The following is a 108,214-nucleotide window of genomic DNA, read 5'->3' on the forward strand; positions in this document are numbered from 1 at the left end:
AGACGCTGGCCGATGGCCCGTCGAGCACGGAAGCCATGGCACAGCTGGCGCTGTCCTGCGTCGCGCGCATCCGCCGCCAGAGCGACCAGTTGCCCGACGTGTTCTTCACCGACACCGAGGTCGACTACCGCGACGACAACCGCCACCTGTGGATCTACATCGAAGCGGGCGATGAAGAAGAGAGCTTCGACGACCCGCAACAGCGCGGGACGCCGCCCGACGTGAACAGCCTGCCGCCGCGCCACTATCCGGAGTGGGACCACCAGAGCCAGAGCTTCCGGCCCGACTGGGTGAGCCTGTACGAGCGCCTCCAGCCTTGCGGCGACGCGGCCGACATCCACCGCATCCTGGCGCGCCACGCCGCGCTGGCCAAGCAGCTGCAGCGCTTGCTCGACCTGCTCAAACCGCAGGACAGGCAACGCATCCGTTTTCAGGAAGACGGCAGTGAGCTGGACCTGGATGTCGCGATCCGCTCGCTGACCGATTTCAGGGGAGGTGCTGCGCCCGACCCGCGCGTTCACATGAGCCACCGCACCGATGGCCGCGACATTGCGGTGCTGCTGTTGCTGGACCTGTCGCACTCATTGAACGCCCCTGTGGACGGCGCCGAACAGACCGTGCTCGAACTCAGCCGCGAGGCGGTCACGCTGCTGGCCTGGGCCATTGAGCAGCTGGGCGATCCCTTTGCGATCGCCGGCTTTCATTCCAACACGCGGCACGACGTGCGCTACCACCACATCAAGGGCTTCGAGGAAGGCTTCGACGATGCGGTCAAAGGTCGGCTGGCGGGCATCGAGGCGGCGTATTCGACCCGCATGGGCGCTGCGCTGCGCCACGCCGGTCACTACCTCGGTGCGCGAAAGTCCGACAAGAAGCTGTTGCTGATCCTCACCGACGGCGAGCCCAGCGACGTCGACACGCCCGACGAGCGCGCGCTGATCGAAGATGCGCGCGAGGCCGTGCGCGAACTCGGTCAGGAAGGCATCTACACCCACTGCATCAGTCTGGACCCGATGGCCGACGCGTACGTCGGCGACATCTTCGGTGGCCGCCACACGGTGATCGAGAACGTGCAGCGCCTGCCAGAGCGGCTGCCGCAGCTGTTCATGGGGCTGACGCGCTGAGGGGGTGCTCAGGCCGTTAGCGGGGAACCGGCGGAAAGCAACGGGGCGCTCGCGCGCAGCGTGCCGAACAGGTTCTTGGGGTCGGCCAGTTGCGGGATCAGCGCGATGCGCTCGCCCAGGCCCAGGCGTTCAGCGGTCTGCTGCATGAAGCGCAGGGCCGAGAAGTCTTCCAGTGCGAAACCCACCGAGTCGAACACGGTGACCTGGTCGGCGCTGTCGCGCCCGGCGCGTTCGCCGCGCAGCACTTGCCAGAGCTCGGTGACGGCGAATTCCGCCGGCTTGTGCTGGATTTCGCCTTCCACGCGCGATTGCGGCTCGTATTCCACGAACACCTTGGCGGCGTCGAGGATGTCGCCGTGCAGTTCGGTCTTGCCCGGGCAGTCGCCGCCCACGGCGTTCAGGTGCATGCCAGGCTCGATCATGTCGGGCGTGAGGATCAGCGCCATCGCTTTGTCGGCGGTCACGGTGGTCACGATGTCGGCACCCTTCACCGCTTCGGCGGTGCTCTGGCAGACGGTGGCGCGCAGGCCGCTGCCCTGCAGGTTGGCCACCAGCTTGGCGGTGGCGGCCGGGTCCACGTCGTACAGCCGCAGGTCGGTGATGCCGACCAGGTGCTGGAAGGCCAGCGCCTGGAATTCGCTCTGCGCGCCATTGCCGATCAGCGCCATCACGTGGCTGTCCGGCCGCGCCAGGGTTTTCGCGGCCAGGGCCGACATGGCTGCGGTGCGCAGCGCTGTGGTGAGCGTGAGCTCGCTCAGGAACAGCGGGGCGCCGGTGTCGACGTCCGCGAGCACCCCGAAGGCCATCACGGTCGACAGGCCCAGGCGCGTGTTGCCCGGATGGCCGTTGACGTACTTGAAGCTGTAGCGGTGGTCGTCGGCCACGGGCATGAGCTCGATCACGCCGCCGGCCGAGTGCGCGGCCACGCGGGCGGTCTTGTCGAAGTCGGCCCAGCGCAGAAAGTCGGCGCGGATGTTGGCGGCGATGGCTTCAATGCTGCCGGCCACGCCGTGGCGGCGCACCAGTTCGGCGGCTTCAGGGGCACCCAGGTACAGCGTGCCGGCTTCGACGAAGCGGGCGAGATCGGGGTTGTGGACGGTCGTTTTCATGCTGGTCTTCGCGCAATGTCCCAGGCAACGGCTGGGGGAGTGGGCAGTGTGCGGGCGTTCTCTGACAATGAAAATCGGCAAGAAAGTAGAGAAATGGCAGAAAATCGGTCAAAACGTCAACATTGAATGTCATTTTGAACATGGACGATCTGGACCAGCAACTCATTGCCCTGCTGCGGCAGGACGCCCGCCTGTCGGTGGCCGATCTGGCGCACAAGCTCAAGGTCTCGCGTGGCACGGTGACCAACCGGTTGCGCAAGCTCGAAGACACGCAGGTGATCGTGGGCTACACGGTGCGCCTCAAGCCCGAGGCGCAGACCGAACGCATCCGCGCCTGGATGGGGGTGCTGGTCGAGGGCAACCAGACGCGGCTGGTGATCGCCAGCCTGCTGGGCGAGCCGGCGGTGTCCGCGCTGCACGACACCAATGGCCGCTGGGACCTGCTGGCCGAGCTGGAGGTCGGCACGATGGCCGAACTCTCCAAGGCGCTGGAGCGGGTCCGGCTCATCAGCGGCATCCGCGGGACCGAGACCAGCATCCTGCTCAACAGCTATCGCTGAGGCATAAAAAAGCCCGGCCGAAGCCGGGCGAAGAGTACCGCCTCGCGCGTTCAGTTGCCCACGCGCGCTGCGAGATCGTCCACACCGCTTTGACGGGTGTGGCCCGGGGCGTCGTCGGCGCCGCGGGTACGGGTGCGTGTCTGGCCAGGAGCGTCATCGGCACCACGGGTGCGGGTGCGCGTCTGGCCGGGTGCGGTCACGGTGCCGATGGTGTTCAGGCCCGGGGCGGTGAGGGTGCCGCGACCGCGCACGCGGCCGTCGCTGTCGTCCGGTGCATCTGCCACACCGTTGTCTTCCACGCCACGGGGCCGGTCGCGGCCGCTGATGTGACCGTCGGCGTGGTGGTTCGGGCTGTCCTCGACACCACGGGGCCGGTCACGGCCGCTGACATGGCCATCGGCGTGGTGGTTCGGGCCGTCGTCGGTGCCGCGGCCACGGCCACGACCACGGTCATCGCTGGTGCTGGTCGACGAACTGCTGCTCGAAGTGGAAGAACTGCTGGACGAGGAGCTGCTCGACGAGCTGGAATCGTCGCCGCCTCGGCCACGGCTTTCGCCAGAACGGCTGCTGCTGTCCGAGCCCGAGCGGCCTCCGCTGGAAGAACCCGAGGAGCCACCGCTGGACGAGCCACCACCCGAAGAGCTGCCACCAGCGGAGCCGCCGCTCGACGAACCGCCACCCGAAGAGCCGCCGTTGGACGAACCCGAGGATCCGCCTTTGCCGCTGCCGGAGTTGGAGCCGCCGCCGGAAGAACCGCCGCCAGAGGAGTTGCCACCGGAGCTGGAGCCACCACCCGAGGAAGAAGAACCGCCCGACGACCCGCCGGAGGAACCACCCTTGGAGTCGCCGCCCTTGCCGCTACCGCTGTTTCCACCGCCGCTATTGCCGCCGCCGCTGTTTCCGCCGCCGGACGAGGACGATCCGCTGGAACCGCCGCCCTTGCCGGAGCCGCCCGAATTGCCGTCTTTGGCCATGACAGTCCCGCACGCCATGGCAAGCGCCAGGGCGGTGATGAGGCTGGCGAGTTGGGTCTTCTTGAAGGTGACCATGGTTTTCTCCTGAGAGGTGTGTGAACGGGGAACTGATCTGTATGTGTGGGAAGTTTTCTCACGCATGGCTGCATTGTGAGTGGGAAAATTTCCCACGTCAATAGTTTGTGTGAATTTTTCCCACGTAAAGTGTTAAACTTCGTGACACCCCTACAGAACCCGTCGGCCATCTGACATGTCTGCTTCTCCCGAACCTTCTGCTGCCTTGCGTGGCGCCGCTCCCGGTGGCCCTTCGCCTGCGCTGGTGCGGGCCCTGCGCAAGCTGTTGCGACCGCTGGTGCGGCTGATGCTCGCGCACGGAATCACCTATCCCTATCTGTCGGACCTGCTCAAGGGGCTGTTCGTCGAAGTCGCAGAGCAGGACTTCCGCCTGGACAACAAGCCGCCCACCGACAGCCGCGTGAGCCTGGTCAGCGGCGTGCACCGCAAGGACGTGGCGCGGCTGCGCAGCCTGCTGGACGCGGCCGAGCCCATCGAACCCTCTGTGGTGCCTCGCGGCGCCCAGCTGGTGGCGCACTGGATGGGGCAGCCGAAATACCTGCTGGAAGACGGCAGCCCGCGGCCGCTGGCGCGGCTGGCCAGCGAGGGCGGTGAGCTGTCATTCGAGTCGCTGGTGACCAGCGTGAACAGCGACATCCGCTCGCGCGTCGTGCTCGACGAATGGCTGAGCCTGGGCGTGGTGCATCTCGATGAAGTCGGGCGCGTCTGCCTGAACACCGCGGCCTTCGTGCCCACGCACGGTGCCGACGAGAAGGCCTTCTACCTCGGCCACAACCTGCACGACCACGCGTCGGCGGCGGTGCACAACCTGCTGGCCGGCAAGCCGCCGTTCATGGAGCGAAGCGTGCACTACAACGCCCTGACGCCAGCCTCGGTCGAGAAGCTCAACAAGATGTCCGAGCAACTGGGCATGAAGGCCCTGCTGGCGATCAACAAGGCCGCGATGGACGCCGAGGCACAGGACCAGGTGGCCGCCGAAGCCGGCGGCAAGCCCGCCGACCAGCGCTTCACCTTCGGCATGTACTTCTTCACCGAGCGGGTCGCCGACGAACCCGCCACCGAGCCGACCCAGGGAGGGAACGCGCCATGAAGCTTTCTCTCTCGCTGCGCCGGCTGGGCGCACTGTGGTCGCTGCTGGCCCTGGCCGCCTGCGGCACGGTGGCCAATGCGCCGCTGACGCCTGGTGCGGCCGCCTGCAGCGTCGCTTCGCTCACCAACCCGGCCAAGATGGCGCCGGGCCTGGGTGGCAGCGGGGCACCGGTGGCGCGGGGCCCGGACCCCGGTGGCATTGGCGGGACCGGCCGGCCTTTGCAGGCGGGCGTGGGCAATGGTCTGGGCGGTACCGGCGCGCCGGTGGTGGCGGGTGTTGGGAGCGGGCTGGGTGGCACCGGCAAGCCGATGGCCGCAGGCGACAAGGGTCTGGGCGGCACGGGCATCGTGGGCGTGGTGACCGGCTTCGCCAGCATCTGCGTCAACGGTGTCGAGGTGGAATACGAGCCATCGACGCCGGTGGAGCGCGACGGTGAATCCGCGCCCCTTTCGGCGCTCGAAGTCGGGCAGCTGGTGGCCTTGCAGGCCACGGGTGAGGGCGACCAGTTGCGCGCCAGCCGCGTGTCGGTGATCGACGCTGCCGTCGGGCCGCTGACCGCGGTCGATGCGGCCTCGGGCCGGTTTTCGGTGTTGGGCCAACCGGCCATCGCACTCGAAAAGAATGACCTGCAGGGGCTGGCGGTCGGCGACTGGGTGCGGGTCAGCGGACAGCGGCTGAACAGCGGCGAGATCCGCGCGACGCGGGTGCAGCGGGCGGCGTTGCCGGCGAAGGCCTTTGTTTCCGGTGCCTATGCGGTTGCGGGTGTCGCGGGGCTGTCCGTGGGCGGTACGCCGCTGACGGTCACCTCGCTGCCGCCGGGTCTGCGTGAGGGGCAGGAAGTGAGCGTCAGCGGCGATTGGGAAGACGGCCGGTTGCGGGTGCGCGAATGGCGCATCCAGCCCACGCGCCAGGCGCTGGGTGGCGCCAGGGACGTGCTGCTGCAGGGCTATGTGCACGGTCTGCGCGGTGGCGAACTGCAACTGGGTTACGAGTCGCTGAAACTCGATGACAAGGTGACGGTGTACGGCGGCGACCTGCAGTCGTTGAAGGTGGACCAGTCGGTGCAGGTGCGTGCCCGCGTCGACGACCAGCAGCGTCTGACGGTGCAACGCATCGAAGTGCGGACAGAGGGCCGGCGTGGCGAGTTCGTGCGCTCGGCGACGGCGGTCACGGCACCCGCGGCCGCCGCCGCAACGGCGCCGGCGACGACGACATCCCCGACCACATCGAGCACACCAGCTGCTTCGGGCAGCGGTTCTTCCAGCAGCAGTTCTTCGCGCAACAGTGGTTCGGACGATGGCGGGGGCCGGGGCCGCGGTGGGTCCTCGGGCAGCAGCGGCTCTTCCGGCAGCAGTGGTTCGTCGGGCAGCAACAGCGGCTCGGGGGGCGACTCGGGGCGTGGCCGTGGTGGTTCTTCTGGCGGCAGCGGCTCGTCAGGCAGCAGTGGCTCATCGGGGAGCAGTGGATCCTCTGGTGGCAGCGGCTCTTCAGGAGGCTCTTCCGGTGGTTCGTCGGGCGGTGGTTCGTCCGGCAGCGGTTCATCGGGCGGGAGCGGATCGTCGGGTGGCAGCGGGTCTTCCGGCAGCAGCGGCTCGTCGGGCGGAAGTGGCTCTTCAGGGAGCAGCGGTTCGTCGGGAAGCGGTGGCTCGCCCGGGAGCAGCGGCTCCTCGGGCGGAGGCGACTCCGGGGGCGATTCCGGGCGCGGTCGCAACCGCGGCGGACGCAACTGACCGCTTCAGGGCCGCGCGGCGATCGCCACCTGCCACCAGGCCGGCAGCAGCCGGCGCACCTCGGCCCGCGCGTAACGGTCGTCCAGCAGCCAGACCACGCCACGGTCCTGCTCGGATCGGATCACGCGGCCCGCTGCCTGCACCACCTTCATCACGCCCGGGAACAGGTAGGTCGCGTCGTGGCCTTCGCCGGTCATCGTCTGCAGACGTTCGCGCATGCGCTCGTTGTCGGCGTTGACCTGCGGCATGCCGAGCGTCGCGATGAAGGCGCCCACCAGCCGCTCGCCCGGCAGGTCGATGCCTTCGCCGAACGCACCGCCCAGCACGGCGAAACCGATGCCGCTCCCACCGTCGACGAAGCGGGCGATGAAGGCGTCGCGGTCGGCCTCGGCCATGCCCCGGGTCTGTGACCAGACCGGGATGTCGACCGCGCTCTGGCCCAGGCGCTGCAGCGCGCGGTCGAGGTAGTCGAAGCTGCTGAAGAACGCGAGGTAGTTGCCCGGCCGTTCCTGGTATTGCGCCGAGATCACCTGCACCAGCGCGTCCAGGGAGCGCTCGCGGTCGCGGTAGCGGGTCGAGATCCAGGGCGCGATGCGCACCTGCAGCTGCTCGGCCGCGAACGGCGATGGCAGGTCGATGTGTGCGGTGTCGTCGGGCAGGCCGAGCATGGTGCGGATGTGCCCGACCGGGGCCAGCGTGGCGGAAAACAGCGTCGCGCTGCGGGCGACCTGCCAGCGTTCCTGCAGCCACGGGCCGGGCACCACGTTGCGGATGCGCAGGGTCGGAAGACGCCGCCCCCGCCCGCCCGGCGCCGAGGCCCAGGGGCCGGCGTCGCACAGCGAGTGTTCGCCGAACTGTTCGGCGATGCGCACGAAATGCATCGCCTCGAAGGCCCACAGCAGCAGAGGCGCGTCGGCGACGGTGTCGCGGGCCGTGGCGAGTTCTTCGGTGATGGCCGCGGCGGTGTTCTGCAGCGTGGTCAGCCAGTCGGCCGGCACGCCCTCGGGCAGCGGGGTGGTGTCGTTGTCCGGGGTTTCCAGCTCGCGCGCCAGCGCGCTCCAGCGCCGGTGCAGCGTGTCCATGGCCTGGCGGATCCCGGGCGGCGCGCCGTGGCGCAGGCGCAGGAATTCGTGGGCGTCCAGCGTGGCGCTGTACATCTTGCGCGCGCGCTCGATCAGGTTGTGCGCCTCGTCGACCAGCAGCGTGACCTGCCAGCCTTCGTCCTGCGCCAGCGCGAACCAGTGCGCGCCCACATCGAACCAGTGGTTGTAGTCGCCCACCAGCACATCGCACCAGCGTTGCATTTCCTGCCCGAGGTAGTAGGGGCAGATGCCGTGCGCCAGGGCGGTTTCGCGCAGCGTGTCGCGGTCCAGCCAGGCGACCTGCGCAGCCGCCGCGCGCGCGGCGGGCAGGCGGTCATAGAAGCCCTTGGCCAGCGGGCAGGATTCGCCATGACAGGCCTTGTCGGGGTGTTCACAGGCCTTGTCGCGCGCGACCCGCTCCAGCACCCGCAACGGCAGGCGCTGCGGCGCTCCCAGACGCGCCAGACCGTCCAGCGCGAGCTGCCGCCCGGTGGTGCGCGCGGTCAGGAACAGCAGGCGGTCGGTGCGTTGCGAGGGTGCCGCGCGCAGCCCGCCGAACAAAGTGGCCAGGGTCTTGCCGATGCCCGTCGGCGCCTGGGCCAGCAGGTGGCGGCTGCGAACCTGCGCGCGGTAGACGTCGGCGGCGAGTTCGCGCTGGCCCGGCCGGAAGGTGTCGAACGGGAACACCAGCGCCGACAGGGCCGCATCGCGCTGGCGGCGGTGTGCCTGCTCCGCGCGCGCCCAGTCCAGGTAGCGCCGGCACAGGTCGTCGAAGAAGGCCTTGAGTTCCTCCGCGCTGCAGGATTCGGTGTGCACCGTTTCCTGGCCGCTGTCGATGTCGAAGTACACCAGCGCAACCTCGATGCGGTCCAGCCCGAGCTGCTCGCACAACATCCAGCCGTAGACGCGGGCCTGTGCTTGGTGCAGCGCCTGGTGGTTGGGCGGCACCTGGCCGGCGTCGCCGCGCCGGGTCTTGATTTCCTCGACGCGTTTGGCGACGCTGTCGAAACCGTCGGCGCGGCCCTGCACCGTCAGCGGCCCCTGCCGCGCGCTCAGCGGCACTTCGCGCTGGTAGCCGGCGGCGCGCCGGGCGGTCACGGTCTGGTGGCCGGCGATGCCTTCGGTGCCGGTGGGCGAGGGTGTGAAGCGCAGGTCGAGGTCGCCGCTGCGGGCGGTGAAGTGGCAGAGCGTGCGCACCGCCACCAGCAGCGGCTCGTCCGTCAGGAAGGCTGCTTCGGCTGGGGCGGAAGGGGAGGCAGGATCGCTCACGGGGCGTTGGCAGGTTGACAGCGATGGTACTGGATATATAGTCAGTCCCCCATGCCAGAAAGCCCCGACTCTTTCCCCGCCATTGGCCGCGTGCACCACCGGCGCCTGCGCGACATCCACCGCTCGGCCGGCTGGCCTTGCCAGGACATCGTCGAGGTCGAACTGCTGGCAGCGGGGCTGCTGGAGCGGCATCTGGATGAGGGGCGCGAACGCCTGCGCGTGACCGATGCGGGCATCCAGCTGCTCGCGCGCGTCTTTGCGGGCAACAAGGCCGCGCGTTCGGCGCACGAGGCCCTGGTCGAGCAGGTCGCCACCGCGATGGCGCGGTCCGGGCGCCTGGCCTGGCGCGGCCTGGCGCTGCGGGTGGCCCTGCCGATGGAGCTGCTGCTGGGTGAACCTGCCGGGATTTTGGCGCAGGAACCCCGCCCCGATGGCCTGTGGACCGAACTGGCCGCGCCCGAGCCGTCACCTGCGCACGGCTGGTGCATGGCCTGTCCGGATGTGTTCTCGATCCGGCACAGCTCGGTCGAGGCCTATCTTGAACCGGTCGTGCACGAGATCAAGGTGCAGCGCTCCGACCTGCTGGGCGACCTGAAGCGGCCCGCCAAGCGCGCCGCCTACCTGGGCATGGCCGGCGCCTGCTGGTACGTGCTGGGCGAAGACGCGAAGGGCCGGCCGATCGGCGCGCCCGACGAGGTTCCGCCCGAGTGCGGCGTGATGCTGGTCGAGCGCGGCGTGCTGCGTGTGGCCCGTGAGGCGCCCCGGCGTGCCATCGAGCGGCTGCCGTTTCACGTCTGGATGACGCTGGCCAAGGCTGGGCCGGCCTGGCGCGAGGACGACGCGCCCCAGCGGGCCCTGTGACCGAGGGACGGTAACGCCCCCGGCTACAATCGCCAGGTCATTGGGGAGTAGCCGCTCTTCACCCTGAAGAGGCCTGCGTCAACAGACTTGACCTTCACCGGTCATGGCGCAGGCAGTCCCGCACCTGGCAAGACCTTTGACCACGATGCCCCGCTTGAGGCCGGGGGCGCGTCGTGGTCAAACGCGTTCTGCGCCGGCCCATGAAAGATCCCATGCTGGAATCCCTCTTCGTCTCCACCGGTGTCGTTGCCCTGGCCGAAATCGGCGACAAGACGCAACTGCTCGCCTTCATCCTCGCGGCCCGCTTCAAGAAGCCGCTGCCCATCATTGCCGGCATTCTGCTGGCCACCATCGTCAACCACGGCCTGGCCGGGGCACTGGGTGCCTGGATCACGGCCAACGTCAGTCCCGAAGTGCTGCGCTGGGTGCTTGGCGCCTCGTTCATCGGCATGGCGGTCTGGACCCTGATTCCCGACAAGATCGAGGAAGAAGAGACCCAGGTGGCGCAGAAGCTGGGCGTGTTCGGCGCCACGCTGATCACCTTCTTCCTGGCCGAGATGGGCGACAAGACGCAGATCGCCACGGTGGCGATGGCGGCGCACTACGGCGCACCGTTGCTGGTCGTGATCGGCACCACGCTGGGCATGCTGATCGCGGACGTGCCGGCGGTGTTCGTCGGCGACCGGCTGGCCAACAAGATCCCGATGAAGCTGGTGCACTCGATCGCGGCCGGCATCTTTGCTGTGCTGGGCGTGGCGACGCTGCTGGGGGCGGGCAGCCGCCTGGGCTTCTGACTTTCTGACGGCTCCCTGGCGTGACCCTGTGATAGCCTCACGCCGACTTTTGTAACGGAGTGTTTTGCATGGATGTCGCTGGCGGTTGGCGTCGATCTCCGGCGGTGAAGGACATCACCGCCGGCCTGCGGTGCTGGCCCATCATCAGTTTCATGGCGCTCAGCGACGTGCGTGCCCGCTACAAGCGCAGCGTGCTTGGGCCGCTGTGGCTGACGCTGGGCACGGCTGCCGGCTCCATCGGCCTGGGGCTGCTCTGGAGCGAGCTGATGCATATTCCGGCCGCGCAGTTTGTGCCCACGCTGACGGCCGGCCTGATCCTCTGGCAGTTCATCGCCGGTGTGCTGAGCGAGTCGAGCACCGTCTACGCGCGGCAGTCGTCCGTCATCCGCAACCTCAGCCTGCCACTGTCGATCTATCCGCCGCAACTGGTGCTGCGGCATGTGGTGAACCTGCTGCACAACCTGCCCATCCTCCTCGTGGTGGGACTGCTGTACGGTTTGCCCGTCGGCTGGGCCACGCTGCTGGTGGTGCCGGCGCTGCTGGTGCTGCTGCTCAACCTTTACTGGGTCTGCGTGGTGGTGAGCATCCTGGGCGCGCGCTTTCGCGACCTGGAGCACATCATCGGTGCCGTGCTGCCGCTGCTGATGTTCATCAGCCCGGTGTTCTACCGGCCCAACTACCTGCCGTTCAGCGAGAAGATCCTCTGGTTCAACCCGCTGTCGCACGCCATCGAGCTGGTGCGTTCGCCCCTGCTGGGCCATGCGCCGCCGATGTTCGTGGTCTGGGCCAACCTGGGCGCGCTGGCCGCCGGACTGGCGCTGGCGTTCTGGCTCTTCAACGACAAGCGCGACCGCATCGCCTTCTGGATCTGAGCATGGCAAGACTGACGCTCCGGAACGTGACGGTGCAGTACCCGATCTACAACAGCCGCAGCTTCTCGCTGCGCAACCAGATCCTGCGCGTAAGCACCGGCGGGCGCATCGAGCGCGACGCCGGGCAGGTCAGCGTGGTGACCGCGCTCAAGGATGTGTCCTTCGACCTGCGCGACGGTGACGCGGTGGCGCTGATGGGCCACAACGGCGCCGGCAAGAGCACCATGCTGCGCACGCTGGCGGGGGTCTACACGCCGATCTCCGGCAGCATCGAGCGCGGAGGCCGGGTCTCGACCATGCTGGAACTCGGGGCCGGCATTGACGGCGAACTCTCGGGCTACGAGAACATCACGCGCATGGGCGTGCTGCTGGGCATGAGCCTGAAAGAGATCGAGGCCCACGTGGCCGACATCGAGACCTTCTGCCAGCTCGGCGACTTCTTGCGCCTGCCGGTGCGGACCTATTCCTCGGGCATGTCGACGCGGCTGATGTTCGCGGTGGCGACCACGGTGCAGCCGGAAATCCTGCTGGTCGACGAGATCTTCGGCATGGGCGACGCCGAGTTCCAGGTCAACGCGAAACGGCGCATGGAGAGCCTGATCCAGAAGGTCGGTATCTTCGTGTTCGCGACCCACAACGACGAACTGATCGAACGCTACTGCAACCGCTTCTTCCGGCTGGAGCACGGCACGGTGCGCGAGATGAGCCGGGCCGAGGCCCTGGCCGCGCACTACGCGTCGACCGGCCGCCAGTGATCCCGCCAGGGTTCAGTAGTGTGGCGGCAGTTCGTCGCGCAGGCTGCGAAAGCCTGGCGCCTGCGACTCGTCCTGCCGCTGCCGCAGCGACCCGACTTCGTGCGCCAGGCGGGCGATCTGGTCGTGCTGCTTCGCCACCATGGTGTTGAGCGTGTCGACCAGATCCTCCAGATAGCTGATCTTGATTTCCAGCTGCGCCAGGCGCTCGTCGGTGTCGGCGCTCATGCCGGCAGGAAGCCTTCGACCGAGAGGTAGCGCTCGCCAGTGTCGTAGTTGAAACCCAGCACGCGGGCGTTCGCCGGCAGCTCGGGCAGCTTCTGGGCGATCGCCTGCAGCGTGGCGCCCGACGAGATGCCCACCAGCATCCCTTCTTCGCGCGCGCAGCGCCGCGCCATTTCGCGCGCGGGTTCGGCGTCGACCTGGATCACGCCGTCGAGCAGTTCGGTCTTGAGGTTGCCCGGGATGAAACCTGCGCCGATGCCCTGGATCGGGTGGGGCGAAGGTGCGCCACCGGAAATCACTGGCGAAGCGGTGGGTTCGACCGCAAATACCTTGAGCTGCGGCCACTGGGCCTTGAGTACCTGGGCGCAGCCGCTGAGGTGACCACCGGTGCCGACGCCAGTGATCAGCACGTCCAGACCGTCGGGGAAGTCGGCCAGGATTTCCTGTGCCGTGGTCTTCACGTGCACCGCGATGTTGGCCGGGTTGTTGAACTGCTGCGGCATCCAGGCGCCGGGGGTGCTGGCGACGAGTTCTTCGGCGCGGGCGATGGCGCCCTTCATGCCCTTTTCGCGGGGCGTCAGGTCGAAGCTGGCGCCGTAGGCCAGCATCAGGCGGCGGCGCTCGATGCTCATGCTGTCGGGCATCACCAGCACCAGCTTGTAGCCTTTGACCGCGGCGACCATGGCCAGGCCGATGCCGGTGTTGCCCGAGGTGGGCTCGACGATGGTGCCACCCGGCTTGAGCGCGCCCGAGGCTTCTGCGTCTTCCACCATCGACAGCGCGATCCGGTCCTTGATCGAGCCACCCGGGTTGCTGCGCTCGGACTTGATCCACACCTGCTGGCTGGCGTCGCCGAACAGGCGGTTGATGCGCACATGCGGCGTGCCGCCGATGGTCTGGAGGATGTTCTGGGCTTTCATGGCGTTTCCTTCCGGGTGGGCGTTACTTGGGTTGCAGGTCGATGGAAGCGGAGTTCATGCAGTATCTCAGCCCGCTGGGTGCCGGGCCGTCTTCAAAGACGTGGCCCAGGTGGGCGCCGCATTGGCTGCAGACGGTCTCGGTGCGCACCATGCCGTGGCTGCGGTCGCTGATCTCGGTGATGGCACCGGGAATCGCCTTCCAGAAGCTGGGCCAGCCGCAGCCGGCGTCGAACTTGGTGCCCGAGTCGAACAGGTGGTTGCCGCAGCAGACGCAGTGGTAGCTGCCGTCTGCCCAGACAGCTTCGTACTTGCCGGTGAAAGGGCGTTCGGTGTGGGCATGGCGCGTGACTTCAAAGGCCGCCGGTTCGGCACCTTTGTCGGCCAGCAAGGCGCGCCATTCGGCCTCGGTTTTCTGGATCGGGAATTGGCTCATGGGCGGCTCCAGTCGGTGGTGTCGGGGGTGGGAACGTATTGTCGCTCCCGGGTGGTTTCAGGCATGATGTGGGGTTTGAAAACGAACGACCGTTCTTTTTTTATCAAGCCAAGGAGACAACCCCCATGCTGGGCCAGATGCAAAGCCAACCGCTGCTGATTTCCAACCTCATCGTCCACGCCGACCGCCACCACAGCGGAACTGAAATCGTGTCGCGCCGGGTCGAGGGCGACATCCACCGCACCAACTGGGGCCAGATCGCCGCCCGTGCGCGCCGCGTGGCCAATGCCCTGGACAGCCTGCACCTGGGCTTTGGCGAACGGGTCGGCACACTGGCCTGGAACGGCTACCGCCACCTCGAGCTGTATTTCGGCGTCAGCGGCTCTGGTCGGGTGCTGCACACGCTCAACCCGCGCCTGCACCCCGAGCAACTGGTCTGGATCGTCAACCATGCCGACGACCGTGCCCTGTGTTTCGACATGACCTTCCTGCCGCTGGTGCAGGCGGTCTGGAGCAAGTGCCCAGGCGTCAAGCACTGGATCGCGCTGTGCGACGCCGACAAGCTGCCGGCTGAGACCGGCATTCCCAACCTGCACAGCTACGAAGCCTGGATCGGCGCCGCCGACGACACCTACACCTGGCCCGAGTTTGACGAGAACTGCGCGTCGAGCTTGTGCTACACCAGTGGCACCACCGGCAATCCCAAGGGCGCCGTGTATTCGCACCGCTCCACGCTGCTGCACGCGTACGGTGCGGCGCTGCCTGACGCGCTGGGCTGCTCGGCGCGCGATTCCATCCTGCCCGTGGTGCCCATGTTCCACGTCAACGCCTGGGGCCTGCCGTACTCGGCCGCCGCTGTCGGCTGCAAGCTGGTGTTCCCCGGCCCGGCGATGGATGGCAAGTCGGTCTATGAACTGATCGAATCGGAGAAGGTGACGATGGCGGCCGGCGTGCCCACCGTCTGGCAGATGCTGCTGGGCCACATGCAGGCCGGTGGCCTGAAGTTCAGCACCATGAAGCGCACGGTGATCGGCGGCTCCGCCTGCCCGCCGGCGATGATTGCCGCCTTCAACGACCAGTATGGCGTCGAGGTGCTCCACGCCTGGGGCATGACCGAGATGTCGCCGCTGGGCACCGTGTGCACACTCAAGAACGCTCAGGTGGCGCTGCCGGCCGACGAAAAGATGAAGGTGCGCCTCAAGCAGGGTCGCAGCGTTTTCGGCGTCGACATGAAGATCATCAACGAGCTGGGCGAAGAGCAGCCGTGGGACGGCAAGGCCTATGGGGACCTGCTGGTGCGCGGCCCGTGGATCATTGCCAGCTACTTCAAGGGCGAAGGCGGCGATCCGCTGCAGTACGACAAGGCCGGCCGTGGCTGGTTCCCGACCGGCGACGTGGCGACCATCGACGCCGACGGTTTCATGCAGATCACCGACCGCAGCAAGGACGTGATCAAGTCCGGTGGCGAGTGGATCAGCTCCATCGACGTGGAAAACATCGCCATGGCCCATCCGGCGGTGGCGATGGCGGCCTGCATCGGCATGAAGCATCCGAAGTGGGACGAGCGCCCGATCGTGGTGGTGGTCAAGAAGCCCGGCACCGAGGTGTCGCGCGACGAGCTGCTGGCCTTCTACGAAGGCAAGATCGCCAAATGGCAGGTCCCGGACGACGTGGTGTTCGTCGATGCCATCCCGCTGGGTGCCACCGGCAAGATGCAGAAGATGACGCTGCGCCAGCAGCTGGCCGACTACAAGCTGCCGACGCTCTGAGTGCGGGGGCTCGTGGACCCTTGCCGGCCCACGAGCCACATGCCCGTCGCGATCGCGACCAGCGTGACGGCATAGAACAGCATCTGCATGCCCGAGGGCTGCGGGTCGTAGCCGACCAGGCCGTGCAGCAGGGTGCCCAGCGCCGATGAATCCGACAGCAGCTCGCTGGTGTCCCACAGCGGGGTGGCCAGGCTGGGCAGCACGTCGGCCTGCACTAGCAGCCGCGCCACCTGGGAGGCCATGCTGGCTGCGAGCAGCAGGACCAGCACGCCGGCAGCGCTGAAGAACCACTTGAGCGGGATGCGCAGCATGCCGGCATACAGCAGCCCGCCGACCAGTGCACCGGCCGCGATGCCGGCCGCACCGCCAGCCAGCGTGTCGCGCAGACCGTTTTCGCTGCTGGTCGCCACGCCGTACAGGAACAGCACCGTCTCCGCGCCCTCGCGCAGCACCGCCAGTGCGACCACCAGGAAGATCGCGGAGTGCGCCTTGTTGCCATCCTGGATGGCCCTGGCCATGTCTTTCACATTCATGGCCATCTCGCGGCCATGGCTGGACATCCAGATGTTGTGCCAGGCCAGCATGCACACCGCCAGCGTCAGCACGCCGGCGTTGAACAGCTCCTGCCCGGAACCGTCCGCCCAGTTGGATATCGCACCCATGCTGGAGGCGACCGCCACGGCACCCATCAGGCCGGCGATGAGCCCTGCGCCCATCCATTGCCCGCGGCGGGGAATGCCGCGCGTGGCTGCGGCCATCACACCAATGATGAGGGCAGCTTCCAGCGATTCGCGGAAGACGATGAGTGCGGCGGCGAACATGGGGGACGTTCCGGGAGGCTGGGTTTATTCGGCGACGATGGTGCCCTGGGCACCAGCTTCCTTCTCGTGGAACTCTTCGACGAAGCTGTAGCGGCCCGGCTTGAGCGGGCCGAGGTGGACGATGGCCGAGGACTTGGCGGGGATCACCTTTTCGCGGCTCAGCGACTTGCTCTCGAATTCGGCCGGCGTGGCGTCGTTGTTGACCACCTTGAGGTCGAACTTCTTGCCGGCCGGCACCTTGACTTCTTTGGGCGAGAAGACGTGTTTTTCGATGGTGAGGGTGATGGCTTCGTCGGCCGCCATGGCAGAAGAGGCGGCACACAGGATCAGGACTGCAGCGAGAGCGTGTTTCATGGGATACGGTCGAAAAGTTTGAGAATGACAGTCATTCTCATTGCGAGTGCCGTGACCGTCAAGAACAATTCCAAGACGTCCGAGCGTTCGTGTCGGGTACCCGGCATGTACTGGCCCGCCGGCCTCCCGGCCTGTGGGCTTTGTTGGGGGCGGTGGGTTGCACGGACCTCGGCTGCTACGGAACTGAAAGCAGAGTCGCCTGCGCGATAGCGCCTAGGGCATTCCCTGAGCTTGCCGTCGGGGTCCGACGCTACGCTGACGCCTTCCTTTTCTCCAGGAGATGTCACGTGAAGTTCGCACACCAGTCTGTTGCCGCTGCCGCTCTCGTCTTGGCCTTCGGTGCCGCCCACGCCCAGAAGGGTGAAACCGTCAAGATTGCGTGGATCGATCCGCTCTCGGGCCTGATGGCACCGGTCGGTTCCAACCAGCTCAAGAGCTTCCAGTTCTTCGCCGAGAAGTTCAGCGCCAGCAACCCGGCCGGCGTGAAGTTCGAAGTGATCGGCCTGGACAACAAGCTCAGCCCGGCCGAAAGCCTGAACGCCTTCAAGGCCGCGCTGGACCAGGGCGTGCGTTACATCACCCAGGGCAACGGTTCGTCGGTCGCCGGCGCGCTGATCGATGCCGTCAACAAGCACAACGAGCGCAACCCGGGCAAGGAAGTCATCTTCCTGAACCACTCGGCCGTGGACCCCGACTTCACCAACAGCAAGTGCAGCTACTGGCACTTCCGCTTCGACGCCGACACCTCGATGAAGATGGAGGCGCTGACCACCTTCATGAAGGACAAGCCCGACGTCAAGAAGGTCTACCTGCTCAACCAGAACTACTCGCACGGGCAGCAGGTCGCCAAGTTCGCCAAGGAAACCCTGGCCCGCAAGCGCCCCGACGTGCAGATCGTTGGCGAAGACCTCCATCCGCTGGCCCAGGTGCGCGACTTCTCGCCCTACATCGCCAAGATCAAGGCCTCCGGTGCCGACACGGTGATCACCGGCAACTGGGGTTCCGACCTGGCGCTGCTGGTCAAGGCCGCCAACGAAGGCGGCTACACCGGCAAGTTCTTCACCTACTACACCGGCGTGACCGGCACGCCGACCGCGCTGGGCACCGCCGCCGAAGGCCGCGTGTTCCAGATCGCCTACAACCACTACAACATGGGTGGCCAGGTGCAGAAGTGGGCCGACGAGTTCAACGCCAAGTTCAAGGACGACTTCTACACCGGCTCGGTGATCCACATCTACAACGCGCTGGGCAACGCCATGGCCAAGGCCAAGTCGACCGACCCGGTGAAGGTGGCCGCTGCGCTGGAAGGCATGAAGTTCAACAGCTTCAGTGGTGAAGTTGAAATGCGCAAGCTGGACCACCAGCTGCAGCAGCCGCTGTTCCTGACGGTCTGGCAGAAGGCCGACAAGAAGTACCCCTACAGTCCGGAAAACACCGGCATGACGCTGGCCCCGGTCAAGGAGTTCCCGGCCTACATCTCCAGCACGCCGACCAGCTGCCAGATGAAGCGGCCTGGGTAAGCTGGCTCGCCCCCGCGCCGCTTCGCGTCACCCCCTCAAGGGGGCAGCGCGAGCGGCCCGGCGGAGCCGGTTCCGCCGCGCTCTGGACCGAGTTGCTTCGCGCCGACCTCATCGTGTATTCATGATGTGATGTTGGTCGCCTGAGCGGCCATACTCGGTCCGCTTCTGTTTTCCTTCCAACCGCTTCGCCCTCGAAAGGCTGCTTCATGGAGTTCTTCATCATCTCCATGCTCAACGGCGTGAGCTACGGCTTGCTGCTGTTCATGTTGAGCTCGGGGCTGACGCTCATCTTCAGCATGATGGGCGTGCTCAATTTCGCGCACGCCAGCTTCTACATGATCGGTGCCTACATCGGCTACACGGTGTCGAGCCTGATCGGGTTCTGGCCGGCGCTGATCGTGGCGCCGCTGGCGGTGGGGGTGCTGGGGGCGCTGTTCGAGCGGCTGTCATTGCGCAAGGTGCACAAGTTCGGGCATGTGCCCGAGCTGCTGGTGACCTTCGGGCTGTCGTACATCGTGCTGGAACTGGTGCAGCTGATCTGGGGCCGTACCGCGGTCGAGTTCACCCCGCCGGATGCGCTGCGCGGACCGGCCTTCACGCTGGTGCATCACGCCACCGAAGGTCTGCATCTGGTCATGGGCGCCGCGGGTCAGGCGGTGTGCAGCGCAGAAGGGGTGATCTGCACGCCGTTCCCGGCCACGCGCGCCTTCATGATGGGCATCGCGGTGCTGATGCTGGTGGCGCTGTGGCTGCTGCTGACGCGCACCCGCATCGGCCTGGTGATCCAGGCCTCGCTCTCCCACCCGGAAATGGTCGAGAGCCTGGGCCACAACGTGCCGCGCGTGCTGATGATGGTGTTCGGCGCAGGCACCGGTCTGGCCGGGCTGGCCGGCGTGATTGGCGGCAGCACCTTCGTGACCGAGCCGGCGATGGCCGGGACGGTGGGCTCGGTGATCTTCGTGGTGGTCGTGGTCGGCGGCATGGGCTCGCTCTCCGGCGCATTCCTGGCCTCGCTGCTGATCGGCGTGATCCAGACCTTCGCCGTGGGCATGGACCACTCGTTCGTCAGCGTCGCCCAGCAACTGGGCTGGACCCTGTCGGCCGCGGCGCAGAACAGCTCGGTGCTCAAGCTCACGCTGTCGCAGGTGGCGCCGATCCTGCCCTACCTGTTCCTGGTGCTGATCCTGATCTTCCGGCCCAAGGGTCTTCTCGGGACGCGCGAAGGGTAAGCCGACATGTCCAAGCCGTATTACGAATTCAAGCCCTGGAACGTCGGGCGCTGGGTCATCTGGTCGCTGTTCGCGCTCGTTCTGCTCGTGTCGCCCAAGGTGTTCACCAGCAGCCTGTCGGTGACCATGCTGGCGCAGATGGGCATCGCGATCATTGCCTGCCTGTCCTACAACATCCTGCTCGGGCAGGGTGGCATGCTCAGCTTCGGGCACGCGGTCTACACCGGTCTCGGGTCCTACGTCGCCATCCATGCGCTCAACGCGGCGGCCGGCGGCTCCTGGCCGATTCCGGTCAGTCTGGTGCCGATCGTCGGCGGCTTCGCGGGCCTGTTCTTCGCGATCCTGTTTGGCTACGTGACGACCAAGAAGGCCGGCACGCCGTTTGCCATGATCACGCTGGGCATGGCCGAGCTGGTGTTCGCGATGTCGCTGATGTTCTCGGACTTCTTCGGCGGTGAAGCTGGTGTGTCGGGCAACCGGGTGATCGGAGACCCCGTCATGGGTATTTCCTTCGGCCCGCCGATCCAGGTCTACTACCTGATCGCGCTCTACACCTTCGTCTGCGTGGCGCTGATGTTTGCCTTCACGCGCACACCGCTGGGCCGCATCCTGAACGCGGTGCGCGACAACCCCGAGCGGGTCGAGTTCATCGGCTACAACACGCAGAAGGTGCGCTACCTCGCGTTCATGATCGCCGGCTTCTTCGCCGGCATCGCGGGGGGCCTGGGCGCTCTGAACTTCGAGATCGTGACGGCCGAGGTGGTCGGCGCAGCGCGCTCGGGTGGCTACCTGCTGTTCACTTTCCTGGGCGGCGCGACCTTCTTCTTCGGCCCGATCATCGGCGGCATCCTGATGGTGCTCGCCGCCGTGCTGCTGTCCGAACTGACCAAGGCCTGGCTGCTCTACCTGGGCCTGATCTTCCTGTTCATGGTCATGTACGCGCCAGGCGGCATCGCCAGCCTGATCATGATGAACCTGCGTGTGGCCTCGTTCGGGCGGCTGCGCGAGATCTGGGTTGCCTACCTGGCGCTGGGCGTGACCGCGTTGCTGGTGTTGCTGGGTGCCGGGTCGATGGTCGAGATGATCTACCACCTCAAGCTCAATGCGGCCATGGGTGACACGGTGAAGTACCTGGGCGTGGAGCTGAACACCAGGGCCGGGGCGACCTGGTTCGGCGCGCTGTTCGTGACGCTGACCTGCCTGGGCGTGTTCGAGATCGCACGCCGGCATTTCACCGCCCAGTGGTCGGCGATCCAGACCGACATCGAAAAAGAGATCAAGCGCCGGGAGACGGAATGAGCATCACCCCCCACGCCGCCGACCCCGAGCGGTTCGACCAGGGCATGAGCCATGTGCATGCCGGCGGCTACGCCCTCGAGCTGCGCGACCTGCGCAAGAGCTTCGGCAAGACCGAGATCATCCGTGGCGCCAACCTCGCGGTGCGCGCAGGTGAGCGCATCGCCATCATCGGCCCCAACGGCGCCGGCAAGTCCACGCTGTTCAACCTGATCTCCGGCCGCTTCGCCCCCACCAGCGGCGAAGTGGTGCTCAACGGCACCCGCATCGACGGCAAGAAGCCGTTTGAGATCAACCGCCTGGGCCTCTCGCGCAGCTTCCAGATCACCAACATCTTCCCCAAGCTCAGCGTGTTCGAGAACCTGCGCTGCGGGGTGTTGTGGAGCCTGGGCTACCGCTACACGCTGTTCCGCTTTCTCGCGGATCTGACCGACGCCAACGAACGGGCGGAAGAGCTGATGCGCATGATCCGGCTGGACAAGAAGCGCGACACGCTGGCCATGAACCTGACCTACGCCGAGCAGCGCGCGCTGGAGATCGGCATCACCATCGCGGGCGGCGCCACGGTGATCCTGCTGGACGAACCGACGGCCGGGATGAGCAAGAGCGAAACCAGCCGCTTCATCGACCTGATCCGCGAAGTCACGGTGGGCAAGACGCTGCTCACCGTGGAGCACGACATGGGCGTGGTGTTCGGCCTGGCCGACAAGATCGCGGTGGTGGTCTATGGGGAAGTGATAGCCTTCGACACGCCGGAAGCCGTGCGCGCCAACCCCAAGGTGCAGGAGGCCTACCTCGGTTCGGTGCTGGCCGACCAGCAGGCCGCCGAAGCTGGCCATTGAAGGAGGCACCGACATGCTGAACATCGAGAACCTCCACGCCTACTACGGCAAGAGCCACGTGCTGCACGGCGTGAGCTTCGGCGTCGGGCAGGGCGAGATCGTCGCGCTGCTGGGCCGCAACGGCTCGGGCCGCTCGACCACCGCCAAGGCCATCATGGGCCTGGTCGACTGCGAAGGCCGCATCGACTGGAAAGGCCAGGGCATCCGCGGAAAGAAGCCGTTCGAGATCGCCCATCTGGGCATCGGCTACGTGCCGGAGAACCGCGATATCTTTCCCAAGCTGACCGTGCACCAGAACCTGCTGCTGGGGCAGAAAGGCAAGGGCAAGGGCGCGCGCTGGAGCTTCGAAGACATGTACGCCATGTTCCCGCGCCTGAAGGAGCGCCAGCACACCGAGGCCGGCGTGCTCTCGGGCGGCGAGCAGCAGATGCTGACCCTGTGTCGCACGCTGATGGGTGACCCGGATCTCATCATCATTGACGAGCCGACCGAGGGCCTCGCGCCCAAGATTGTCGAACTGGTGGGCGAGTACCTGCAGAAGCTCAAGGCACGCGGCATCTCCGTGTTGCTGATCGAGCAGAAGCTGACGATCGCCATGAACATCTCCGACCGTGCCCTGGTGATGGGGCACGGCAGCATCGTGTTTGAGGGCACGCCCGACAGCCTGCGCGCCGATCCGTACACGCGCAAGGAATGGCTTGAGGTCTGACCCGCAAGCGACAAGCGGCGCTTGCGGCGCTGCACAAACTTCCTAAAATCGCACGACCGTTCGTTTTTGAACCGTTTTCCCGCTTTTCCGCTTCACCCCAGAGGAGATTCCATGACCGCTGAGTACCAGGTCCACGGCGACGTCGCCGTCATTTCGCTGAACAACCCGCCGGTCAACGGTCTGGGCCTGTCCACCCGCCAGGCGATCGTCGACGGTCTGGAAAAGGCCGAGAACGATGCGGCGGTCAAGGCCATCGTGCTGACCGGCGCCGGCAAGGCCTTCTCGGGCGGCGCCGACATCCGCGAGTTCGGTTCGCCCAAGGCGATCCAGGAACCCAATCTGCTGTCGGTGATCATCCGCGTCGAGAACACCACCAAGCCGGTGATCGCGGCCTTGCATAGCGTGGCGATGGGCGGTGGCCTCGAACTCGCCCTCGGTGCGCACTACCGCATTGCCGCTCCCGGCTGCAGCGTGGCCCTGCCCGAAGTGAAGCTGGGCCTGATCCCCGGCGCCGGTGGCACGCAGCGCCTGCCGCGCGTGCTGGGCGTGGAAGCCGCGCTGAACATGATCGTCAGCGGTGAACCGGTCAAGAGCGAAATGCTGGCCCAGTTGCCGGGCCAGAAGCTGTTCGACAAGCTGGCCGCCTCGCCCGAGTCGCTGGCCGAAGAGGCCCTGGCCTTCGCCCGCGAGATGGCTGCGAAACACGCAGACGGATCAGCCTTCCCGCTGGTGCGCAACCTGCCCTGCAAGCACAAGGACGGTGACGCCTACTTCCAGTTCGCGCGCAACATGGTCAAGGGCATGGCCAAGAACTTCCCGGCGCCCGCCAAGTGCGTGGACGCCGTCGAAGCCGCGACCAAGAAGAAGTTCAACGACGGCATGGTGTTCGAGCGCGAGATCTTCATCAACCTGATGTGGACGCCCGAGTGCAAGTCGCTGCGCCACCTGTTCACTGCCGAGCGCGCCGCCAGCAAGATTCCCGACGTGCCGGAAGACACGCCCAAGCGCGACATCGCCTCGGTCGCCGTCATCGGCGCCGGCACCATGGGCGGCGGCATCACCATGAACTTCCTCAACGCCGGCATCCCGGTGAAGATGCTGGAGATGAAGCAGGACGCGCTGGACCGCGGCATCGCGACCATCCGCAAGAACTACGAAGCCCAGGTCAAGAAGGGCAAGCTCAAGCAGGACAAGTACGAGCAGCGCATGAGCCTGCTGACCACCACGCTGAGCTACGACGATCTGGGTGCGGCCGACCTGGTGATCGAGGCTGTGTTCGAAGAGATCGGCGTCAAGGAAGCGGTGTTCAAGGAACTCGACCGCGTGATGAAGCCGGGTGCCATCCTGGCGTCCAACACGTCCACGCTGGATGTCAACAAGATCGCGAACTTCACCAAGCGTCCGCAGGACGTGGTGGGCATGCACTTCTTCAGCCCGGCCAACGTGATGAAGCTGCTGGAAGTGGTGCGCGGTGACGCGACCGCCAAGGACGTGCTGGCCACGGTGATGGCAATCTCCAAGAAAATCAAGAAGACGGCGGTGGTGTCCGGCGTCTGCGATGGCTTCATCGGCAACCGCATGATCGAGCAGTACGGCCGCCAGGGCGGTTTCCTGCTCGACGAGGGCTGCACGCCCGAGCAGGTCGACAAGGCGATGGAGAAGTTCGGCATGGCCATGGGCCCGTTCCGCATGGGCGACCTGGCCGGCAACGACATCGGCTGGGCGATCCGCAAGCGCCGCTACCAGGAAAAGCCGGACATGAAGTACAGCAAGACCGCCGACCTGCTGTGCGAGAAGGGCCGCTACGGCCAGAAGACCGGCGCCGGCTGGTACGACTACGTGCCCGGCAAGCGCGACGCCATCCCGAACGCCGAGGTGGTGGCCATGATCGAAGAGCACCGCAAGGCCCTGGGCATCACGCCGCGCAAGATTTCCGACGAAGAGATCGTGCAGCGCCTGGTGTTCTCGCTGGTCAACGAAGCGGCGCACATCCTGGAAGAGGGCATCGCCAACAAGGCCAGCGACATCGACGTGGTCTACATCTTCGGCTACGGCTTCCCGGTGCACCGCGGCGGCCCGCTGAACTACGCCAACGAAGTTGGTCTGTTCAACGTGGTCCAGGCCATGAAGCGCTTTGCCAAGAACCCGCTGGACGACGCGAAGTTCTGGGAGCCGGCGCCGCTGCTGGCCAAGCTCGCCGCCGAAGGCAAGACCTTCTGATGACCGCACGAATCAAGCATTGAGGAACCCATCATGACCAACGCCGTCATCGTCTCCACCGCCCGCACGCCCCTGACCAAGAGCTGGAAGGGCGCCTTCAACATGACCCATGGCGCCACGCTTGGCGGCCACGCCGTGCAGCACGCCGTGCAGCGTGCCGGCATCGACGCATCTGAAGTCGAAGACGTGATCATGGGCTGCGCCAACCCCGAAGGTGCGACCGGCGCCAACATCGCGCGCCAGATCGCGCTCAAGGCCGGTCTGCCCATCACCGTCTCGGGCATGACCGTCAACCGCTTCTGCTCCTCGGGCCTGCAGACCATCGCCCTGGCCGCGCAGCGCATCATCGCCGGCGAAGGCTCGGTCTATGTGGCCGGTGGCGTGGAAAGCATTTCCTGCGTGCAGCAGGAGATGAACCAGCACATGCTCAAGGACCTCGCGCTGGAGAAGATCAAGCCCGAGATCTACTGGAACATGCTGCAGACCGCCGAACAGGTGGCCAAGCGCTACGGCATCTCCCGCGACGCCATGGACGAATACGGCGCCGCCAGCCAGCAACGCGCCACCGCCGCGCTGGAAGCCGGCCTCTTCAAGGCCGAGATCGCGCCCATCACCGTGACCGCCGGCGTGGCCGACAAGGTCATGGGCCTGATGACCAAGCAGGTCACGGTCGAGAACGACGAAGGCATCCGCGCCGGCACCACCAAGGAAGGCATTGCCGGCCTGCGCTCGGCCCTGCCGGGTGGCCTGGTCACCGCAGGCAACGCCAGCCAGTTCAGCGACGGTGCCGGTGCCTGCGTGCTGATGGACGAAACCCTGGCCGAGAAGCGTGGCCTGCAGCCGCTGGGCCGTTTCCTGGGCTTCGCGGTCGCCGGTTGTGAACCCGACGAGATGGGCATCGGCCCGGTGTTCGCCATTCCCAAGGTGTTGTCGCGCCTGGGCCTGAAGGTCAGCGACATCGACCTGTGGGAACTCAACGAAGCCTTCGCCGTGCAGGTGCTGTACTGCCGCGACAAGCTGGGCATCCCGGCCGACCGCCTGAACGTCAACGGCGGCGCCATCGCCGTGGGCCACCCCTACGGCGTGTCGGGCCAGCGCCTGACCGGCCATGCGCTGATCGAAGGCAAGCGCCGCGGCGCCAAGCGCGTCTGCGTGACGATGTGCATCGGTGGCGGCATGGGCGCGGCCGGCATCTTCGAAGTGCTCTGAACATGGCGGATCCGGTCACGGTCGGTCCCGAGGTCTTCCTCGCCATGGGCCGCGAGGTCCTGGCGAAGCAGCCGTTTTCGGTGCTGATCGGGGCCGAGCTGGCCGCACTCTCTCCCGGGCGCTGCGAATTGCACGTCCCGGTGTCGGCGTCGGTGAAGCAGCAGCATGGTTTCGTGCATGGAGGCGTGGTGAGCTATGCCGCCGACAACGCGCTGACCTACGCGGGTGGCACGGCGCTGCGCGTGCCGGTGGTCACGTCCGAGTTCAAGATCAACTACCTGCGTCCCGCCATCGGCGAACGCCTGATCGCGCGCGCCGAGGCCGTGCACACCGGCAGGTCGCAGGCGGTCTGCCGTTGCGACGTGTTCGTCGTCCTTGACGGCGAAGAGAAGCTCTGCGCGGTGGCGCAGGGCACCATCGCGGCCCTGCCGGCCAGTCCCGCTGCCTGACCCGGAGCGCACACAAGGTGAGGCCCTACCGGATTGGTGCTGGTGCGGGCTACGCCGGCGACCGGATCGACCCTGCGATCGACCTCGCCGAGCGCGGGCAGCTGGATGCGCTGGTGTTCGAGTGCCTGGCCGAACGCACGATCGCGCTGGCACAGTTGCGTCGGCGCGCCGATCCCGAATCCGGTTTCGATCCGATGCTGATGGCCCGCATGTGGGCGGTGCTGCCGGCGTGTGTGGCGCACGGCACCACCGTCATCACCAACATGGGTGCGGCCAATCCGCTCGCCGCGGGCCACGCGGTACTGTCGGTGGCCAAAGCACTCGGTCTGCCGCGCCTGCGTGTGGCCGTCGTGACCGGCGACGATGTGCTGGACTGGATGCGCCAGCACGACCAGCCGCTGATGGACAGCGCCGATACCGTGCGTTCGCTGGGTGACCGGCTGATCTCTGCCAACGCTTACCTGGGCGCCGACGCATTGCTGCCGGCGCTGCAGGCGAAGGCGGACGTCATCATCACCGGGCGCGTGGCCGACCCCTCGCTGTTCCTGGCGCCGCTGGTGCACCACTTTGGCTGGGCAGCGGACGACTGGCCGCGCCTGGGGCAGGGGCTGGTGGTTGGGCATCTGCTCGAATGCGCGGCGCAGGTCAGCGGTGGCTACCTGGCCGACCCGGGCCGGGTCGACGTGCCCGACCTGCACCGCGTCGGGTTTCCGATGGCCGAGGTGCAGGCGGATGGCAATGCGGTCATCAGCAAGCTGCCGGGTACCGGCGGTCGCGTCGACCGGCTGAGCTGCACGGCGCAGCTGCTGTACGAAGTTGAAGACCCGGCCGCGTATCTGCAAGCCGATGTCACCGGCGACTTTTCGCAAGTGCGCTTCACCGAACTGGGCGATCACCGCGTCGCCGTCGACGGCGCCAGTGGAAGCGCCCGGCCGGAGCAGCTCAAGGTCAGCCTGGGCTACCTCGACGGTTTCATCGGCGAAGGCCAGATTTCCTACGCTGGCCCCGGGGCCCGGGCGCGCGGTGAACTCGCCCTGGAGATCCTGCGGCAGCGGTTGGCCGATCAGCGCCTGCAGCCGTCGCTGGCGGGCCTGGAGCAACGGACTGAACTGATTGGAGTGAATGCGATGCACGGCCCGGCGCTGGGCGCGGACCGGGAACCGTACGAGGTGCGCGTGCGCCTTGCCGTGCGCTGTCCCACGCGTGTGCAGGCCGAACGCGTGGGCCACGAAGTCGAGGCCCTGTACCTCAACGGCCCGGCGGCGGGTGGCGGCGTGACGCAGTCGGTGCGCGAGGTGGTCGCGGTCGCTTCCACCCTCATGCCTCGGGATGCGGTGCGGCCCCGCTGCGAGCTGCTGGAGTGGGCTGCATGAGCGCCGCGCCGCGCCGGATCCTGCGCGACATCGCGCTCGCCCGTTCCGGCGACAAGGGCAACCGCGCCACGCTCAGCGTCGTCGCGCTGGACGCCGCAGACTTTCCCCTCATCGACCGCTGCCTGACGGTCGACCGGGTTCGCACCCACTTCGAGGGCGTGGTCCATGGCGCCATCGACCGCTATACGCTGCCGCAGCTTTCGGCGGTGCATTTCGTGCTGCATGATGCCCTGGCGGGTGGCGTCACGCGCTCGCTGGCGCTGGACGCCCACGGCAAGACATTGAGCGCGGCGCTGCTGGACCTGCCGTTGCCCGACTGAGTTCCGTTTGACACCACACACAAGGAGACAACCATGCGTTCACTGACCCGAGTCCTGGCCACGGCGGCCGCTGCACTGGCTTGCACCGCCGCGCTGGCGCAGAGCTACCCCGACCGGCCCATCAAGGCCGTGGTGCCGTTCGCCGCCGGCAGCGCCACCGACCAGATCGGCCGCGCCTTCGCTCAGAAGATGCAGGAAGCGCTGGGCCAGCCCATCGTGATCGACAACAAGCCGGGCGTGAACGGCATGCTGGGTGCCGACGCGGTGGCCAAGGCGGCACCCGACGGCTACACCATCCTCATCGGCACCAACAGCACCAACGCGGCGCTCAAGAGCCTGATGAAGCAGCTGCCCTATGACCAGGACAAGGCCTTCGCGCCGGTGGCCTACATGGGTTCGGTGCCGCTGATCATTGCGGTGCACCCGGACGTGCCGGCCAAGACGCTCAAGGAGCTGGTGGCGATGGCCAAGGCCAAGCCTGGCAGCATCAACTTCGCCAGCGCCAGCACCTCGCAGCTGGTGTCGACCGAGATGTTTGCCGGCATGGCCGGCATCGAGCTGACCAACGTGCCCTACAAGAGCGGCCCGGCCGCGATGACCGACCTCATCGGTGGGGTGGTGCAGATGTTCAGTGCCGACTTCGCCGTGATGCTGCCGCAGGTCAAGGCGGGCAAGGTGCGCGGCCTGGCGGTGACTTCGACCAAACGATCGTCCGCTGTTCCGGACATCCCCACGGTCAACGAGGCGCTGGGCACCAAGGACTACGAGCTGATCGCCTACTTCGCGATGTATGTGCCGGCCGGCACACCATCCGATGTGATCGCCAAGCTCAACAAGGCGGCCAACGCCGCCGCCAACAGCAAAGAGGTGCAGGAGAAGTTCGCCGGCATCGGCTTCGCGGTGGAGCCGGGCACGCCGGAGGACCTGGCCAAACGCGGCGTGACCGAAACCGCCAAGTGGGCCAAGGCCATCAAGGACGCCAAGATCGATCCGCAATAAGCCATCACACCAACCATGAGCCTTCGCCCCACCATCGATTTCCTGCTCAACGACTGGCTGGCTGTCGAGCAGCTGAACCAGCGCGAGCGTTTCGCCGACCACAGCCGCGAGACCTTCGACGCGGTGCTCGATACCTGTGAGCGCATCGCGCGCGAGAAGTACGCGCCCTTCAACCGCCTGGTCGACACCCAGGAACCGCACTTCGACGGCGAGAAGGTGATCCTGCCGCAGGCCACGCACGACGCGCAGAAGGCCTATGCCGAGAGCGGCATGCTGAGCGCGGCGCAGGATTACGCCATCGGTGGCATGCAGCTGCCGTACACGGTGGAGGCGGCGGCCAACGGCTTTTTCGCGATGGCCTCGGTCAGCATCGGTAGCGGCATGCTCACCACCGGCAACGCCAACCTGCTGATGAAACACGGCACCGAGGTGCAGAAGCGGGTGTTTGCGCTCAACGAGTTCGGCGGGCGCTTCTCCGGGACCATGTGCCTTTCCGAACCGCAGGCCGGCTCGTCGCTGAGCGATGTGGCGACGCGCGCCGTGCCCGATGGCAGCGACTTCGAGAGCGATCCGCTGGGTCCGCGCTACCGGCTCAGGGGCAACAAGATGTGGATCTCGTCCGGTGAGCACGAGCTGACCGAGAACATCATCCACCTCGTGCTGGCCAAGATTCCCGATGAACACGGCAAGCTGGTGCCGGGCACGCGGGGCATCTCGCTCTTCATCGTGCCCAAGAAGCTGGTCGACACCGAAGGACAGCTGACCGGCGAGCGCAACGACGTGGCGCTGGCGGGCCTGAACCACAAGTGCGGCTGGCGCGGCACGACCAACACGCTGCTGAACTTCGGGGAAGGCAAGTACCCGGTGCGTGGTGAAAGCGGGGCGATTGGATACCTCGTCGGCCAGCCCGGCAAGGGCCTGCAGTGCATGTTCCACATGATGAACGAGGCCCGCATCGGGGTCGGTCTGGCGGCGACCATGCTGGGCATGGCGGGCTACCACGCGTCTCTGGACTACGCGAAGAACCGCCCACAGGGCCGGCCGATGGGCGCTGGCGGCAAGGATGCGGCCGCGCCGCAGATCCGCATCATCGAACACGCGGATGTGAAACGCATGCTGCTGGCGCAGAAGAGCTACAGCGAGGGTGCGCTGGCGCTCGAACTCTATTGCGCCCGCCTGGTGGACGAGCAGCACACCGGCGCTCCCGAAGCGGCCGACGATGCGCGCCTGCTGCTGGAGGTGCTGACACCCATCGCCAAGAGCTGGCCCAGCGAGTGGTGCCTCGAAGCCAATTCGCTGGCGATCCAGATCCACGGCGGTTACGGCTACACGCGCGATTTCCCGGTCGAGCAGTACTGGCGCGACAACCGGCTGAACATGATCCACGAAGGCACCCACGGCATCCAGGGCATGGACCTGCTGGGCCGCAAGGTGCTGATGGAAAACGGCAAGGGCCTGCAGCTGCTGGCTGGCCGCATGAACGACACCATCCAGCGCGCGATCCAGGTGCCCGAATTCGCGGCGCACGCCAACGCGCTGGGCAAGGCGCTGCAGGACGTGGGCGCCACCACCAAGGCCGCCTGGGCCACCGCGAACCCGACCGAAGCGCTGGCCAACGCGGTGCCCTACCTGCAGGCCTTTGGCCACACCGTGCTGGCCTGGATCTGGCTGGACGTTGCTCTTGCCGCGCATGCAGCACAAGACAGCAACGCCCGCACCGGCCGCCTGGCCGCCGCCCGTTTCTTCTTCCACTACGAACTGCCGAAGATCGGCGCCTGGCTGCAGGTCGTGCGCGATCGCGACCTGACCTTTGCCGACCTGGCCGAAGACGCTTTCTGATTTCTCACCATTCCAAGGAGACCACATGACCCGTACCGTGACCCAACTTTTTGACCTCAAGGGCAAGACAGCTCTCGTGACCGGCGGCTCGCGTGGCCTGGGCCTGCAGATGGCCCATGCGCTGGGCGAAGCCGGCGCGCGCGTGGTGATCAGCTCGCGCAAGGCGACCGACCTCGAAGAGGCCACCGCCGAGCTGCAGGCCGCCGGCATCGACGCGCGCTGGATCGCCGCCGACTGCCAGCACGAGGAAGACATCCGCCGACTGGTGAGCGAAACGCTGCAGCGCGTGGGCGATGTCGACATCCTGGTCAACAACGCCGGCGCCGCCTGGGGCGCGCCCGCCGAAGACCACCCGCTGGAAGCGTGGGACAAGGTGATGAACCTCAACGTGCGCAGCTACTTCTTCCTGAGCCAGCTGATCGCCAAGGCCAGCATGATCCCGAAGAAGCGCGGCAGCATCATCAACACCGCCTCCATCGCCGGTCTGGGCGGCAACCCCTCGGGCATGAAGACGATTGCCTACAACACCTCCAAGGGCGCGGTGATCAACTTCACCCGCGCGCTGGCCGCCGAGTGGGGCGAGCACGGCATCCGCGTCAACGCCATCTGCCCGGGCTTCTTTCCCAGCAAGATGACCGCCGGCACGTTGAAGGCCATGGGCGAGGAACAGCTGGCCGCCCACGCGCCGCTGCGCCGCCTGGGCGACGACGAAGACCTCAAGGGGCTCACCCTGCTGTACGCATCGGACGCCGGCAAGCACATCACCGGCCAGTGGCTGGCGGTGGATGGGGGCGTGTCGGTGATCACCGGGGGCTGATTCTTTCCCCTTTCTGTGGGCCAACCGGCCTGCAGGTCATGACTTTTGGCACTGGTCCCGGCGTGGGGTGGCGTGATGAACTGCGCCGTATCCACGATTCCGGAGTCCATTGCCATGACGACACACGCCAGTCCTTTCAGGTTTTCCAGTGGCCGAGCCTGCGCATTCATGCTGGCTGCGTTGCTGGTTCTGGCCGGCTGTGGCGGCGGTTCCGATGCCGGCGCCAGCGCCGGAGTGACTGCCGCCGACGCCAGGCAGGTACTGAGCAGCGAACAGGCGACCCAGCTGGCGGACCTCAACCGCCAGACCCTGGCCGCTGCCGCGATCGGTGCGGACACCATTGCAGGCACCGACGCAGGCACCAGCGCGCCGGCCGCGCCGCAGCGCAAGGCCTTTGTGAAGGTCACGATGTACCGCTTCTTCAACACGAGAACCGGTGCCCACTTCTATACCGTCAGCACCACCGAGCGCGATACCATCAAAGCGACGCTGCCCTACTACACCTACGAAGGTGCCGCCTTCGAGGTGTACGGACAGGCCGCGACGGGACTCAGTCCGGTCTACCGCTTCTACAACCGCAACACCGGTACCCACCTCTACACGATCAGCGAGACCGAGAAGGCGACGATCCAGGCCAGCTACCCGTACTTCTCGCTCGACGGTGTCGCCTTCTACGCCAGCAAGACGCTGCAGTCCGGCATGCGCCCCGTCTACCGCTTCTACCAGACGCAGGCCGGATTCCACTTCTACACCGCCAGCGAAACAGAGAAGAACAGCCTGTTGAGCAGCCAGTCGGTCTATGCCCTCGACGGTCCGGCCTACTACATCCCGGCGGTGGCAGTGACCTGCACGCCGCCGCTGGTGCCCAACGCCGACGCCACTGCCTGCGTGAACCCACCGCCCACGCTGCCCGCGGGTGCCTATCTGGACAGTCGCCTGACCGGCAAGTGGCAATACATCACCACCTTCCTGGACGGCACGCAGTACGGCAGCTTCTATACCTTCGGCGCCAACGGCTATGTCGACTACACGTTGATCTACAAGGCTCCCCCTGGCGGCTGCATTGCGTTCAGCCAGGCGGTGGCTTATCACCAGGGCTCCTATGGGGCGGTCGGATCGCTCAACGATGTCAACAATGCAGGCAGGATCTACCTGCTGGACTCGGTGGCGTATGTCGACTACACGCACTGCAACGGTGTCGTGGATCGGGTGCCCTGGCAGGGAACACAGCCGCACTTCCACTGGGCGGCCCTGTCCGGCGGCATGCTCTACACCAACCACACCGACGACTCACAGGTCGTCAACACTGGCAATCTGGCGCACAACAAGACCCAGTGATTTCCTGACTCCGAAGGGACAGCGTCAGCCTCGAATGGCTGTATCGTTGCCCCATGGATTTCCAGGTACACATTCCCTTCGTCGAACTGCTGGGCTTTGAGCTCCAGCGGTTTGAGAACGGCGAGGCGCAGATCGATTTCGATCCCCGGCCCGAACACCAGAACTCGTTCAACGTGGTGCACGGCGGCGCCAGCATGACGCTGCTGGACGTGGTGATGGCGCACGCCGCGCGCTCGGTCGAACCGGCGATGGGCTGCGTCACCATCGAGATGAAGACCAGTTTCATGCGCGCCGCCAAGGGGCCGCTGACGGCGCACGGCAAGTTGCTGCACCGTACCGCCACCATGGCCTTTACCGAAGGCCGCATCGTCGACGCCGCCGGCAAGCTCTGCGCCCACGCCACCGGCACCTTCAAGTTTGTGCCGCGCCTGCCGGTCGGCAAATCCACCCAGCCGCTCAACACCCTGCGCACCGACTGAGTGGCGCAGCGCATTTTTTTCTAAACACGGAGACAAACCATGGCCACGAACCAACAGATCCTGCTCGACAACCGCCCCCAGGGCGAAGCCACTGTCGACAATTTCAAGCTCGTCAGCACCGAAACGCCGCCACTCAAGGACGGTCAGGTGCTGGTGCGTCACCACTACCTCAGCCTGGACCCCTACATGCGCGGGCGCATGAACGACAGCAAGAGCTACGCCGCTTCGCAGCCGCTGGGCGAAGTCATGATCGGCGGCACGGTCGGCGAAGTGGTCGAGTCGCGCCACCCCAAGTACCTGCCCGGTGACCGTGTGGTCGGCATGGGCGGCTGGCAGGAATACAGCGTGGTCGACGCGGTGCAGCCCGGCGCGCTGCGCAAGGTCGACACCACGCACGTTCCGCTGTCGTACTACCTGGGCGCGGTCGGGATGCCGGGCGTGACCGCCTGGTATGGTCTGGTGAAGATCATCAACCCCAAAGCTGGCGAGACCATGGTGATCAGCGCCGCCACCGGCGCAGTCGGCAGCGCCTTCGGTGCGCTCGCGAAGGCGCGCGGCTGCCGCGTGGTCGGCATTGCCGGCGGCCCGGACAAGTGCGCATACGCGGTCAAGGAGCTGGGCTTCGACGCCTGCATCGACTACAAGCTGCACAAGGACATGTACAGCCTGGCCAAGGCGCTCAAGCAGGAGTGCCCCGATGGCATCGACGGCTACTTCGAGAACGTGGGCGGCATGATCCTTGACGCGGTGTTGCTGCGCATGAACGCCTTCGGCCGCATCGCCGTCTGCGGAATGATTGCCGGCTACGACGGCCAGCCGCTGCCCATGGCCAACCCGGCGCTGATCCTGGTGAACCGCCTCAAGATCGAGGGCTTCATCGTCAGCGAACACATGGAAGTCTGGCCAGAGGCGCTGACGGAACTGGGCACGCTGGTGGCGCAGGGCAAGCTGCGTCCGCGCGAAACGATTGCCGACGGCCTCGCGTCGGCACCGGAAGCCTTCATGGGGCTGCTCAAGGGCAAGAACTTCGGCAAGCAGCTGGTGAAGCTCATCTAACCCCCCGGGCCGCCTGCGGCGTCACCCCCCCAGGGGGCGCCACTGGCGGCCCGGCGGAGCCGGTTCCGCGGTGGCCTCGACCGAAGTCATCGCTTTCGTTGGAGGTGTCTTCATGAGTGCGACCCACGAAGTCTTCAACCAGCCCGAACCGCTGGTGGATGTCAACCTGTTTGAAGGCAACCTGGCGTTGCAGTCGGCGCTGGCCTTCAACGCCCCGGACTTGCCGACCGCGTCCTTGCAGTCGCTGGGCCAGCAGGCTGGCAGCGCGGAGATGCAGCAGCACGCGCGCCTGGCCAATGTGTTCACGCCGCAGCTCAAGAGCCACAGCCGCTTCGGCCACCGCATCGACCAGGTGGAGTTCCACCCGAGCTACCACGCGCTGATGACGGCGGCCACCGCAGCTGGTCTGCACGGCACGCCGTTTTCAGACACCGAACAGGCCACCGGTCATGCGCACATGAAGCGCGCTGCGGCCTTTATGCTGTTCACGGAGCTGGAGCCGTCCATCCTGTGTCCGATCTCGATGACCTACGCGGTCACACCGGCGCTCCGGGACAACCCGGCGATCTACCGCGACTGGGCGCCACAGCTCACCAGCCGCGCCTATGACCCGGCCCTGACCTTGTGGAAGGACAAGGCCGGCGTGACCATGGGCATGGGCATGACTGAAAAGCAGGGTGGCTCGGACGTGCGCGCCAACACCACACAAGCGGTGCCCGACGGCAGCGACGGCTGGGGGCAGCGCTTTGTGGTCACCGGCCACAAGTGGTTCTTCTCGGCGCCGATGTGCGATGCGTTCCTGATCCTGGCGCAGACGCCGAGCGGCCTGTCCTGCCTGTTCCTTCCGCGCGTGCTGCCCGACGGCTCGCTGAATCAGCTGTTCATCCAGCGCCTGAAAGACAAGCTGGGCAACAAGGCCAATGCGAGTTCCGAGGTTGAGTTTGCCGGCGCTACCGCCTGGCTGGTGGGCGAAGAGGGGCGCGGTGTGCCGCAGATCCTCGCCATGGGCACGATGACGCGTCTTGACTGCGCTCTGGGCACCAGCGCGCTGATGCGCCACGCGCTGTCGATTGCCGTGAATCACACCCGCCAGCGCTCGGCCTTCGGCAAAAAGCTGATCGAGCAGCCACTGATGAAAAACGTGCTGGCCGATCTGGCACTGGAATCGGAGGCGGCGACCGCGCTGTCGATGCGGCTGGCGCGCAGCTTCGACCGCGCCGCCGCAGACGATCACGAACGGGTGATGCAGCGGCTGCTGACGCCGGTGGCCAAGTTCTGGATCTGCAAGCGGGGCAGCTACTTCGCGCAGGAGGCGATGGAGTGCCTGGGTGGCAACGGCTATGTGGAAGAGGGCGGCGAAGGCATCATGGCCCGCATCTACCGCGAAATGCCGGTGAACTCGATCTGGGAGGGCGCGGGCAACATCATGGCGCTGGACCTGCTGCGCGCCCTGCGCAAGGCTGATGCGGCGGCAGCCCTGGAACACGAACTGGCTCCCGCCCGGGGCATGCACCCGGCGCTGGACCACATGGCCGACCGTCTGCCGCTGCGCGTCGAACAGATGGCCAACGAGATGGAGGCCCGGCGGCTGGCGCAGGATGTGGCGCTGGCGGTGCAGGCCGCGCTGCTGGCCCGCACGGCACCCGCCGCCGTGTTCGGTGCGTTCTGCGATTCGCGCCTTGGCGGTCAATGGGGATTGAGCTTCGGTTCGCTGGGCAATGGCGCCGATGTCGATGGATTGATTGCACGGGCCCTTCCCCTATCGGGGGGGTAAAACGCACGGTTTTTTCCGAATTTGATTTCGATCAAGGAGTAACCAAAAGCGCGACCGTATCCCATACGTATTCCATACGCTGTGCTGCATAAATTCGAAAGCTTTGAGGTGCCTCGCATTGGTGCCCACGTTTTTGCGACGAAAGTTTTCAATATGAGCAGCAACAACCCCCTGGCCGACCGCTTCATTTTTGACGATCCCAAATACCTGAAGCTCGCGGAAGACAACGCCGAGCGTTACCAGAACGGTGATCCGTTCCCCAGCATCTATTTCGACAATTTCCTGCCGGACGATGTGGCGGAAGCCGTGTGGCAGGAGTTCCCGAAGCCCGACCAGGCCGACTGGAACGACCTGCGCCGTCCCGACGAGACCAAGATGCTGTGCGCCGACGAGCGCGAGTTCGGTCCGGCGACCCGCCAGCTGATGTACCAGCTCAACTCCAATGGCTTCCTGGCCTTTCTGGAGAGGCTGACTGGCATCAAGAACCTGATTCCCGATCCGTCGATGTCCGGTGGCGGTCTGCACCAGACCCTGCCTGGCGGCCTGCTCAAGCTGCACGCCGACTTCAACCTGCACAACGAGCTCAAGCTCGACCGCCGCGTCAACATCCTGATCTACATGAACAAGGACTGGCAGGACGAGTGGGGTGGCCACCTGGAACTGTGGGACAAGGACTGCAAGCGCATGGGCAACAAGATTGCGCCCAAGTTCAACCGCCTGGGCATGTTCTCGACCACCAGCGAATCGTTCCACGGTCACCCGGATCCGCTGACCTGCCCGCCCGGCAACAGCCGCAAGTCGATCGCGCTGTACTACTACACCAACGGTCGCCAGAAGACGTCCGAGGCGGACGCTCACACCACCATCTTCAAGGCGCGCCCCGGTGAGCAGCTCAGTGGCCTGCAGCTGCACAAGATCCAGGACTGGGTGCCGCCCGTCATCTGGCGCGGCATCCGCGACTGGCGTGCCAAGGCACAGTTCAAGGGCCAGGCCAAGCGCTGAACGGCGATGAGCGCACAGCACACAGCACCGTCCGTCGCCAGCGCGCAGAAGTTTGGTGCCCTGATGGCCTTCGCGCTGGCGGTGATGGCTGGCGTGGCGCAATACCGCGGTCATGCCGGTTCGCGCAATGTCAGCCTGGCGCTGATGTTCATCCTGGGCGGACTCGCGCTGGTGCAACCCGCGGTGCTGATGCCCGTGGAACGCCTGTGGATGCGGTTGGGCGAGGCAATGGGGAAGGTTGTGCAGCCCATTGTGCTGGGCGGCATCTACTTTCTGCTGATCACGCCGGTCGCCCTGGTCGGGCGCCTGTTCGGACGTGATCCCCTGCGCATGCGTCGCAAAGCGCAGGCCAGCTACTGGATCGAGCGGGACGTGAAGAGCATCGACCCCGATTCGTTCAAGCATCCCTATTGATGCCCTCCGTTCCTGGACCCCATTCACATGTCCTTTATTTCTGAACTGCTGACTTTCCTGCGCGCCCGCAAGAAGCTCTGGCTGCTGCCCTTGATCCTGATGATCGTGCTGATCGGGAGTCTGTTGATCCTGGCCCAGGGCTCCGTGCTGGCGCCTTTCATCTACACGCTGTTCTGACCGATGAACATTCTGGGCATCTCGGCGTATTACCACGACTCGGCGGCCTGCCTGGTGGTGGGCAACAAGGTGGTGGCGGCAGCGCAGGAAGAGCGGTTCACGCGCAAGAAGCACGACAGCGGCTTTCCCTCGAAGGCCATCGCTTACTGCCTGTCGCAGGCCGGCATCTCGCCGTCGCAGGTCGATCAGGTCGTGTTCTACGACAAGCCGTTCCTGAAGTTCGAGCGTCTGTTCGAAACCTACCTGGCCTTTGCTCCCCGGGGCCTCAAGAGCTTTGCGACCTCGTTGCCGGTCTGGGTCAAGGACAAGCTGTTCCAGCGCCGGGTGATCGAACAGGATCTGGCGCAGGCACTGGGCGACAAGGTGGCCTGGGGCGAGCGCCTGCTGTTCTCCGAGCACCACCTGAGCCACGCGGCAAGCGCCTTCTTTCCCTCGCCGTACGAGCGCGCGGCCGTGCTCACCATGGACGGCGTCGGCGAATGGACCACGACCTCGCTGGCGATCGGCAATGGCAGCGACCTGCAGATTGCCCGTGAAATCCAGTTTCCCCATTCGCTCGGGCTGCTCTATTCGGCGCTGACCTATTACACCGGTTTCAAGGTCAATTCCGGCGAATACAAGGTCATGGGTCTGGCGCCCTACGGCGAGCCGCGATTCGCGCAGCTGATCCGCGACCACCTGATCGATGTGAAGGACGACGGCAGCTTCACGCTGGACATGTCGTACTTCAATTACTGCACGGGTCTGACGATGACCAGCCCGAAGTTCCACGACGCTTTCGGCGGTCCGCCGCGCGAGCCGGAATCGGAACTGACCCAGCGCGAAATGGACCTGGCCGCGTCGATCCAGGTGGTGGTCGAGGACGTGGTGCTCAAGATGGCGCGCAGCCTCGCCAAGGAAACCGGGGAGCGCAACCTCTGCCTGGCCGGTGGCGTGGCGCTCAACTGCGTGGCCAACGGCAAGCTGCTGCGCGATGGCAGCTTCGACAACATCTGGATCCAGCCGGCCGCCGGCGATGCGGGCGGCGCTCTGGGAGCCGCCCTGGCGGTGGCGCACCTGCGCAACAAGGCGCCGCGCGCGCTGGTGCCTGGTGGTGACGGCATGGCCGGTTCCTACCTCGGCCCGGTCTACGGCATGGCCGACATCGAAGCCGGGCTGCAAGGCTCGGTCTACACCGTGCTCGACGACGACGCGATCATCGAGCAGACGGCGCAGGCCCTGGCATCCGGCAAAGCCATCGGCTGGATGCAGGGGCGCATGGAGTTCGGCCCGCGTTCGCTCGGCGGCCGCAGCATCCTGGCCGACCCCCGCTCGCCGCACATGCAGAAGCAGCTGAACCTCAAGGTCAAGTACCGCGAGTCGTTCAGACCTTTTGCACCCAGCGTGCTGCGCGAAGAGGTGGCCAACTGGTTCGAGCTCGACGGCGACAGCCCGTACATGTTGCTGGTGGCCGATGTGAAGCCGGAGCACCGCCGCACCATGACCGCGGAAGAAGAGGCGCTGTTCGGTATCGAGAAGCTCAATGTGCCGCGCTCGAGCATCCCGTCGGTGACGCACGTCGACTACTCGGCGCGCATCCAGACGGTGTCCGCGTCCACCAACCCGCGTTACCACGCACTGATCAAGCGCTTCCAGGAGCTGACCGGCTGCCCGGTGCTGGTCAACACGTCGTTCAACGTGCGCGGCGAGCCCATCGTCTGCAACGCGCAGGATGCACTGCGCTGCTTCATGGGCACCGAGCTGGATGTGCTGGTGGTCGGCAACGCCCTCCTGCGCAAGGAAGACCAGCCCGAGAGCCTGCGCGAGAACTACCAGGACCTCTACGAGCTGGATTGACCATGGAACAGAAGTCGTCCCGCCTGCGCAACCTCGCCTTCTACGGCATCGCGCTGTCGCCGCTGCTGGCGATCGTGGGGGTTCTGGTGTATTTCACCTTCCTGACCAACGCGTTTCCGCAGGCCTATCGCCAGTACATCCGCAACATCAATTTCGACTGTTTCGAGGTGGTGCCCGATCACCGCTATGTCTACCGCATGAAGCCCGGCGAATGCCACTTCAACAACGCGGAATACACCACCGTCCAGACCATCGATGCCAACGGCTTTCGCAATGCCAACCCGAAGATCGGGTACGACGCCAAGGTGGTGCTGCTCGGTGACTCGCACACTTACGGCTTCTCGGTCAACGACGCCGACACGCTCAACGCCCAGCTCAAGAGCCGGCACAACATCGACGCACTGAACCTGGGCGTGCCGATCTACGCCACCTACCGCGAGCTGGCGGCCGCCGAGGACCATGCGCCCAATGCGGAAGTGCTGGTGCTGCAGTACTGCGAAAACGACTTCGGGGAAAACTCCGAATACCTGACTCTTCCCCCCGATCAGGAACCGGAAAACCGCAAGGGCATCCTGCAGAACATTACCCTCGCCAAAGAGGTTTACCAGGCCCGCAAGGCAGCCGGGACGCCGCTGGGCGACACCTTCAGGGGGATTGCGCAGGTGATCAGCCAGGGCGAGTATTCCAACCGCTGGGAAATGAAGAAGGAGGACCGCGAGCGCAACTACGAGTACGAAGCCGAGCAGTTCTCCGAGATCCTGGCGCGGCACAAGGAGTACATCAAGAACCGCCACCTGATCGTCTATGAATCGACAAGCTACGGTCGCAACAGCATTGTGTTCAAGGCGGCGTTCGACAAGGTGCTGCACCGCGAGTTCCCCGACCTGAACATCGAGGTGCTCGACGTCAGCAAGGTCGTCAACAAGCGCGACTACTTCTGGCTCGACGACCACCCGCGCGCCAGCTTCTACGCCAAGGTGGCCGACATGCTGGCCCCGCATCTCAAGCCGGGCGCCTGACCCGACCGCTTCGGGTCACTCCTCGGCGTCGGCCGAGGAATCGGCGCCTTCCGCCCCGGTGGCGTTGCTGCAGAACTTGTATCCCACGCCCGGTTCGTTGATCAGGTGGACCGGGTCGGCGGGCCGGTCTTCCAGCTTGGCGCGCAATTGCGCGATGTACAGCCGCAGGTAGTGGGTCTGTTCGGCGTTGCCCGGCCCCCAGACGGTCGAGAGCAGTTGCCGGCGCGGCACCACCTTGTCGGCCGAGCGCACCAGCACTTCCAGCAACTTGAACTCGGTTGGCGTGAGGCGCACCCGCTCGCCCTTGCGCGTGACCGTGTGGCTGCCGGTGTCGATGACCAGATCGCCGGCCTCGAACACCAGCGGGCCGCGTGCCGACGGTTGACGGCGGCGCGCGGCGACGCGGATGCGCGCCATCAGCTCTGGCACCGAGAACGGCTTGACCAGATAGTCTTCGGCGCCGCGGTCCAGCAGGCGGATGCGGGTGTCTTCGTTGTGTTCGGCCGAAATCACCACCACCGACAGGTTGGCGCGCAGCAGCTCGTCGAGCAATTGCTCCCCGTTGCCGTCGGGCAGGTTCAGGTCCAGCAGCACCACCTGGAAGCGGTCGCGGGACTGCCGCAACTGGGCTTGCGCTTCCTGGATGCGGGTGGCGACCACGACTTCGTGGCCTTCGAGCTGCAGCGGCTGCAGCAACGCGCTGCGCAGGCGCGAGTCGTCTTCGATCAGCAGGATGCTCGGCTTCATGAGATCGGTTCTTCTTCGATGAGCGATGTCGGGATGGTCATGGCGGTTTCACTCGACAGCGGCAGCACACATTCGAACACCGAACCGCCGCCGTCCCGCGGTTTCCAGGTGATCTCGCCGCCATGGGCCTTGAGGATGGCCCGGCACAGTGCCAGGCCCACGCCGGTGCCCATGCGCTGTCGGCTGCTTTCCTCGGGCAGACCCGTCGCGTGCTTGAGGGCGCGGCCGCGCTCGAACACCTGGAACAGCCGCAGCTGCAGCGCCGGATCGATGCCCGGCCCGCGGTCCATCACCGCGATGTGCAGCATGTTGTCTTCCGTCCAGGCGGCAATGTGTGGTGCTTGCCCGCCAGCGTATGAGCGGGCGTTGTCCAGCAGGTTGTCGAGCACCTGGGCCAGCAGGATGGCATCGCAGCGGATCAGCGGCAGGCCGGGGGCCAGGTCGGCGGTGGCCCGCCAGTCGGGGTCGCGGGTGCGGAAGCGGTGCAGCACGCTGCCCAGCAGGTCTTCGATCGACTCCCATTCGAGCTGCAGCGAGAACGCCTGCGCGTCCAGTCGGGCCAACTGCAGCATGTTGCCGGTGACCCGCTTGAGGTGCTCGACCTCGTCGATGATGTTGTCGAGCATGCGCTGCTTTTCGTTCGGGCCCAGTTGCCGGTCGTGGGTCCGCATCTGCGACGCGTGCGAGAGGATGGTGGTCAGCGGGGTGCGGTACTCGTGCGACACCGCCGACAGCACCAGGTTGCTGTGCTGGCGCCGGAAGGCGGCCTTGCTGGCGGCGGCGGCCTTGCGGGCCCGCTGAGCGCGTTCCAGCGCCATGCCGAACAGGTTGCACAGGGTCTGTGCCGCGTCCAGGTCGGCCCGGGACTTGGCGCCCGCGCTCCGCCAGATCAGCAGCGCCGCACCCAGCGTCGACTGCTGTCCGGTGAGCGGCAGGCAGATGCCGTGCGGCCCGGCCGGCACGGGGGCCTGGATAGACATGCACTGGCGCATGGCGGCCAGCTGGGCGTCGTCGATGGTGCCCCAGTGTTCCGGCTTGCTGTCGCGCGCTGGATCGCCAGGTTCCGCGGAAGCATCCGACACATCGGCGGCGATGATCAGGCTGACCTGCGCGTCGACCATGCTGGTCAGCGCCGAACCGATGAAGGGCGTGACCTCCGCCGGGTCTTCGCTGCGGTTGAGCGTGTTGCTCACCCCGTTGAGCGTCTTGAGCTGGCCGATGCGCTGCTGCAGCGCCAGGCCGACGATGCGCAGCCGCGAGGTCAGGGCGCCGACCACCAGACTGACGCCCAGCGCCACGATCAGGATCACATCGTGGTGCAGGCCCAGCTTGAACTGGAAACTGCCGATGGGCGGTGCAAACAGGTAGTTGAAGGCCAGCGCCGCGCCCAGGGCGAAGACCACCGCCATCAGCGGCGTCACGAACAGCGAGGCCAGCGCCGAGGTCAGGATCAGGGTGACCGTGATGGCCGCCAGCCCCAGCTCCAGCGTGGTCTGCATCCAGTCCATGCAGGCAAAGCCGCCGACCCAGATCAGGGCACTGATGCCCCAGCGCGGTCTGGCGAGCACACCCCGCTCGACCGACAGCGGGTCGTCGAGCAGGTCCATGAAGGGGCGAAGAATGGCCATGACCCCTATTGTCGTGGGAGTGACCGCGGATTTTCGCGTTTGATGCACACTGCGGCGGTCGTCATCCCCGACCCGAGGAACCGCAGACATGGCTTCGATTTCCGTGCCCGAGGGCAGCATTCCCATCCTCCACCACTACCCGATGTCGCCTTTTGCGGAGAAGGCGCGCCTGATGCTGGGCTTCAAGGGGCTGGACTGGCAGAGCGTCTACATCCCCAGCGTGATGCCCAAGCCGGACCTGGTGGCGCTCACCGGCGGCTACCGCCGCACCCCGATCCTGCAGATCGGCGCTGACATCTGGTGCGACACCGCGCTGATCGCGACGGTGTTGGAACACCTGAAACCGGCCCCCGCGCTGTTTCCCGACGCGCTCAAGGGCGCGGCACGCATCGTGGCTCAGTGGGCCGACAGCACCCTGTTCTGGGCGGCCATGGGCTACAGCCTCGGCCCCAAGGGCGCCGCGACCCTGTTCGCCAACCAGCCGCCCGAAGCGGCGCAAACCTTTGCCGCCGACCGTGGCGCCATGAGCAGCGGCATGACCCGCGTGCGCCCGGGCGACGCCGCATCGGCCTACCGCAGCTACCTGCGGCGGCTGGCGCACATGCTGCACGGGCAGCCCTTCCTGCTGGGCGACGTGCCCTGCATCGCCGACTTCTCGGCCTACCACCCGCTCTGGTTCACCCGAAACCTGGTGCCGCCGCTGGCGGGCATTCTGGATGCGACACCCGAGGTGCTGGCCTGGATGGACCGCATGGCGGCCTTTGGACACGGCAAACCCGCCAAGCTCGGTTCCAGCGACGCCATCGCCATCGCGGCCGCCGCCGAACCCGCGTCCCTGACCGGCGAAGTGTTCCAGGACGACCACGGCATCGCCCTGGGCAGCCGCGTCACCGTGGCCGCCGAGAGCTTCGGCACCGAGACCACCGAAGGCGTGCTCCTGGCCGCCACGCGCACGCACTACACGCTCGAACGCCACGACGATCGCGCCGGCCGCCTGCATGTGCATTTCCCCCGCGTGGGCTACGTGCTGCGGGAAGTGCGCGCTTGAGCGGGCAGACGGTGTTCGGTGCGGGCGACGCCGTGCAATGGCGCTGCCTGCCTTTCCACGCCATGGGCGCCGACACGCTGTACCGCCTGCTGCGGCTGCGCAGCGAGGTGTTCGTGGTCGAGCAGAACTGCGTGTTTCTGGATCTCGACGGGCTGGACACCCAGTGCCTGCACGTGCTCGGCGAAGTGGTCGACGCGCAGGGCGTGGTCCAACTGCACGCCAGCACCCGCCTGGTCCCGCCCGGGCTGGGCTTTGCCGAGGCCAGCATCGGCCGCGTGGTCACCGCCCCGGCCGCGCGCGGCGGCGGCATCGGCCACGCGCTGATGGCCGAGTCCGTGCGCCTGCTGGAGCAGATCTGGGGACCTCAGCCGATCCGCATCGGCGCCCAGGCGCACCTCGAACGTTTCTACAACCGGCACGGCTTCGTGTCGGACGACAAGCCCTATGTCGAAGACGGCATTCCGCACCTGGAAATGATCCGCCGCTGACCCCAACAACCACAGGAGACAAGACGTGATTTCAGACTTCAAAGGCAAGACCGCCGTGCTCACCGGCGCCGGTTCCGGCTTCGGCCTCGAATGCGCCCGCATCGGCGCGCGGCTGGGCATGAACCTGGTGCTGGTCGATGTGCAGCAGGACGCGCTCGACAAGGCACAGGCCGAGATGGAAGCCGCGGGCGCACAGGTGCTGGCGCGCAAGGTCGACGTGTCCAGCGCCGAGCAGATGGACGCGCTGGCGCAGGCCGTGCAGCAGCGTTTCGGCGCGCCGCACTTCGTCTTCAACAACGCGGGCGTCGGCTCCGGCGGCCTGATCTGGGAGAACTCGGTCAAAGACTGGGAATGGGTGCTCGGCGTCAACGTCTGGGGCGTGATCCACGGCGTGCGCCTGTTCACCCCGATGATGCTGGCCGCCGCGCAGGCCGACCCAGCGTACCGCGGCCACATCGTCAACACCGCCAGCATGGCGGGCCTGCTGACCCCGCCCAACATGGGCGTCTACAACGTCAGCAAACACGCCGTGGTCAGCCTGACCGAGACGCTGTACCAGGACCTGAAGCTGGTCACCGACCAGGTCAGCGCCAGCGTGCTCTGCCCGTACTTCGTGCCCACCGGCATCAACAAGAGCGACCGCAACAGGCCCGCCGAGATGGCCGACGAGAAGCCCACCCGCAGCCAACTGATCGGCCAGGCCATGAGCGACAAGGCCGTCGGCTCCGGCAAGATCACCGCCGCGCAGGTCGCCGAGATGGTGTTCCACGCCATCGGCCACGACCAGTTCTACATCTACAGCCACCCCAAGGCGCTAGGCAACGCGAAAAGCCGCTTCGACGCCATCGTCGCCGGCACCAACCCGCCCGACCCGTTCGCCGAGCGGCCCGACATCGGCGAAGGCCTGCGGCAGGCCCTGCGCGCCGCCTGATCCCTGCCATGGACAGCGCCGGCCACACGCTGTTCGAGACAGCGATCGGCACCTGCGGCATGGCCTGGGGGCCGGCGGGCATCACCGCGGTGCAGCTGCCCGAGCCCACGCCCAACCGCACCCGCCAGCGCCTGCTGCGCAACCTGCCGGCGCCGGTGCCCGACGCCGGCCCGCCGCCCGACGTCCAGTCGGCCATCACCGAACTCAAAGCCGCCCTGCGCGGCGAGCGGCCAGCCGATCTGCGGCACCTGCCGCTCGACATGTCGCGCCTCACGCCGTTCCTGCAACGCGTCTACGAACGCGCCCGCGCCATCCCGCCCGGGCAGGTGCTGACCTACGGCGAACTGGCCGCCGAGATGGGCGACAAACACCTCGCCCGCGCCATCGGCCAGGCCATGGGCGCCAACCCCTTCGCGCCCGTCGTGCCCTGCCACCGCGTGCTCGCGGCGGGCGGCCAGCCCGGCGGCTTCTCGGCCAGCGGCGGGGCGGTCACCAAGTGGCGCCTGCTGGAGATCGAGGGCTACCGGCCCGGTGGTGAGCCGTCGCTGTTCGACTGAGTTGGAACATCAGCACCGGCACTTTCACCACGAAGCGGAAGTCGTCCGGCACCTGGCTGGCGTAACGCGCGTACTACCCCTCGCTTTGCGGCCCCTCGTCCCACACGATGCCGGCCCAGCCCGGGTAGCTCCAGGTCGACGCGCCCAGGCGGATGCGCGGGTTCAGGCGGGTGGCGAGGGCGAGGGTGGAGGCGTCGGGTGGGAGGGGGAGGACTTCGGTGGAGCGGCGGCGGGGTGGGGTGGGCGTGGCGCCGTCGTCGGCACTCTCTGGTGCAGCGACGGGTGTTTTCGGTCGGGTGGGTGGCGGTGCAGGTGGCGCACCGAACAGGTCGTCCTGCATGTTGGCTCCTGTTATCACCGATGGGGCGTGAGTTGCATGAACTGACAGGCGACTATTCGAGACTTGTGACAAAACATTGCAGAATCGCCCTTGCAGCATAAAACAAGCCGACAAGCTTTGGGCAGATGGTCATGAACCACTCCTTGTCAATTCAGCCTTGAAGTAAGGCCGGGCGGTCGAGCAAAGTGTCACACCGCTGTTCTCAACTACGCAAAATGCAAGATTTGAGTACTCAATGCATGCTTGAATCAAGAATCAAGGCCTTATGCCAAAGCACCAGAGCTCGAGGCTTTTGTGCCAAACGAAGTCAAGTGGCGAGACCTCCTCCTCGCGTCCTTTGAAATGCGTTCTGGTGGAATGCTTGAGGTGGGACCAAACAGACTTGGTGTCGAAATTCAATGCTTTATATTTGAATTGTAAAAATATGATTATCACACTCAGAAATATCAAGAAAATAAAGAAATTAGAGTTTCATATGCCTGCGCCGGGCGTCTGGGTACTTACAGGTTTGAATGGAACCGGAAAGACCAGTTTATTTGCCTCTCTGTATAGGATTGGTGCTCAGCATGCATTTCAGAAATTCTATAAAACAAGTCCTAATGAAAATAGATTGGACTCGTATGACAATGCGGAAATTGAGTACAAGATAGACGGCGAATCGGCGAAGTATCACTATGGCGGCCAGCGTTGGCGAGCAACTCCTAGGCGAAATGCTGCATTGCTAGATCAATCGCCCTATGCTTCGGTTGAGTATGTTGAGGCAAGCGGCAAGAGAATAGAACCTTACCCAGACGAAATTCAACCAAGGCGATTGCGAGCTGCCGAGAAAAATGTGCGGGACTTTCTTTCGGCAGTCCTTGCTGACCAGAAGTGGGATAGTCTGAAGTACGTAAACACCCGACGCGGTGTCGGAAATGATGCGTACCTTATTCCGTATCAAAATGATGGTCGAAATTTCTATTTTTCCGAGAAGAGCTTTAGCCTAGGCGAGTTGTGCACTTTAAAGCTTGCAAAGACAATATGCACCGTACCTGACAACAGTCTTCTCTTAATCGATGAGGTGGAAATGGCGCTTCACCCACAAGCCCAGGTGCGACTGTTAAAAAAGGTTGTTGAATTGGCGGAGCAAAAAGGCTTAACAGTACTTTTTTCAACTCATTCGGCGACGTTAATTAAGAATGCAAATCGCAAAAGCATCATTCATTTGCTTAGTGACTCTTCGGGAGAGGTGTCAACCGTTATCGGTGCATTTCCGGCGCAAGTGTTAGGCGACATCGCCTTTGATGATGAGCTTGCTGCTGACTTTGTGTTTTATGTTGAAGATAAACAGGCGAAGTTGCTTGTGGAGCAAATGGTTGGTATGTATATGGCGAAGTGCCATCCCAATGCAAGCCATCGACCTCTTTATAAGATAGCGCCGGTGGGGGGCTTTGTTCAAGTGGTTGAGATGCTGAATACCTCATCAAGTATATTTCCCAATCATGTTCGAAGGTATGCACTACTCGATGAGGACGTAAAAACCGAGTCCCTTGTTCAAGCCCGTCGACAACAGAATACTGCATTGCTGAGTTTGTTTGCGACAGCAGCAGATCGAGTAAAGTTTCTGCCTTGCACGCCCGAGCTTGGTGTTATTCAGATGCTTGAGCAATCAGTAGCTGAGAATGCAGAGCTTTTGATGCGGCTCAATCAAATGTTTGCGGGGCAAGTGATAAACATCGCAAACCTAACAACCTCCAATGACTACCTCTTGCTCACAAAGACGAATATTCGGGATCGTGCAAAAGATCGGCTCAGCAATGTTGTGGATAAAGTCGTGGCTTTAACAGGCTTGGATGAGATTCATGTTAGACGCACCATGTATTATGAGTACTGTAAATTTAAGTATGGTGACAATGCTGGGGGGCTTCGACAGCTTCTTGGTCCAGTATTTAATGTGCATTAGTCAGTTTCAGGGGGTTCAATAATGAATTTTGAATGATGTAGATTTTTGAGTGCATTGACATTAATCGGATGATTTGATGCGGCCTAATCTAGGATGTTCTCTTGGGCAATCAGTGCACTACTAAATAGCAAGTTCGGGTACTTGGAGCTCCAAGGCCACTTCACCCCTGTGGCAAACTCGCCCGCTTCGTTTGAAACCGGGCCGCTCGCGCCCCTTGGGACATGCAGAAAATCATCGCGCAGATCGCGCAGGAGATCAGGGTTGAGCCGCGGCAGGTGCTGGCCGCGGTGGAGTTGCTGGACGGGGGGGCGACGGTGCCCTTCATCGCCCGCTACCGCAAGGAAGTGACGGGCGGGCTGGACGACGTCCAGCTGCGCGAGCTGGAGTACCGCCTGGGTTACCTGCGCGAGCTGGAAGACCGCCGTGCGACGGTGCTGAAGGCGATTGACGAGCAGGGCAAGCTGACCGACGCGCTGCGCGTGGCGATTGCCCAGGCGCCGACCAAGCAGGAGCTGGAAGACATCTACCTGCCGTTCAAGCTCAAGCGCCGCACCAAGGGGCAGATCGCCCGGGAGTTCGGCATCGAGCCGCTGGCCGACAAGCTGTTTGCCGACCCGACGCTGGACCCGCTGGCCGAAGCCGCGGCCTTCACCAAGCCGCCCGAGGTGCTGGACGACGGCAAGCCGGGCGCGGACTTCTCGACGCCGCAGGCAGTGCTCGACGGCGTGCGCGACATCCTTTCGGAGCGCTGGGCCGAAAACCCGGCGCTGGTGCAGTCGCTGCGCGAGTGGCTGTGGGCCGAGGGCCTGCTGCAGAGCAAGCTGGTGGCGGGCAAGGACGAGAACAACGCCGACGTCGCCAAGTTCCGCGACTATTTTGAGTACGACGAGCCGATCGGCCGCGTGCCGTCGCACCGGGCGCTGGCGGTGTTCCGCGGCCGGGCGCTGGAGATTCTGGACGCCAAGCTGGTGTTGCCCGAGATGCCCGAGCCGGGCAAGCCGTCGTTGGCCGAAGGCAAGATCGCGCTGCACCTGGGCTGGAGCCACCAGGCCCGCAAGGCGGACGACCTGATCCGCAAGTGCGTGGCCTGGACCTGGCGCGTGAAGCTGAGCCTCTCTACCGAGCGCGACCTGTTCACCCGGCTGCGCGAGAGCGCCGAGGCGGTGGCGATCAAGGTGTTTGCCGACAACCTGCGCGACCTGCTGCTGGCGGCGCCCGCCGGCCAGAAGGCCGTGATGGGCCTGGACCCGGGCATTCGCACCGGGGTGAAGGTGGCGGTGGTGGACGCGACCGGCAAGCTGGTGGCGACGAACACGGTCTACCCGCACGAGCCGCGCCGCGATTGGGACGGTTCCCTGCACACGCTGGCGCTTCTGTGCCGCCAGCACGGCGTGCAGCTGATCGCGATCGGCAACGGGACGGCCAGCCGCGAGACCGACAAGCTGGCCGGTGAACTGATCAAGATGCTCGCCAAGGCGGGCATCGAAGGCGTGCAGAAGGTGGTGGTGAGCGAGGCGGGCGCCTCGGTCTATTCCGCCAGCGAGTTCGCCAGCCTGGAGATGCCGGACGTGGACGTGAGCCTGCGCGGCGCGGCGTCGATTGCCCGCCGCCTGCAGGACCCGCTGGCCGAGCTGGTGAAGATCGACCCCAAGAGCATTGGCGTGGGCCAGTACCAGCACGACGTGAACCAGAGCGAGCTGGCGCGCACGCTGGACACGGTGGTGGAAGACTGCGTGAACGGCGTGGGCGTGGACCTGAACACGGCCAGCGTGCCGCTGCTCACCCGCGTGTCGGGCCTGTCGGGCTCGGTGGCCAAGGCCGTGGTGCGCTGGCGCGAAGCCAACGGCGCCTTCAAGAGCCGCCAGCAGCTGCTGGATGTGACCGGCCTGGGCGCCAAGACCTTTGAGCTGGCGGCGGGCTTCCTGCGCATCCGCGATGGCGACAACCCGCTGGACATGACCGGCGTGCACCCGGAAACCTATCCGGTGGTCGAGCAGATCATCGCCAAGACCGGCCAGCCGGTGGCGAACCTGATGGGCCGCGCCGACATGCTCAAGACCCTGCGGCCCGAGCTGTTTGCCAACGAGAAATTCGGCGTCATCACGGTCAAGGACATCCTGGGCGAGCTGGAGAAGCCGGGCCGCGACCCGCGCCCGGACTTCCAGGTGGCGCGCTTCAACGAGGGCGTGGACGACATCGCCGACCTGAAGGAAGGCATGGTGCTCGAAGGAACGGTGTCCAACGTCGCGCAATTTGGCGCCTTCGTCGATCTGGGCGTGCACCAGGACGGGCTGATCCACGTCAGCCAGCTGAGCCACAAGTTCGTCAACGACGCGCGCGAGGTGGTCAAGACCGGCGACATCGTCAAGGTGAAGGTGCTGGAGGTCGACGCGGCTCGCAAGCGCATCAGCCTGACCATGAAGCTGGACGCTGCGCCCGCCCGCAAGGACGGCCCGCGCGACAACCGCTTCGAGCCGTCGCGCGGTGGCCCGAGGGGCGACCACGGCCGGGGGCAGGGGAACCACGGCGGCGGACAGCGCCAGCCCGAGGCGGCCGGCGCCATGGCCTCGGCCTTTGCCAAGCTGCAGGGCCTGAAGCGTTAAGCCTGTCACGCCGGCCGGGGGGCGGGTATTCGGGGACTCAAGTCGGGGTCGGGGTGGTCGATAGAGGAGGTGTTCATTCCTACATCCGTACCTTGGATTTCCGACCATGGAACTCGAAGCCCTGCTCAACTACCCCCGCGCCCTCCCGGCGATGCCGCGGGCCGTGTCGGACCTGCTGGTCGAGATGAACCGGGAGGACCCGAGCCCCAAACGGGTGTCCGAACTGATCGGTCGCGATCCGGCGCTCACCACCCGGGTGCTGCGGCTGTCGAATTCGGCCTTTTTCCGGGTCAGCCGCAAGATCGGCAGCTCGGACGAGGCGGTGGCGCTGCTGGGCATGACCCACGTGCGCTCGCTGGTGATGGCGGCCGCGCTGGGCGGCAGCTTCAAGAATGTGCCCGGCATCGATCTCAAGCAGTTCTGGCGCTACAGCCTGCGCGCGGCCGAGATCGCGCGCTCACTCTCCGAAACCCTGCGACAGAACCAGAGCGGCGCCTTCACGGCCGGCCTGATCCACGCCATCGGCATCCTGGTGATGCACATCGCCATGCCCGACCGCATGGCGCCGCTGGACCTGGCCACGCCGCCGCTGGATTTCAACCGCGCCGCCGCCGAAAAGGCCGCGCTGGGCTACAGCTACGCCGAAGTGGGCGCCGGCCTGGTCGAGCGCTGGCAGTTCCCGGTCGAGATGGTGTCGGCCCTGACCAACCAGATTGCCCCGTTCGAGGGCGAGAACTACGACCCGCTGGCCGGCGTGCTGCACCTGGCCTCGTGGCGGGCGCGGGCCGAAGAACTCCAGCTGGACGACAACGGCCTGGCCGCGACCTTCCCCGACATGGTCGGCCTGACGCTGGGACTCGATCTGGACAGCGTGCTGGGCAAGGACCCGTCGGAATGGTCGATTTCCCAGGCGCTGGGCGCTTTCATCGGCTGAACGCCGTTCAGCCCCTCAAGTCCCACGTCCAACGGTCGAAACATCTACGACCCACCCTCCAAATCCACCCAAGGGAACAGTGCCATGCAGCTCGATAAATTGCTCAAGCAACCGAATGCCCTGCCTTCTGCGCCCAAGGTGGTGCGCAAGCTGATGGAGACCTTCGACAAGGAAGAGGTTGATCTGCTGCAGGCTGCGGCGTTGATCGAATCCGATCCGGTGTTGACCGCCAAGCTCATCAAGACCGCCAACTCGGCCTTCTTCGGGCTGCACCGCTCGGTCTCCAACGCCCGCGAAGCGATGAACATGATGGGCCTGATCAAGGTGCGTGCGCTGGTGATCGGCGCGGCGCTGGGTGACGGGTTCCACCGCCTGGGTGGCGTCAACCTCGGCCAGTTCTGGCGCTACAGCCTCAACAGCGCCAACCTCTCGCGCTACATCGCGCTGCCGATCCGCATCGACGAAAGCACCGCGTTCACCGCCGGCCTGGTGCACGGCATCGGCGAGCTGGTGATGCACGCCGGCATGCCCGAGGCCATGATCGACCTGGACCGCAGCGTGCCCATGCTCGACCTCAAGCGGGCGCGCGCCGAGCGCGGCCTGTTCGGCTACAGCTACGCCGAGGTCGGCGCCGCACTGGCCCGCGAGTGGAAGTTTCCCAAGAAGATGATCAACGCGATCGAGCACCAGGTGGCGCCGTTCGACAACGACGTCTACGAGCCGATCGCCGGCGTGATCCACATCGCTTCGTGGCGCGCGCGGGCTGAAGAGCTGGCGCTGGGCAGCGAGGGCCTGATCAACACCTACCCCGACCCGATCGGCCTGGTGCTGGGCATCGACCCCGACACCGTGATCGGCGAAGAAATTCCGTCGCTGACCCGCTCGGTGCAGGAAAACTCGGCCGAGATTTCCTGAGGCAGTGAACGGCGCCGGGCGCCTTGCCCGGGCCGATGGCTCAGCTCTTGAGCCGCAGCATCATGGTGACGGCACTGGCAATCGCCTGCTCGATCACCAGCGACTCGGCAAAGTCCTTGCCGTGCATCAGCCCGCCGATCCACTTGCGTTCAGACAGCGTCTGTATCCAGCTCGGGTGCAGCGTGGCCGCGATCACGATGCGCCGCAGATTCTCGCGGTCGGCTTCCGAAATCTGTCCGGGGCCGAAGACCGCGCGCCAGTTGCCCAGCTCCGTGCCCACGCCCTGTTCCGTCAGCGACGGCACGCCGTACAGCGTCTTGCGCGACGAGATGGCCAGCGGCACCAGCGCCTTGCTTTCGATGTCCGCCTGGAACTCGCTGTAGCTGGAAATGGCGATCTGCGCCGTGCCCTTCTCCAGCAGGGCCACCGCCTCGCGTCCGCTGGCGGTCGGCAGGTAGCTCAGGCGGTTGAGGTCCAGCCGCAGCTGCCGCGCCATCATGCCGGCCAGCATGTGGTCGACGCCGCCGGACGAACCACCCGTGAAGGCCACCGCGCCGAGGTCCTTGCGCATCGCTTCGATCAGCGCCGGCATGGTCGTCAGTTTCGATCCGGCCTTCGCGACCAGCACCATGAAGTCGTTGGTCAGACGGGCCACCGGCGTGACGCGGGCCAGCGTGACTTCCGGCTTGCCCACCGCGATCGCGCCGAGCATCACCATGCCGCCCACCAGCAGGGCCGAAGGGTCCTGACTGTAGCGCGCGACGAAATCGGCCAGGCCGATGGTGCCGCCCTTGCCGCCCTTGTTTTCGTACTCGACCTTGCCCGCCAGGCCCGCCGCCTGGATCGAGGCGCCGAGGGCCCGGCCGGTCTGGTCCCAGCCGCCGCCCGCGCCGCCGGGAATGTAGATGCGCATCGAGGGCAGGGCGCGCGGCGCTGCGGGCTGGGCCTGCAGCGACGGCGCAAGGCTCCACAGAGGGGTGCCCACCGTGGCGGCAAGCAGCAGGCTTCGACGTTTCATGCGCAGGGTTCCTCGGGTTTGAGGTCAAATTGGCATTTCAGTCACTCCGACTGTCAGTCTGCTGTCACCCGCGTCCGGATTTACCCGGAGCACCTTCCGTTGTGTCCATGCCTTCATTGCGTCTCTACGCGGGTCCTGCCGCGCTGCGCCACCTGCGCGAACACGGCCTGCGCCCGCAGGACGTCGGCGCCATCCCGGCGGCCGCCGGTGGGCCCAAGGGCCTGATCCTCGGCCCGCTCGACCGCTTCCTGTTCGGCCAGTGGCTGCCGCAGAGCAGCCAGCCGGTGGACCTCATCGGCGCGTCCATCGGCGCCTGGCGCATGGCGACGGCCTGCCTGCAGGACAGCGTGCCCGCTTTCCACCGGCTCGAACGCGACTACATCGCGCAGCACTACGACTTGCCGCCCGGGCAGAAGACGCCGACCGCCGACCAGATCAGCGGCCAGTTCGGCCACAACCTGCGCCTGTTCTACGGCGGCCGCATCGGCGAGGTGCTCAGCCACCCGCGCTACCGGCTGCACATCGTCACCTCCCGCGGGCGCCACGTGCTCGCGCAGGAGGGCAAGCTGCGCACGCCGCTGGGCTACGCGGCGGCCTTTGCTGCCAACGCGGTGAGCCGCAAGGCGCTGGGGCACTGGCTGGAGCGGGTGGTGTTCTCGACGGGCGACGCGGGCGGCGTTGCTGCGCTGCCGTTCGACGACCGCGACTTCCGCACCCGCCAGGTCGCGCTCAGCGCCGAGAACTTCATGCCGGCGCTGCAGGCCAGTTGCTCGATCCCGTTTGTGCTGCGCGCGGTGCACCAGATTCCGGGCGCGCCGGCCGGCGCCTATTGGGACGGCGGCATCACCGACTACCACCTGCACCTGCGCTACCGCACGCCCGACGCTTCGCCCATCGTGCTCTACCCGCACTTCCAGAAAGCGGTGGTGCCCGGCTGGCTCGACAAGGCCTGGAAGCGGCGCCATGTGTCGAGCGCGGCGCTGGACCGCATGCTGGTGATCGCGCCCGACAACGACTGGGTGCGCACGCTGCCCGGCGGCAAGCTGCCCGACCGCACCGACTTCACCCGCCACGGCCAGAACCTCGCCGCCCGCATGAAGGTCTGGAACGCCGCGACCGCCGCCGCGACCCAGCTGGCCGACGAATTCGCGGCCTGGCTGGAGCGGCCCGACCTGTCGCGCATCGAGGCGCTCTGAACCGTCCCGCCCAAGGAGGAACCCATGACCATCGAACTGTCGAAAGAACTGCGCGCCGAAGCTGTCGCGTCCATCGAGCGCTACTTCCGCGAACACATGGACGAGAAGATCGGCAACATCGCCGCCGGCGGCCTGCTGGGTTTCTTCCTCGAAGAGATCGGCCCGGTGGTCTACAACAAGGCCGTTGCCGACGTGCAGGAGCGGCTGCAGTTGCGGGTCTCCGAAATCGATCTGGAAGTCCACGAAGACGAGTTCCAGTACTGGCGCAAGTACGACCGGCAGGCCAAGGCGCCCAAACGCTAGTCAGCCGGCCGGCAACAGGCGCAGGTGGCGGCCGTACTTGTCGGCCAGGTAACCCTCGGCGTGTTCGAGCATGAAGTAGCGGAAGGCTTCGGCCGAGGGTGAGAGCAGCTTGGAGAGCGTGTGCACCACGTTCCAGGCGCGCACGATGGGCGTGCCTTCGACGTCGAGGATGGCGATCAGGCCGTGTTCGAGTTCGAGGCCGATGGTGTGCAGCGAGAGGAAGCTGATGCCCATGCCGGCCATCACCGCCTGCTTGATGGTTTCGTTGCTGCCCATCTCCATCACCACGCGCGGTTCCATGCGCCACTTCTCCAGGAAGTTCTCCATCGCCGCGCGCGTGCCCGAGCCGCGTTCGCGCAGGATGAAGCCGTAGGGCCGCAGGCTCTCGACGGTGGGGTGGCCGATCTTGAGCAGCGGGTGGTCGACCGGCGCCACGAACACGTGCGGGTGCGCCGCGAAGGGCTCGGTGCGGGTGGCCAGCTCCTTGGGCGGCCGGCCCATGATGGCGATGTCCACCTCGTTGCCGTGCAGCATCTTCACCAGCTGCTCGCGGTTGCCCACCGCGAGCCGGATTTCCACACCCTCGTGTTCGCGCTGGAACTGCGCCAGCAGCGGCGGCAGGAAGTACTTGGCGGTGCTGACCATGCCGATGGTCAGCTGCCCGACCTCCACCTGCTTGAGGCGCGCGGCGGCGTCTTCGGCGTCCTTGAGCGTGGCCAGCATCTTGCGCGCATAGACCAGCATGTATTCACCCGCGGTCGTGAGCGCGACCTGACGCCCGCTGCGCTCGAACAGCGGCAGGCCGACGTGACCCTCCAGCTCCTTGACCTGCATGGTCACGGCCGGCGGCGTCAGGTGCAGTGCCTCGGCCGCGCGCGCGAAGCTGAGGTGGCGGGCGACCTCGTTGAACACCCTGAGCTGGCGGAAGGTGGCGTTCTTCATTCAGTGATTGCTTAAGTGAAAGTCAATTACTTGTGAATTTACCTTATTTCAATGGCGCCATACAGTCCGCCTCACCCCTGAAATTCCATTGTGTGAAAAAGGTGAACGGACATGCTCAAGGCCCTGATCTTCGATGTGGACGGCACGCTCGCCGATACCGAAGGCCTGCACCTGGAGGCTTTCAACCACGCTTTCCGTGAGGAAGGGCTGGACTGGCATTGGGGTGTGGACGAGTACATCCGCCTGCTGGAGATCTCCGGCGGCCGCGAGCGCCTGATGCACTACTGGCGCAGCGTGAACCCCGATCTCAAGGAGGTCGACCACGGCGCGGTGCAGGACCTGGTCGCCCGGCTGCACGAGCTCAAGACCGCCTATTACGAGAACGCCGTGCTGCAGGGCGCGGTCAGCCTGCGGCCCGGCGTGCTGGCGCTGATGAGCGAAGCGCGCGCCCAGGGCCTGCAGCTGGCGATCGCCACCACCACCTCGCCCGTCAACATCGCCGCGCTGCTGCGCACCGCCATCGGCACCGACTGGCGCGAGCATTTCCTGTCGATCGGCGATGCCAGCAACGCACCGGTCAAGAAGCCCAACCCGCAGGTCTACATGAAGGTGCTGGCCGATCTCGGCATCCGCGCGGCCGACTGCGTGGCCTTCGAGGACTCGTCCAACGGGCTGAAGGCGGCGCTGGCCGCCGGCCTGGACACCGTGATCACCCCCAACCGCTTCACCGCGCACCACGACTTCAGGGGCGCGCTGCGCACCGTCGCCGACCTCACGCAGGTCAGCGTGTCTCGGCTGCGCGAATGGCACGCCCGCTGACCGCGCCCGCTGAATCTCCTGTTTCCCTTCCACCACCACCCGCCATGTCCGCCATCCGCATCGCCCCGTCCATCCTCTCCGCCGACTTCGCCCGCCTGGGTGAAGAGGTGCGCGCCATCGAAACCGCTGGCGCCGACCTCGTGCACTTTGACGTGATGGACAACCACTACGTGCCCAACCTGACCATCGGGCCGCTGGTCTGCGAAGCGATCCGCCCGCACGTGAAGATCGGCATCGATGTGCACCTGATGGTGGAGCCGGTGGATGCGCTGATCCCGCTGTTCGCCAAGGCCGGCGCCAACCTCATCAGCTTCCACCCCGAGGCCAGCCGACACGTCGACCGCACGCTGCAGCTGATCCGCGACCATGGCTGCAAGGCCGGTCTCGCGTTCAACCCGGCCACGCCTCTCGAATGGATGGACCACGTCATGGACAAGCTGGACCTGGTCCTGCTCATGAGCGTGAATCCGGGCTTCGGCGGCCAGCAGTTCATCCCGTCGACGCTGTCCAAGCTGCGCGCCGCGCGCCAGCGCATCGACGCGTTCGCCGCCGACACCGGTCGCGACATCTGGCTGGAGGTCGATGGCGGCGTGAAGGTCGACAACATCGCCGGCATCGTGGCCGCCGGGGCCGACACCCTGGTCGCCGGCAGCGCCGTGTTCGGTGCGCCCGACAACGACGGCGGCTACCGCAACGTGATGAAGCAGCTTCGCCTGAATGCTGCCCAAGCCTCGAATTCCTGAAACCCCCGAAAGCTCTCCCCATGACCACGCGCCGCCGCTTCACGCTCACGCAATACCTGATCGAACAACGCCGCCGCTTCCCCGGTGCCAGCGGCGACTTCAATGCCCTGCTGCTGGATGTGGCGCTGGCCTGCAAGGCCATCGCGCGTTCGGTCGCCTTCGGTGAACTCGGCGGCGTGCTGGGCAACCCGGCGGCCGATGTGGCGACGGCGGTCAACGTACAGGGCGAAGAACAGAAGCGCCTGGACGTGATCAGCAACGCCTACTTCACCGAGATGACGGAGTGGGGCGGCCACCTCGCGGGCATGGCGTCCGAGGAAATGGACCACCCGTACCAGATTCCCGAGACGCAGCAGCGCGGCAAGTACCTGCTGGTGTTCGATCCGCTGGACGGGTCTTCGAACATCGATGTCAACGTGACCGTCGGTTCGATCTTCTCCATCCTGCGCGCGCCGCAGGACGTGATCGACTCCGGCCGCGATGTGGTCGAGGCCGACTTCCTGCAGCCGGGCACGCAGCAACTGGCCGCCGGCTACGCGCTCTATGGCCCCACCACGATGCTGGTGCTGACGGTGGGCAACGGCGTGGCCGGTTTCACGCTGGACCCGAACCTGGGCCAGTTCATGCTGACGCACCCGAACCTGCAGATTCCGGAAGACACGCACGAATTCGCGATCAATGCCTCCAACAGCCGCTTCTGGGAAGCGCCCGTGAAGCGCTATGTCGACGAGTGCCTGGCCGGCAAGACCGGCGCGCGCGGCAAGGACTTCAACATGCGCTGGATCGCCTCGATGGTGGCCGAGGCGCACCGCATCCTGATGCGCGGCGGCGTGTTCATGTACCCGAAGGACACCAAGGACCTGAGCAAGCACGGCCGCCTGCGCCTGCTGTACGAAGCCAACCCGGTCGGCATGCTGATCGAGCAGGCCGGCGGCCGCGCCAGCACGGGCCGCGAACCGGTGCTGGCCACCCAGCCCACCACGCTGCACCAGCGCATCGGCCTGGTGTTCGGCTCGAAGAACGAAGTGGAGCGCATCGAGCGCTACCACCGCGAGCCCGGCGCCTACAAGGAGACCAACCCCCTGTTCGCCGAACGCAGCCTGTTTCGCGACTGATCGCGCACCGCATTTTTCATCTCCGGAGACAAGACCATGTCAGAACGACACCCCATCATTGCGATCACTGGTTCCAGCGGCGCGGGCACCTCGACCGTGACCCGCACCTTCCAGAACATCTTCCGCCGCGAGGAGCTCACGGCCGCCGTCATCGAAGGCGACAGCTTCCACCGCTTCGACCGCAAGGCCATGAAGGCGCGCATGGCCGAGGAAGAGGCCAAGGGCAACCAGCACTTCAGCCACTTCGGTGCCGAGGGCAACCTGTTCCCCGAGATCGAGGCGCTGTTTCGCCAATACGCGACCGACGGCAGCGGCAAGTGCCGCAAGTACCTGCACAACGCCGATGAGGCCGCCCCGTACAAGCAGGACCCGGGCACCTTCACGCCCTGGGAAGAGATTCCCGAAGGCACCGACCTGCTGTTCTACGAAGGCCTGCACGGCGCGGTGAAGACCGACACCGTGGACATCGCGCAGTACCCCGACCTGCTGATCGGCGTGGTGCCCTCGATCAACCTGGAGTGGGTGCAGAAGCTGATCCGCGACAAGACCCAGCGCGGCTACAGCCAGGAAGCGGTGGTCGACACCATCCTGCGCCGCATGCCCGACTACGTGAACTACATCGTTCCGCAGTTCGGCCTGACGCACGTGAACTTCCAGCGCGTGCCGGTGGTGGACACGAGCAACCCGTTCATCGCACGCGACATTCCGAGCGCCGACGAGAGCATGGTGGTGATCCGCTTCGCCAAGCCCAAGGGCATCGACTTCCAGTACCTGCTGTCGATGATCAACGGCTCGTGGATGAGCCGCGCCAACACCATCGTGGTGCCGGGCGGAAAGATGGAGATCGCGATGCAGCTGATCTTCACGCCGTTCATCTGGCGAATGATGGAGCGGAAAAAACGCGCCTTCGGCCACGCCTGATCGGGACAGGAGACAACCATGCAGAACCCTTCTCCTGAACTCGCGCGCTCGATGGCGAACGCGATCCGCATGCTTGCCGTGGACGCGGTCGAGAAAGCCAAGTCCGGCCACCCCGGCGCGCCGATGGGCATGGCCGACATTGCCGAGGTGCTCTGGAACCGCCACCTCCAGCACAACCCGGCCAACCCCCACTGGCCCGACCGCGACCGGTTCGTGCTCTCCAACGGCCACGGCTCGATGCTGATCTACGCGCTGCTGCACCTCACGGGTTACGACCTGCCAATGGAGGAGCTGAAGAAGTTCCGCCAGCTGCACAGCAAGACCGCCGGCCACCCCGAAGTCGGCATCACCCCCGGCGTCGAAACCACCACCGGCCCGCTGGGCCAGGGCATCAGCAACGCGGTGGGCATGGCGCTGGCCGAGAAGCTGCTGGCGGCCGAGTTCAACCGCGATGGTCACCGCGTGGTGGACCACTTCACCTACGCCTTCCAGGGCGACGGCTGCCTGATGGAAGGCATCAGCCACGAGGCCTGTTCGCTGGCCGGCACCTTGCGCCTCTCGAAGCTGGTCGCCTTCTACGACGACAACGGCATCTCGATCGATGGCCACGTCGAAGGCTGGTTCACCGACGACACGCCGAGGCGCTTCGAAGCCTACGGCTGGCACGTGATTCCGAAGGTGAACGGCCACGACCCGGTTGCCATCGAGGCCGCACTGGTCGAGGCGAAGAAACAGGGCGCCCGCGCCGACGGCAAGCCCACGCTGATCTGCTGCCAGACCGTGATCGGCATGGGTTCGCCCAACAAGGCCGGTACGCACGACGTGCACGGCGCGGCGCTGGGCGCTGCGGAAGTGCAGGCCACACGCGACGCGCTGGGCTGGACGGCCGCGCCGTTCGAGATCCCTTCGGAGATCGCCACGGCCTGGAATGCCCGTGAGCGCGGCGTGCAACTCGAACGCGAATGGCGCCTGCGCTTCGAGGCCTACCGCACCGCGTTTCCCGCCGAGGCGGCCGAGTTCGAACGGCGCATGGCCGGCGAGCTGCTGCCCGCCTTCGCACAGCAGTTGCCGTCGTTGCTGGCAGCCATCGCCGCGAAGCCCGACGCCGTGGCCACCCGCAAGGCCAGCCAGAACGCGCTGGACGCACTGGCGCCGCTGGTGCCCGAGTTCTTCGGCGGCAGTGCCGACCTCACGGGCTCCAACCTCACCAACTTCAAGGGCTGCGTGAAGGCGGGCCGCGACTCCTGGGGCAACCACCTGAGCTACGGCGTGCGCGAGTTCGGCATGGCCGCCCTCATGAACGGCATGGCGCTGCACGGCGGCTTCATTCCCTACGGCGGCACCTTCCTCACGTTCAGCGACTACAGCCGCAATGCGGTCCGCATGGCTGCGTTGATGAAGCAGCGCGTGATCCACGTGTTCACCCACGACTCCATCGGCCTGGGCGAAGACGGGCCGACTCACCAGAGCGTGGAACATGTGCCCAGCCTGCGCATCATCCCGGGGCTGGACGTCTGGCGGCCGGCCGACGGGCTGGAGACAGCGGTGGCATGGGCGCACGCGATCGAACGCCGCGACGGCCCGAGCGCGCTGTGCCTCTCGCGCCAGAACCTGCCGCGCGTCGCCGCCATCGAACAGACCGGCGCGATCCGCCAGGGCGGTTATGTGCTCAGCGACATGGCCGATCCGCAGGCGGTGATCGTCGCCACCGGCTCCGAGGTCGAGATCGCGCTGGCGGCGCAGGCCGCGCTGGCCAGCGACGGCGTGCGCACCCGCGTGGTGTCAATGCCGTGCTCCAACCTGTTCGACCGCCAGAGCGCGGCCTACCAGGACAGCGTGTTGCCCCTGGCCCTGCCCACGGTGGCGGTCGAGGCCGCGCACCCGGACTTCTGGCGCAAGTACGTGGGCCGCTCCGGTGCGGTGATCGGCATCGCCAGCTTCGGCGAATCCGCGCCGGCCAAGGAGCTCTACGCGCACTTCGGCATCACGTCCGCAGCAGTCGTGTCGGCGGTGAAAGGGCAGTTGGCGTGAGCGCGTATCCCTTTGACCTGATCCTGTTCGATCTGGACGGCACGCTCGTCGAGACCGCACCCGAGATTGCCGATGCGGTCAACGACACGCTCAGCGCACTCGGGCACCCGGCGGTGTCGCAGCAGGAAGTCGACGACTGGATCGGCCACGGCACGCGCGAGCTGCTGATCCAGGCACTGGCCAAAGTGCTGGGCACCACGACCGCCACGGTCCGTCAATCCGAGGCCTTCCCCCGGATCGAAGCCGACTTCGCGCACCACTACCAGGCGCGTTGCGGCACCCGCAGCCGCCTCTATCCGTCGGTGACCGAGAGCCTCAAGGCCTTGCGTGCGGCGGGCGTGACGCTGGTGCTGATGACCAACAAGGAAGGGCGCTACACGCAGACGGTGCTGGACGCGCACGGTCTGTCGCCGCTGTTCGATCGCGTGATCAGCGGCGACACGCTGCCGGTGAAAAAGCCCGATCCGGCCGGCGTGCACGACTGCCTGGAGATGTTCGACGTGCTGCAGGCGCGCGCGCTGTTCGTGGGCGACTCGTCCATCGACGTGGCCACCGCGCGCAACGCCGGCATCTCCGTCTGGGCGCTGCCGTACGGATACAACATGGGCGAGCCCATAGAGTCCTGCGACCCGGACCGGGTGATCCCCGACCTTTCGGCGTTGACCACCCTGCTGCCGGTACCGGCCTGAACGCCTTTTTTCCATCCCACTTTCAGAGAACTTCCCCATGACCATCCAGATTGGTATCAACGGCTTCGGGCGCATCGGGCGCATGGTGTTGCGCGCCGTGGCGCAGGAGGCCGAATTCAAGGACATCGAAGTCGTTGCGATCAACGACCTGCTCGACCCCGAGTACCTGGCCTACATGCTGCAGTACGACTCGGTGCACGGCCGCTTCAAGGGCACCGTGTCCGTCGAGGACAAGCACCTGGTGGTCAACGGCAGAAAGATCCGCCTGACCGCCGAGAAGGACCCCGCCAACCTGAAGTGGAGCGAAGCGGGCGCCGACCTGGTGGTCGAAGCTACCGGCTTCTTCCTGACCAAGGACACCTGCCAGAAGCACATCGATGCCGGTGCGAAGAAGGTGGTGCAGTCCGCACCGTCCAAGGACGACACGCCCATGTTCGTGTTCGGCGTGAACCACGCGAAGTACGCGGGTGAGGCCATCGTGTCCGCCGCGTCGTGCACCACCAACTGCCTGGCTCCCGTGGCCAAGGTGCTCAACGACAGCTTCGGCATCAAGCGCGGCCTCATGACCACCGTGCACGCCGCCACCGCGACGCAGAAGACCGTCGACGGCCCGAGCCACAAGGACTGGCGCGGCGGCCGCGGCATCCTGGAGAACATCATTCCCTCCAGCACCGGCGCGGCCAAGGCCGTGGGCGTGGTGCTGCCCGAACTGAACAAGAAGCTGACCGGCATGGCCTTCCGCGTTCCGACCTCCGACGTGTCGGTGGTGGACCTGACGGTCGAGCTGAACAAGGAAGCGAGTTACGAAGACATCTGCAAGGCCATGAAGACGGCCTCGGACGGTGCGCTCAAGGGCGTGCTGGGTTACACCAGCGACAAGGTGGTGTCCACCGACTTTCGCGGTTGCGCCATGCCTTCCATCTTTGATGCCGACGCCGGCATCGCGCTGGACAAGACTTTCGTCAAGGTGGTGGCCTGGTACGACAACGAGTACGGCTACACCTGCAACATGATGCGCTTCGTGCAGCACGTGGGCAGCCGCTGATCCGGGAGACGACGATGAAATTCCTCCGATTCAGCGACGTGTGCGCCAGTGGCTTCGCCCGCGGCAAGCGCGTCTTCATCCGGTCTGACCTGAATGTGCCGCTCGACGACGCCGGCAACATCACCGAAGACACACGCATCCGCGCCAGCATCCCGGCCATCCAGATGGCGCTGGACGCTGGTGCCGCCGTGATGGTCACCAGCCACCTGGGCCGCCCCACCGAAGGCGAATTCAAGCCCGAAGACTCGCTGGCGCCCGTGGCCGCGCGCATGGGCCAGCTCATGGGCCGCAACATCCGCGTGGTGGCCGACTGGGTCGACGGGGACTTCTCGGTCGCTCCCGGTGAAGTCGTGATGCTGGAGAACTGCCGCCTGAACGTGGGCGAGAAAAAGAACAAGCCCGAACTGGCCGCCAAGCTGGGCAAGCTGTGCGACATCTTCGTGCACGACGCCTTTGGCACCGCGCACCGCGCCGAAGGCACGACCTACGGCATCGCCGAAACCGCGCCGGTGGCCTGCGCAGGCCCGCTGCTGGCGGCAGAGATGGACGCCATCGGCAAGGCCCTGGCCAACCCCAAGCGCCCGCTGATCGCCATCGTGGCCGGTTCCAAGGTCAGCACCAAGCTGACCATCCTGCAGGCCCTGGCCAAGAACGTCGACGGCCTGATCGTTGGCGGCGGCATCGCCAACACCTTCATGCTCGCGGCTGGCCTGAAGATCGGCAAGAGCCTGGCCGAGCCGGACCTGCTGGGCGAAGCCACGGCCGTGATCGCGGCCATGAAGGCGCGTGGCGCAGAAGTGCCGATCCCCGAAGACGTGGTCTGCGCCAAGGAATTCAAGGCCGATGCGGTGGCGACGGTCAAGGCGGCGACCGAGGTGGCCGACGACGACATGATCCTGGACATCGGCCCCAAGACCGCGGCCAAGCTGGCCGAGCAGCTCAAGAAGGCCGGCACGATTGTCTGGAACGGCCCGGTGGGCGTGTTCGAGTTCGCAGCCTTCGAGAACGGCACCAAGGTGATCGCCCACGCGATCGCTGAATCGAGCGCGTTCAGCATCGCCGGCGGTGGCGACACGCTGGCGGCGATTGCCAAGTACGGCATCGAGAAGGACGTGGGCTACATCTCCACCGGCGGCGGCGCTTTCCTCGAGGTGCTCGAGGGCAAGACGCTGCCAGCGTTCGAGGTGCTTGAGCGCAGGGCCTCTGCCTGAAACCATTTTTCAATCTCACGGAGACATTTCCATGGCCCTGATTTCCCTTCGTCAGCTGCTCGACCACGCGGCCGAACACAGCTATGGCCTGCCGGCCTTCAACGTCAACAACATGGAGCAGGTGCAGGCCATCATGCAGGCCGCCGACGCGGTCGACAGCCCGGTCATCCTGCAGGGCTCGGCGGGCGCGCGCTCGTATGCGGGCGAGCCCTTTCTGCGTCACCTGATCGCCGCAGCGGTCGAGATGTACCCGCACATCCCCGTCTGCATGCACCAGGACCACGGCGCGACGCCCGCAATCTGCGCGCGCTCCATCCAGTCGGGCTTTTCCTCGGTGATGATGGACGGCAGCCTGCTGGCCGACGGCAAGACACCTGCGAGCTATGAGTACAACGTGAGCACGACGAAGCAGGTGGTCGATCTGGCCCACGCCTGTGGTGTCTCGGTGGAAGGTGAACTCGGGTGTCTGGGTTCGCTGGAAACCGGCAAGGCCGGCGAAGAAGACGGCCACGGCGCCGAAGGCGAGCTGGACCATTCCATGCTCTTGACCGACCCCGACGAAGCGGCCGACTTCGTCAGCAAGACCCAGGTCGATGCGCTGGCGATCGCCATCGGCACCAGCCATGGCGCCTACAAGTTCAGCAGCAAGCCCAGCGGCAAGGTGCTGCGCATCGACCGCGTGAAGGAGATCCACCAGCGCATTCCCAACGTGCACCTGGTGATGCACGGCAGCTCCAGCGTGCCCGAAGACTGGCTGGCAGTCATCAACCAGTACGGCGGCGACATGGGCGTGACCTACGGCGTGCCGGTGGAAGAGATCGTGGAAGGCATCAGGAACGGCGTGCGCAAGGTCAACATCGACACCGACCTGCGCATGGCCAGCACCGGTGCGATCCGCAAGCACCTGGCCGAAGACCGCAAGAACTTCGATCCGCGCAAGTTCTACAAGGAAGCGACCAAGGCGATGCAGGCGATCTGCGCGGCGCGTTACGAGGCGTTTGGCTCGGCAGGCATGGCCTCGAAGATCACCCAGGTGCACAGCCTCGAAACCATGCAGAAGCGCTACGACAAGGGTGAGCTGGCGGCCCGGGTGGCCTGAACATCACGCGCCGGCTGAGCTGCCCGCGATGAGCTGCCGGCGAGACAGGGGGCGTCGCAGCCCTTGCGTTAGATTGTGGTGATGAACCGCCCCCTGCACGCCGACCCCTCCGTCATCGATTCGCTCCAGGCCGCCTGGCGACTGCTGGTGTCCCTGGGCCTGGTCGTGCTGGGCAACAGCAGCATGTACGTGGTGTCGGTGGTGTTGCCGACGGTGCAGACCGAGTTCGGCATCAACCGGGCCAGCGCCTCGCTGCCGTACACCTTCATGATGGTCTGTCTGGGGATTGGCGGAATCTGGACCGGCCGCATGGCCGACCGACATGGGCTGATGAAGGTGCTGTGGGTGGGCGCGATGGCGGTGGCGGGCGGCTTTCTGCTGGCTGCGCAATCCGGCAGCATCTGGACCTTCGGGCTGGCGCACGGCCTGCTGGGCCTGCTCGGCGGCGCCTCGACCTTCGCGCCGCTGCTGGCCGACACCTCGCAGTGGTGGAACCGGCGGCGCGGCATCGCGGTGGCCATCTGCGCCAGTGGCAACTACATCGCCGGTGCGATCTGGCCGCCACTGGTGCAGCACGGCATCGAAACCATCGGCTGGCGCCCCACCTATACGGCCATGGGGCTGTTCTGCGGCCTGGGCATGCTGGCGCTCTCGGGCCTGATGCGGCAGCGGCCACCGCAGGCCGCGCCGGTGCCGGTGAGTGCGGTCGGTGCCGCGCCGGCCGCAGACCGCGGCCGCCCCTTCGGCCTCAAGCCGTCGCAGGCCCAGTGGCTGCTGTGCGTGGCGGGGGTGGGCTGCTGTGTGGCGATGTCGATGCCGCAGGTGCACATCGTGGCCTACTGCACCGACCTCGGCTACGGCGCCGCGCGCGGCGCCGAGATGCTCTCGCTGATGCTGGCCAGCGGCATCGTCAGCCGGCTGGTGTCTGGCTTCGTCTGCGACCGCATCGGCGGCATCCGCACGCTGCTGCTGGGCTCGGCGCTGCAGGGCGTGGCGCTGCTCTTGTTCCTGCCGTTCGACGGCATGGTGCCGCTGTACGTGATCTCGGCGCTGTTCGGCCTGTTCCAGGGCGGCATCGTGCCTTCCTACGCCATCATCGTGCGCGAGCACTTCGCGCTGCAGGAGGTCGGTGCCCGGGTCGGCGCGGTGATCATGGCCACGCTGATCGGCATGGCGCTGGGCGGCTGGCTCTCGGGCTGGATCTTCGACCAGACCGGCAGCTACCGCGCGGCCTTTTTCAACGGCATCGCCTGGAACCTGCTGAACCTGGCGATTGCGGGCTGGCTGTACCGCCGGCTGCGTTCTGGCCAGGCCACCTCCACTGCGGCGCCGCGAGGCATTCGGGGTTGATCGGCATAAACTCCCGACCTGATCCACACCGGAGTCGCCATGTCACCCGACCGCCGCCATGCCCTGAAGACCACCAGCCTGCTGGCCGTGCTGGTGGCGCAAGGCGTCATTGGCTGGCCGGAAGCGCAGGCCGCCGAAGCGCGCGCTGGCTTTGGCGCCGACACGCTGGATGGCGCGCTGGCCGCGCTGGGGAGCCGTCCCGCGACCAGCGAGCAGGTGCAGTTGACCGCGCTGGACGTGGTCGAGGACGGCAGCGTGGCGCCGGTGCGGGTGGTCAGCCTGCTGCCGGGCACGACCGAGATCCACCTGCTGGTCGAGAAGAACCCGGTGCCGCTGTCGGCCAGCTTCCGTTTCCCTGCGGGCTCGGTGCCCGACATCCAGGTGCGGGTCAAGATGGCCGAGAGCAGCCGCGTGGTCGCCGTGGTGCGCGCCGACGGCAAGCTCTACATGGCCAGCAAGCAGACGGCGGTCACCGTCGGCAGCTGCGGAGGATGAGCCGGCCATGAACGAACCGCTCAAGATCCGCGCCACGCTGGCCGCCGGCGAAACCACGGTGCGTGTGCTGGTGCCGCACGTGATGGAGTCCGGCAACCGCAAGGACCCGGCCGGCAGGTTCATCCCGGCCCACCACATCACCGATCTGCAGGTCACCCACAACGGTCGCACCGTGTTGCAGGCCGACCTCGGCCCTTCGGTGTCCAGGGACCCGCTGCTGGCCTTCCGTTTCAAGGGTGGTCAGGCCGGCGACCGCATCCGCGTGGAATGGCGCGACAACCGCGGCGCCAGCGGGGCGGGCGAGGCGGCGATCCTCGGCTGAAACCGCGCGTTCCAGTGCTCAGCGTTTGGCGGCCTGCGCCGCGGCCGCATCGGCCGCGATCTTGCGGATCTGCGCCGGGGTGCTGTCCCAGATTTCAAAGAAGCCTTCGCTCTGCTTGACCTGGAGCCAGGTCGACCAGCGCGTGTGGTCCAGGGCCGGGTCGATCATCACCAGGTCCTTCTGTTCGATGCCGATGCTCAGAGAGCCGCCGCGCTGGTAGCCCGGCTGGGCCTGCGCCTGCTTCACCGTGGCCTGCACGCGCTGCAGTTCGGCCTGGGTGACGGGCGGCAGGCTGTAGACCATCCAGCGGCGGCCCGGCCCGGGCGCGTCCAGACCCAGCGTCGCGACCGAAGAGGTGGTCAGCGTCAGCGGCAGCTTCCGGTCGACGGGTTCGAAGGTACCCGCGACCTTGGGCTTGAGCTGGATCAGCAGCTGCGGCACCGCACCAACCGGTGGCACGACGCGTGCGTCGGCCTGGACCGCGACCATGAAGTGCGCCGGATTGGCCTCCAGCAGCTGGCCCGAAAGCTGGGTCAGGCGCGGGATGGCGCTCAGCGGAATGCCGCCGCAGGCGGTCAGAAGTGCGGCGGCGGACAGCATCAGGCTGCGGCGGGTCCAGGCCAGGGCGGTGCGGTGTGACATGGTCTTAGAATGATCGTCATCAGATAAAAAATTATTGTAAAACAATAAAATTAGGTTCGTCCACCCGCTTTCGACTGGATCTCCGATGAACGCATCCCCTTCCGAACGCAAGGCCTTGTCGCTGCTAAGCGTGCGCCGCATCAGCCGCTGGATGGTGGCGGCCTGCAGGGTGCTGCTGGTGGGACTGCCGCTGGCGCTGGTCTTCTACTGGGCCACGGCCAGCGAGGTCATGCTCGCCGGCCACGCCAACCTGCCGCCACAGGCGATCCAGGGGCCGCTGGCGCTGTGGCAACGCGTTGCCGCGGGCGCGGTGACGGGCGTGCCGCTGGTGCTGCTGCTGATGGGCGTCTGGCAGGCTCGGCGATGTTTTGCCATGTTTGCCCAAGGGAAGGTGTTCACGCTGCAGGCAACTTCGTTGCTGCGCCGCTTTGCCGGCTGGGTCGCCTGGGCCGCGCTGGCGGCGCTGCTGGCCGGCGTCGCCACCTCGGTGCTGCTGACGCTGCACAACCCGCCAGGCCAGCGCCATCTGGCCATCGGCATCGGCTCCGACCATGTGTTCACCCTGTTCTTCGCTGGCCTGGTCTGGCTGATGGCGGCGGTGATCGGCGAAGGCCAGACGCTGGCCGAAGAGAACGAGGGCTTCGTCTGATGCCCATCGTCGTGCAGCTGGATGTGATGATGGCGCGGCGCAAGGTGCGCTCGCGCGACCTGGCCGAACACGTCGGCATCACCGAGGCCAACATGTCCCTGCTCAAGCAGGGCAAGGTCAAGGGCGTGCGTTTCGAGACGCTGGAGAAGATCTGCGAGTACCTGCAGTGCCAGCCCGGCGACCTGCTGGCCCATGTTCCGGAAAAACTGCCGGACAGCACACCGGACCAAAGCCCGGCCGCTCCCTGAGCACGCTCAGGCTCAGAAGCGCAGGCCGAGGTTGAGCGAGTAGCCGTTGACGCTGGCGCCGCCGCTGTCGAGGTAGTTCATGTAGTCGACGCTCAGCGAGAGCTTGCTGGTGGGCATCAGCCGCAGGCCGCCGCCATACGACAGCTTCTTGTCGGAGCCCGAGCCCAGACCCTGGAAGCTGATCTTGCTGCTCGCCATGCCGACGCGGCCAAACACTTCGACCGGGCCGAGCCCGAATTTCGGCGTGACATACAGCCCGTAGAGCTGGTCGACCTTGCCGCGGTACTGGGTGCCGGTGTTGCTGGCGGTGTAGGTGCCCTTGCCGGAGTTGAGGCCGCCGATGGCTTCGAGCGCGAATCCGTCGGTCAGTTGCAGCCCGACCAGGCCGCGCACCATGTTCGGGCTGGCGCTGGCGCGCAGGCCGATGACGGGCACCGACAGTTTGAGCGAGAGGTTGGAGTAACCCAGTTCCCCGTACACGCTCTGGGCCTGGGTGGCCGGGCTGCCGAGGGCCGCAAGCAATGCGGCCGTGGCCAGGAGGTGCTTCTTCATGGGCGCTCCTTGTGCGGGGTGGTCTTGAATCGATTCTAGGAGCACTGCAAGGTTCCCGGGGGCGGCTTTGCGGGGCTGTTCCTTTGTTGCCACACGGCCCGATCCGATAATCGCGACCGAATGCACACCCTAGAACAATTGCGCACTGGCGCCCTGGCCGGCAGCACCCGGCTCGACCTTTCCTGCGGCCTGACCGCGCTGCCCGACGACGTGCTGGCGCTGGCCGACACGCTGGAGGTGCTCAACCTCAGCGGCAACCGCCTGACCGACCTGCCCGACTGGTTGCCGAAGCTGCACCGGCTGAAGGTGGTGTTTGGCTCCGACAACCCGTTCACCGTGCTGCCCGAGGTGCTGGGCGAATGCGCGTCGCTGGAAATGGTCGGCTTCAAGGCCTGCCAGATCCGGCATGTGTCTGCCGCTGCGCTGCCGCCGCGGCTGCGCTGGCTGATCCTGACCGACAACGCCATCGAAACCCTGCCCGCCGCGGTGGGCGAACGCCCCCGCATGCAGAAGCTCATGCTGGCGGGCAACCGGCTGCAGGCACTGTCCGAAGGCCTGGCCCTGGCAGATCGGCTCGAACTGCTGCGCATTTCGGCCAACCGCTTTGAGCGTCTGCCGACCTGGCTGACAGCGCTGCCGCGCCTGAGCTGGCTGGCGCTGGCGGGCAACCCGCTGGGCTGGGCCGCGCCCACCGGCCCCGGGTTGCCGGCGATTCACTGGTCGGCGGTGGAGCTTGGCGCCTTGCTGGGCGAGGGCGCTTCCGGTCGTGCCATGCGCGCGCGGGTGGCGGGCCACTGTGACGAACTGGCGCTCAAGCTGTTCCGAGGCGCGGTCACCAGCGACGGCCTGGCCGAACACGAGATGGCAGCCAGCGGCTTCGTCGGCGCACACCCGACGCTGTGCACCCCGGTGGCGAGGCTGGAAGGCCACCCGGAGGGCGCGATGGGCATGTTCCTGCCGCTGATTCCTTCGGGCCATGTGCTGCTGGCCGGGCCGCCCAGCCTGGCCAGCTGCACGCGCGATGTGTACCCCGCCGGCTGGCGCATCGCGGCCGGGCCGGCGCGGCGCCTGCTGCGCGACATGGCCGGCGCGCTGGCCCACCTGCACCGCCAGGGCGCGACCCATGGCGACTTCTACGCGCACAACATCCTGTTCGACCCGCTCACGGGCGAGGCGCTGCTGAGTGACTTCGGCGCGGCAGCCCTGCTGCCGGCCGACCAGCCGGCGTTGGCGCGCGCGCTGCAGGCGCTGGAAGTGCGGGCGTTTGGCTGCCTGCTGGAGGAACTCGGGGAAAGACTGGATGTCACACACGGCGATCCGCTGCGTGACATGATGGCCGCTCTGTCGCGGGCCTGCCTGGCCTTCGATCCCGGTGACCGGCCCACCATGGCCGAGGTCGCGCAGCGTTTGTCCAAGGAGATGGCATGAGTTGGCTGGTGCTGGGTTTGTTGCTGTTTCTGGGCGTGCATTCGGTCGCCATCTTCTCGCCCACCGGGCGCGACCAACTGGTGGCGCGTCTGGGCGAGGGGCCCTGGAAGGGGCTGTATTCGCTGGCGTCGGCGGTGGGGCTGGGCCTGATCGTCTGGGGCTACGGTCTGGCGCGCGAGAACCCGGTGCTGCTCTACAGCATGCCCGGCGGTTTCCGGCACCTTGCCGCCCTGCTGCTGTTGCCGGTGTTCGTGCTGCTGCTGGCGGCCTACCTGCCGGGTCGCATCCAGCGCGCGGCGAAGCACCCGATGCTGCTGGCGGTCAAGCTCTGGGCCTTCGCCCATCTGCTGGCGCAGTCCGCCACCGGCGGCAGCCTGGCCGACGTGCTGCTGTTCGGCGGCTTCCTGCTCTGGGCCGTGGCCGACCGCATCTCGCTCAAGCGGCGGGCGCAGGCGGGAGCCTTGCGCACGGTGCCCGCACTGCCGGCCGGCGCGGCCAACGATGTGATCGCGGTGGTCGGTGGACTGGCCCTGTACGGGTTGACCGTGATGTGGGGCCACGCGTTCTTCTTTGGTGTGCGTCCATTCGGGTGATGGAAATGAACCCCCTGCGCCGCTTCGGACCTTCCCCCCTGCCAGGAGGGACAGCACCTGCGGCCCGGCGAAGCCGGTTGCACGGTGCCTGCTGCTTGCTGTTGGCCTGTTCAGCGAGCGCGTTCGCCGCACCGCCCACGGTCGAGGTGGTGAGCACCGGCCTGCAGAACCCCTGGGGGCTGGCGTTCATCGACGGGGGGCGCATGCTGGTGACCGAGCGGCCGGGCCGACTGCGGGTGGTGCAGCCCGACGGCAAGCTGGGCGTGCCACTCGCGGGTCTGCCGAAGATCGACGCGGGCGGGCAGGGCGGCCTGCTCGACGTGGTCGCCGACAGCCACTTCGACCGCAACCGCACCATCTATTTCTGTTTCTCCGAACCCGGGCCGGGTGGCAACTCGACCGCGCTGGCTTCGGCACAGCTGTCGGACGACGCCACGCGGCTGGAGAACGTCAGGACCATCTTCAGCCAGAAGCCCAAGGTGGCCAGCTCGGCACACTTCGGCTGCCGCATCGTCGAGGCCAAAGACCAGACCCTGTTCCTCACGCTGGGCGAGCGCTTCTCACGCAAGGACGATGCGCAGAAGCTCGACAACCACCTGGGCAAGGTCGTGCGGCTGCGCAAGGACGGCAGCGCGCCGCCCGACAACCCGTTTGCCACGAAACCGGGCGCATTGCCGGAAATCTGGAGCTACGGCCACCGCAACCTGCAGGGCGGTGCCATCGGCCCCGACGGTCATCTCTGGACCATCGAACACGGCCCGCAGGGCGGTGACGAAGTCAACCGCCCGGAAGCCGGCAAGAACTACGGCTGGCCGGTCATCACATTCGGCGAGAACTACGGCGGCGGCCCGATCGGCGAAGGCATCACCGCGAAGGCCGGCATGGAGCAACCGCTGCACTACTGGGTGCCCTCGATCGCACCGTCGGGCATGGCCTGGGTCACCAGCGATCGCTACGGCAAAGCCTGGGTCGGCAGCATGCTGGTCGGCTCGCTCAAGTTCGGCCACCTGGCGCACCTGAAGTTCCAGGGGACAAGGCTGGTCAAGGAAGAGAAGCTGCTGCCGAAGCTCGGCGAACGCCTGCGCGATGTGCGCCAGGGCCCCGACGGTTTCATCTACCTGCTGACCGACGAGTCCGACGGGCGCCTGCTACGCTTGCTGCCCCCGTCCTGATTTCCGATCACCCATGGCCGCCGACACCGCAACGACCACCACCACCCAACCCCGTCTCACCAGCCTCTCTCACGGCGGAGGCTGCGGCTGCAAGATTGCGCCCGGCGTGCTGTCAGACATCCTCAAGGGCACGGCGGCCATGCCGATCCCCAAGGAGCTGCTGGTCGGCATCGAGACCTCGGACGACGCGGCCGTCTACCAGCTCAACGACGAGCAGGCGCTGATCGCGACCACCGATTTCTTCATGCCCATCGTCGACGATCCGTTCGACTTCGGACGCATCGCCGCGACCAACGCCATCAGCGACGTCTATGCCATGGGCGGCACACCGATCATGGCGCTGGCGCTGGTCGGCATGCCGATCAGCGTGCTCTCGACCGAGACCATCGGCAAGATCCTCGAAGGCGGGCAGGCGGTCTGCCGCGCCGCCGGCATCCCGATCGCGGGCGGCCACACCATCGACTCGGTCGAGCCGATCTACGGCCTGGTGGCGCTTGGCCTGATCCATCCGAAACGCGTCAAGCGCAATGCCGATGCGAAGGTCGGCGACCGCCTGATCCTGGGCAAGCCGCTGGGCGTGGGCGTGCTCTCGGCCGCGCTCAAGAAGGACAAACTCGGCGCCGAAGGCTACGCGCAGATGATCACCAACACCACGAAACTGAACACGCCCGGCCCCGACCTTGCGGCGCTGGACGGCGTGCACGCGCTCACCGACGTGACCGGTTTCGGTCTCGCCGGCCACGCGCTGGAGATGGCTCGCGGCTCGCACACCACGGTGCGCATCGACATGGCACACGTGCCGCTGATCGGCGGCGTGCGCGAACTCGCGGCGCAGGGGCTGGTGACCGGCGCCAGCGGCCGCAACTGGGCGGCCTATGGGAACGAAGTCCGGCTTGCCGCATCGCTGCAGCCGGTCGATCAGGCGCTGATCACCGACCCGCAGACCAGCGGTGGCCTGCTGGTGGCTTGCGCTCCTGACGCCGTGGCGCAGGTGCTGGCGGTGTTCGAGCAACACGGTTTTGCTGCTGCGGCCGAGGTCGGCGAGATCGTGTCCGCGCGCAACGACGGCGTGCGCCTGCAGGTCGACTGAGCGTCGCTCCCGGCGCCGGGTCGCCATCCGATACGATGGCGTCCGTCGTGGCCGCCGGCGGCCAGCGTTCTCAATACCAAGGAGGGATTCATGCCAATCGCAGGACTGGGCTTGCATGTCTTGATCGCGCTGTTTTGCGCCTTTCACGTGGTCAAGTCGGGGCAGCAGATGTACTGGCTGTTCATCCTCTTCGCCTTCCCCTTGCTGGGCAGCATCGTCTACTTCTTCATGATCTATCTGCCCAACTCGCGGCTGGAGCGGGGCGCGATGAAGGCGGTTTCGGCGGCGGCGCGGGCGCTGGATCCCGGCAAGGAACTCCGGCTGGCGCGGGCGGACTTTGAGGAGACGCCGACCGCGCAGAACCAGATGCGCCTGGCGGCGGCCCTGCTCGACGTGGGCGAAGCCTCGGAAGCCGCGACCACCTACGAGAGCGCCCTGAAGGGACCGTTCGCTTCCGATCCCGAACTGCGTTTCGGCGCGGCCCGCGCGATGGTGGAGTGCCAGCGTTATGCCGACGCCATCCAGCACCTGGAGCTGCTGCAGCGTGAGCGCCCCGAGTACCGTACCGAAGCCGTCTGCCTGCTGCGCGCCCGCGCGTACGCCGGCACCGCACAGGCCGATGCCGCGCGCGAACAGTTCGAATCCGCGCTGGCCCGGTTTGGAAGCTTCGACGCACAGGCCGAATACGCCATCTGGTCGCTGGCGACCGGCGACCAGGCCACCGCCGCACGGCTGCAAACGGGCCTGGACCGCACCATGACCCGCTGGAATGCCATGAACCGGGAACTCAATGCGCCCATGCTGAATCGACTCAAAGCTGCGCAGGAAATCGCCCGGCGCGGTACCCCTTCCTAAAGGCTTTCCATGAAACACTGGCTCCGCTCCAACCGCGGTTTTGTCCTGTTCCTGCTCTGCTTCGGGATCTTCCGAACTGCCATCGCCGACTGGAACCCGGTGCCGTCGGGCTCGATGCGGCCGACCATCCTCGAAGGCGACGTGGTCTTCGTCAACCGCATCGCCTACGACCTCAAGCTGCCGCTGACCGAGGTCTCGCTGGTCCGGCTCGGCGAGCCGCAGCGCGGCGACATCATCACGTTCAGCTCGCCGACCGACGGCACGCGCCTGATCAAGCGCGTGGTGGCGTTGCCCGGCGACGTGGTGGCAATGCAGAACGAGGTGCTGTCGGTCAACGGGCAGGTCGCCCGCTACGACGGCCTGCAGCCGGCAGAAGAGGCGCTGGCGCCCGGTGTGGTGGTGCGCGCGATGCGCGCCACCGAGTCGGTGCACGGCACCGAGCACGCGGTGCAGTTTCTCGAAGGCGCCAACGGCCGCCACAGCTTCGGCGCCATGACGGTGCCCGAGGGCCACTACTTCGTGCTCGGCGACAACCGCGACAACAGTGCCGACTCGCGCTACATCGGCTTCGTGCCGCGCGAGAAGCTGATCGGCCGCGCGATGCGCGTGCTGGTCTCGGCCGACATCACCGATCGCTGGCAGCCGCGCTTCTCGCGCTGGGTCTCGCCGCTGCTTTGATCCGATGGCCGGGGCCGCCGCACCCAAGGGCTTCGCTGATCACGCGGCCTATATCGCCGCAGCGTCCGACGTTGTGCAGCCTTTGCTGCGCGAGATTCTGGCGCGGGTGCAGGCGCTGATTCCTGACGCCCAGCCTTGCATCAGCTACCAGATGCCCGCGTTCCGGACCGGGCCAGCGATCGGCAAGGCCCAGGGCAAGGTGTTCTTCTACTGCGCCGCCTTCCAGCGCCACATCGGCGTCTATCCGCCGGTGACCAACGATCTGGCGCTGGTCGAAGAACTCGCGCCCTGGCGCAATGAAAAGGGCAACCTGGCCTTTCCGCTGAACCAGCCCATGCCGTTCGCGCTGATCGAACGCGTGGCGCTCGCGCTGGCGGTCCAGTACGCACCACCCACACCCTGGAGTTCGACATGACAGCACCCCGCATCCTCGTGTTCGACATCTTCGGCACCGTGGTTGACTGGCACGGCTCCATCGTGCGCGAGGTGCAGCAGCGTTTTCCGCAGGTTGACGCCAACGCCTTCGCCATCGCCTGGCGTGCGGGCTATCAGCCGGCGATGGAGGCGGTGCGCTCCGGCGGGCGCGGCTTCGTCAAGCTCGACGTGCTGCACCGGGAGATCCTCGACGGCCTGCTGCCGCGTTTTGGTCTGGCCGCGCTGGACGAAGCGCAGCGCACCGACCTCAACTTGGTCTGGCACCGGCTCGATCCCTGGCCCGACAGCGTTGCCGGCCTCACGCGCCTCAAGACCCGCTTCACCATCTGCTCGCTCTCCAACGGCAACATTGGTCTGCTGACCGACATGGCCAAGCGCGCGGGTCTGCCCTGGGACTGCGTGCTCAGCGGCGAAGTGTTCCAGGCCTACAAGCCCGATCCGCGCGTCTATCTCGGCGCGGCCGCGGTGTTTGATGCCGCGCCGGACGAGGTGTTGATGGTCGCGGCCCACCAGGACGATCTCGCCGCCGCACGGGACAACGGCCTGCAAACTGCCTACATCGAACGTCCGCTGGAGTTCGGTGCGGCGCACCCGAAGGACGTCTCTCCGGTCGCGGCCAACACCTTGCACGCGCGCGACCTGCTGCATCTGGCCGATCAGCTCGGCTGCTGAGCGCAGAGTGATTGCGCCGGCCCGACAGTGAGGCTCAGCGGCCCGCCACCGACGACTTGATCTGCCGGATCGTCGACACGTCGCCCAGGAAGACCTGGATCGCGTCCTTTTCCTGCTGCGTCAGGTGCTGGCTCTCCAGCAGCTTCGCTTTCTTCACGATCACCTCCAGCGCCTCGGCCAGGTGGCCAATCTGCCGGCCGTAGCTGCCCACCCGCTCCAGCGCCCGCTGCTCGACGGCCGGGTTGGACGACGCCCCGAGGTTCACGTTGAACAGGTGGAACTGCCAGTTCGGCAGGATGGGCTGGCTCAGACTGGTCGGTGCGAGCTGCCAGGTGAGGGGGACGGTGACTTGCTGCTGAGACATGGTGCGCTCCCGTGGTGGACCGCCGGACGGCGGCGCTCGGACCATACAAGAGCCGTGCCATTGCGCGTGTGATGCATCCCCTTGATGGGGGCAAAGTCTCGGCGTTCAGGCGCCGACCGGCGTGCACAGCTCCACCAGGATGCCGTCCGGGCAGCGCACATAGGACACCACCTGCCCCCACGGCTTGCTCGTCGGCACCGCCATCTCGCGCGCGCCGGCGGCCAGGGCCTGCGCATGGGCGACCGGCACACCGTCGGTGACCAGCGCGATCTCGAAACCCAGCGGCTGGGCCGACGTGTCCGCTTGCACATGCCCACCGGCGAAGTTCATGTCTCCGAGCGCGTGCGCGGCGAAGGCGAGTGTGGTTTCGCCGGTGTCGAGTTCGCCATAGGTGCCGCTCTCATGCAGGAACCGGCGCTGCAGGCCGAAGGCCCGCTCGAAGAAGTCCAGCGAGGCGGCGACGTCGGGGACATAGATGATGGTGTAGCCGAGTTTCATGGGTGATGGGCTGATGGCAGGTGGAGGAATTCAGCGCGCAGGCAGCGTGTACTTCGTCATGAACGCCCGGTCGATGCGGTCTTTCCAGCGCCAGGCCCAGCCACCCTCCGCATGCATCGGACCCCAGCTGGCGATCGCGTGGCCGGCGCCGCAGGAGAGCAGGTTGAGGGTGTTCTTGGGCGGATGGTGAGGCTTGAGGGGCTGGCCGCTGTTGGCGGCGAGCAGGTTCTCGGCCAGCGGCGGGCCGGCGCGCACGGCGTAGACACCGCTCCTGGGGTGTGGATGGTCGATGCGGGAGGCGACGTCGCCGGCGGCGAAGACTTCGGGATGGCTGGTGCTCTGCTGGAACTCGTTGACCTGCACATGGCCCGAGTCGCTGAGCGCCAGGCCGCTGCCCTGCAGCCACGCGGGCGCGTGGGTGCCGATGGCGAGGATGGGCACGTCACAGGCCAGTTCCGAGCCGCTGCCCAGCCGCACCACGCCCCTGTCCATGCCGATACAGGTGTCGCGCAGCACGGTGATGTTCAGGCGCTTGAGACGCCTGAGCACGCGCGCCTGCAGGCCGGTGGGGTAGTTGGCGGCGGGCTCTCCGCCACCGGTGATGAGGGTGAAGCAGGCGCCGGGGAGCCCGGTACTGCGCAGCCGCTGTTCGGCAGCGAACAACAGCTCCAGCCCGCCCGCGCCCGCGCCGATCACGGCCACCGAGAGCGGGCGTTCTTCCGCCTGTTCCAGCACCTTGGGCCAGAGAGCCGCAAACACTTCGATGGGGCGCACGATCAGCGCGTGCGCCGCGGCACCAGGCATCTCGGCCTCCAGCCGCTGTCGGTCGATCACCGCGCCGGTGTCGATCGAGAGAAACTGGTAGGGCAGGTCCGGTGGCAGGATCTCGTCCTGCGAACGGCTTTGTGCCGCGGGACTCAGGCGCACACGGTGTTCGGCCGCGTCGATGCCGGTGCAGCGGGCGCGGATCCATTTCGCGCCGGCGGCCTTGATCAGGGGTTCGAGCGGAATCTGGCAATCCTGCTCGCTGTAACGGCCGGCGACGAAGCCCGGCGTCATGCCGCTGTAGGTCTGGTACGGGTAGGGTGTGAGGACGGTGACGTCGAGGTCGGCGGGGCGGTTCAGCGCCAGCCGCGACAGCACATGCACATGGGCATGTCCCGCGCCGAGCAGCAGCAGCTTCTTGATTCCGTGGTGCATGGTGCCCCGATGTTACGGGGTGTGTCGTCAGGGGGCCGACGAGGTCCCGGCAGGTGAGCGTTCGCCGCGCCAGATTTCGTAGATGACCTCGCCCTGCTCATCGCCCGGAACAGGATGTGGAAAGGGCGGGAAGACCGTGCCGACGGGTTGAAAGCCCAGCTTCTCCAGCAAGCGCCGTGAGCCCAGATTGACCGCCATGGTCTGGGCACGGACCCGGTCAAAGCCCATGCGGTCCAAGGCCTGAGCCACCAGGGCGCGTACGCCTTCGGACCCGTAGCCGTTCCCCCAGGCCTCGCGTCGAAGCCGATAGCCCAGCTCTGCGGTCCTGGCCCCATCGACCCATCCATCGTCAAACAGCGCAAACCAGCCAATGAAGCGGCCTGATGCATGAAGGCGTGCAGCCAGAACCTCGGGCTCTGTGCCACGCGGTGTCAGGAAGCTGCTGTCGGGAGAGCCTTCTTCGGGAACGGGGCGGCCCCCGTTGAGAAAGCGCATGACGTCCGGGTCCGCTTCCAGTGCCACCAGGTCTGTGCGATCAGCAGGCCTGACCGGACGAAGTGCGAGTCGGGCGGTGTTCAGGCTGGGGGCAGCAAGGATCGACATGGCCCATCGTAGCTGCGCTTCGTGCGTCCACCTGTGCACCGGGCGGGGAATCTCGACGCGTTCAGGGGTTCGATGGAGCGATTTGCAGATCAGCCACCCAGCCCTGACTGCGGCTGGCGGTGTTGTCGCTGTCGGCGCCGAGCAGCACCGTGGCCACCTTGGGCAGTTCGTTGCGCGGGGTCTGCGCGCCCTGCGGCAGTTCGTCGCCGAACAGGGTGATGAAGTCCTGCGCGATGTCGCGGTTTTCGGTGGCCCACTGGCCGGCGGGGGTCTCGCTGCCGCGCAGGCTGATGTAGCGCACGCGCCGGGTGTAGGGGTTGGCGCCCTGGAGGCCGGCGGCGTGGCCGCTGTCCCAGATGTAGCAGATGGTGGCGGCGGGCAGGGCTTCGCCGCTGACGCTGCGCGCCAGCCGCAACACGGTGCGCTCGACGAAGGGCACACGGTCCAGCGGATGGTCGAACATGGCGCAGACCTTGAGCGCGGCGTCGTCGCCGGCCTTGGTCGTGAGGTCGGGCGCCGACTTGCCGCCCGACAGCGGCTGGTCCAGCCGCCAGCGCCACGACAGGCGCGCGGGCGTGGCGTCCTTGAGGTCATGCACCAGCGTGCCGTAGGACGAGGCGGTGACCACCTTGACCGCCGGCTGGCCGTCGACCTTGCCGGCCTCGAACAGGGTGGGCGGGATGTCGGCCTTCTTCTTCGGGAAGCCGACGACCCGCCAGCCCGCGTGGAGCGTGCCATCGGCCTGCACCAGCGGCGGCAGGCTCTGGGCCTGAGCCTGCAGCGCAGCCAGCAGCAAGGCGCCCACCGGCAGGCAACGAACGAAGCGGCCGTTCATGAACGCCTCCAGTCGTGGTACTTCTTCACCCAGGCCAGCAGCTTTTCCGGCTGGTGCGCCCGCTTCCATTCGCCGGCCGCGTACTTGTTGGCCTCGGCCAGCGTGGGGTAGGTGTGGATGGTGCCCAGGATCTTGTTCAGGCCCAGGCCGTGCTTCATCGCGAGCACGTATTCGGCCAGCAGGTCGGCCGCGTGCGTGCCGACGATGGTCACGCCCAGGATCTGGTCCTTGCCCGGCACGGTCAGCACTTTCACGAAGCCTTGGGCCTCGCTGTCGGCAATGGCGCGGTCGAGGTCGTCGATGCCGTACTTCGTGACTTCGTACGGGATGTTCTTCTCTTTCGCCTCCTGCTCGTTCAGGCCCACGCGCGCGACCTCGGGATCAATGAAGGTCGCCCAGGGGATCACCGAGTAGTCGGCCTTGAATTTTTTGAAGTCGCCGAACAGCGCGTTGACCGCCGCGTACCAGGCCTGGTGGGCGGCCACGTGGGTGAACTGGAACGGACCGGCCACGTCGCCCGCGGCGTAGATGTTCGGGTAGATGGTCTGCAGGTACTCGTTGGTCTCGACGGTGCGGTTCGTCGGAATGCCCAGGTCTTCCAGGCCGTAGCCGGTCAGGCGCGCCACGCGGCCCACGGCACACAACAGCTGGTCGAACGCGATGCGCTTCTCCACTCCAGCGTGTTCCGCCACCAGCGCCTTCTCGCCGTCCACCAACTCGCAGCGCAGTGCCTTGTGGGCGGTCAGCACCGCCACGCCGTCGGCCTCCAGCGAGGCCTTCGCCAGCGCGGAGACCTCCTCGTCCTCGCGCACCATGACGCGCGCGCCCATCTCCACCTGCGTCACCTGCGAACCCAGCCGCGCGAAGCTCTGCGCCAGCTCGCAGCCGATCGGGCCGCCGCCCAGTACCACCAGGCGTTTCGGCACCTCGTCGAGCTTCGCGAATGCTTCCCACAGCGTGTCGCTGGTCACATGGCCGACCGCGTCGAGGCCCGGCAGCGGCGGCACGAAGGGCCGGGCGCCGGCGGCGATCACGATGCTGCGCGCCGTGAGTCGCTGTGTGCCCCCGCCATTCAGCGCAATCTCCACCGTCCACGGGTTCACCAGCTTCGCGTAGCCCTGCAGCACCTCGACACCCAGGCCGGTGTAGCGCTCCACACTGTCGTGCGGCTCGATCGCGCGGACGACCGCCTGGATGCGCTCCATGACGGCCCGGAAGCTGAATGCGACCTTGGCATCGTCCAGCCCGTAGTTCGACGCGTGACGCATCTGGTGCGCGAGCTTGGCGCTCTTGATCAGCGCCTTGCTCGGCACACAGCCGTAGTTCAGGCAGTCGCCACCCATCTTGTGAGCCTCGACCAGCGTGACCTTGGCCTTCACAGCGGCGGCGATGTAGGCCGAGACCAGGCCGCCCGCGCCCGCACCGATCACGATCAGGTTGCGGTCGAAGCGGGCAGGGCGTTCGCTGGCCCACCGTGCGTAGACCTTGCGCCTCTGCACCGCTTCAATCACCTTGCGGGCGATCAGCGGGAACAGGCCCAGCAGCACGAAGCTGCCCAGCAAGCCGGGGCTGAGGATGCCCCGCAGCGACTGGAGCTGGCCGAGCTGCGTGCCGGCGTTCACATAGACCGCGGTACCCGCGAGCATGCCCAGCTGGCTGACCCAGTAGAAGGTCCATGTCCTCATGGCCGTCAGGCCCATCAGCAGGTTGATCACGAAGAACGGCACCACCGGGATCAGCCGCAGCGAGAACAGGTAGAACGCGCCGTCCTTGCGGATGCCCTGGTCGATGTCGGCCAGCCGCTGGCCGAAGCGCGCCTGCACGCTGTCGCGCAGCAGAAAGCGCGCGGTCAGAAACGCCAGCGTGGCGCCAATGCTGGAGGCGAACGACACCAGCAGCAGGCCCCAGCCCAGGCCAAAGATCGCGCCGCCGGCGAGCGTGACGATGGTGGCACCGGGCAGCGACAGCGCGGTGACCGCGACATAGACCAGGAAGAAGCCTGCAGCGAGCAACAACGGCTGCTGCTCGCGCAACGCAGCCAGCGAAGCCTGGCTCGCGCGCAGGAAGTCGAGGCTGAAGAAGCGGCCGAAGTCGAGCGCGAAGAAGGCGGCGATGCCTAGCAGCAGGGTCAGCAAGAGCAGAAGTTTTCGGTGGGACAAATGGCCTCCAGCGGGTGGGCGAACACTAGCGCAGTTTCTTCACAGTCGTTGGCGTGCAGTCTTTCTTACAGGACAGAAACCGTTGCGTCTGCCTGCGCCGCCTGCTCACACAGGAACTCCATCAGGCGCAGCGCAGCGGGCGTGAGGTCGCTCTCGCGGCGGAAACACACGGCAAAGCGCCGGTGGGCCCATTCGTTGTCCAGCGGCACGAGGCGCACCTGACCGGCGGACACATAGATGCCGGCCACCTGGCGCGGCACCACGCTGATGCCCAGGTTGGCGCCCACCACCCGGAAGGCCGCGTCAAAGTTCGACACCACCACGCGGTAGCTCATGCGGCGTCCGGCCTTGGCGGCGGCGCGGTGCAGCATGGTGTAGACCGCGGAGGACGGCTGCAGGCCGACGTGTTCGAAGTCCAGCGTCTCTTCGAAAAGCACCGACTCGCGCTGCGCCAGCGGATGGTTCAGCGGCACTGCCAGGATCAACTCGTCGCGGTGGTAGGGGCGCGATTCGAGACCGCCGAAATCGATGTTGCTCCAGCAGACCCCGAGCGAGACCACGCCGTCGCGCACCATGCTCACGATGTCCTTGGAGAGTCGCTCCTCGATGTCGACCTTGATGTCCAGGTGCTCGGGCACCCGCATGAACTGCGTGAGGTCGTCGAGCAGCGATTCGGCGATGGCCGAGGCGCTGGCCACCACCCGCACCTGTCCCTTGATGCCGCCCTTGAACGCGGCCATGTCGGCCTCGATGCGGTCGAGCGTGAAAAGCAGGGTGCGCGCATGCTCCAGCAGGGCACGGCCAGCCGGGGTGGGCACGGCGCCGCGCCGCCCTCGCACCAGCACCTGCGTGCCTACCGTGTCCTCCAGCTGGGCGATGCGCTTGCTGATGGCCGACGGCTCGATGTGTTCCTGCGCCGCGGCGTCTTTCATGTTGCCGTGGTCGCACACGGCCACCAGCAGGCGCAGCGATTTGATGTCGAGGTCTCGCACCGGGAAAACCCTTGAATTAAGTTCCAGACTGGAATTTATCGGCTTCCAAACCACCACTCAATGATGAGTTCGGAAATCATAAACTGCTCTCACGACACCACCAGTCCCTGTTTGGAGCTCCCGCAATGTCCCACCTGCCCACCCGAGCCGTGATCCGCGAAGTCGGTCTGCGCGATGGCCTGCAGAGCATCCGGACCATCGTGGCGACCGCCCACAAGTGCGAGTGGATCGCCGACGCCTTTGCCGCAGGCCAGCGCGAGATCGAGGTGGGTTCCTTTGTGCCGCCGAAGCTGCTGCCTCAGCTGGCCGACACCGCCGAGGTGCTGGATTTTGCGAAGACGCTGCCGGGCCTCAAGGCCAGCGTTCTGGTGCCCAACCTCAAGGGTGCGGAGCGCGCCATCGAAGGTGGTGCCCACCTGATGATCCTGCCGCTGTCGGCCAGCCATGCGCACAGTCTGGCCAACCTGCGCAAGACGCCCGACGAGGTGGTGGGCGAGATGCGCCGCATCCGCGCTGCGCGCGACGCCGCCGGCAGCCAGACCCTGATCGAAGGTGGCGTGGGCACGGCTTTCGGCTGCACCATCCAGGGCGAGGTGAAAACCAGCGAGGTGCTGCGCCTGATGCAGGCACTGCTTGACGCCGGTGCCGATCGTGTGAGCCTGGCCGATACCGTGGGCTACGCCGACCCGGATTCGGTGCGCGAACTGTTTGAGCAGGCACTGCACATCGCTGGCGACAAGTTCTGCTGCGGCCACTTCCACGATACGCGCGGCTTGGCGCTGGCCAATGTGTACGCAGCGCTCGAAGTGGGCGTGACCCGCTTTGATGCATCGCTCGCCGGCATCGGTGGTTGCCCACATGCGCCCGGCGCCAGTGGCAACGCCGCCACCGAAGACCTCGCCTTCATGCTGCAGGCCTGCGGTGTGACGACCGGGATCGAGATTGAAAAGCTGCTGGCCCTGCGCGCCAAGGTGGTGGGCTGGCTGCCGGGCGAACCCACGCACGGTGCGCTGTGGCGCGCCGGCCTTCCGAAGTCGGGGCGTGCGGCGCCGGCCTATTGACGACCTTTTCCTTTCACCGACCTGATCACAAGCCATGCCAATCGAATCTTCCGGCCTCCCTCTCGAAGGCGTGCGCGTCGTCGAATTCACCCACATGGTCATGGGCCCGACCTGCGGCATGATCCTGGCCGATCTCGGCGCCGAGGTCATCAAGGTCGAGCCGCCCGGTGGCGACAAGACCCGCTCGCTGCCGGGTCTGGGCATCGGCTTCTTTCGCAGCTTCAACCGCAACAAGAAGAGCGTGGTGCTCGATATTCAGACCGAAGAGGGCCTGGCCACGGCCAAGGAACTCATCGGCCAGTGCGACGTGCTGCTGGAGAGCTTCCGTCCTGGCCTGATGGACAAGCTTGGCCTGGGCAGCGAGGCGCTGCGCGCCCTGTTCCCGCGCCTGATCTACGTCTCGCACAAGGGCTTCCTGCCTGGACCCTACGAGAGCCGGTTGGCACTGGACGAGGTGGTGCAGAACATGGCGGGCCTGACCTACATGACTGGCCCTGTAGGCCGCCCGCTGCGTGCGGGCAGTTCGGTCAACGACATCATGGGCGGCATGTTTGGAGCCATCGGCGTGCTGGCAGCGCTGCGCGAGCGTGAGCGCACGGGCCAGGGCCAGGAGATCCAGAGCGCGCTGTTCGAGAACTGCGTGCTGCTGGCATCCCAACACATGCAGCAGTTCCAGATGACGGGCGAGGTGCCGCCGCCGTTCCCTTCGCGCATCTCCGCCTGGAGCGTGTACGACACCTTCACCGTGGCGGGCGGCGAGCAGCTGTTTGTCGGGGCCGTGAGCGACAAGCAGTTTGCGACGCTGTGCCAGGTGATCGACCGCCCCGACCTCGCCAGCGACCCTGCACTCGCCACCAACGCGCAGCGGGTGGCCGTGCGCCCCGAGCTGTTGAAAAAGCTGGGCGCAACCCTGTTGCTCCAGGACCTGGAAGCCCTGTGCGCGAAGCTCCAGGCCGCCGGCCTGCCCTACGCCAAAGTCGTGCGCCCGGACCAACTGGTGCACGACGAACACCTCATCGCCTCCGGGGGGCTGGTGTCCATGGATACCGGTGATGGCGGCGAGACCCAGGTCGCCCTTTTGCCTCTGCTGATGGGCGGACGCCGGCCAGGCGTGCGCCACCCGCTGCCGGTGATCGGGGAACACACCGACGAGGTGCTGAGTCGCCTCACCACCGCATCCGCCTGAGCTCTCGCATTTTTTTGAACTACACAACACCAGGAGACCACCATGACCAAGACCTTCCAGCGCCGAACCCTCATCACCATGGCTGCGGCTTGCCTTGTTGCCGCAACGCCCGCATGGGCTCAGTCCTCCTCGCCCTTGCGCGTGATCCTTCCCGTCGGTCCTGGTTCGGGCGTGGACACCATCATCCGTGCCGCGCAGAACGCTCTGTCCAAGGCGCTTGGTGGCCAATCCGTGGTGATCGAGAACCTGCCAGGCGCGGGCGGCATTACCGGAACATCGGCTCTGGTCAAGGCCGCGCCCGACGGCAACACCGTGGCCTTCATCTCCAACAACCACGCAGTCAACCCCAGCGTGTTCAAGACCATGCCCTACGACAGCCTGAACGACATCACGCCCATCAGCGTGGTCGGTGGCTCGCCCTTCGTGCTGGTGGTCAACCCGGCCAAGGTGCCGGCCAAGAACGTCAAGGAAATGCAGGCCCTGCTCAAGGCAAAGCCCGGCAGCTTCAACATGGGCTCGTCGGGCAACGGCACGATCATCCACCTGGCGGGCGAGATGTTTGTCGACGCGCTGGGCGTGCAGGTGCAACACGTCCCTTACAAGGGCATGGGCCCGATGTTGACCGACATCATTGGCGGGCAGGTGGAATTCGGCGCCGCTGCGGTGCCCGCCGCCCAGGGCCACCTGGCTTCGGGCCGGCTCAAGGCGATCGGTGTGATGGGCAAGCAGCGTGTGGCTTCGTTGCCGGATGTGCCGACCATCGCGGAGCAGGGCTTCCCTGACGTGGACATCTCGGGCTGGTTCGCGGTGGTCGGACCCAAGGGGCTGCCGGCGGCCCAGGTGGAACGCCTGCACAAGGGTGTGGTCGCGGCGTTCAACGACCCCGAAGTCAAGGCGGCGATGGCCAAGCAGGACAACGTCATCAATCCGACCACACCCGATGTCGCGGTGAAGTTCCTGAAGTCCGAGCAGGACCGCTATGCGCGTCTGGTGACCAAGGCCAACATCAAGCTGGACTGAACTCCGGCAGCGGTCTGTCCAGACCGCAAGATGTCCGGGGACTGGTGCCAGATAATCCCCGGACTATGTCCGGTTTCTCCCGTCTCCTGCGTTGGCTGCCTCTGGTCCTGCTGGGCGGCCTGATTGCCTATGTGGTGATCGCCCAGCCCTTCGACTGGCACGCTGTGCTCCACCACATCGTCACCATGTCGCCGCTGCTGTGGGCGCAGCTGCTGGGGGTATTCGTGGTCTGCTATGCGGCGCGCATCTGGCGCTGGGTGGTGTTCACGCGCGCCGTGGGCGTCGACGTGCCACTGTGGCGCAACGCGGTGATCTACATGTCGGGTTTCGGCATGGGCCTGATGCTGCACAAGGCTGGCGAAGCGATGCGGGTGTTGTACCTGCGACCCTACGGCATGAGCTACGCCAATGGCGTCGGTGCTTTTCTGGCCGACCGGCTGCTGGACATCCTGATTGCCGGGTTGCTCGCCTGCTCGGGCATCGCGCTGTTCACGGGCCATTCCGACTGGGCCGTGGCGGCGACAGCGGTGTGCCTGGTGGCGATGTGGGTGCTGCGGTCATCGCTGGCGCGCGAGTTCGTGCGACGCCTGCCCCTGGGCCGCCTCTCGGCCTATGCGCACGAGGGCATGCATGCGATGTCGGTGTTGCTGTCGGGCAAGACGCTCTGGCGCGCCGTGGCGCTGAGCGTGGCGACCTGGTGCGCGCAGGGCTCGGCTCTGTATTTCGCCCTCCAGGCCATGGGCTCGCCGGTGGACTGGACCCTGGCGGTGGCGGCCTATTCGATCGGCCTATTTGCCGGCGCTGCGGCCATCGTGCCCGGTGGCCTGGGTGCGGCCGAGGCCGCCATCATGTTGCTGCTGGTGAGCAAGGGCGTGGACAAGGAGGTGGCCCTGGCCGCCGCCGTGGTCGGTCGGGGGGTGCCGCAGTGGGCGGGCATGCTGGCCGGGCTGCTGTCCATGGCGTTTCTCGGCTCGGCGGCCGAACCCGCCGCCGAGGCCAAGCCGGCAGAAACTGCCTGAATCGCGCGGACCCGCTCAGTCGCCGGCGGTGAGCTCGCGCACGATGGTCGCGACAGAGCCAGCGTCGGGCAGGTGCGAAAGAGCGCCGATCAGTTCGTCGCGCACCTGGCCCAGCAGTTCTTCGAAGCGGGCAGCGCTGACGCCCAGCGCGCCGCTGATCGACGTCACCGCACTGCGTTCGGCAGCGCTCAGGTGCCCGTCGGCGTAACCGGTCATCAGGCACATCAGCACCACTGTCTCGGCCACGGGTGCCGGGCTGCCGGCCAGCGCAGCCACCTCGAAGGCGCTGGTGTCGGACAGCACGGCCGCGGTGGTCGGCATGTCGCCGGTGCGCGAGCTCTCGTAGAACTGGCCGATCAGGGCCGCTTCGGCAGGCTGGATGCCGTCGATGCGGGCCACGGACAGCATGGCCCGTGTCAGTTGGGCCACCTGGGTGGTGCTCAGGTTCTGGTCTTGGATGGCATGCATGGAAACGTCCTCGTGTTGAAAGGGGTTCAGCGGGTCAGGGCGCGCCGTTTGGCGGCCAGCAGGTTGCTCTGGATGTCGGCAATGGCCATGTCGCGGTAGCGCTTGGGCAGCATGGACCGGCGCGAGGTCTCGGAAACCGCCAGCAGTTCCATGAACTCGATCATGTCGCGCTCCTGGGGTGGCATGAAGTCGGTCACGGCCTGCGTCAGGTCCTCGGCGTCCAGCGGCGCCTTGTTCTGCCGGGCGAACTCCACCGCCAGCAGCGCGACTGCTTCCAGGTCGGCGTTCGAGTAGCCGGTGAGCGGCTCGCACAGCGTCAGCAGCTGCTCCTGGGTCGCGACACAGGACTCGTCGTAGCGCGAGAGCACCGCCTGCAGCACCTGCACGCGCTCGGGCGCCGACTCACAGTAGAAGAACGGGATCTTGCGGTCCAGCCGACCCGGGCGCTTGATGTCGGTGTCGAGCTTGTCGGGGCGGTTGGTCATCATCACGAACAGCACCTGGCCCCGGTTCTCGGTCTCGGCCATGAACTCCTTGAGCCGCGCGATCACGCGCGAGCTGGTGCCACCGTCGCTGTCTTCGCCGCCGCCCGAACCGAAGCTGCGGTCGCCTTCGTCGATGATGACCGCGATCGGTCCCATCGCCTTGACCGTGGCGAGCACACGCTCCAGGTTGGCTTCGGTGGAGCCGACCCACTTGGAACGGAAGTTCTTGAGTGCCACCGCCGAGAGGCCGGCTTCCTTGAGGAAGGCCTTGATGACGAAGGTCTTGCCCGAACCCATCGGCCCGACCGCCAGCAGACCCATCGGCGTCAGCGTGGATTCGCCGGACTTGAGGTTCTGAGCGATGGCCATCAGCTCATGCTTGATGTGCTCGTGGCCACCGACGGACGAGAGGCCGTGTTTCGGTTCGATGAACTCGATCAGGCCGGCGCATTCCTTCTCGATCATCTCGCGCTTGCGGGCGTAGATGACCTTGAGCACCTCCTGGTCGGCGTCGCCCTCGGGAAGCGTCTTGCCAGGTTCGATCAGGCGGGTGATCTCGGCGGGCGTCATGCCAGCGGTGATGGTGGCCAGGGTGTTGGCGCGTTCCTGGGCGTCGGGTGTGCCTTCCAGCAGCTGGCCGATCAGGGTGCGGCGCTCGGCCTCGCTCAGGCCCTGGCCCTTGGCGGCCAGGATGTTGGCCAGCTGGACCGTGCGCAGGCCGCTGGTGCGCTCCGAGAACAGGGTCTTCTGGTGTTCGCTGAGCTGGGGCGCGAAGTGGCCGATCACCTTCTTGCGCAAGGGCAGGTCGGGCATCGGGATCTCGATCGCGGCGACCTTGGGGTTGGACAGCAGCCCAGGGTTGATGGCGTTGAGCGACTCGGTGATCAGCACCACGATGTTGTCGCCCTGGGTCAGCGCCTGGTCCAGCGACCAGCGGTGGAACACCAGATAGGTCTGGCGGTCGGGCTGGGCCATGAAGCTGGGGTCGCCCGCCGGCAGCAGTGCATCGGCATAGGGAACGATGACCGCCGTCGACGGCTGCGTGCGCATGCGCTGCTCCAGCGCATGCAGCGAGGCCAGCAGGTCGGGCGCTTCGCCCTCCAGTTCGCGTTGCAGGGCCAGGCGCTTGTCGTCCAGCGAGCCCGAGAGCACCCGGATGCCGCGCTCCAGGCTGACCTCGCAGACGTGCTGCTTGGTGTCCTTGAACAGTTCCTCGACCAGGAAGCTGCCAAGGTTGTGCAGCTTGTCACCAACCAGAACGTTGTCGAAGACGTTGCGGTAGAGCACGAAGGTGGAAGCTTCGCCCGCCAGATATTTCTGCCGCAGGATGTCGGCCCAGCGGGGCAGCTCCTGGCGGGGGGTGACGGCCGCGGTCATTGGCGTTCCTGTTTCAGAGTGTCTTGGTCGGCGTGGCCTGCGCTGCGGCGCGGGCCTGTTTCATGGCTTCCAGCTGTGCCTTGGCCGTCACGCTGCCGCTGCTCTGGCGCAGCTTGTTCAGCCGAACGTCCAGATCGGAGTTCTGCAGCTCGGCGCCCAGGCTGGCCTGCGCCACCTGGCTCTTGATGTGGTCGCGCACGGCGCCCAGCGCCTGCACTTCAGCGTCGACCGACAGGCCATCGAGCTGGCCCTGGATCTTGATGCGGGCCTGTGCGCTGTGCATCTGCGCCAGCATGCGCTCTTTCTCGGCCTTGAGCTTGTCGATCTCGGACTTGACCTGGATCAGCGAGTCCTTGGCGTTGTCGGCATCGGCAGTGGCCTGGGTGGCATCGGCGCGCAGTTCGGTGATGGCGGCGTCCAGCGTGTTCTTCTTCTGGATCAGCACCACGGCCAGGTCGTCCTGGTTGGTGGCCAGCGCGGCTTCGAGGTCGGTGGTCACGCTGGCAAGTTCGCGCTCATGGGCTTCCAGCCGCGAAGTGATCTCCTGGCGGCGCGCGATGATCGCGCCTGTGGCGGCCTTGAGCTGGGTGTACTTCTCGATCATCGAAGCGATCGCGTTCTGATAAGCGATCTCGGGGTGTTCCTTCTCGACGTCCGACACCCACAGGGAGATGAAGCCGGTCCAGAGGTTGACGAGACGGGCAAAGATTGCGTTGTTGGCCATGGGATCTCCTGGTTGGGTGCGATGAGGGGTGGGTCAGGCTTTGAGGCGTTGCGCGGCCTGCCGCGTTGCCTGGGTTGCCGCGGAAGTGGGTGCGGTCCGGGAAGGGGTGCTGGCAAAGGCGGTGAGGTCGTCGTCGTCGAACTCGGCCGCGACTTCTTCGGCGATGCGCAGGCGGGCGAGCGAGTCTTCGAGCTTGCTGCCCATGTCGGTGGCGTAGGGCGAGGTGATCACCAGCTGGTAGACCTCTTCCATCTTGTCGGGCATGGACACCAGCGTCGCCTCCAGCGCGCTGCGCCGCACGGCCAGGCGGCGCGAGCGGTTCAGCACTTCGGTGTATTCGTTCAGCGTGGCCTTGAGTTGGCGGGCTTCTTCGTCACCCAGCGCAGGGTTGCGCAGTTGCGCCTCGACGCTGGCGATGCGGCGGTTCACCTGGTCTTCGCTGATCAGGTCCTTGCGCTTGCGCAACGAGGCGCTGACCGCGCTCAGGCCCAGGAAGTCGACGGTCAGCGCGTCGAGCTTCTCCACGTCCTGGCGGGTGAGGGTGGTGTTGCGGTCACCCGCGGTCTGGTAGAGCGACTGCACGCGTTCCCACATGTGCTGGTAGGTGGAAAGCGCCTGTGACTCGCCCCGGTCGCGCAGTTCCGCGATCAGCAGGTTGCGCCGCTGGCTCAGGGTCTGGTGGTGTGCTTCGCGGTCCACCCAGGCCTTGAACGAGGGCAGGCTCGGGATGGTCAGTGCCGCGAGGATTTCGGTGCCGATCGCCAGCGTGCCGACCAGGCCCAGACCCGCCAGCCCCATGGGGATCGACGCAAAGATCGCCACCACGCCAGCCGCCAGCAGGGCGGTCCGGTTGGCCGGGTGGCGCAGGAAGGCGCCCAGGTAGGAGGGTTTGGCGGTCAAGGCTGGAGGGCCGGGGTCACTTGGCGAAGCGCGACCAGATGCGGTTGATTTCCTGCTCGTCCTGTTCGGACAGCACAGGGATCGGCGACGACCGGCTCAGCGCGGTCGTGCTCGGCACCACGGCCGGGTTGCTCTTCACGCTCGCGCTCATGAACTCGCCGGCCTTGAGGTTGGCGTTGGCATAACCCACGGTGTTGGAGATCTTGGCGATCACCTGGGGCCGCATCAGGTAGTCGATGAACTGGTGCGCACCGCGCTTGTTCTTCGCATTGGCCGGCATGGCCATGGCGTCGATGGCCAGCAGACCACCATCGGCCGGCACGCGGTATTCGACCGCGCCGCGCGACTTGGTCTGGGCCTGCACTGCGTCGCCCGAGAAGCCGATGGCCACACAGATCTTGCCGTTGGCCAGCGCGTCGATGAACTGGTCGGTGGGAATGACCTTGACCGTGCCGACAAGGCGCTCCATCACTTTCTCGGCCGCGGCGATGGAAGTGCGTCCAGCCCACTTGGGCTGTCCGCCGGCCATGGCTGCGAGGGGAATCACGTCGGAAGCCGAATCGACCACGCCGATGCCGCACGACTGGAAGCGCTTGGCGATGGCCGGGTCGAACACGGTGGCCAGTGCGTCCATCGTGTGACCAGGAAATGCCTTGGCGGTCAGCTTGGGGTTCCAGGCAATGCCGACCGTGTACCACATGTAGGGCAGGCTGTAGGCGCCGTCCTTGTCCCAGGCGCGCAGGGTGGCGTCCACGCGAGGGTCGATGTTGCTGAGGTTCTTGAGACTGGCCTTGTCCAGCTTGCCCAGCAGGCCCTTGGCGGCCATGCCGGGCACGGCGTTGGCCGTCGGGAAGACCACGTCGTAGGGCGTGCCGGACGCACCCAGGCGGGCCTGCAGGTCGTCGTTGTCCGCGAAGATGTCGTAGACCACGCGGATGTTGAATTCCTTCTCGAAATCCTGCAGCACGCTGGGCTCGATGTAGTCGGGCCAGTTGAGTACCCGCACCGTTTCCTTGGCGCCCGCGCCCGCCCCGTTCACCGCGCGGCGCAGGTTCATCAGCACAGTCGACGTGATCAGGCCATCGACGCTCGCGCCCTGCGATTCCTGGAAGGCTTCGGTCGCGACCTGGGTCTGCGGGCCGAAGGTGCCGTCCAGCGGGCCGGCATTGAAGCCCAGCTTGCCCAGCAGGATCTGCGCCTCGCGCAGTCCTTGCGCGTCCACGATCTTCTCCTTGCCCTTGTAGTTGCCGCTGGACCAGTTCTGGCTGGTCCAGATGTGGCGGCGGATGGCGTTGAGCAATGCGTCGTTGACGTCGGTGGCGGGCGCGGTGCCGGTGCGGGCGGCGAAGGCTCGCATGGCGTCCAGCGTGGCCGGCGTCAGGGTGCCCGAGGGAGTTTCGCGCAGCAGGCCCAAGCGGGCCAGCAGTCGCTGGGCGGCCTCGACCTTGGCGTTGCGGGCACCTGCGGAGGCCGCTGGCGCTGCCGGGGCTGCCTTGGGGTCGGCCGTGCCGAAAACAAACCCCTGGGCCTGGGTGGCACCGTGCATCCAGAGGCCGCTGATCAGGGTGGCGGCCAGGGCGATGTGGCGAATCTTCATGGAGTTCCTTGTGTGCGGGCGTTGCCGGTCGTCACTGGCCGGCGGCGAAACAGATGGTGTTGCGGGACTGCGCCAGCTGGAACAGCTTGGCCGCCGCGTCCTGGTCGGCGGTGATGCCGCCCTGGCCCTTGAGGGTCATCTCGCCCAGCAGGCAGGCCGCACCGGCGTCGCCGCCCTTGACAGCCTGTTCCAGGTGGCCGCGGGCCTGGGCGAAATCGCTGGCTTCCATCAGCTTGCGGCCCTTTTCGGCATGTTCGGCCACGGAGAGTCCGTCGGCGCTGCTGGATGCGGCTGGAGCCACGGGGCTGGCGGGCTGGGTCGCCGGGGACGGCGTGACGATGGCTGCCGGCGTGTCGTTGCTGGCGGGTGCAACGGCCGGGGTCGTGGTGGTCGTGGAGGCCGGGCCCGGGGATGCAAAGCGTTCCTTGAGCGCGAGGTTCCACACCGCCGAGGCCATGGCGCCGATCACGGCCAGACCAATCAGGCCTTTGGAAAGAGGGGTCAAACTGGCCATCGGATCATTCCTTGGTCGCGGCAACGGGCGCACCGAACTGCGCCGACAGGTTCTGCAGCTGCTGGCCCAGCTGCGTCAGGCTGGTCAGTTGCCCGGCGGTGTGTTCGCGGGCGGCCTGGAGCTGGGCTTCCTGGCCGGCGATGTCCTGCGCGGCCCGCGCCATCTCGCGGGACATCAGGCCTTCGAGTTCGGACATCTGCTGGCGGATGTCGCCCACCACTTTTTCGCGGCGGGCGGTGACGGCCTCGATGCGGGCCTGCGTGTCGCGCTCCAGCGCCTGCAGGTTCAACTGGAGCAGCTCGGCATGCATCGCCAGCGCCTCCGCCTTGGTGCGCGCGTCGGCCAGCGGATCGTCGATGGTCCAGGACTCGTCCGCAGCGTCCATCGCCTTGATGGCCATCAGTCGCGTGCTGGCGTCCATCGCGCTCAGCCCTTCAATCAGGCGCAGCAGGCGCTCGGCCGGGTATTGCGAGGCAGGAACACCCGCCTTGGCGTAGATCTCGTCGAGCTTCAGTGGTGCCGCCACGCTGCCGGGAGTTTCAATCACCGGCGGGACGGTTGGGATTTCGTTCGCCGGCTCAGGGATCGGTGTCGGCGCAACGTCTTGCGGCGGGCCGTCCATGCGGACCAGTCCAGCCTTCTCCAGAAAGCCCATCACACCCTTCATGTCCCGACCTCCAGCCTGGTGTTTTTGCGCAGCGCCCGCACCGGGCATGGTGTTGCCCAACCCGCGATGGGCCCGGGCCAGTGTGGACCGGTGCCGCTGTCTCGGGGGAGTTTAATGCCAACAGTGCGGGAAACCGGCGCTCCGGGACGGGCTTTGATCTAGCGCAGCCGCTGCCAGCCCCAGCCGATGCGCAAGGCGGTGGTGACTGCACACAGGGCCGCAAATCCATAGGCCAGCGGCGGGAACCACGCGGGCCACAGGCACATGGCGGCGAAGGCCGCGATGGTCTCGGTCGCCTCGGTCAGTCCACCGAGAAAGTAGAAGCTCTTGCCCGGCAGGGTGGTGTCGGTCAGGCCGCGCTTTTCGGCCAGCACCGCGAACGCCAGGAAGCTGCTGCCGGTGCCGACGAAGCTGGCCAGCAGCACGGCAGCCGGCAAGGCGTTGTGCAGCGGGTCGGCGATGGCGAAGGCCAGCGGGATCGCGGCGTAGAACAGGAAATCCAGCGTGATGTCCAGAAACCCGCCCCGGTCGGTCGGCTGCGTGGCGCGTGCCACCGCTCCGTCCAGCCCGTCGAGCAGGCGCGAGAGCAGCAGCAGCGCCAGGCCGACCATCGGCCGCTGCAGGGCGATCGCCACTGCCGCCGCCATGCCGGTCGCAAAGCCTGCGAGGCTGACGGCATCGGCGCCGATGCCCATGCGCACCAGCAAGCCCGCCACGTGGGCCAGCGCCGGCCGCAGCGCCGCCTGCACCGCCCTATCCAGCATGGTCCAGCTCCAGGACGCGTGCAGCGTCGGCGATGTCGGCCCGGTCGTGCGTGACCAGGATGGCGGGAATCTGGCGCGCCCGGATCTGGCCGAACACAAAGGCGCGGAACTGCTCGCGCAGCGCAGCGTCCAGCCGAGAGAAGGGTTCATCGAGCAGCAGGGCGCGGGGCTGGGCGAGCAGGGCGCGCATCAGCGCGATGCGCGCACGCTGGCCGCCCGAGAGCGTGGCCGGGTCTCGGTCGCCGAAGCCGGACAGTCCTGCTTCGTCGAGCGCCTGCTGCACCAGCTGCTGCCGTTGCGGCTGCGGTCCGGGCGGAACGGCGAACAGGAGGTTCTCGGCCACCGTCATGTGGACGAACAGCAGTGGGTCCTGGAACAGCAGGCCAATGCCGCGCCGCGCGGTCGGGCGCTGGCCGAGGTCTTCACCGCCCAACGTCACCGAGCCTTCGAAACGCAGCGGCGCCGTGCCTTCGGCCACCTGGTCCAGCGTGCCGGCGATGGCGGCGAGCAGCGAACTTTTCCCGCAGCCGCTCGGGCCCATGAGCGTGAGGATCTCGCCCGGCCCGACCTGCAGGCGCATGTCCTGCAGCAGGCAGCGACCAGGGCTGCCGAGGCGGTGGAGGTGGACCGAGAGCGTCATGGGTGGTCGACTGTAAAGCGGCGCGGTCGCCCGACCCACGCCGCGAGCGCAAACGCCAGCACGGGCAGTCCGAACTGCAGGGCTGCGTAGGCGCTGGTGAGCGAGCGCTGCGCACCCGCCGCCAGGGTCACGGCCTCGGTGGTCACCGTGGAAAAACGCCCGGCGCCGACATAGAGCGTGGGCAGGTATTGCGCCACGCTGACCGCGAACCCGACGGCGGCCGTGGCGGCCAGGGCACGGCGCAGCAGCGGCCACTTGACCGCCACGAGGTAGCGCCAGCGGCCGTGGCCGAGGCTCGCGCTCACGGCGGCCAGCCGCGGGTCGACGCCGAGGTAGGCGGGCGAGAGCGTGAGCAGGGCGTAGGGCAGCACCATCACCGTGTGCGCCAACAGCAGGCCGCTCCACTGTCCTTCCGTGTGCGCCCACAGCGCACCCCGGTACAGACCCACGACCCAGAGCACGCCGGGCAGCACCAGCGGCAGATAGAGCAGCGGGCGCAGGGCCTGGTCCCAGCGGCGCGGCGCCAGCTCCAGCCAGGCCACGCTCCAGAGCAGCGCGAGCAGGCTGCTCGCCAGCGCCAGCCACGCCGTGACGCCGACGGTGCCTCGGCTGTGCCAGACGCTGAGCCAGGCCTCGCTGGTCAGCGCCTCGGGCCAGAGCGCCGGGAAGGCCCAGACACCAGCCACACTGCCCACGGCGAGTGCTGCCAGCACCGCGAGGTACAGGCCGGTCAGCAGCGACCACGCTGGCGTGCGCCTGATGGTGTTTCCATCGGGCGTCGCACCACGCATGCCGTCTGTGCGAACCCGCCGGGGCATTTGCCGCACGGCGAGCGCTGCGACCAGCACCGTCAGTGCCAGCACCCCGCCAGCCGCCGCGCCGCGGGCGTTGACGGCGAGGTCCGCATCCTGCAGCCATTGCCAGGCCAGCACCGCCAGCGTCGGCGGTGAAGCCGGGCCGATCACCAGCGCCATGTCGACCACGGTCAACCCGTAGGCCAGTACCGCCAGCAGCGGCCAGCGCAGGCGCGGTGCCAGTTGCGGCCAGACCACGCGCCACCAGGCGTGCAGGGGCGCATAGCCCAGCGTTTGCGCGAGCGCGTGTTCGGAGCGCCAGCGGCGGCGCAGGTCGTCGCGCTGCAGTTGCGTCGCGGCGGCCCAGAGCAGGAAGGGGATTTCCTTGGTGACCAGTGCGAGGATCAGCCCGAGGCCCCACGGATCCTGCGTCGTCGGCCAGGGCGGCGGCAGGGTGAATCCGGTGAGCCAGGGAGAGAACGCCCGCAGCAGCCAGCCGCTGGGCGAGAGCAGAAACACGAGCCCAATGGCAAACGCCGCATGAGGTGTCGCCAGCATCCACGGCAGGCGGCGCAGCCAGCGGTCGAGCGACCGCTGCACGAAGCCATGCGCCAGCAGGTGCGCCGTGCCCCACCAGGCCAGCGCGGTCGAGGCCAGTCCGGTCCAGAGGCTCAAACCCAGTGCTCGAAGCCACTGCGGGTCTTCCCCCAGCGCGACCCAGGCCGAGGCGTCCATCAGACTGCCCAGCGACCAGCCGGCCACAGCCAGCAGCGGCAGGCCCGCGAGCAGCAGCAGGACCAGGGCCATCACCACGGGCAGGCGGGTCATGGCGTCCCGGATTGACCCACCGGCGCGGGGGAGGTCATGAATACCTTCGCAGCCATTCCTTCTCGACCGGATCGACCCAGGCCGCGTGCGGTTCGGGCAGCGTCGGCGCGGTCACTGCCACCTGACCGGGCAGCGGTTGCGAAGGGAACAGTGCGCGCTCGGCGGCGGGCAGCTTCGCAATGTCGAGCACGGTCGGGTCGCCCCACTGCGCGATGTCGGCCTTGCGCGCCTGCGCCCGGGCCGACAGCAGGAAATTGGCCACCACCTGTGCGCCCGCAGCGGCCTTGGCGTTGTAAGGGATCGCGACGAAGTGGGTGTTGCCGATCGTGCCTTTGGCGAACTGCCAGGCAGTCACGCTGGCGGCCAGGCGTTTGGCCGCGATCTCGTTGGCCGGTTCGTTGGGGTTGAAGGTAAGCCCCAGCAGCAGCTCGCCGTCGCTCATCATCTGGCGGATCGCGGCCGGGTTCTGCGGAAACTGCTTGCCGCCGCGCCAGAGCTGCGGGTGCAGCGCGTCGAGGAACTGCCACAGCGGCGCAGTCACGCGCTCGATGTCGGCGGCCACCGGCGGCCGGGACAGCAACGACACATCGGTCACGTGCTCGATCAGTGCCTGTTTGACAAAGGTGGTGCCGGTGAAGTCGGGCGGGCGCGGGTAGCTGATGCGCCCGGGCTGGCGGCGTGCCAGCGCCAGCAGTTCGGCCATGCTCTGCGGCGGTTGCGGCAGGCGCTTGCTGTCGGCGAACAGCGTGAACTGCGCCATGCCCCAGGGCGATTCGAGGCCGTCGGTCGGCACCGAGAAGTCGTTGCGCGTGGTCGGCTTGCCGGTGGTGTCTACGTAGCGGAAGTTGGGCAGCGTCTCGGCCCAGGGCGCCAGCAGCAGGGCTTCGCGCTTCATGGCCGCGAAGTTCTCGCCGTTGATCCAGATCAGGTCGACCGTGCCTTCGCCGGCCTGGCGGCCCGCAGCCTTCTCGGCGCGCACGCGCTTGACCACATCGGCCGCGTCGCTGATCTTGACGTGTTCCAGCGTGACGCCGTGCGCAGCCTTGAGTTCGGCCGCAGCCCACTGGATGTAGGCATTGATGCGGTCACTGCCCGCCCAGGCGTTGAAGTACACGGTCTGGCCGCGCGCGGCCTTCTCGACGTCGACCCAGCCGGTGGCGGGCCTGGTGGCGGTCTGGGCGAAAGCCGGCGCGAGGCCGCTGGCTCCCAGTGCGCCGGCGGCTTGCAACAGGCTGCGGCGGCGCAGGGCAGGGGCGGAAAGTTTCAAACGGTTCTCCCGGAATCGGTTCAGGCGAACCCGAGCTTAGCGCGTGGGACCGAGACCCAGCCGCCGCGCCAGAATGGGCCTGAACACCAGATGGTCCAGCGACCAGCGGCCCACGCCGTGCAGCGCGAGCGCCGCCAGCAGCACGCCCCAGGTGATGTGTTGCTGCAGGGCCGCGGGGGCGATGTCGGGCAGGCTGACGGCTGCGACCACGTTGACCACGCTCAGGCCCAGCGCCGCGAACCGCCCGCCCAGTCCCAGAAGCAGCAGCACGGGCAGGACCAACTCGCCGCCGGTGCCCATCACGGCCGCCAGCTCCGGCGGCAGCAATGGCACCCGGTACTCGTCATTGAACAGCAGCAGGGTGGTGTCCCAGTCGCGGATCTTGGTCAGGCCCGAGAGGAAGAACACCTGCGCCACATAGGCGCGGGCCGCCAGCGCCGCGAGGTCGGTGGTGGTCTGCAGCAGCTGTTGTGCGGCGCGCAGCAGCGCGGCGGTGCGCGCGGCCGGTGCGGTCGTGCGAATGTCGGGCGCGGTGGTCATGGTGTTTCTCCGGTCTCCTGTCGGGTTGGCATGGGAAGGTGCGCGGCGCCGAGCACCACGCCGTCGGTCACGGCAGCGCCCAGCCAGGCGCTGAAGTCAAAGGGTGCTCCCAGCCCGTCGGCGACCTCGCAGGCGCCGTCGAGCGCGTGCGGCAGGTCGGCGCCCGCCACAAGCAGGCGCAACAGGGTGCCGGCCGGGGGGGCGATGGCGGCGACGCGGGGCCGCAGGCCGGCGCGCCAGACCAGGGCGATCTCGCCCTCGGGTTCCCGGCAGCGGCGCCAGGCTTCGTCCAGCGTGGGCGCGCCGTCGATGTGTGCATTCACGATGCTGGCCACCGGCCAGTGGCTTTGCACCACGCACACCCCGGGCGCCAGTTGCAGCGTCAGGCCGGCGGGATCGGGTTGCTGCAGCAGGGCAAAGCTCGCGGGGTCGGCCCAGGCATCGTCGGCCGTGGCCGCGCGGTGCAAGGCCCACTCGACGCGCGCGACGTCCGCAAGCCATGGCAGGCCGGCGAGCTGGGGGTCGTCCTGCACGAAGGCGGGCAGGTCATCGCCCCAGAGCGCAATGTCGCCGCGCTGCGGCGGGTGCCGGTGCCAGAGTGCGCGCGCCAGCATGGAAAAACTCTCGTCCCCGAGCACGGCGCACACGACCGGGTAGGCCGCCAGCAGCGCGCGTTCGGCCAGCGCGTGACCGTTGGCGCGGTAGGCGAGAAGACCGCGCGCCGACTGGGCGTGCCGGTCGTCGATCAGCGACGACAGGCGCACTGGGGCTTCGTGCGCCAGCGGTGAAGCGGGGAGCGCGAACAGGGTGTCGAGCAGGGCCCGCTGTGCAGAGGCCAGGGTGGTGGGCGGGTTCATGCGGGAACCGCCCTGGGCTGGCTGTCCAGAGCCCCGGTACCGATCTCGCGGGCGCGCTGCGCTTCGTCCAACAGCACGGAAAGTGGCGGCACATCGGTGTCCCATTCGATCAACGTCGGCACCGCGCCGAAACGGCGCACCGCATGCGCGTACAGCGACCAAACCTCGGGGCACACGCGACTGCCGTGGTCGTCGATCACGATGTCGCCCATGTCCGCGTGGCCGGCGAGATGCATCTCCGCGACCGATGCGGGATCGATGGCGTCCAGCCAGTCCCTGGCGTCGGCCATCGGATGGCTGGTGTCCCCGCGCAGTGCGGCGTTGCGGGTATTCACATAGATGTTGTTGACGTCGACCAGCAGGCTGCAGCCGGTCTGCTGAGCCAGGGCGTTCAGGAAGGCCGGTTCGTCCATGTCGGCTTCGCGCCAGCGCAGGTAGGCCGAGAGGTTCTCCACAGCGATGGGCCGCTGCAGCCGCTCCTGCACCCGCTGCACGTTGGCACACATCACGACCAGCGCTTCGTGCGTGTTTGGCACCGGCAGCAGGTCGGCTGCGTGCAGCACGGCGCCGTTGCCCGCCGGTCCCCGGGCGAAGCTGGCGTGGTCGCTCACGCGCACCGGGTCGATGGTCTCGACCAGTCGCGCGAGCTGCGCGAGGTGATCTTCGTCGATCCCTGTCGCCGATCCCAGCGACAGGCCGACGCCGTGCAGGCTGACCCGATAGCGTTCGCGTCCTTCGCGCAGCACGGCCAGTGCCGCACCGCCCGAAGCGAAGAAATTCTCGGAGTGCACCTCGATGAAGTCCAGTGCAGGCGACTGCTCCATCAGGTCGGCGTAGTGAGGGTGGCGCCACCCGATGCCCACGGGCACGGCGGCCGGCTGGCGGTGTGCGGGGGTGTGCATCGGCGTGGCGCTCACAAGGGGGGGCCGTGGCCGATCAGGACTTCTTCATGCCCATCTTGGCGTCGTCCATCGACATGCCGCCCATGGTCTTGCAGGAACCGGCGGGCACGTACTTCCATTCGTCCTTGCCCATGTCGACCTTGGACTGGCCGGCGCAGGAATGCGAGCCCGAGAGGTTGGCGCAGTCGTTCTGGCCAGCCTTGGCGATGCCGAAACACTTTTCCTTGGCGGCGTTCTGGGCCATCGAGGGCGACGACAGCAGGGCGAGGGACATCAGGGAGGTGGCGGCGGCGGCGATCATGGTGCGTTGGTTCATGGTGGTAGCTCCTGTGGGTGGTTGAAAGTGACAACCGCCGGATCCGACATCCATCACCGTGCGGTTGAGTGTCTGTCTGGTGGCGAGCGGAGTTCTTACAGACTTGCCAGAAAATCTTTCAGAGCAGTCCGGCGATGTCGTCCCACGCCTGGGCGGGGATGCGACCGCGGTACCGTGCGACGAGGCGCCCGCCCTTGTCGATGAGGCAGGCCGATGGCCATTGCGTGGGCGGTTCCATGGTGTCGACCGTTGACGCATCGCCACGCCAGATGGATGAGAAGCGCTGCGCCGGCGGGACCGCGCTGGCCACCAGGCGTTCGTAGTCCAGCCAGTCCTGCTTCCGTACATCCGAGTTCACGCCGAGCAGCGAGAAGGCCTGACCTTGCCAGCCCACCAGGTTGGCGCGCAGCTCGTGCATCTTGTCGCGGCACACCGCACAGCCGGTGTGCCAGTAGAACACCAGCACCACGCGACCTCGCAGGTTCGACAGGCGAACCGGTCGGTCCTGCGCATCGGTGCCTTCGAGCCGCGGAAGATCGGCGTTGCCGGGCGCCTGTGACCTGGCGGCTGCTGGCACCAGCATGGCAGGCAGGAGGACCGAGGTGAGGAGCAGCTGTCGGCGGTAAGTGGAGTGGGTCATAGGGTTTCTCCGGTGTGGCGGTCAGTCGATCCCGCGCGCCGGTCCTTACACTCACCGCGTCTTCCCGCACCCGGACGTACCCATGCCCGACTTTCCAACCCAGGTGGCCCAGTGCCACTCCTACCTGTTGCGTTTTGCCCGCCTGCAGCTGCGCAACGACACCTGGGCCGAGGACGTCGTCTCCGATACCGTGCTCGCCGCGCTGGCCAGGCCCCAGGCGTTCGAAGGGCGTTCTCAGCTGCGCACCTGGCTGACGGGCATCCTCAAACACAAGATCGTCGATGCGCTGCGCCTGCACCACCGCGAGGTGTCGGCATCCGGCGGATCGGAGGATGACGACGCCGAGCCGATGGACCACATGCCGTTTGCCGCCGATGGCCACTTCGCGCAGATGCCCTCCGACTGGGGCAATCCCGAGCAGGACTTGCGCCAGCGTCAGTTCATGGCGGTCCTTGATGCGTGCACCGAAAAGCTGCCGCCGGCGCAGGGACGCCTGTTCCTGATGCGCGAGTGGCTGGAACTCTCCAGCGAAGAAATCTGTAAGGAGCTGGACCTGACCCCGACCAACCTCTACGTCCAGCTTCACCGGGCCCGTTTGCGCCTGCGCGAATGCCTGGAACTGAACTGGTTCGCCCGGAGCCACGCCGCATGAAGCCCATCTACCCGTTTCGCCGCACCTGCAAGGAAGCTGCAGCGCTCATCGTTGCCCGCGAGGACCGGGCGCTGCCGCTGGGCGACCGCATCGGACTGCGCCTGCACCTGGCCATGTGCAAGGCCTGCCCGAACTTCGAGCGCCAGGTGCTGACCATGCGCAACGCCATGAAGCAGTGGCGCAACTACAGCGAAGACGTCTAGTTCAGCAGCGCCTGGGCGAACTCTATCGCGTCGAAGGTTTCGAGGTCTTCGAGCTTTTCGCCCACACCGATGAAGTAGATCGGCACCAGCCGTTCGCGCGCGATCGCGCAGATCACGCCGCCCTTGGCGGTGCCGTCGAGCTTGGTGATCACCAGGCCGGTCAGCGCCAGCGCGTCGTCGAAGGCCTTGACCTGCATCAGCGCGTTCTGCCCGGTGTTGCCGTCGATGACGAGCAGGACTTCGTGCGGCGCCGTGGCGTCGGCCTTCTGCACCACGCGCTTGATCTTGCGCAGCTCTTCCATCAGGTGCAGTTGCGTCGGCAGGCGGCCGGCCGTGTCGACCAGCACCACGTCGCGGCCGCGTGCCTTGCCGGCGGACACCGCGTCAAAGCTCACGGCAGCCGGGTCGCCGCCTTCCTGCGTGATGATTTCCACCGTGTTGCGGTCGGCCCAGACCGCCAGCTGCTCGCGCGCCGCAGCGCGGAAGGTGTCGGCGGCGGCCAGCAGCACGCTCGCACCTTCGTTGGCGAGGTGGCGCGTGAGCTTGCCGATGGACGTGGTCTTGCCCGCGCCGTTGACGCCGGCGACCATGATCACGGTGGGCTTGTGTTCGCCGATCACCAGCCGCTTCTGCAGCGGGGCCAGCAGGTCGGCGATCGCCTCGGCCAGCAGGCCCTTGACGGCGGCGGGGTCGGTGGTCTTGCTGTCCTTGACCCGCTTCTTCAGGTCGGCCAGCAGGTGTTCGGTCGCCTTGACACCGGTGTCGGCCATCAGCAGCGCGGTTTCCAGCTCTTCATAGAGCGCGTCGTCGATCTGGGTGCCGGTGAAGACCGTGGCGATGCTCGACCCGGTCTTGCGCAGGCCGGCCTTGAGCTTGTCCAGCCAGCCCTTGCGCTCGGGTGCCGGCGCCGGTGCAGCGGGCGCCGCAGCAGGCGGGGGAACCACCGCCGCAGCCACCGGAGCGGGCGCGGCCACCGGGGCAGGGGCGGGCGTCGGTGCCTGTACCGGTTCGGGGGCGGGAGATTTTTTTCGGAAGAACGAGAACATGTTTCAATCTCTGGAATCCACTGGATTCTATGAAACGAACTTTCACCACCCTGATGCAGGCCCTTCCGGGGCGCGCCACTGGCGGCGTTCTGCTGCTGGCGGCTGCTTTTGTCAGCACGCTGGCCGGCGCCGCCGAGACAGCCCGCAGCTTCACCCTCTCCAACGGCATGACCCTGATCGTGCAGCCCGACCGGCGGGCGCCGACCGTGGTGCACATGCTCTGGGTGCGGGTCGGCGCCATGGACGAGGTCGACGGTACCTCGGGCGTGGCGCATGTGCTGGAACACATGATGTTCCGCGGCACCCCTTCGGTGCCGCCGGGCGAGTTCTCGCGCCGTGTCGCGGCCCTGGGCGGGCGGGAAAACGCCTTCACCGGGCGCGATTCCACGGCGTTCTACCAGCAGGTTCCGACCAGCAACCTCGAAGCGGTGATGCGGCTGGAGGCTGACCGGTTCCAGAACAACCAGTGGAAAGACGAAGAATTCAAGCGCGAGATTGAAGTGGTCAAGGAAGAGCGGCGCCAGCGCACCGACGAGTCACCCCGTGCACGACTCTACGAAGCCTTCTCCGCCATGGCGTTCCAGGCGCACCCCTACCGCCGGCCGGTGATCGGCTGGATGAGCGATCTGGACGCCATGACCCCGCAGGATGTGCGCGACTTTCACCGCCGCTGGTACGTGCCCGCCAATGCGGCCGTCGTGATCGCCGGTGACGTCGAGGTGGAGAAGGTGCGTGCGCTGGCCGAGTCGGTCTACGGAAAGATCCCGGCCCGCCCGGTGCCCGTGCGCAAGACCACCACCGAACCGGCGCAGGAAGGGCAGCGCCGCATGGAATACCGCGCCGCGACCGAGCAGGCGTCGGTGACGATGGCCTGGCCGATGCCGCGGTTGACGGACCCGGCGGCGAAGGACACGGAGACCCGCGATGCGCTGGCGCTGATGGTGCTGTCGGCCGTGCTCGACGGTTACGGCGGCGCGCGCCTGGACCGCGCCCTGGTGCAGGGCCTGGCCGGCGCCCGGGTGGCCGACAGCGCTGGTGCCGGTTTCGGTCCGCTGGGTCGTGGTCCGGCGCAGTTCACGCTGTCGGCGGTGCCAGCCGCCGGGGTCGAGACCGCGGTGGTGGAGAAGGCCCTGCTGGGCGAACTGGCGCGGGTGGCCGCGCAGGGCGTGAGCCCCGCCGAGTTGCAGCGGGTCAAGACCCAGTGGGCGGCCGGTGAGATCTACAAGCTTGATTCGGTCTACAACCAGGCGCAGGAACTGGGCACCTACTGGGTCAACGGTCTGGGCGTCGACAGCGCCGAGCTGCTGATGGCCGTATTGCGCAGCGTCAGCGCCGACGAGGTGCGCTCGGTGGCGCAACGGCTGTTCCCGCAGGAACGGATGAACGTGGGTGTGCTGGTGCCCGACCCCAGCAAGCGCTTGCCGGCAGCCCCCGCCGGCCCCCGTCCCGCCCTGGGCCGCCACTGAACCGGTTTCGCCACACCATGCCAAACACCATTGTTTTGTCTCTGCTGCGCTGCTCCCGGCAGACGCTGGGCGCCCTGGGCCTTGCCCTGGGCCCGATGCTGGCCCAGGCAGCGATCCCGATCCAGCACTGGACCCACGCCAGCGGCGCGCGGGTCTACCTGGTGCAGAGCCCGACCATCCCGATGCTGGACGTCCAGATCGACCTGGACGGCGGCACCCGCCGCGATCCGGCCGACAAGGCCGGACTGGCCAGCACCACCGCCTCAATGCTGTCGGCCGGTGTGGCTGCCCGCGACGGTCAGCCAGCGCTGGACGAAAACGCGCTGAGCGGCGCCTGGGTCGACCTCGGGGCCCAGATGGGCACCAGCGCCAGCAGCGACCGCTTCAGCGTTTCGCTGCGGACGCTGACCGAGCCCGAGCTTCTGGAAAAGTCCGTGGCGCTGGCCGCGCGGCAACTGCTCTCGCCCGACTGGACCGCGTCGGTCTGGCAGCGCGACCGCCTGCGCTGGCTGGCTTCGCTCAAGGAGGCCGAGACCCGGCCAGGTACGCTGGCCGGCCGTGCGTTTTCGCAGGCGGTCTACGGTGACCACCCTTATGGCCGCGAAACCACTGCGGCCACGCTGAATGCGATCACGGTTGACGACATGCGCGCGTTCTACCAGCGACACATGGCCGCCTGCCGCGCGCAGGTCAGCCTGGTGGGTGCCATCGACCGGGCGACCGCCGAGCGCATCGTGGACCGCTTCATGGCGGCGCTGGCGCCCAATGGCTGCGAGCCGCTGGCCGCGGTGCCCGACATCGCGCCGCTGGCGAAGGCCGTCGATATGAGGTTGCCGTTCGACGCGGCGCAAGCGCAGGTGCTGATCGGCCAGCCCGGCCACCGCCGCAACGACCCCGACTTCTTTCCGCTGTTCGTGGGCAACTACATCCTGGGCGGTGGCGGCTTCGTCTCGCGCCTGACCACCGAGGTGCGCGAGAAGCGCGGCCTGAGCTACAGCGCCTACAGCTACTTCGCACCCGGCCTGCATGCGGGAGCGTTCCAGCTCGGGCTGACCACCCGCCCGGACCAGGCGGCGCAGGCCGTGTCGGTGGCCCAGGACGTGGTGCGCCGCTTTGTCGCCGAAGGACCGACCGAGGCCGAACTGAAGGCGGCCAAGGACTTCCTGATCAATGGTTTCGCGCTGCGCTTCGACAGCAACCGCAAGCTGCTGGACAACGTGGCCAACATCGCCTGGAACGGCTTGCCGCTGGACTACCTGGAAACCTGGACCGGCAAGGTGCAGGCGGTGAGCACGGCCGACGTCCGGCGCGCCTTCGCACGGGTCTTGCAGCCTGAGCGCATGGTGACCGTGGTCGTGGGCTCAAAGCCCTGACTGGTTAAGCTCGGCCCATGACCAAACCCGTTCCACGACCCGCAGCGCATGCTGCCCACGAAGTTCGCATCATTGGCGGACAGTGGAAACGCAGCAAGCTGCCCGTGGCCGACCGGCCTGGCCTGCGGCCGACACCGTCGCGCGTGCGCGAGACGCTGTTCAACTGGCTCGGGCAGGACCTGAGCGGCTGGCGTTGCGTCGATGCCTTCGCTGGCACAGGCGCGCTCGGTCTGGAAGCAGCCTCTCGCGGCGCGGTCGAAGTAGTGCTGGTGGAGCAGGATCCGGTGCTGTGCAAGAGCTTGCAGGCGACCGCGCAGCGGCTCAAGGCCGAAGGCGTGCGCGTGGAGCGTGGCGAGGGGGTGGCTGCGTTGCGGCAGCGTGCCGGGCGTTCGCTGGATCTCGTGTTCCTTGATCCGCCGTTCGGCGAAGACGGCAACGAACCGCTGTTCGGCGCTGCGTTGCAAGCGGCCCGGCAGGCCGTCGGCGAACAGGGACTGATCTATCTGGAAGCTCCTCGCGCCTGGACCGACGACGAATTGGCGCAGATCGGCCTGCAGGCCCACCGCCATGGCAAGGCCGGCATGGTGCATTTCCACCTGCTGCGGCCCCTCGCACCGCAGTGACAAGGCCCTCGCGAAGGCGGCTTCGGCGGCCCTTGGTCGATAATCCGGGCCATGCCTGCCCAAGCCAAGCCTGATCGCCGCATTGCCGTCTACAGCGGTACCTTCGACCCTCTCACTCTGGGCCATGAGGACGTGGTGCGCCGTGCCGCCGGTCTGTTCGACGAGCTGATCCTGGCCGTGGCGGTGGCCCACCACAAGAAGACACGCTTCACGTTGAATGAACGCATGGAGATGGCCGCCGAGGCACTGGCCGGCTTGCCGGTGCGCGTGCTGCCGTTCGAGGGCCTGATCATGGATTTCTGCCGCGGGCAGGGTGCCTGTGCCGTGGTGCGCGGCATCCGCAACATGACGGACTTCGACTACGAAGCCCAGATGGCGGCGATGAACCGCAAGCTGCGGCCCACCGTCGAGACGGTGTTCCTGTTGCCGCAGGCCGAGCTGCAGTGCATCTCCAGCA

Annotated in this window: 112 protein-coding genes and 1 riboswitch (2 of these 113 cut by a window edge); of the genes, 73 read left to right on the forward strand and 39 right to left on the reverse strand. The window is 66.9% G+C overall.

The window, feature by feature from the left end; translation table 11 throughout:
• A protein-coding gene (locus ACLIJ1_RS10275) for a nitric oxide reductase activation protein NorD (protein WP_411365414.1) crosses the window boundary here: on the forward strand, positions 1 to 1,124 show its end. The gene continues 1,168 nt to the left of window position 1, outside the view; the window shows 1,124 of its 2,292 coding nt (coding positions 1,169-2,292); the start codon falls outside the window, past its left edge; it ends in the stop codon at positions 1,122 to 1,124.
• Between the two features lie 8 nt (positions 1,125 to 1,132).
• Here the strand turns inward: ACLIJ1_RS10275 and ACLIJ1_RS10280 are convergent, their stop codons facing one another.
• Positions 1,133 to 2,233, reverse strand: a complete 1,101-nt coding sequence (locus tag ACLIJ1_RS10280; RefSeq protein ID WP_411365415.1) for an ornithine cyclodeaminase — start codon at positions 2,231 to 2,233, stop codon at positions 1,133 to 1,135.
• 140 nt (positions 2,234 to 2,373) lie between these two features.
• On the opposite strand from ACLIJ1_RS10280, the gene ACLIJ1_RS10285 reads away from it, so the two are divergent.
• Positions 2,374 to 2,793: an Lrp/AsnC family transcriptional regulator gene (locus tag ACLIJ1_RS10285; protein ID WP_411365416.1), complete on the forward strand. Its 420-nt coding sequence runs from the start codon at positions 2,374 to 2,376 to the stop codon at positions 2,791 to 2,793.
• Between the two features lie 50 nt (positions 2,794 to 2,843).
• Here the strand turns inward: ACLIJ1_RS10285 and ACLIJ1_RS10290 are convergent, their stop codons facing one another.
• A complete protein-coding gene (locus tag ACLIJ1_RS10290) occupies positions 2,844 to 3,842 on the reverse strand; it encodes a hypothetical protein (protein ID WP_411365417.1) in 999 nt (332 codons plus the stop codon).
• 175 nt (positions 3,843 to 4,017) lie between these two features.
• Here ACLIJ1_RS10290 and ACLIJ1_RS10295 point away from each other — a divergent pair, with 175 nt between their 5' ends.
• Complete coding sequence (locus tag ACLIJ1_RS10295) at positions 4,018 to 4,932, forward strand: DUF6502 family protein (RefSeq protein WP_411365418.1); 915 nt, start codon at positions 4,018 to 4,020, stop codon at positions 4,930 to 4,932.
• Positions 4,929 to 6,662, forward strand: a complete 1,734-nt coding sequence (locus ACLIJ1_RS10300) for a DUF5666 domain-containing protein (protein ID WP_411365419.1) — start codon at positions 4,929 to 4,931, stop codon at positions 6,660 to 6,662. The genes ACLIJ1_RS10295 and ACLIJ1_RS10300 overlap by 4 nt, the downstream gene beginning before the upstream one ends.
• 5 nt (positions 6,663 to 6,667) lie before the next feature.
• Here the strand turns inward: ACLIJ1_RS10300 and ACLIJ1_RS10305 are convergent, their stop codons facing one another.
• A complete protein-coding gene (locus ACLIJ1_RS10305) occupies positions 6,668 to 9,013 on the reverse strand; it encodes an ATP-dependent DNA helicase (protein WP_411365420.1) in 2,346 nt (781 codons plus the stop codon).
• Between the two features lie 51 nt (positions 9,014 to 9,064).
• On the opposite strand from ACLIJ1_RS10305, the gene ACLIJ1_RS10310 reads away from it, so the two are divergent.
• From ACLIJ1_RS10310 to ACLIJ1_RS10325, 4 genes are all read left to right on the forward strand, one after another.
• On the forward strand, positions 9,065 to 9,874 hold the full coding sequence (locus ACLIJ1_RS10310; protein ID WP_411365421.1) for a hypothetical protein: 810 nt from the start codon (positions 9,065 to 9,067) through the stop codon (positions 9,872 to 9,874).
• Between the two features lie 30 nt (positions 9,875 to 9,904).
• Positions 9,905 to 10,072: riboswitch (yybP-ykoY riboswitch) on the forward strand.
• Between the two features lie 17 nt (positions 10,073 to 10,089).
• Positions 10,090 to 10,668 (forward strand): TMEM165/GDT1 family protein, encoded by a 579-nt coding sequence (locus ACLIJ1_RS10315; RefSeq protein WP_411365745.1) that lies wholly within the window; start codon positions 10,090 to 10,092, stop codon positions 10,666 to 10,668.
• A 68-nt stretch (positions 10,669 to 10,736) separates the two neighbouring features.
• Positions 10,737 to 11,540 (forward strand): ABC transporter permease, encoded by an 804-nt coding sequence (locus tag ACLIJ1_RS10320; RefSeq protein ID WP_411365422.1) that lies wholly within the window; start codon positions 10,737 to 10,739, stop codon positions 11,538 to 11,540.
• Positions 11,541 to 11,542: 2 nt separating this feature from the next.
• Positions 11,543 to 12,295 carry an ABC transporter ATP-binding protein gene (locus ACLIJ1_RS10325; protein WP_411365423.1) on the forward strand — a complete coding sequence of 251 codons (753 nt, stop codon included), beginning with the start codon at positions 11,543 to 11,545 and terminating at the stop codon, positions 12,293 to 12,295.
• Between the two features lie 12 nt (positions 12,296 to 12,307).
• Here ACLIJ1_RS10325 and ACLIJ1_RS10330 read toward each other — a convergent pair whose 3' ends face one another.
• The 3 genes from ACLIJ1_RS10330 to msrB are packed head-to-tail and all read right to left on the reverse strand — an operon-like array spanning position 12,308 to position 13,870.
• Entirely contained in the window at positions 12,308 to 12,520 is a 213-nt protein-coding gene (locus tag ACLIJ1_RS10330) for a SlyX family protein (protein WP_411365424.1), read from the reverse strand.
• Complete coding sequence (gene cysK, locus ACLIJ1_RS10335) at positions 12,517 to 13,437, reverse strand: cysteine synthase A (RefSeq protein WP_411365425.1); 921 nt, start codon at positions 13,435 to 13,437, stop codon at positions 12,517 to 12,519. The genes ACLIJ1_RS10330 and cysK overlap by 4 nt, the downstream gene beginning before the upstream one ends.
• A 22-nt stretch (positions 13,438 to 13,459) precedes the next feature.
• Positions 13,460 to 13,870, reverse strand: a complete 411-nt coding sequence (gene msrB / locus ACLIJ1_RS10340; protein ID WP_411365426.1) for a peptide-methionine (R)-S-oxide reductase MsrB — start codon at positions 13,868 to 13,870, stop codon at positions 13,460 to 13,462.
• A 125-nt stretch (positions 13,871 to 13,995) separates the two neighbouring features.
• Between msrB and ACLIJ1_RS10345 the strand changes: the two genes are divergently transcribed.
• The gene (locus ACLIJ1_RS10345) at positions 13,996 to 15,639 is read left to right on the forward strand and encodes a 3-(methylthio)propionyl-CoA ligase (RefSeq protein ID WP_411365427.1); all 1,644 of its coding nucleotides are present in this window, start codon (positions 13,996 to 13,998) and stop codon (positions 15,637 to 15,639) included.
• Here ACLIJ1_RS10345 and ACLIJ1_RS10350 read toward each other — a convergent pair.
• Together ACLIJ1_RS10350 and ACLIJ1_RS10355 are read right to left on the reverse strand one after the other, a co-directional pair.
• Positions 15,618 to 16,460: an FTR1 family protein gene (locus ACLIJ1_RS10350; RefSeq protein ID WP_411365428.1), complete on the reverse strand. Its 843-nt coding sequence runs from the start codon at positions 16,458 to 16,460 to the stop codon at positions 15,618 to 15,620. The two genes, ACLIJ1_RS10345 and ACLIJ1_RS10350, sit on opposite strands and share 22 nt — an antisense overlap.
• Positions 16,461 to 16,484: 24 nt before the next feature.
• Entirely contained in the window at positions 16,485 to 16,814 is a 330-nt protein-coding gene (locus tag ACLIJ1_RS10355; protein ID WP_411365429.1) for a cupredoxin domain-containing protein, read from the reverse strand.
• 287 nt (positions 16,815 to 17,101) lie between these two features.
• On the opposite strand from ACLIJ1_RS10355, the gene ACLIJ1_RS10360 reads away from it, so the two are divergent.
• The 22 genes from ACLIJ1_RS10360 (at position 17,102) to ACLIJ1_RS10465 (ending at position 40,731) form a co-directional block, all read left to right on the forward strand.
• Positions 17,102 to 18,334: a branched-chain amino acid ABC transporter substrate-binding protein gene (locus ACLIJ1_RS10360; protein ID WP_411365430.1), complete on the forward strand. Its 1,233-nt coding sequence runs from the start codon at positions 17,102 to 17,104 to the stop codon at positions 18,332 to 18,334.
• Between the two features lie 206 nt (positions 18,335 to 18,540).
• The gene (locus ACLIJ1_RS10365) at positions 18,541 to 19,563 is read left to right on the forward strand and encodes a branched-chain amino acid ABC transporter permease (RefSeq protein ID WP_411365431.1); all 1,023 of its coding nucleotides are present in this window, start codon (positions 18,541 to 18,543) and stop codon (positions 19,561 to 19,563) included.
• 6 nt (positions 19,564 to 19,569) lie between these two features.
• Entirely contained in the window at positions 19,570 to 20,862 is a 1,293-nt protein-coding gene (locus ACLIJ1_RS10370) for a branched-chain amino acid ABC transporter permease (protein ID WP_411365432.1), read from the forward strand.
• A 44-nt stretch (positions 20,863 to 20,906) separates the two neighbouring features.
• Complete coding sequence (locus ACLIJ1_RS10375; protein ID WP_411365746.1) at positions 20,907 to 21,701, forward strand: ABC transporter ATP-binding protein; 795 nt, start codon at positions 20,907 to 20,909, stop codon at positions 21,699 to 21,701.
• 13 nt (positions 21,702 to 21,714) lie between these two features.
• A complete protein-coding gene (locus ACLIJ1_RS10380; protein WP_411365433.1) occupies positions 21,715 to 22,410 on the forward strand; it encodes an ABC transporter ATP-binding protein in 696 nt (231 codons plus the stop codon).
• A gap of 111 nt (positions 22,411 to 22,521) precedes the next feature.
• A complete protein-coding gene (locus ACLIJ1_RS10385) occupies positions 22,522 to 24,630 on the forward strand; it encodes a 3-hydroxyacyl-CoA dehydrogenase NAD-binding domain-containing protein (protein WP_411365434.1) in 2,109 nt (702 codons plus the stop codon).
• Positions 24,631 to 24,663: 33 nt separating this feature from the next.
• On the forward strand, positions 24,664 to 25,839 hold the full coding sequence (locus ACLIJ1_RS10390; RefSeq protein WP_411365435.1) for an acetyl-CoA C-acyltransferase: 1,176 nt from the start codon (positions 24,664 to 24,666) through the stop codon (positions 25,837 to 25,839).
• Between the two features lie 2 nt (positions 25,840 to 25,841).
• Entirely contained in the window at positions 25,842 to 26,288 is a 447-nt protein-coding gene (locus ACLIJ1_RS10395; protein ID WP_411365436.1) for a PaaI family thioesterase, read from the forward strand.
• Positions 26,289 to 26,305: 17 nt separating this feature from the next.
• Positions 26,306 to 27,661 (forward strand): acyclic terpene utilization AtuA family protein, encoded by a 1,356-nt coding sequence (locus ACLIJ1_RS10400; RefSeq protein WP_411365437.1) that lies wholly within the window; start codon positions 26,306 to 26,308, stop codon positions 27,659 to 27,661.
• Positions 27,658 to 27,981 (forward strand): hypothetical protein, encoded by a 324-nt coding sequence (locus ACLIJ1_RS10405; RefSeq protein ID WP_411365438.1) that lies wholly within the window; start codon positions 27,658 to 27,660, stop codon positions 27,979 to 27,981. The genes ACLIJ1_RS10400 and ACLIJ1_RS10405 overlap by 4 nt, the downstream gene beginning before the upstream one ends.
• A 33-nt stretch (positions 27,982 to 28,014) precedes the next feature.
• Complete coding sequence (locus ACLIJ1_RS10410; protein ID WP_411365439.1) at positions 28,015 to 28,980, forward strand: Bug family tripartite tricarboxylate transporter substrate binding protein; 966 nt, start codon at positions 28,015 to 28,017, stop codon at positions 28,978 to 28,980.
• Positions 28,981 to 28,995: 15 nt separating this feature from the next.
• Complete coding sequence (locus tag ACLIJ1_RS10415) at positions 28,996 to 30,819, forward strand: acyl-CoA dehydrogenase (protein WP_411365440.1); 1,824 nt, start codon at positions 28,996 to 28,998, stop codon at positions 30,817 to 30,819.
• Positions 30,820 to 30,844: 25 nt separating this feature from the next.
• Complete coding sequence (locus tag ACLIJ1_RS10420) at positions 30,845 to 31,636, forward strand: SDR family oxidoreductase (RefSeq protein ID WP_411365441.1); 792 nt, start codon at positions 30,845 to 30,847, stop codon at positions 31,634 to 31,636.
• 168 nt (positions 31,637 to 31,804) lie between these two features.
• Positions 31,805 to 32,974 (forward strand): hypothetical protein, encoded by a 1,170-nt coding sequence (locus ACLIJ1_RS10425; protein ID WP_411365442.1) that lies wholly within the window; start codon positions 31,805 to 31,807, stop codon positions 32,972 to 32,974.
• 53 nt (positions 32,975 to 33,027) lie between these two features.
• Positions 33,028 to 33,453, forward strand: coding sequence for a PaaI family thioesterase (locus tag ACLIJ1_RS10430; RefSeq protein ID WP_411365443.1), 426 nt, complete (start codon positions 33,028 to 33,030; stop codon positions 33,451 to 33,453).
• A gap of 39 nt (positions 33,454 to 33,492) precedes the next feature.
• Positions 33,493 to 34,509 (forward strand): NADP-dependent oxidoreductase, encoded by a 1,017-nt coding sequence (locus tag ACLIJ1_RS10435; RefSeq protein WP_411365444.1) that lies wholly within the window; start codon positions 33,493 to 33,495, stop codon positions 34,507 to 34,509.
• 112 nt (positions 34,510 to 34,621) lie between these two features.
• Positions 34,622 to 36,283, forward strand: coding sequence for an isovaleryl-CoA dehydrogenase (locus ACLIJ1_RS10440; RefSeq protein ID WP_411365445.1), 1,662 nt, complete (start codon positions 34,622 to 34,624; stop codon positions 36,281 to 36,283).
• Positions 36,284 to 36,436: 153 nt separating this feature from the next.
• The gene (locus tag ACLIJ1_RS10445) at positions 36,437 to 37,285 is read left to right on the forward strand and encodes a 2OG-Fe(II) oxygenase (RefSeq protein ID WP_411365446.1); all 849 of its coding nucleotides are present in this window, start codon (positions 36,437 to 36,439) and stop codon (positions 37,283 to 37,285) included.
• Positions 37,286 to 37,291: 6 nt separating this feature from the next.
• Positions 37,292 to 37,699, forward strand: coding sequence for an SxtJ family membrane protein (locus tag ACLIJ1_RS10450; protein WP_411365447.1), 408 nt, complete (start codon positions 37,292 to 37,294; stop codon positions 37,697 to 37,699).
• A 27-nt stretch (positions 37,700 to 37,726) separates the two neighbouring features.
• A complete protein-coding gene (locus ACLIJ1_RS10455) occupies positions 37,727 to 37,876 on the forward strand; it encodes a DUF5989 family protein (RefSeq protein ID WP_411365448.1) in 150 nt (49 codons plus the stop codon).
• Between the two features lie 3 nt (positions 37,877 to 37,879).
• Positions 37,880 to 39,712, forward strand: coding sequence for a carbamoyltransferase (locus ACLIJ1_RS10460; protein ID WP_411365449.1), 1,833 nt, complete (start codon positions 37,880 to 37,882; stop codon positions 39,710 to 39,712).
• 2 nt (positions 39,713 to 39,714) lie between these two features.
• Positions 39,715 to 40,731: a hypothetical protein gene (locus ACLIJ1_RS10465; protein ID WP_411365450.1), complete on the forward strand. Its 1,017-nt coding sequence runs from the start codon at positions 39,715 to 39,717 to the stop codon at positions 40,729 to 40,731.
• Positions 40,732 to 40,746: 15 nt separating this feature from the next.
• On the opposite strand, the gene ACLIJ1_RS10470 is transcribed toward ACLIJ1_RS10465, so the two are convergent.
• Complete coding sequence (locus tag ACLIJ1_RS10470; protein ID WP_411365451.1) at positions 40,747 to 41,478, reverse strand: winged helix-turn-helix domain-containing protein; 732 nt, start codon at positions 41,476 to 41,478, stop codon at positions 40,747 to 40,749.
• Entirely contained in the window at positions 41,475 to 43,106 is a 1,632-nt protein-coding gene (locus tag ACLIJ1_RS10475) for an ATP-binding protein (protein ID WP_411365452.1), read from the reverse strand. Before ACLIJ1_RS10475 ends, ACLIJ1_RS10470 begins: the two co-directional genes overlap by 4 nt.
• Positions 43,107 to 43,194: 88 nt before the next feature.
• Here ACLIJ1_RS10475 and ACLIJ1_RS10480 point away from each other — a divergent pair, with 88 nt between their 5' ends.
• Genes ACLIJ1_RS10480 through ACLIJ1_RS10495 form a run of 4 tightly spaced genes read left to right on the forward strand, consistent with a single transcriptional unit; the run spans position 43,195 to position 46,130 of the window.
• Positions 43,195 to 44,154: a glutathione S-transferase family protein gene (locus tag ACLIJ1_RS10480; RefSeq protein WP_411365453.1), complete on the forward strand. Its 960-nt coding sequence runs from the start codon at positions 43,195 to 43,197 to the stop codon at positions 44,152 to 44,154.
• A complete protein-coding gene (locus ACLIJ1_RS10485) occupies positions 44,151 to 44,642 on the forward strand; it encodes a GNAT family N-acetyltransferase (RefSeq protein WP_411365454.1) in 492 nt (163 codons plus the stop codon). Before ACLIJ1_RS10480 ends, ACLIJ1_RS10485 begins: the two co-directional genes overlap by 4 nt.
• A gap of 25 nt (positions 44,643 to 44,667) precedes the next feature.
• A complete protein-coding gene (locus ACLIJ1_RS10490) occupies positions 44,668 to 45,573 on the forward strand; it encodes an SDR family oxidoreductase (RefSeq protein ID WP_411365455.1) in 906 nt (301 codons plus the stop codon).
• Between the two features lie 8 nt (positions 45,574 to 45,581).
• Positions 45,582 to 46,130, forward strand: a complete 549-nt coding sequence (locus ACLIJ1_RS10495) for a methylated-DNA--[protein]-cysteine S-methyltransferase (protein WP_411365456.1) — start codon at positions 45,582 to 45,584, stop codon at positions 46,128 to 46,130.
• Positions 46,131 to 46,203: 73 nt separating this feature from the next.
• Here ACLIJ1_RS10495 and ACLIJ1_RS10500 read toward each other — a convergent pair whose 3' ends face one another.
• The gene (locus ACLIJ1_RS10500) at positions 46,204 to 46,488 is read right to left on the reverse strand and encodes a hypothetical protein (protein ID WP_411365457.1); all 285 of its coding nucleotides are present in this window, start codon (positions 46,486 to 46,488) and stop codon (positions 46,204 to 46,206) included.
• A 406-nt stretch (positions 46,489 to 46,894) separates the two neighbouring features.
• Here ACLIJ1_RS10500 and ACLIJ1_RS10505 point away from each other — a divergent pair, with 406 nt between their 5' ends.
• From ACLIJ1_RS10505 to ACLIJ1_RS10520, 4 genes are all read left to right on the forward strand, one after another.
• Entirely contained in the window at positions 46,895 to 48,412 is a 1,518-nt protein-coding gene (locus tag ACLIJ1_RS10505; protein ID WP_411365458.1) for an ATP-dependent nuclease, read from the forward strand.
• A gap of 221 nt (positions 48,413 to 48,633) precedes the next feature.
• Positions 48,634 to 51,015: a Tex family protein gene (locus ACLIJ1_RS10510; RefSeq protein ID WP_411365459.1), complete on the forward strand. Its 2,382-nt coding sequence runs from the start codon at positions 48,634 to 48,636 to the stop codon at positions 51,013 to 51,015.
• Positions 51,016 to 51,121: 106 nt separating this feature from the next.
• A complete protein-coding gene (locus ACLIJ1_RS10515) occupies positions 51,122 to 51,949 on the forward strand; it encodes an HDOD domain-containing protein (RefSeq protein ID WP_411365460.1) in 828 nt (275 codons plus the stop codon).
• A gap of 84 nt (positions 51,950 to 52,033) precedes the next feature.
• Entirely contained in the window at positions 52,034 to 52,864 is an 831-nt protein-coding gene (locus ACLIJ1_RS10520) for an HDOD domain-containing protein (protein WP_411365461.1), read from the forward strand.
• Positions 52,865 to 52,904: 40 nt separating this feature from the next.
• Here the strand turns inward: ACLIJ1_RS10520 and ACLIJ1_RS10525 are convergent, their stop codons facing one another.
• The gene (locus ACLIJ1_RS10525) at positions 52,905 to 53,882 is read right to left on the reverse strand and encodes a Bug family tripartite tricarboxylate transporter substrate binding protein (RefSeq protein ID WP_411365462.1); all 978 of its coding nucleotides are present in this window, start codon (positions 53,880 to 53,882) and stop codon (positions 52,905 to 52,907) included.
• Positions 53,883 to 53,989: 107 nt separating this feature from the next.
• Between ACLIJ1_RS10525 and ACLIJ1_RS10530 the strand changes: the two genes are divergently transcribed.
• Together ACLIJ1_RS10530 and ACLIJ1_RS10535 are read left to right on the forward strand one after the other, a co-directional pair.
• On the forward strand, positions 53,990 to 55,078 hold the full coding sequence (locus tag ACLIJ1_RS10530) for a patatin-like phospholipase family protein (protein WP_411365463.1): 1,089 nt from the start codon (positions 53,990 to 53,992) through the stop codon (positions 55,076 to 55,078).
• A 24-nt stretch (positions 55,079 to 55,102) separates the two neighbouring features.
• Complete coding sequence (locus ACLIJ1_RS10535) at positions 55,103 to 55,381, forward strand: DUF2164 domain-containing protein (RefSeq protein ID WP_411365464.1); 279 nt, start codon at positions 55,103 to 55,105, stop codon at positions 55,379 to 55,381.
• Here the strand turns inward: ACLIJ1_RS10535 and ACLIJ1_RS10540 are convergent, their stop codons facing one another.
• Entirely contained in the window at positions 55,382 to 56,323 is a 942-nt protein-coding gene (locus ACLIJ1_RS10540; RefSeq protein ID WP_411365465.1) for a LysR substrate-binding domain-containing protein, read from the reverse strand.
• A gap of 111 nt (positions 56,324 to 56,434) precedes the next feature.
• On the opposite strand from ACLIJ1_RS10540, the gene ACLIJ1_RS10545 reads away from it, so the two are divergent.
• The 12 genes from ACLIJ1_RS10545 to soxZ all read left to right on the forward strand — a co-directional run bounded on the left by ACLIJ1_RS10545 (position 56,435) and on the right by soxZ (position 68,163).
• Complete coding sequence (locus ACLIJ1_RS10545) at positions 56,435 to 57,142, forward strand: HAD-IA family hydrolase (RefSeq protein ID WP_411365466.1); 708 nt, start codon at positions 56,435 to 56,437, stop codon at positions 57,140 to 57,142.
• A gap of 44 nt (positions 57,143 to 57,186) precedes the next feature.
• Positions 57,187 to 57,885, forward strand: coding sequence for a ribulose-phosphate 3-epimerase (rpe, locus tag ACLIJ1_RS10550; RefSeq protein WP_411365467.1), 699 nt, complete (start codon positions 57,187 to 57,189; stop codon positions 57,883 to 57,885).
• Positions 57,886 to 57,905: 20 nt separating this feature from the next.
• On the forward strand, positions 57,906 to 59,000 hold the full coding sequence (locus tag ACLIJ1_RS10555; RefSeq protein ID WP_411365468.1) for a class 1 fructose-bisphosphatase: 1,095 nt from the start codon (positions 57,906 to 57,908) through the stop codon (positions 58,998 to 59,000).
• Between the two features lie 36 nt (positions 59,001 to 59,036).
• Positions 59,037 to 59,921, forward strand: coding sequence for a phosphoribulokinase (locus ACLIJ1_RS10560; protein WP_411365469.1), 885 nt, complete (start codon positions 59,037 to 59,039; stop codon positions 59,919 to 59,921).
• A gap of 51 nt (positions 59,922 to 59,972) precedes the next feature.
• Positions 59,973 to 61,952 (forward strand): transketolase, encoded by a 1,980-nt coding sequence (gene tkt, locus ACLIJ1_RS10565; RefSeq protein WP_411365747.1) that lies wholly within the window; start codon positions 59,973 to 59,975, stop codon positions 61,950 to 61,952.
• The gene (locus ACLIJ1_RS10570; RefSeq protein WP_411365470.1) at positions 61,949 to 62,641 is read left to right on the forward strand and encodes an HAD family hydrolase; all 693 of its coding nucleotides are present in this window, start codon (positions 61,949 to 61,951) and stop codon (positions 62,639 to 62,641) included. The genes tkt and ACLIJ1_RS10570 overlap by 4 nt, the downstream gene beginning before the upstream one ends.
• 37 nt (positions 62,642 to 62,678) lie before the next feature.
• Positions 62,679 to 63,686: a type I glyceraldehyde-3-phosphate dehydrogenase gene (gap, locus tag ACLIJ1_RS10575; protein WP_411365471.1), complete on the forward strand. Its 1,008-nt coding sequence runs from the start codon at positions 62,679 to 62,681 to the stop codon at positions 63,684 to 63,686.
• 14 nt (positions 63,687 to 63,700) lie between these two features.
• Entirely contained in the window at positions 63,701 to 64,897 is a 1,197-nt protein-coding gene (locus ACLIJ1_RS10580; protein WP_411365472.1) for a phosphoglycerate kinase, read from the forward strand.
• A 31-nt stretch (positions 64,898 to 64,928) separates the two neighbouring features.
• Positions 64,929 to 65,996: a class II fructose-bisphosphate aldolase gene (fba, locus tag ACLIJ1_RS10585; protein ID WP_411365473.1), complete on the forward strand. Its 1,068-nt coding sequence runs from the start codon at positions 64,929 to 64,931 to the stop codon at positions 65,994 to 65,996.
• Between the two features lie 81 nt (positions 65,997 to 66,077).
• A complete protein-coding gene (locus tag ACLIJ1_RS10590; RefSeq protein ID WP_411365474.1) occupies positions 66,078 to 67,346 on the forward strand; it encodes an MFS transporter in 1,269 nt (422 codons plus the stop codon).
• Positions 67,347 to 67,385: 39 nt separating this feature from the next.
• Positions 67,386 to 67,841: a thiosulfate oxidation carrier protein SoxY gene (locus tag ACLIJ1_RS10595; protein WP_411365475.1), complete on the forward strand. Its 456-nt coding sequence runs from the start codon at positions 67,386 to 67,388 to the stop codon at positions 67,839 to 67,841.
• Positions 67,842 to 67,848: 7 nt separating this feature from the next.
• A complete protein-coding gene (gene soxZ / locus ACLIJ1_RS10600) occupies positions 67,849 to 68,163 on the forward strand; it encodes a thiosulfate oxidation carrier complex protein SoxZ (RefSeq protein ID WP_411365476.1) in 315 nt (104 codons plus the stop codon).
• 18 nt (positions 68,164 to 68,181) lie between these two features.
• Here the strand turns inward: soxZ and ACLIJ1_RS10605 are convergent, their stop codons facing one another.
• A complete protein-coding gene (locus ACLIJ1_RS10605) occupies positions 68,182 to 68,805 on the reverse strand; it encodes a hypothetical protein (protein WP_411365477.1) in 624 nt (207 codons plus the stop codon).
• Between the two features lie 85 nt (positions 68,806 to 68,890).
• Between ACLIJ1_RS10605 and ACLIJ1_RS10610 the strand changes: the two genes are divergently transcribed.
• A complete protein-coding gene (locus ACLIJ1_RS10610; protein ID WP_411365478.1) occupies positions 68,891 to 69,454 on the forward strand; it encodes a DUF2975 domain-containing protein in 564 nt (187 codons plus the stop codon).
• Positions 69,454 to 69,702: a helix-turn-helix domain-containing protein gene (locus tag ACLIJ1_RS10615; protein ID WP_411365479.1), complete on the forward strand. Its 249-nt coding sequence runs from the start codon at positions 69,454 to 69,456 to the stop codon at positions 69,700 to 69,702. The genes ACLIJ1_RS10610 and ACLIJ1_RS10615 overlap by 1 nt, the downstream gene beginning before the upstream one ends.
• A gap of 12 nt (positions 69,703 to 69,714) precedes the next feature.
• Here ACLIJ1_RS10615 and ACLIJ1_RS10620 read toward each other — a convergent pair whose 3' ends face one another.
• Complete coding sequence (locus ACLIJ1_RS10620) at positions 69,715 to 70,254, reverse strand: outer membrane beta-barrel protein (RefSeq protein WP_411365480.1); 540 nt, start codon at positions 70,252 to 70,254, stop codon at positions 69,715 to 69,717.
• A gap of 120 nt (positions 70,255 to 70,374) precedes the next feature.
• Here ACLIJ1_RS10620 and ACLIJ1_RS10625 point away from each other — a divergent pair, with 120 nt between their 5' ends.
• From ACLIJ1_RS10625 to ACLIJ1_RS10660, 8 genes are all read left to right on the forward strand, one after another.
• Positions 70,375 to 71,682, forward strand: a complete 1,308-nt coding sequence (locus ACLIJ1_RS10625) for a leucine-rich repeat-containing protein kinase family protein (RefSeq protein WP_411365481.1) — start codon at positions 70,375 to 70,377, stop codon at positions 71,680 to 71,682.
• Positions 71,679 to 72,275 carry an NnrU family protein gene (locus tag ACLIJ1_RS10630; RefSeq protein ID WP_411365482.1) on the forward strand — a complete coding sequence of 199 codons (597 nt, stop codon included), beginning with the start codon at positions 71,679 to 71,681 and terminating at the stop codon, positions 72,273 to 72,275. The genes ACLIJ1_RS10625 and ACLIJ1_RS10630 overlap by 4 nt, the downstream gene beginning before the upstream one ends.
• 5 nt (positions 72,276 to 72,280) lie before the next feature.
• Positions 72,281 to 73,447: a PQQ-dependent sugar dehydrogenase gene (locus ACLIJ1_RS10635; RefSeq protein ID WP_411365748.1), complete on the forward strand. Its 1,167-nt coding sequence runs from the start codon at positions 72,281 to 72,283 to the stop codon at positions 73,445 to 73,447.
• A gap of 13 nt (positions 73,448 to 73,460) precedes the next feature.
• Positions 73,461 to 74,537: a selenide, water dikinase SelD gene (gene selD, locus ACLIJ1_RS10640; protein ID WP_411365483.1), complete on the forward strand. Its 1,077-nt coding sequence runs from the start codon at positions 73,461 to 73,463 to the stop codon at positions 74,535 to 74,537.
• 90 nt (positions 74,538 to 74,627) lie between these two features.
• Positions 74,628 to 75,392: a tetratricopeptide repeat protein gene (locus tag ACLIJ1_RS10645; protein ID WP_411365484.1), complete on the forward strand. Its 765-nt coding sequence runs from the start codon at positions 74,628 to 74,630 to the stop codon at positions 75,390 to 75,392.
• 9 nt (positions 75,393 to 75,401) lie between these two features.
• Positions 75,402 to 76,070 (forward strand): signal peptidase I, encoded by a 669-nt coding sequence (lepB, locus tag ACLIJ1_RS10650; protein ID WP_411365485.1) that lies wholly within the window; start codon positions 75,402 to 75,404, stop codon positions 76,068 to 76,070.
• A gap of 4 nt (positions 76,071 to 76,074) precedes the next feature.
• Positions 76,075 to 76,485, forward strand: a complete 411-nt coding sequence (locus ACLIJ1_RS10655; RefSeq protein WP_411365486.1) for an iron chaperone — start codon at positions 76,075 to 76,077, stop codon at positions 76,483 to 76,485.
• On the forward strand, positions 76,482 to 77,177 hold the full coding sequence (locus ACLIJ1_RS10660; RefSeq protein ID WP_411365487.1) for a haloacid dehalogenase type II: 696 nt from the start codon (positions 76,482 to 76,484) through the stop codon (positions 77,175 to 77,177). Before ACLIJ1_RS10655 ends, ACLIJ1_RS10660 begins: the two co-directional genes overlap by 4 nt.
• Positions 77,178 to 77,211: 34 nt before the next feature.
• Here ACLIJ1_RS10660 and ACLIJ1_RS10665 read toward each other — a convergent pair whose 3' ends face one another.
• The 7 genes from ACLIJ1_RS10665 to ACLIJ1_RS10695 form a co-directional block, all read right to left on the reverse strand.
• Positions 77,212 to 77,541 (reverse strand): hypothetical protein, encoded by a 330-nt coding sequence (locus ACLIJ1_RS10665; protein ID WP_411365488.1) that lies wholly within the window; start codon positions 77,539 to 77,541, stop codon positions 77,212 to 77,214.
• A 105-nt stretch (positions 77,542 to 77,646) separates the two neighbouring features.
• On the reverse strand, positions 77,647 to 78,039 hold the full coding sequence (locus ACLIJ1_RS10670; RefSeq protein ID WP_411365489.1) for a VOC family protein: 393 nt from the start codon (positions 78,037 to 78,039) through the stop codon (positions 77,647 to 77,649).
• Positions 78,040 to 78,069: 30 nt separating this feature from the next.
• Positions 78,070 to 79,239, reverse strand: coding sequence for an FAD-dependent oxidoreductase (locus ACLIJ1_RS10675; RefSeq protein WP_411365490.1), 1,170 nt, complete (start codon positions 79,237 to 79,239; stop codon positions 78,070 to 78,072).
• A gap of 27 nt (positions 79,240 to 79,266) precedes the next feature.
• Positions 79,267 to 79,842, reverse strand: coding sequence for a GNAT family N-acetyltransferase (locus ACLIJ1_RS10680; protein ID WP_411365491.1), 576 nt, complete (start codon positions 79,840 to 79,842; stop codon positions 79,267 to 79,269).
• A gap of 61 nt (positions 79,843 to 79,903) precedes the next feature.
• A complete protein-coding gene (locus ACLIJ1_RS10685) occupies positions 79,904 to 80,677 on the reverse strand; it encodes a DUF3047 domain-containing protein (RefSeq protein ID WP_411365492.1) in 774 nt (257 codons plus the stop codon).
• Positions 80,674 to 82,818: an FAD-dependent oxidoreductase gene (locus tag ACLIJ1_RS10690; RefSeq protein WP_411365749.1), complete on the reverse strand. Its 2,145-nt coding sequence runs from the start codon at positions 82,816 to 82,818 to the stop codon at positions 80,674 to 80,676. The genes ACLIJ1_RS10685 and ACLIJ1_RS10690 overlap by 4 nt, the downstream gene beginning before the upstream one ends.
• A gap of 83 nt (positions 82,819 to 82,901) precedes the next feature.
• The gene (locus ACLIJ1_RS10695; protein ID WP_411365493.1) at positions 82,902 to 83,828 is read right to left on the reverse strand and encodes a LysR substrate-binding domain-containing protein; all 927 of its coding nucleotides are present in this window, start codon (positions 83,826 to 83,828) and stop codon (positions 82,902 to 82,904) included.
• 125 nt (positions 83,829 to 83,953) lie between these two features.
• Here ACLIJ1_RS10695 and ACLIJ1_RS10700 point away from each other — a divergent pair, with 125 nt between their 5' ends.
• The 4 genes from ACLIJ1_RS10700 (at position 83,954) to ACLIJ1_RS10715 (ending at position 88,114) form a co-directional block, all read left to right on the forward strand.
• Positions 83,954 to 84,889, forward strand: coding sequence for a hydroxymethylglutaryl-CoA lyase (locus tag ACLIJ1_RS10700; RefSeq protein WP_411365494.1), 936 nt, complete (start codon positions 83,954 to 83,956; stop codon positions 84,887 to 84,889).
• A gap of 34 nt (positions 84,890 to 84,923) precedes the next feature.
• Complete coding sequence (locus ACLIJ1_RS10705; RefSeq protein ID WP_411365495.1) at positions 84,924 to 86,075, forward strand: CaiB/BaiF CoA transferase family protein; 1,152 nt, start codon at positions 84,924 to 84,926, stop codon at positions 86,073 to 86,075.
• A 42-nt stretch (positions 86,076 to 86,117) separates the two neighbouring features.
• A complete protein-coding gene (locus tag ACLIJ1_RS10710; RefSeq protein WP_411365496.1) occupies positions 86,118 to 87,095 on the forward strand; it encodes a Bug family tripartite tricarboxylate transporter substrate binding protein in 978 nt (325 codons plus the stop codon).
• 65 nt (positions 87,096 to 87,160) lie between these two features.
• A complete protein-coding gene (locus tag ACLIJ1_RS10715) occupies positions 87,161 to 88,114 on the forward strand; it encodes a lysylphosphatidylglycerol synthase transmembrane domain-containing protein (protein WP_411365497.1) in 954 nt (317 codons plus the stop codon).
• Positions 88,115 to 88,129: 15 nt separating this feature from the next.
• Here ACLIJ1_RS10715 and ACLIJ1_RS10720 read toward each other — a convergent pair whose 3' ends face one another.
• From ACLIJ1_RS10720 to ACLIJ1_RS10795, 16 genes are all read right to left on the reverse strand, one after another.
• The gene (locus tag ACLIJ1_RS10720) at positions 88,130 to 88,582 is read right to left on the reverse strand and encodes a TerB family tellurite resistance protein (protein WP_411365498.1); all 453 of its coding nucleotides are present in this window, start codon (positions 88,580 to 88,582) and stop codon (positions 88,130 to 88,132) included.
• A gap of 26 nt (positions 88,583 to 88,608) precedes the next feature.
• On the reverse strand, positions 88,609 to 90,444 hold the full coding sequence (locus tag ACLIJ1_RS10725) for an ATP-binding protein (RefSeq protein WP_411365499.1): 1,836 nt from the start codon (positions 90,442 to 90,444) through the stop codon (positions 88,609 to 88,611).
• A gap of 13 nt (positions 90,445 to 90,457) precedes the next feature.
• A complete protein-coding gene (locus tag ACLIJ1_RS10730) occupies positions 90,458 to 91,168 on the reverse strand; it encodes a PspA/IM30 family protein (RefSeq protein ID WP_411365500.1) in 711 nt (236 codons plus the stop codon).
• A 33-nt stretch (positions 91,169 to 91,201) separates the two neighbouring features.
• On the reverse strand, positions 91,202 to 92,068 hold the full coding sequence (locus tag ACLIJ1_RS10735; protein ID WP_411365501.1) for a hypothetical protein: 867 nt from the start codon (positions 92,066 to 92,068) through the stop codon (positions 91,202 to 91,204).
• Positions 92,069 to 92,084: 16 nt separating this feature from the next.
• Positions 92,085 to 93,665 (reverse strand): extracellular solute-binding protein, encoded by a 1,581-nt coding sequence (locus tag ACLIJ1_RS10740; protein ID WP_411365502.1) that lies wholly within the window; start codon positions 93,663 to 93,665, stop codon positions 92,085 to 92,087.
• Between the two features lie 31 nt (positions 93,666 to 93,696).
• The gene (locus ACLIJ1_RS10745; RefSeq protein ID WP_411365503.1) at positions 93,697 to 94,179 is read right to left on the reverse strand and encodes a hypothetical protein; all 483 of its coding nucleotides are present in this window, start codon (positions 94,177 to 94,179) and stop codon (positions 93,697 to 93,699) included.
• A 4-nt stretch (positions 94,180 to 94,183) separates the two neighbouring features.
• Positions 94,184 to 94,846: a methyl-accepting chemotaxis protein gene (locus tag ACLIJ1_RS10750; RefSeq protein WP_411365504.1), complete on the reverse strand. Its 663-nt coding sequence runs from the start codon at positions 94,844 to 94,846 to the stop codon at positions 94,184 to 94,186.
• A gap of 158 nt (positions 94,847 to 95,004) precedes the next feature.
• Positions 95,005 to 95,610 (reverse strand): CDP-alcohol phosphatidyltransferase family protein, encoded by a 606-nt coding sequence (locus tag ACLIJ1_RS10755; RefSeq protein ID WP_411365505.1) that lies wholly within the window; start codon positions 95,608 to 95,610, stop codon positions 95,005 to 95,007.
• Complete coding sequence (locus ACLIJ1_RS10760; protein WP_411365506.1) at positions 95,600 to 96,250, reverse strand: ATP-binding cassette domain-containing protein; 651 nt, start codon at positions 96,248 to 96,250, stop codon at positions 95,600 to 95,602. The genes ACLIJ1_RS10755 and ACLIJ1_RS10760 overlap by 11 nt, the downstream gene beginning before the upstream one ends.
• Positions 96,247 to 97,872 carry an ABC transporter permease gene (locus ACLIJ1_RS10765; protein WP_411365507.1) on the reverse strand — a complete coding sequence of 542 codons (1,626 nt, stop codon included), beginning with the start codon at positions 97,870 to 97,872 and terminating at the stop codon, positions 96,247 to 96,249. Before ACLIJ1_RS10765 ends, ACLIJ1_RS10760 begins: the two co-directional genes overlap by 4 nt.
• Positions 97,873 to 97,906: 34 nt before the next feature.
• Positions 97,907 to 99,139, reverse strand: coding sequence for an ABC transporter substrate-binding protein (locus ACLIJ1_RS10770; RefSeq protein ID WP_411365508.1), 1,233 nt, complete (start codon positions 99,137 to 99,139; stop codon positions 97,907 to 97,909).
• Between the two features lie 36 nt (positions 99,140 to 99,175).
• Positions 99,176 to 99,679, reverse strand: coding sequence for a DoxX family protein (locus ACLIJ1_RS10775; RefSeq protein WP_411365509.1), 504 nt, complete (start codon positions 99,677 to 99,679; stop codon positions 99,176 to 99,178).
• Positions 99,676 to 100,536, reverse strand: coding sequence for a putative DNA-binding domain-containing protein (locus tag ACLIJ1_RS10780; protein ID WP_411365510.1), 861 nt, complete (start codon positions 100,534 to 100,536; stop codon positions 99,676 to 99,678). Before ACLIJ1_RS10780 ends, ACLIJ1_RS10775 begins: the two co-directional genes overlap by 4 nt.
• The gene (locus tag ACLIJ1_RS10785; RefSeq protein WP_411365511.1) at positions 100,533 to 101,438 is read right to left on the reverse strand and encodes a DUF692 domain-containing protein; all 906 of its coding nucleotides are present in this window, start codon (positions 101,436 to 101,438) and stop codon (positions 100,533 to 100,535) included. The genes ACLIJ1_RS10780 and ACLIJ1_RS10785 overlap by 4 nt, the downstream gene beginning before the upstream one ends.
• A 34-nt stretch (positions 101,439 to 101,472) precedes the next feature.
• Entirely contained in the window at positions 101,473 to 101,754 is a 282-nt protein-coding gene (locus ACLIJ1_RS10790; protein WP_411365512.1) for a DUF2282 domain-containing protein, read from the reverse strand.
• Between the two features lie 118 nt (positions 101,755 to 101,872).
• The gene (locus ACLIJ1_RS10795) at positions 101,873 to 102,394 is read right to left on the reverse strand and encodes a TlpA family protein disulfide reductase (RefSeq protein WP_411365513.1); all 522 of its coding nucleotides are present in this window, start codon (positions 102,392 to 102,394) and stop codon (positions 101,873 to 101,875) included.
• An 82-nt stretch (positions 102,395 to 102,476) separates the two neighbouring features.
• Here ACLIJ1_RS10795 and ACLIJ1_RS10800 point away from each other — a divergent pair, with 82 nt between their 5' ends.
• Together ACLIJ1_RS10800 and ACLIJ1_RS10805 are read left to right on the forward strand one after the other, a co-directional pair.
• Positions 102,477 to 103,046 carry a sigma-70 family RNA polymerase sigma factor gene (locus ACLIJ1_RS10800; RefSeq protein ID WP_411365514.1) on the forward strand — a complete coding sequence of 190 codons (570 nt, stop codon included), beginning with the start codon at positions 102,477 to 102,479 and terminating at the stop codon, positions 103,044 to 103,046.
• Positions 103,043 to 103,249 (forward strand): zf-HC2 domain-containing protein, encoded by a 207-nt coding sequence (locus ACLIJ1_RS10805; protein WP_411365515.1) that lies wholly within the window; start codon positions 103,043 to 103,045, stop codon positions 103,247 to 103,249. Before ACLIJ1_RS10800 ends, ACLIJ1_RS10805 begins: the two co-directional genes overlap by 4 nt.
• On the opposite strand, the gene ftsY is transcribed toward ACLIJ1_RS10805, so the two are convergent.
• A complete protein-coding gene (gene ftsY / locus ACLIJ1_RS10810) occupies positions 103,246 to 104,295 on the reverse strand; it encodes a signal recognition particle-docking protein FtsY (protein ID WP_411365516.1) in 1,050 nt (349 codons plus the stop codon). The genes ACLIJ1_RS10805 and ftsY overlap by 4 nt on opposite strands.
• A gap of 29 nt (positions 104,296 to 104,324) precedes the next feature.
• Here ftsY and ACLIJ1_RS10815 point away from each other — a divergent pair, with 29 nt between their 5' ends.
• The 4 genes in view from ACLIJ1_RS10815 to coaD are tightly spaced (at most 51 nt apart) and all read left to right on the forward strand, a layout consistent with a single transcriptional unit that may run on beyond the window.
• The gene (locus ACLIJ1_RS10815) at positions 104,325 to 105,761 is read left to right on the forward strand and encodes a M16 family metallopeptidase (RefSeq protein WP_411365517.1); all 1,437 of its coding nucleotides are present in this window, start codon (positions 104,325 to 104,327) and stop codon (positions 105,759 to 105,761) included.
• Between the two features lie 17 nt (positions 105,762 to 105,778).
• On the forward strand, positions 105,779 to 107,134 hold the full coding sequence (locus ACLIJ1_RS10820) for a M16 family metallopeptidase (protein ID WP_411365518.1): 1,356 nt from the start codon (positions 105,779 to 105,781) through the stop codon (positions 107,132 to 107,134).
• Between the two features lie 17 nt (positions 107,135 to 107,151).
• Complete coding sequence (gene rsmD, locus ACLIJ1_RS10825) at positions 107,152 to 107,757, forward strand: 16S rRNA (guanine(966)-N(2))-methyltransferase RsmD (RefSeq protein ID WP_411365519.1); 606 nt, start codon at positions 107,152 to 107,154, stop codon at positions 107,755 to 107,757.
• Positions 107,758 to 107,808: 51 nt separating this feature from the next.
• On the forward strand, positions 107,809 to 108,214 hold the 5' portion of the coding sequence (coaD, locus tag ACLIJ1_RS10830; RefSeq protein WP_411365520.1) for a pantetheine-phosphate adenylyltransferase. 98 nt of this gene lie beyond the right edge of the window; only the first 406 of its 504 coding nucleotides appear in the window; its start codon is at positions 107,809 to 107,811; the stop codon falls past the right edge of the window.

Source organism: Hydrogenophaga sp. RWCD_12, from assembly GCF_046604225.1.
GTDB lineage: Bacteria > Pseudomonadota > Gammaproteobacteria > Burkholderiales > Burkholderiaceae_C > Hydrogenophaga.

Excerpts from the sequence above, each read along its gene's own strand:
- ACLIJ1_RS10280 (WP_411365415.1), bottom strand. The coding sequence starts at position 2,233 with ATGAAAACGACCGTCCACAACCCCGATCTCGCCCGCTTCGTCGAAGCC.
- ACLIJ1_RS10285 (WP_411365416.1), top strand. The coding sequence starts at position 2,374 with ATGGACGATCTGGACCAGCAACTCATTGCCCTGCTGCGGCAGGACGCC.
- ACLIJ1_RS10290 (WP_411365417.1), bottom strand. The coding sequence starts at position 3,842 with ATGGTCACCTTCAAGAAGACCCAACTCGCCAGCCTCATCACCGCCCTG.
- ACLIJ1_RS10295 (WP_411365418.1), top strand. The coding sequence starts at position 4,018 with ATGTCTGCTTCTCCCGAACCTTCTGCTGCCTTGCGTGGCGCCGCTCCC.
- ACLIJ1_RS10300 (WP_411365419.1), top strand. The coding sequence starts at position 4,929 with ATGAAGCTTTCTCTCTCGCTGCGCCGGCTGGGCGCACTGTGGTCGCTG.
- ACLIJ1_RS10310 (WP_411365421.1), top strand. The coding sequence starts at position 9,065 with ATGCCAGAAAGCCCCGACTCTTTCCCCGCCATTGGCCGCGTGCACCAC.
- ACLIJ1_RS10320 (WP_411365422.1), top strand. The coding sequence starts at position 10,737 with ATGGATGTCGCTGGCGGTTGGCGTCGATCTCCGGCGGTGAAGGACATC.
- ACLIJ1_RS10325 (WP_411365423.1), top strand. The coding sequence starts at position 11,543 with ATGGCAAGACTGACGCTCCGGAACGTGACGGTGCAGTACCCGATCTAC.
- ACLIJ1_RS10330 (WP_411365424.1), bottom strand. The coding sequence starts at position 12,520 with ATGAGCGCCGACACCGACGAGCGCCTGGCGCAGCTGGAAATCAAGATC.
- cysK (WP_411365425.1), bottom strand. The coding sequence starts at position 13,437 with ATGAAAGCCCAGAACATCCTCCAGACCATCGGCGGCACGCCGCATGTG.
- msrB (WP_411365426.1), bottom strand. The coding sequence starts at position 13,870 with ATGAGCCAATTCCCGATCCAGAAAACCGAGGCCGAATGGCGCGCCTTG.
- ACLIJ1_RS10345 (WP_411365427.1), top strand. The coding sequence starts at position 13,996 with ATGCTGGGCCAGATGCAAAGCCAACCGCTGCTGATTTCCAACCTCATC.
- ACLIJ1_RS10350 (WP_411365428.1), bottom strand. The coding sequence starts at position 16,460 with ATGTTCGCCGCCGCACTCATCGTCTTCCGCGAATCGCTGGAAGCTGCC.
- ACLIJ1_RS10355 (WP_411365429.1), bottom strand. The coding sequence starts at position 16,814 with ATGAAACACGCTCTCGCTGCAGTCCTGATCCTGTGTGCCGCCTCTTCT.
- ACLIJ1_RS10365 (WP_411365431.1), top strand. The coding sequence starts at position 18,541 with ATGGAGTTCTTCATCATCTCCATGCTCAACGGCGTGAGCTACGGCTTG.
- ACLIJ1_RS10370 (WP_411365432.1), top strand. The coding sequence starts at position 19,570 with ATGTCCAAGCCGTATTACGAATTCAAGCCCTGGAACGTCGGGCGCTGG.
- ACLIJ1_RS10375 (WP_411365746.1), top strand. The coding sequence starts at position 20,907 with ATGAGCCATGTGCATGCCGGCGGCTACGCCCTCGAGCTGCGCGACCTG.
- ACLIJ1_RS10380 (WP_411365433.1), top strand. The coding sequence starts at position 21,715 with ATGCTGAACATCGAGAACCTCCACGCCTACTACGGCAAGAGCCACGTG.
- ACLIJ1_RS10385 (WP_411365434.1), top strand. The coding sequence starts at position 22,522 with ATGACCGCTGAGTACCAGGTCCACGGCGACGTCGCCGTCATTTCGCTG.
- ACLIJ1_RS10390 (WP_411365435.1), top strand. The coding sequence starts at position 24,664 with ATGACCAACGCCGTCATCGTCTCCACCGCCCGCACGCCCCTGACCAAG.
- ACLIJ1_RS10395 (WP_411365436.1), top strand. The coding sequence starts at position 25,842 with ATGGCGGATCCGGTCACGGTCGGTCCCGAGGTCTTCCTCGCCATGGGC.
- ACLIJ1_RS10405 (WP_411365438.1), top strand. The coding sequence starts at position 27,658 with ATGAGCGCCGCGCCGCGCCGGATCCTGCGCGACATCGCGCTCGCCCGT.
- ACLIJ1_RS10410 (WP_411365439.1), top strand. The coding sequence starts at position 28,015 with ATGCGTTCACTGACCCGAGTCCTGGCCACGGCGGCCGCTGCACTGGCT.
- ACLIJ1_RS10415 (WP_411365440.1), top strand. The coding sequence starts at position 28,996 with ATGAGCCTTCGCCCCACCATCGATTTCCTGCTCAACGACTGGCTGGCT.
- ACLIJ1_RS10420 (WP_411365441.1), top strand. The coding sequence starts at position 30,845 with ATGACCCGTACCGTGACCCAACTTTTTGACCTCAAGGGCAAGACAGCT.
- ACLIJ1_RS10425 (WP_411365442.1), top strand. The coding sequence starts at position 31,805 with ATGCTGGCTGCGTTGCTGGTTCTGGCCGGCTGTGGCGGCGGTTCCGAT.
- ACLIJ1_RS10430 (WP_411365443.1), top strand. The coding sequence starts at position 33,028 with ATGGATTTCCAGGTACACATTCCCTTCGTCGAACTGCTGGGCTTTGAG.
- ACLIJ1_RS10435 (WP_411365444.1), top strand. The coding sequence starts at position 33,493 with ATGGCCACGAACCAACAGATCCTGCTCGACAACCGCCCCCAGGGCGAA.
- ACLIJ1_RS10440 (WP_411365445.1), top strand. The coding sequence starts at position 34,622 with ATGAGTGCGACCCACGAAGTCTTCAACCAGCCCGAACCGCTGGTGGAT.
- ACLIJ1_RS10445 (WP_411365446.1), top strand. The coding sequence starts at position 36,437 with ATGAGCAGCAACAACCCCCTGGCCGACCGCTTCATTTTTGACGATCCC.
- ACLIJ1_RS10450 (WP_411365447.1), top strand. The coding sequence starts at position 37,292 with ATGAGCGCACAGCACACAGCACCGTCCGTCGCCAGCGCGCAGAAGTTT.
- ACLIJ1_RS10455 (WP_411365448.1), top strand. The coding sequence starts at position 37,727 with ATGTCCTTTATTTCTGAACTGCTGACTTTCCTGCGCGCCCGCAAGAAG.
- ACLIJ1_RS10460 (WP_411365449.1), top strand. The coding sequence starts at position 37,880 with ATGAACATTCTGGGCATCTCGGCGTATTACCACGACTCGGCGGCCTGC.
- ACLIJ1_RS10465 (WP_411365450.1), top strand. The coding sequence starts at position 39,715 with ATGGAACAGAAGTCGTCCCGCCTGCGCAACCTCGCCTTCTACGGCATC.
- ACLIJ1_RS10470 (WP_411365451.1), bottom strand. The coding sequence starts at position 41,478 with ATGAAGCCGAGCATCCTGCTGATCGAAGACGACTCGCGCCTGCGCAGC.
- ACLIJ1_RS10475 (WP_411365452.1), bottom strand. The coding sequence starts at position 43,106 with ATGGCCATTCTTCGCCCCTTCATGGACCTGCTCGACGACCCGCTGTCG.
- ACLIJ1_RS10480 (WP_411365453.1), top strand. The coding sequence starts at position 43,195 with ATGGCTTCGATTTCCGTGCCCGAGGGCAGCATTCCCATCCTCCACCAC.
- ACLIJ1_RS10495 (WP_411365456.1), top strand. The coding sequence starts at position 45,582 with ATGGACAGCGCCGGCCACACGCTGTTCGAGACAGCGATCGGCACCTGC.
- ACLIJ1_RS10505 (WP_411365458.1), top strand. The coding sequence starts at position 46,895 with ATGATTATCACACTCAGAAATATCAAGAAAATAAAGAAATTAGAGTTT.
- ACLIJ1_RS10510 (WP_411365459.1), top strand. The coding sequence starts at position 48,634 with ATGCAGAAAATCATCGCGCAGATCGCGCAGGAGATCAGGGTTGAGCCG.
- ACLIJ1_RS10515 (WP_411365460.1), top strand. The coding sequence starts at position 51,122 with ATGGAACTCGAAGCCCTGCTCAACTACCCCCGCGCCCTCCCGGCGATG.
- ACLIJ1_RS10520 (WP_411365461.1), top strand. The coding sequence starts at position 52,034 with ATGCAGCTCGATAAATTGCTCAAGCAACCGAATGCCCTGCCTTCTGCG.
- ACLIJ1_RS10525 (WP_411365462.1), bottom strand. The coding sequence starts at position 53,882 with ATGAAACGTCGAAGCCTGCTGCTTGCCGCCACGGTGGGCACCCCTCTG.
- ACLIJ1_RS10530 (WP_411365463.1), top strand. The coding sequence starts at position 53,990 with ATGCCTTCATTGCGTCTCTACGCGGGTCCTGCCGCGCTGCGCCACCTG.
- ACLIJ1_RS10535 (WP_411365464.1), top strand. The coding sequence starts at position 55,103 with ATGACCATCGAACTGTCGAAAGAACTGCGCGCCGAAGCTGTCGCGTCC.
- ACLIJ1_RS10540 (WP_411365465.1), bottom strand. The coding sequence starts at position 56,323 with ATGAAGAACGCCACCTTCCGCCAGCTCAGGGTGTTCAACGAGGTCGCC.
- ACLIJ1_RS10545 (WP_411365466.1), top strand. The coding sequence starts at position 56,435 with ATGCTCAAGGCCCTGATCTTCGATGTGGACGGCACGCTCGCCGATACC.
- rpe (WP_411365467.1), top strand. The coding sequence starts at position 57,187 with ATGTCCGCCATCCGCATCGCCCCGTCCATCCTCTCCGCCGACTTCGCC.
- ACLIJ1_RS10555 (WP_411365468.1), top strand. The coding sequence starts at position 57,906 with ATGACCACGCGCCGCCGCTTCACGCTCACGCAATACCTGATCGAACAA.
- ACLIJ1_RS10560 (WP_411365469.1), top strand. The coding sequence starts at position 59,037 with ATGTCAGAACGACACCCCATCATTGCGATCACTGGTTCCAGCGGCGCG.
- tkt (WP_411365747.1), top strand. The coding sequence starts at position 59,973 with ATGGCGAACGCGATCCGCATGCTTGCCGTGGACGCGGTCGAGAAAGCC.
- gap (WP_411365471.1), top strand. The coding sequence starts at position 62,679 with ATGACCATCCAGATTGGTATCAACGGCTTCGGGCGCATCGGGCGCATG.
- ACLIJ1_RS10580 (WP_411365472.1), top strand. The coding sequence starts at position 63,701 with ATGAAATTCCTCCGATTCAGCGACGTGTGCGCCAGTGGCTTCGCCCGC.
- fba (WP_411365473.1), top strand. The coding sequence starts at position 64,929 with ATGGCCCTGATTTCCCTTCGTCAGCTGCTCGACCACGCGGCCGAACAC.
- ACLIJ1_RS10590 (WP_411365474.1), top strand. The coding sequence starts at position 66,078 with ATGAACCGCCCCCTGCACGCCGACCCCTCCGTCATCGATTCGCTCCAG.
- ACLIJ1_RS10595 (WP_411365475.1), top strand. The coding sequence starts at position 67,386 with ATGTCACCCGACCGCCGCCATGCCCTGAAGACCACCAGCCTGCTGGCC.
- soxZ (WP_411365476.1), top strand. The coding sequence starts at position 67,849 with ATGAACGAACCGCTCAAGATCCGCGCCACGCTGGCCGCCGGCGAAACC.
- ACLIJ1_RS10605 (WP_411365477.1), bottom strand. The coding sequence starts at position 68,805 with ATGTCACACCGCACCGCCCTGGCCTGGACCCGCCGCAGCCTGATGCTG.
- ACLIJ1_RS10610 (WP_411365478.1), top strand. The coding sequence starts at position 68,891 with ATGAACGCATCCCCTTCCGAACGCAAGGCCTTGTCGCTGCTAAGCGTG.
- ACLIJ1_RS10615 (WP_411365479.1), top strand. The coding sequence starts at position 69,454 with ATGCCCATCGTCGTGCAGCTGGATGTGATGATGGCGCGGCGCAAGGTG.
- ACLIJ1_RS10620 (WP_411365480.1), bottom strand. The coding sequence starts at position 70,254 with ATGAAGAAGCACCTCCTGGCCACGGCCGCATTGCTTGCGGCCCTCGGC.
- ACLIJ1_RS10625 (WP_411365481.1), top strand. The coding sequence starts at position 70,375 with ATGCACACCCTAGAACAATTGCGCACTGGCGCCCTGGCCGGCAGCACC.
- ACLIJ1_RS10630 (WP_411365482.1), top strand. The coding sequence starts at position 71,679 with ATGAGTTGGCTGGTGCTGGGTTTGTTGCTGTTTCTGGGCGTGCATTCG.
- ACLIJ1_RS10635 (WP_411365748.1), top strand. The coding sequence starts at position 72,281 with ATGAACCCCCTGCGCCGCTTCGGACCTTCCCCCCTGCCAGGAGGGACA.
- selD (WP_411365483.1), top strand. The coding sequence starts at position 73,461 with ATGGCCGCCGACACCGCAACGACCACCACCACCCAACCCCGTCTCACC.
- ACLIJ1_RS10645 (WP_411365484.1), top strand. The coding sequence starts at position 74,628 with ATGCCAATCGCAGGACTGGGCTTGCATGTCTTGATCGCGCTGTTTTGC.
- lepB (WP_411365485.1), top strand. The coding sequence starts at position 75,402 with ATGAAACACTGGCTCCGCTCCAACCGCGGTTTTGTCCTGTTCCTGCTC.
- ACLIJ1_RS10655 (WP_411365486.1), top strand. The coding sequence starts at position 76,075 with ATGGCCGGGGCCGCCGCACCCAAGGGCTTCGCTGATCACGCGGCCTAT.
- ACLIJ1_RS10660 (WP_411365487.1), top strand. The coding sequence starts at position 76,482 with ATGACAGCACCCCGCATCCTCGTGTTCGACATCTTCGGCACCGTGGTT.
- ACLIJ1_RS10665 (WP_411365488.1), bottom strand. The coding sequence starts at position 77,541 with ATGTCTCAGCAGCAAGTCACCGTCCCCCTCACCTGGCAGCTCGCACCG.
- ACLIJ1_RS10670 (WP_411365489.1), bottom strand. The coding sequence starts at position 78,039 with ATGAAACTCGGCTACACCATCATCTATGTCCCCGACGTCGCCGCCTCG.
- ACLIJ1_RS10675 (WP_411365490.1), bottom strand. The coding sequence starts at position 79,239 with ATGCACCACGGAATCAAGAAGCTGCTGCTGCTCGGCGCGGGACATGCC.
- ACLIJ1_RS10680 (WP_411365491.1), bottom strand. The coding sequence starts at position 79,842 with ATGTCGATCCTTGCTGCCCCCAGCCTGAACACCGCCCGACTCGCACTT.
- ACLIJ1_RS10685 (WP_411365492.1), bottom strand. The coding sequence starts at position 80,677 with ATGAACGGCCGCTTCGTTCGTTGCCTGCCGGTGGGCGCCTTGCTGCTG.
- ACLIJ1_RS10700 (WP_411365494.1), top strand. The coding sequence starts at position 83,954 with ATGTCCCACCTGCCCACCCGAGCCGTGATCCGCGAAGTCGGTCTGCGC.
- ACLIJ1_RS10705 (WP_411365495.1), top strand. The coding sequence starts at position 84,924 with ATGCCAATCGAATCTTCCGGCCTCCCTCTCGAAGGCGTGCGCGTCGTC.
- ACLIJ1_RS10710 (WP_411365496.1), top strand. The coding sequence starts at position 86,118 with ATGACCAAGACCTTCCAGCGCCGAACCCTCATCACCATGGCTGCGGCT.
- ACLIJ1_RS10715 (WP_411365497.1), top strand. The coding sequence starts at position 87,161 with ATGTCCGGTTTCTCCCGTCTCCTGCGTTGGCTGCCTCTGGTCCTGCTG.
- ACLIJ1_RS10720 (WP_411365498.1), bottom strand. The coding sequence starts at position 88,582 with ATGCATGCCATCCAAGACCAGAACCTGAGCACCACCCAGGTGGCCCAA.
- ACLIJ1_RS10725 (WP_411365499.1), bottom strand. The coding sequence starts at position 90,444 with ATGACCGCGGCCGTCACCCCCCGCCAGGAGCTGCCCCGCTGGGCCGAC.
- ACLIJ1_RS10730 (WP_411365500.1), bottom strand. The coding sequence starts at position 91,168 with ATGGCCAACAACGCAATCTTTGCCCGTCTCGTCAACCTCTGGACCGGC.
- ACLIJ1_RS10740 (WP_411365502.1), bottom strand. The coding sequence starts at position 93,665 with ATGAAGATTCGCCACATCGCCCTGGCCGCCACCCTGATCAGCGGCCTC.
- ACLIJ1_RS10745 (WP_411365503.1), bottom strand. The coding sequence starts at position 94,179 with ATGGCCAGTTTGACCCCTCTTTCCAAAGGCCTGATTGGTCTGGCCGTG.
- ACLIJ1_RS10750 (WP_411365504.1), bottom strand. The coding sequence starts at position 94,846 with ATGAAGGGTGTGATGGGCTTTCTGGAGAAGGCTGGACTGGTCCGCATG.
- ACLIJ1_RS10755 (WP_411365505.1), bottom strand. The coding sequence starts at position 95,610 with ATGCTGGATAGGGCGGTGCAGGCGGCGCTGCGGCCGGCGCTGGCCCAC.
- ACLIJ1_RS10760 (WP_411365506.1), bottom strand. The coding sequence starts at position 96,250 with ATGACGCTCTCGGTCCACCTCCACCGCCTCGGCAGCCCTGGTCGCTGC.
- ACLIJ1_RS10765 (WP_411365507.1), bottom strand. The coding sequence starts at position 97,872 with ATGACCCGCCTGCCCGTGGTGATGGCCCTGGTCCTGCTGCTGCTCGCG.
- ACLIJ1_RS10775 (WP_411365509.1), bottom strand. The coding sequence starts at position 99,679 with ATGACCACCGCGCCCGACATTCGCACGACCGCACCGGCCGCGCGCACC.
- ACLIJ1_RS10780 (WP_411365510.1), bottom strand. The coding sequence starts at position 100,536 with ATGAACCCGCCCACCACCCTGGCCTCTGCACAGCGGGCCCTGCTCGAC.
- ACLIJ1_RS10785 (WP_411365511.1), bottom strand. The coding sequence starts at position 101,438 with ATGCACACCCCCGCACACCGCCAGCCGGCCGCCGTGCCCGTGGGCATC.
- ACLIJ1_RS10790 (WP_411365512.1), bottom strand. The coding sequence starts at position 101,754 with ATGAACCAACGCACCATGATCGCCGCCGCCGCCACCTCCCTGATGTCC.
- ACLIJ1_RS10795 (WP_411365513.1), bottom strand. The coding sequence starts at position 102,394 with ATGACCCACTCCACTTACCGCCGACAGCTGCTCCTCACCTCGGTCCTC.
- ACLIJ1_RS10800 (WP_411365514.1), top strand. The coding sequence starts at position 102,477 with ATGCCCGACTTTCCAACCCAGGTGGCCCAGTGCCACTCCTACCTGTTG.
- ACLIJ1_RS10805 (WP_411365515.1), top strand. The coding sequence starts at position 103,043 with ATGAAGCCCATCTACCCGTTTCGCCGCACCTGCAAGGAAGCTGCAGCG.
- ftsY (WP_411365516.1), bottom strand. The coding sequence starts at position 104,295 with ATGTTCTCGTTCTTCCGAAAAAAATCTCCCGCCCCCGAACCGGTACAG.
- ACLIJ1_RS10815 (WP_411365517.1), top strand. The coding sequence starts at position 104,325 with ATGAAACGAACTTTCACCACCCTGATGCAGGCCCTTCCGGGGCGCGCC.
- ACLIJ1_RS10820 (WP_411365518.1), top strand. The coding sequence starts at position 105,779 with ATGCCAAACACCATTGTTTTGTCTCTGCTGCGCTGCTCCCGGCAGACG.
- rsmD (WP_411365519.1), top strand. The coding sequence starts at position 107,152 with ATGACCAAACCCGTTCCACGACCCGCAGCGCATGCTGCCCACGAAGTT.